Genomic DNA, 95,573 nt, shown 5'->3' with positions numbered 1-95,573 from the left:
GGACAGGGACGGAACCCTGATGTCCGGGTAGGCCGGGTTCTCGGCCTGCAGCACCACGCCGTTGCGGGTGATCCTCAGCCGCTTGATGGTCAGCTCGCCGTCCAGGACCGCGACGACGACGGATCCGTCCACGGGTGTCAGCGCCCGGTTGACGATCAGTTCGTCCCCGTCACTGATCCCGGCGCCCTCCATGGAGTCCCCGGAGACCCGGACCACGTAGGTGCTGGTGATGTCCTTGATCAGGTGCTCGTTCAGGTCGATGCGGCCGTCGAAGTAGTCCTGCGCGGGCGAGGGATAGCCGGCCGCCACCGGGACCGGCGAGATCAGCACCGAGAGGAGGGAAGTGCCCGCGTCTATCACGCGGGGTCCGATAATTGCGCCCACAACACACCTTAGTTCGAATATATGTTCGAATCTAAGTGTAAGCCCGGGGGCGGACATTGGCCCGGGGGAAACCCTTCGGTAGTAGGCTTCGGGGGTTGGCCGCGCCGGGCGGCCCACTGTTTGGGGGTAGTGGTGGCACGAGGACGTTGGCTGGCGGTTGTGGCTGTGGGAGCTGCCCTGTGCGGCGGGGCAGGGCAGGCCGTTGCGGCGCAGGATGCCGCGGCGCCGGCTGCCTTGGCGCCGGCGGAGGTGGTATCGACGGGCGGGACGCCGGTCGACGTCATCGTTGGCCCGGACGGAACCGCGTACATCGGCGGCTACAACGGCGGCTACAACGGCTTCGGCGGGGTCCTGGTGATTCCGCCGGGCGAGCCGGGCCCTACGCGCCGGATCACGACCGGCCCCAACGTGGCCGGACTGGCCCTGGCGCCGGACGGAACGCTCTACGTGGCCCAGCAGCAGGGTGGCTCCGTCGGCGGGGCCGAGATCGGCGTCGTGCCTCCCGGTGCCGCGGCCGTCGCCCGGACCATCCCGGTGTGGAGGGGCAACCACTTCATCGCCGTCGGACCCGACGGAAAAGTGTACGTGCCGAACCCGGATAACAAGACGGTGCTTGTCCTGGCCCCCGGCGGCACGGCGGTGGACCATGTCATCGGCGTCGGGGTGGGGCCCGTGGAAGTCGCTGTCGGCGCGGACGGCACCGCCTACGTGGTCAACCAGATCGAGGGCACGGTCTCGATCGTTCCCGCCGGCCAGGCCGCGGCATCCCACACGATTCCCACCGGGGCAGTGGCCGGTACGACGGAGAATCCCCACGGCATCGCCGTCGCCCCGGACGGCACGGTCTACGTCACGAACATCAGCACGAACAAGGTGGCGGTCATCGGGACGGGGGCGGACCGGGTGGGCTACACCATCTATGTCCCGGGCGGCCCCAGCGAGGCGGCCCTCGGACCCGACGGGACGCTTTACGTCTCGAGTGTGCTCGCAGAAGGAATATCCGTGATCAAGCCCGGTTCGCGGACCGTCGACTCGACCATCCCGACCGAGGGACGCCCCGGGCACCTCGCGGTGGCCCCGGACGGCAGCATCATCGCGGCGACGCCGGGCACCGGCGTGGGCAACGGGTCGGTCTCCCGCTACGCGCCGCCGGCGCCGGTACCGGCCTCCGCTCCTGCGGGCCCGGCCGGTGCCGGGGTAGGGAACGGCACAGGAGTCGGGAACGACGCCGGGCCCTCACCGTGGAGTTCGCCCGGCGCCGTAGCGGGTGCAGGCGGCGCGGCGGTGATCGTCGTCGCCGCCCTGGTGCTGTTGCTGGGCCGACGCCGTTCTCTCAGAGCCGACGGACGCGTCGGCGACGTCACCGCCGAACAGGCGTAGCGCTAGGCCGTCTCGATCCAGTAGCGGCGCTTGCCGTTCCGGGTGTCCTCGTAGGCGCCGCCGTTCCTTTCGATCGTGGCGCGGGAGCCAGCGTTCTCCTCGTCGCAGGTCAAGAGTGCCCGCTCGATTCCCAGGCCGCGGGCGATCGGCAGCGCCTCCGCCAGGGCGCCCGCGGCATGACCGCGCCGCCGCGCCGACGGACGAACGCTGTAGCCGATGTGCCCCACCTCGTTGAGGAGGAACTCGTTCAGGTGGTGGCGGACCGCGAGTGAACCGACGAAGTCGCCGCCCTCCACAATCCAGAGATACGTGCAGGGCACATAGCCGGGCTTCCGCGGAGTCTCCGGTCGCGCGTCCCGGCGCAGAGCCTCAACAAAAGCGGCGAACGCGGCGGAACCCGCCAGGTCCGCGTCCGGCCGATGCTCTATCCCGCCGCCATCCTGGTGCGCGCCGTCGAACTCCGCAAAGGCCTCCAGCCAGGAGGCGTGATAGATGGTGTCGGGTGCGGTAAGCCTGGCCATGCCCCGATCCTAGCCGGGCCGGGGTCGAACGCTGTGAACCCGTGCGGCTACTCGAACCGGGACGGGTCGCCCATGCCGCGTCGGACCACCTCGGCGGCACCGCCGGAGAAGTCGATCACGGTGGTCGGTTCCGCGCCGCACTCGCCGGAGTCGATGACGGCATCGACCACGTGGTCCAGCCGCTCCTTGATCTCCCAGCCCTGCGTCAGCGGCTCCTCCTCGTCCGGCAGCAGTAGGGTGCTGGAGAGCAGCGGTTCGCCCAGTTCCGCCAGGATCGCCTGGACCACGGTGTGGTCCGGGATGCGCACCCCCACGGTCTTCTTCTTCGGGTGCAGCAGCCGCTTGGGGACCTCCTTGGTGGCCGGCAGGATGAAGGTGTAGCTGCCGGGGGTCACCGCCTTGATGCTCCGGAAGACGTCGTTGTCGATCTGGACGAACTGTCCCAGCTGCGCGAAGTCCTTGCAGACCAGGGTGAAGTGGTGCTTGTCGTTCAGGTGCCGGATGGCCCGGATGCGGTCCAGCGCCTCCCGGTTGCCCAGCTGCGCGCCGAGGGCGTAGCAGGAGTCCGTCGGGTAGGCGATCAGGCCCCCGGACTTGAGCAGCTCCACCACCTGGGTGATGGAGCGCGGCTGCGGGTTGTCGGGGTGGACATCGAAGAATCTCGCCATGGCATGAGCTTACGCCCGGGCACGCGGGGCACATCCATTCCGGCGCGGGGGCTGTGTCGCGTTTCATTTGCGCCCTGATCGGTGCTACCCCTTGAGGGACACCGCACGACGGACGCACCGATGCAGCACCGACGAAGAGGAGTAATACATGACTTTGCCCCGGGATGAAGACAGCTCACTGCGGCACTGGAGCGCGCGCCTGATCCAGGCCCTCCAAATCCTCGACCTGGAGGTGGACCACGAGAAGCTGGTGCAACTCGCCGACGAATCGGTCAAGGCCGTGGGTCCGCACGCCGACGCCGTCAGCGCCTTCGTCGTCGGCTTCGCCGCCGGGACGGCGTCCACCCACGGGCGCAAGAGCGTCGACGAGGCTGTCACGGCGGCCGCGGATAAGGTGATCGAGCTGTGCGAGCACGGCGAAGAGGGCGGCCCGGACGAAAAGGGCTGGACCAAGCGGGCCCAGTAGCCCGCACCCAACGCACCCACACACAACAGCCGGCAGGCCGCATCCCCGAAGGGACGCGGCCTGCCGGCTTTTCCGGAGGGGTGCTAGGCGGACACCGTCGCACCGGGAGCGGCGTGCAGGCGGCCCGGGCCGTCAGCTTCCTGGTCCGCGCTGGCCTCGAGCCGCACGATCACAGCCTTCGAGATGGGCGTGTTGCTCCCCTCAGCGGTGTGGTTCAGCGGCACCAGGACATTGGCCTCCGGGTAGTACGCGGCGGCACAGCCGCGCGACGTCGGGTACGAGACCACGCGGAACTTGCGCAGCACCCGCTCCTCGCCGTCGTCGTGCACGCCGTGGATGTCCACGTACAGACCGTCCGCGAGCCCCAGTTCGGCGATGTCGTCCGGGTTGACGAACACCACGTGGCGGCCCTTCTTGATGCCGCGGTACCGGTCGTTGTGCCCGTAGATGGTGGTGTTGAACTGGTCGTGGGAGCGCATGGTCTGCAGGATCAGCGTGCCCTCGGGGCGTTCGACGTGTTCGAGGTAGTTCACCGTCAGCACAGCCTTGCCCGTGGGCGTGGCGAAGGTGCGCGAATCGCGGGGACCGTTCTCGAGGATGAAGCCGCCTTCCTGGCGGATCCGCTCGTTGTAGTCCTGGCAGCCGCCCACCACGCGGGAGATGTGGTCCCGGATCAGGTCGTAGTTCTTCTCGAAGCCGTCCCAGTCCGCCGCGATCCTATCGCCCACCAGCGCCTTGCCCAGGCGGCTGAGGATCGCGGGTTCGGAGAGCAGGTGGTGGGAGACCGGTTCCACGCTGCCCCACGAGGGGTGCACGGCACAGACGGTGTCTTCCACGGAGACGAACTGTTCGCCGGATTCCTGGATGTCGATCTCGGTCCGGCCCATCGTGGGCAGGATCAGCGCCTCGGCGCCGGTCACCACGTGGGAGCGGTTGAGTTTGGTGGAGACCTGCACGGTCATCTCCGTGCCGGCCATGGCGGCCTCCGCGGCGTTGGTGTCCGAGACGGCGGCGACGAAGTTGCCGCCCATCGCCATGAAGAACTTGATCTCGCCTTCGCGCATCTTGTTGATGGTTTCGACGGCGTCCACGCCGTGTTCGCGCGGCGGCTCGAAGTCGAACTCCTTGCCCAGGGCCTCCATGAAGGACTGCGGCATCTGCTCCCAGATGCCCATGGTCCGGTCACCCTGGACGTTGCTGTGGCCGCGGATCGGCGAGGCGCCGGCCCCGGGCTTGCCCATGTTGCCGCGCAGCAGCAGGAGGTTGATGATCTCCTTGATGGTGGCCACGCCCTTCTTCTGCTGCGTGACGCCCATGGCCCAGGTGATGATGACCTTGTCCGCCTTCAGGTACCGGGCGGCCAGCTCGTCGATCTCCTCGGAGCGCAGCCCGGTGGCCTCCAGGACCTCCCGCTCGTCCAGCTGCGCGAGGTGTTCCTTCAGTTCGTCCAGGCCCTCGCAGTGCTCGGCCAGGAACGCGTGGTCCAGAACCGTCCCAGGGTTGCGGTCCTCGGCGTCGAGGACGCGCTTGGAGACGGCCTGCAGCAGGGCCATGTCCCCGCCGATCCGGATGTGCATGAACTGGTCCGCGATGGAGGTTCCGTGGCCGATCACGCCGCGGACCTTCTGCGGGTTCTTGTAGCGGTGCAGCCCGGCCTCGGGGAGCGGGTTCACGGCCACGATCTCGCCGCCGTTGTGCTTGCAGTTCTCCAGCTCGGTCAGCATGCGCGGGTGGTTGGTGCCCGGGTTCTGGCCCATGATGATGATCAGGTCGGCGTCGGCGTAGTCGTCGAAGTTCACGGTCGCCTTGCCGATGCCGATGGTCTGGCCCATCGCCCAGCCGGAGGACTCGTGGCACATGTTGGAGCAGTCCGGGAGGTTGTTCGTGCCGTAGCCGCGCACCAGCAGCTGGTAGAGGAAGGCCGCCTCGTTGGAGGTGCGGCCGCTGGTGTAGAAGGACGCCTCGTCCGGGGACGCCAGGCCGTGGAGCTTGTCCGTGACGATCCGGATTGCCTCATCCCAGGACACGGGCGTGTAGTGGTCCTCGCCGGCGGCTTTGAACACCGGTTCGGTGAGGCGGCCCTGCATGCCGAGCCAGTAATCGGACCGGTCGCGCAGTTCGCTGACCGAGTGTTCGGCCCAGAACGACGACGGAATCACCAGCGGCGTCGCCTCCCAGGTGACGGCCTTGGCGCCGTTCTCGCAGAACTCGAACGCCTTGCGGTGGTGCGGGTCCGGCCAGGCGCAGCTGGGGCAGTCGAAGCCGTCCTTCTGGTTCATCTTCAGGACCGTTTTGCGGGTCCGGTTGGGACCCATCCGCTTGATCGCCGGCTCCATGGAGTGGTAGACGCCGGGAACTCCGGCCGCCCAGTGCTTGGGCCGGTCGCCGACCTCCAGGTCCTTTTCGTTCGGTTCCTGTACCTCAGGTGTCTTGCGAGCCACGACAACTTCCCTTCTGCAGACGCCGCCGTAAGCCCGGCGGCGGGCACAACTCCTCTACGCACCCTACCCGCCCACGTGAGACTCGACTCTCAGCCGGACCGGAGCGCCGCAGGTAATCGAAGGGGGCGGGCTATTCGGCCGCGCGTTCGGCGAGGGCTGCCTGGATCTCCCGGCGCAGGACCTTACCGATCAGCGAGCGCGGCAGTCGCTCCATGACCACCACCCGCCGCGGCACCTTGTACGCTGCCAGGTGTTCCCGCGCGAAGTCCCGCAGGGCGCCGGGGTCCACCGTGCCGCCGGCGTCGGGCACGACGGCGGCCACCACGTCCTCGCCGCCGCCGGGCCGGGGCACGCCCACCACGGAGACCTCCGCGACGCCGGGGAACCTGGCCAGGACGTCCTCGACCTCGGTGGGTGAGACGTTGAAGCCGCCGGTGATAATCAGTTCCTTGATCCGGTCCCGGATGGTCACGAAGTGGTCCTTGTCGACGGAGACGATGTCACCGGTCCGGAACCAGCCGCCCTCCAGCAGGGCCTCCTCGGTGTCCTGCGGGCGGTTCCAGTACCCGGCGAAGACCTGCGGCCCGCGGATCAGCAGTTCGCCCCGTTCGCCGGGCGCCCGGTTGACGGCGACGTTCCGGGGATCGACGACGCGGATGTCGGTGAGCGGAAAGGGGACGCCCACGGTGCCGGGCTTGCGGCTCGGGCCGAAGGGGTTGCCTATGGAGATCGGCGAGGTCTCGGTCAGGCCGTAGCCTTCGATCAGGTTCCCGCCGGTTGCCTTTTCCCAGGTCTCCACCGTGGCCACCGGGAGGTTCATGGCCCCGGAGATGGAGTACCTGATGCCCCGCAGGCTCACGCCCCGGCGGGCGGCCTCCGCGGCGAGCCGGTCGTAGATCGGCGGGACGGCGGGCAGGAACGTCGCCGGCGAGCGCCGGTGCGCCTTCAGGACCAGGCCGGCGTCGAACTTCGGGAAGAGGACCAGCCGCGCCCCGATGCTCAGCGAAAAGGTCATGCAGAGCGTGAGCCCGTAGGCATGGAACATCGGCAGGACGGCGTAGACGGTTTCCTTGCCGTCCTGGAGGCCGGGTACCCACGCGCGGCCTTGCGCGGCGTTGGCCTGCAGGTTCGCGTGCGTGAGCATGGCACCCTTCGGCGCGCCGGTGGTGCCGCTGGTGTATTGCAGGACCGCCAGGTCCCCGGGCGCGGGCCGCTGGTGGCGCCGCTTGAGCCGCCCGGCGTCCAGCAGCCGGTGCCATGGCAGTACCTGCCGTTGAACGACGGCGGCCCGGGTTCCGCGCGCCGGCTTCCCGGCGGCCAGGGCGGCGCGTGCCTTCCGTGCGGAGGGCAGCGGAAGCCGCAGCGCCAGCCGTTTGCCCAGCGGCATGGCCGGGATCAGCTCGACCGACACCACGGTGCGGAGGCCAATGTCCGCCGGCAGCCGCAGCACCCGGTCCACGGCCTTGTCCCAGACGATTGCGACGGTGGCGCCGTGGTCCTCGAACTGGTGGCGCAGCTCGCGGTCCGTGTACAGGGGGTTGTGTTCGACGACGACGGCCCCCAGGCGCAACACCGCGTAGAAGGCAATGACGTGCTGCGGGCAGTTGGGCAGGACCAGGGCCACCCGGTCCCCGGCGGCCACTCCCAGCTTCTGCAACCCGGCGGCCACGCGGTTGATCTGCGCGCCGAGCTCCCGGTAGCTGGTCCGCGCCCCGAAGAACTCCAGCGCCGTCCGGCTGCCGTAGCGCCGGACGGACGCCTCCACCATGTCCACCAGCGACCCGGTGGGCAGCACCAGGTCGGCCGGAACGCCGTCGCTGTAGTGGGCGGTCCAGGGCCGGTCCGCCCACGGGAGGCCCGGCACCTGTGGTTCCGGAAGAGATTTCTGCTTCATGCCTGGTCCTTGCCGTGGGGAGGGGGTCCGGCCGCTGACGGGTCCGGGGGCAGTGGTTTGCGGCGGCTGCGGGACAAGTCGGCCACCCCAAAAAAGCCTACTGCCCGGTATCGGGTCCCGGGGACGGCGGTGCCCGATTGGCGATGCCAGTCGGTGGTCCCATTGGGCTGTCTGCACGGGGGCCAGGGCTCCGCTGCGCCGTGACTTTCGGCCCTACGGAGCGTGGGCGATTGCGCGGAAGGTGGGGGTGACGGACTCGGGAACGGAACGCACCATGACACACGACCGGCCTTCCCTGCGGTTCTTCGGTGCGACAGACACCGTGACCGGTTCCCGGTACCTGCTCGAATCCGGCGGCCGCCGCGTCCTGGTGGACTGTGGATTGTTCCAGGGCTACAAGCGCAGTCGGGAACGCAACCGGGCCCCGTTTCCCGTACCGCCGCACTCCATCGACGCCGTCGTCCTCACCCACGCCCACTTGGACCACACGGGCTATGTCCCGGCCCTGGTCCGGGACGGCTTCAAGGGTCCCGTCTACGCCACCGACGGCACCGCGGAACTGTGCAAGCTGATCCTGCCGGACAGCGGGTACCTCCAGGAGGAGGAGGCCAAGAACGCCACCCACCGCGGCTCGGCCAGCCACTCGCCGGCCCTCCCGCTCTACACGGCGGCAGACGCGGTCCGCTCGCTGAACAGCTTCAAGGTCCGGGAGTTCGATGACCCGCTGGACCTCGGCGGCGGCATGGAACTGACGTTCGTGCCGGCCGGCCACATCCTCGGCGCCGCCCAGGTGCACGTCCGCTTCGGCTCGCAGTCGGTCCATTTCACCGGGGACCTTGGCCGGAGCGATGATCCGTTCATGTATCCGCCCCGGCCGCTGGGAGAGGTGGACGTCCTGGTCACCGAATCCACCTACGGGAACCGGAAGCACGCGGAGGCGGACCCGGAACTACAGCTGGGGGAGATCGTTCGGCGGGTGGCCAAACGCGGGGGCGTGGTCCTGTTCGCCGCGTTCGCCGTCGGTCGCGCCGAGACCCTGATGCTGTACCTCTCCAGGCTGCGGCGGAAGAACGCCATCCCGGACATCCCCATCTATCTCAACAGCCCCATGGCCATCGACGCCTCGGACATGTACCAGCGCCACCCGGAGGAACACCGGCTCCGGCCCGAGGAGTACCGGGGCATGTACACCGTGGCAACGTTCACCCGCAGCGTCGACGACTCGAAGCTGCTGAACCTGCGCGGCGGACCGATGATCATCATCTCCGCCAGCGGTATGCTCACCGGTGGTCGGGTGCTGCACCACCTCGCGGCGTACGGGACGGACCCGAAGAACGCCGTCGTCCTCAGCGGCTACCAGGCCGGCGGGACGCGGGGAGCGGCGCTCGCCGCCGGCGAGCGCAACGTGCGGGTCTACGGCGAGGACCTGACCATCCGGGCCGAGGTCATCCAGATGGAGAACCTCTCCGCCCACGCGGACACCGACGGGCTGATCGCCTGGATGAAGGCCGCACCGAGTGCCCCGCGCATCGCCTACGTCACGCACGGAGAGCCGGACGCCGCGGACGCCCTGCGGCTGCGGATCAAACGGGAGCTGGGCTGGCGCGCCCGGGTTCCGGAGTACCTGGAACGGGTCGACCTGGGGAACCCGCGGTGAGCGCGCAGGTCACCCGCTCCGCGGTCCTGAGCGAGATCCACGCCCTGGCCCGGCCGCTGCGCAGCGACCGGGACCTCGACGCCGTCGTCCGCCGCGCGGCCGGCTGCCGGTTCACCGCCATCGGGGAGGCCTCCCACGGCACCCACGACTTCTACACCTGGCGGGCCACCCTGAGCCGCCGGCTGATCGAGGAGCAGGGCTATACCTGGATCGGCGTGGAGGGGGACTGGCCGGACTGCTGGCGGATCAACCAGTGGGTGCGCGGCATCACCGGGGCGGAGCAGGGCGTGCATTCGCTGCTGGCGGGATTCCAGCGCTGGCCCACCTGGATGTGGGCGAACGAGGAGGTGGCGGCGTTCCTGGACTGGCTGCGGTCCTGGAACCTGCACCGGCCGTTGTCCCGGCGCGTGGGCTTCTACGGGCTGGACGTGTACTCGCTCTGGGACTCGCTGCGGGAGATCATCGCCTGGCTCGAGGCCCACCAGCCCGACGCCGTCCCCGCGGCGATGCGCGCCTGGCAGTGTTTCCTGCCGCACCACGAGGACCCGCACCAGTACGCCTGGAGCACGCGCCTCGTCCCGCAGTCCTGCGAGGCCGACGTCGTCGCACTCCTCCGGGAGATCCGCGCCCGGGCCTTCGACGCCGCGGAGCACGAGGACGACGACGCGTTCGACGCCGTCCAGAATGCGGAGGTCGCGGCCAACGCCGAGCACTACTACCGGATCATGGTCCGCGGCGACCGGCAGTCCTGGAATGTCCGGGACCACCACATGGCGGACAGCATCGACCGGCTCAGCCACCACCTGGGCCCGGAGTCCCGCGGGATCGTCTGGGCCCACAACACGCACGTGGGCGACGCGCGGGCCACGGACATGGCGGTGGATGGGCTGATCAATGTGGGGCAGCTGCTGCGCGAACGTCACTCGGCCGACGGGGTGGCGCTGGTGGGCTTCGCCGGCCACCGCGGTACCGTGCTGGCCGCCGGGGCGTGGGGGACCCCGGAACGGGATCCTGGAAGTCCCGGTCGCCCGGCCGGACAGCCACGAGGCGTTCCTGCACGAGGCCCTGGGCGTGCCCGCGGTGCTGGACTTCGGCGAGGACCGCACCGGCCCGTGGCTGGCCACCTGGCTGGGGCACCGGGCAATCGGGGTCGTCTACCACCCGGAGCGCGAGCGCGGCAACTACGTGCCCACCCGGATGGGGGACCGCTACGACGCCCTGATCTGGCTGGAGGAGACCTCCGCCGTCCGGCCGGTCCACCACGAGGGACCGCCGCGCGAACCCGAATTCGAGACCGAACCCAGCGGCTTCTAGGCCCGCCGCAGCGGCGTGCCTGCCCCGAAAAAGGTGCGGGGCTTAAGGCCCTAACCCGCCCCGCGGACCCGGGACACACTGAGGTGTCGGCGGCTCCCAGGGGCGGCCGGCGCGTCATGCCAGACAGCAGCGGCCACGGCAGCGGCCCCTGCGGCGTCCGGGCGCAGCGGTCACAGAAGGGTGCGCTGCCGGGACCGCCCGCGGCGGGGCGGCCAGCCTGGCCTACGACGGAAAAGAGCGATCAGCATGAGTAAACCCATCGTCGTCGGCGTCAACGGGTCCGCGGGCAGCGAAGCCGCGCTGGCCTGGGCGCTGGAACGGGCCGCCGCGGACAACGCCCCGGTCCTCTGCGTCCACGCCGTGGACGACCGCTGGATGTCCCCGGACTTCCAGTACCACGAGCTGATCCGCCAGTCCGGGTTGGAGCTGCTGGAGAAGGCCAAGGCCGCCGCCGCCAAGCAGGCCCCGGACGTCGCGGTCGACACCGAACTGCGGCACGGCAGCCCGGGCGCGGCGCTGCGCGAGGCGTCCCAGTCCGCCGCCCTCGTGGTGGTGGGCGGCCACGACAGGCACTGGCTCGACGGCGGCCCCATGACGGACCGCGCGCTGCAGGTGGCGTCCGCCTCGGAATGTCCGGTGGCGGTTATCCCCACCCAACGCGGCACCGGCACCCGGGGCGTGGTGGTCGGCGTCGACGGCTCCGAAGAATCCCTGCAGGCCGTGGCCTACGCCGCCGCCGAGGCGGACCGGGGCGGCGACGAACTGACTGCGGTCCTGGCCTTCCGGAACCCGGCCCGCTGGGTGGAACGGCAGCTGCCCGAGAGCGGCCTGGCCGAGACGATCGTCGAGGAGGACCGGGTGGTGCTGGCCGAATCCGTCGCCGGGCTGCACGACAAGTACCCGGACCTGGTGGTCCATCAGCGCCTGGAAACAGACACCGACCCCGCGAAGGCCCTCTCGGACCTGGCGGGGGAGGCGCGCCTGCTGGTGATCGGAAGCCGCGGACGCGGCGGCTTCTCCCGGCTGGTGCTCGGCTCGACCGCACACGCGGTGCTCCTGAATGTCCCGTGTCCCACCGTCGTGACACGGGTCCACAAGGTCAAGCACGGCGACTGAGCGGTCCTGCCGACGGGAAGCCCCCTCCACGGAGGGGGCTTTTCCCGCGTCCGGGCCGGTGCGAGGATGGGGCGGTGGATTCGATACTGACCTTCGTGGGCCATTACTGGTGGCTGGTGTTCCCGCTCAGCGCCCTCGGGGGCAGCTGGGCCGGCGCCTGGCGGAAGGCCGCCGAACGGCGGCACCGGCGCCGGGTGGAGCTGTACCGTCTGAAGAACCGGCAGGCCGAGGCGGAACAGAGCAGCCGTGCTGAAGTGCAGCAGGTCCTGGACGCCCACGACGCCGTCAACCGCCGTTGGCTGGACTATGAGCTCGACGTCGGCAAACTCATCGACTTCCCGGCCATGACGGACGTCCGGGAACCCCTCACGGTGGCTTTCCTGCGCGCCAAGCGGGATGCGGACGGCCTCCGACCGGCGGGAACGGAGCCGCCGGCCGCCGGTCGGCTCGCCGAGTACCGGAACGCCGTCAACGCCTTCGAGGTGGCCTTCGACGTCGCCGAACGCGAGGCCCGGCGGATCCGCGACAGCAAGTTCACCGGCCCCGAACGCGACCGGCTCGCCACCGCCCGGAAGCTGCTCCGGATCGCCTCCGACGCCGGGTCCACCCCGGCCGAACGGCAGACGGCGTACAAGCGGGCGCGGCGGGAATTGGACGGGCTGATCGTGCTCCCGGACGCGACGACGGCGGCCCTGGAGGCCAGGATCGCCGTCGGGCTCGACGCCGGGACGAGCGAGGACCTTCCGCGCCCCTAAGCCGGCGCCGCCGCTTCGGCGGCCCCCGGGCGCCGGAGCCGGCTCCCCTGCTGTTTTGCCGTGCCCCCGTTGGCACGTACGATCTATAGGGTTTCAGGACAGCTTTGGTGAACCGCGCAAGTGGCACCTGCCAAACGGCCGGTGAACAGTGAATGACAAGGCCGCCACGGGGAATGAAACTGCTGACCGTCGACTCTGCAGATTGGGCAACAGGTGGAAATCACCGTAATGGTGGCGCTAGTCATAGCACTGGCGCTGTTCTTCGACTTCACAAACGGGTTCCATGACACTGCCAACGCGATGGCCACGCCCATCGCCACCGGTGCCATCAAGCCCCGCACCGCCGTCGCACTCGCCGCGGTGCTGAACCTCGTGGGCGCATTCCTGTCCACCGAGGTGGCCAAGACCGTTTCCGGCGGCATCATCCGCGAGGGCTCGGACGGCATCCAGATCACCCCGGACATCATCTTCGCAGGCCTCATGGGCGCGATCCTCTGGAACATGATCACCTGGCTCAAGGGCCTGCCCTCGAGCTCCTCGCACGCGCTGTTCGGCGGCCTCATCGGCGCCGCGATTGCCGGCATCGGGCTGCACTCGGTGAACTTCACCTCCGTCCTGCAGAAGGTGCTCCTGCCCGCCGTATTCGCCCCGGTGATCGCCGCGCTCGTCGCTTACATCTGCACCCGGCTGGCCTACGCCCTGACCGCCCGGCACGATCCCGAGACCGGGAGCAAGCTGACCCAGAAGCGCGGCGGCTTCCGCACCGGACAGATCTTCACCTCCAGCCTGGTGGCCCTCGCCCACGGCACCAACGACGCGCAGAAGACCATGGGAATCATCACCCTGGTCCTGATCGCCGCCGGCAGCCAGGCACCGGGCACCGGACCCCAGCTCTGGGTCATCGCCGCCTGCGCCCTCGCCATCGCCATCGGCACCTACTCCGGCGGCTGGCGGATCATCCGCACCATGGGCTCGGGCCTGACCGAGGTCAAGCCCGCGCAGGGCTTCGCCGCCGAGACCAGCACCGCCGCCGCCATCCTGGCCTCCTCGCACCTGGGCTTCGCGCTCTCCACCACGCACGTGGCCTCCGGCTCCGTGATCGGCTCCGGCTTGGGCCGCCGCGGCACCACCGTGCGCTGGGGCACCGCCGGCAAGATCGTCATCGGCTGGCTCTTCACCCTCCCCGCCGCCGGCATCGTCGGCGCCCTCACCGCCCTGCTCGTGCACACCGGAACGGTTGGGTTCGTCATCGCCGCCGTCGCCGGCACCGCCGCGGTGGTCTACATGTTTGTCGCCTCCCGGAAGTCCCACGTCGGCAGCCACAACGCCGTCGAGGTCGAAGAGGCCGGCCAGGCCATCCGGTTCGCGAAGAAGAAGGCAGCAGCGGTCAGCCGCGGCAACAAGTCCAAAGGTGGCCGGAAATGAAATGGCTTGAACTCTTTCAGGTGGCCGGCGCCACCCTCGTCGCCGCGGTGATCATCACCGTCCTGTACTCCCTCGGGGTGCGGCTCACGGCCATCGCCGGCGACAGCAGGACCGAGCAGCCCGGCTGGGTCCGGCCCCTGTCCTACGCCTGCTTCGGCCTTTGCGGCATCGCCGTCCTGGCCGGGCTGTACCTGATCATTCCCTACTTCTCCAAGTAGCGGCTCCACGTAGCGGCGGGGAGGGACCTTCGGGGCTGGGAACGCCCCGTGCCCTTGGCTAGGCTGTGCCCATGGCTGACTTCCAGTACTTCGTCGCGGCATCCCTGGACGGCTACATCGCCACCCCGGCGGACGGCCTCGACTGGTTGCTGCAGTTCGACGGGTTCGACGGCGGCGCCGAGAGCTACGACGCGTTCCTCGCCGGCGTCGGGTGCGTCGTCATGGGCGGCGGCACCTACGCCTGGCTGCTGGACCACCTCTCCGAGGGCTGGCCGTACCCCGGCATCCCGTGCTGGGTCTTCACCCACCACGAACTCCGGCCGGTGCCCGGGGCGGACATCACCTTCGTGCGGGGTCCCGTCACCGAATTCGCCGACGACCTCAGCTCCGCAGCAAAGGGCCGGAACGTCTGGGTGGTCGGCGGGGGAGTGCTCGCCGCGCAATTCGCCGACGCCGGTCTCCTGGGTGAGCTGATCCTCTCCCTCATCCCGGTGGCACTGGGCCGCGGCAAGCCGCTGCTGCCCCTGGCCGGTCCGACGGCGCCGCTGGAGCTCCTGGGATCCCGGACGATGGGCCGGGGCGTGGTGGAACTTCGCTACCGGCTGCCCGCCCGCTCCTGACTCGACAGGCTAAGCCGGCCGGCTGAGCCGACGGGCCCGGCGGCTACTGGCCGGCGTCAGTGCCCGTTTCAGTGCCCGGCTACTGGGCTGCGTCGGGGGCGTTGTCGCGCAGCAGGTTGGTGATGCGTGCGGTGGAGAGGCGGCGGCCCTGCTCGTCCGTCATCACGATCTCGTGCGTGGTGAGGGTGCGGCCCAGGTGGATGGCCGTGCACGTTCCCGTCACGGTGCCGGAGGCGATTGACCGGTGGTGCGTCGCGCCGACGTCGACGCCGAGGGCGTGCCGGCCCGGGCCGGCGTGCATCGCCGCGGCGAAGGACCCCAGGGTCTCGGCGAGCACCACGTGGGCTCCGCCGTGCAGGATCCCGGCCACCTGGGTGTTGCCCTCAACGGGCATGGTGGCCACGGTGCGTTCCGGGCTGAGTTCCACGAACTTGATCCCCATCTTCACCACCAGGGACCCGACGCCCATCCGGCCCAGCCAGCCATGCAGTTCCGCGGGAATGCCGGCGGCTTCCAGTTCGGCGGCGTACGGCGCCGGCGTGAAATTGTCGATCATGCCAACTAGGCTGGCACCTGTGAGCGAAACTACCAAACCGGCCCCTTCCGCGTCCGCAGTGGACACCCTTCAGCCAGCCGCACCGGCGGCGGAGAGCCCCGCCGGGAAGGCGCCGGCCAAGGCGGCCGGCCACAGCCTCGCCGACCACCCCTCGGCCACCGAGGTCCCCGTCATCCCGATCACGGACCAGCCCCGGCTCCTGGTGCTCGACGGACACTCCATGGCGTTCCGCGCGTTCTTCGCCCTGCCCGCCGACAAGTTCTCCACGGCCACCGGCCAGCACACCAACGCCATCCACGGCTTCACCTCCATGCTGATCAACCTGATCAAGGAGCAGAAGCCCACGCACATCGCCGTCGCCTTCGACGTCTCCGACGACACCACCCACCGCAAGGCCGAATACGACGGCTACAAGGGCGGCCGCAACGAGACCCCGCGCGAAATGAGCGGGCAGATCGACCTGATCGACAAGGTCATGGGCGCCTGGGGCATCAAGACCATCAAGCTCCCGGGCTGGGAAGCCGACGACATCCTGGCCACCCTCGCCGCCCAGGGCGAAGCGGCCGGCTTCGAGGTCCTGCTGGTCTCCGGTGACCGCGACGCCTTCCAGCTCATCACCGACAACGTCTTCGTCCTCTACCCGCGCAAGGGCGTCAGCGACATTCCCCGGATGGACGCGGAAGCCATCCAGGAGAAGTACTTCGTCAGCCCCGCCCAGTACTCCGACCTGGCCGCCCTGGTGGGCGAAACCGCCGACAACCTTCCCGGCGTCCCCGGCGTCGGGCCCAAGACCGCGGCCAAGTGGATCAACCTCTACGGTGGCCTCGAGGGCGTGCTGGAGAACATCGACTCGATCGGCGGCAAGGTCGGCGACGCCCTCCGCGGCAACGTCGACGCCGTCAAGCGCAACCGCAAGCTCAACCGGCTGCGGACCGACCTGGAACTGCCCGTCACCCTTGAGGAGCTCGCGGATCCCAGGCCGGACCAGGCGGCGCTCGAGGAACTCTTCGACACTCTCGAATTCAAGACCATCCGCACCCGGCTGTTCGCCCTCTACGGCAGCGAGGTCACCGAGGCCGAACGCGAAACCCTGGCCACCCCGGACTACACCGTCCCCGCCACGGCCGAGGAACTCTCCGCATTCCTGGCCGGCACGGAGGACAAGCGTGCCGCCGTCGCCGTGGACCTGGTCCCCGGCCGGATCGGCGAGGACGCGGCCGCCGTCGCGATCGTCCACGGCGAATCCGCCGTCTACCTCGACCTCACCACCCAGGATGCCGAGACCGAGAACGTCCTCGCCGCCTGGCTCAGGGACCCCTCGGCCGCGAAGGTGATGCACGGGTTCAAGGGCGCCCTCAAGGCGCTCTCCGCCCGCGGCATGGAACTGGACGGCGTGGTCGATGACACCGCCATCTCCGGCTACCTCATCCAGCCGGACCGCCGTAGCTACGAGCTCGCCGAACTGGCCCAGCACCACTTGAACCTCACCGTCTCCAAGGAGGAGGCGAAGGCGGGGCAGCTGGAGCTGGCGTTCGACGGCGACGACGAGGCCTCCGCCGGTGCGCTGGTGCACGTCGCCGCCGTCGTCCAGGCCCTCAGCCGCTTCTTCGAGGACGAACTCAAGGACCGCGGCGCCCTGGACCTGCTGACCACCCTGGAACTGCCGGTCAGCCGCGTCCTCGCGGACATGGAACTCGCGGGCATCGGCATCGACATGCAGCGCATGGACGAACAGCTCTCCGACCTGGCCCGGGTGATCGACAACGCCCAGCAGCAGGCCTTCGCCGCGATCGGCCACGAGGTGAACCTCGGCTCGCCCAAACAGCTGCAGACGGTCCTGTTCGAGGAACTCGGCCTGCCCAAGACCAAGAAGATCAAGTCCGGCTACACCACGGACGCGGCCTCGCTGAAGAACCTGCTGGAGAAGACCGGGCACGAGTTCCTGGTCCAGCTGATGGCGCACCGCGAATCCTCCAAGCTCCGGCAGATGCTCGAGTCGCTGAAGAAGTCCGTGGCCGAGGACGGCCGGATCCACACCACCTACGCGCAGAACGTCGCCGCCACCGGCCGGATCTCCTCGAACAACCCGAACCTGCAGAACATCCCGATCCGCAGCGAGGAGGGCCGGCGCGTGCGCGGCATCTTCGTGGTCAGCGACGGGTACGAGTGCCTGCTCTCCGCCGACTACTCGCAGATCGAGATGCGCATCATGGCGCACCTCTCCGGCGACGCCGGCCTGATCCAGGCGTACAAGGACGGCGAGGACCTGCACCGCTTTGTCGGCTCCAACATCTTCCACGTCCCCACGGACCAGGTCACCAGCGCCATGCGCTCCAAGGTCAAGGCCATGTCCTACGGCCTGGCGTACGGGCTGACCTCCTTCGGCCTGTCCAAGCAGCTGGAGATCTCCGTGGACGAGGCCCGGACCCTGATGAAGGACTACTTCGACCGGTTCGGCGCCGTCCGCGACTACCTCCGCGGCGTGGTGGAGAAGGCACGGGTGGACGGCTACACCGCCACCATCGAGGGCCGGCGCCGGTACCTGCCGGACCTGACCAGCACCGATCGGCAGCTGCGCGAGAACGCCGAACGCATCGCGCTGAACTCGCCCATCCAGGGTTCCGCGGCGGACATCATCAAGCGCGCCATGCTGGGCGTCTCCGGGGCCCTGGCCGAGCAGGGGCTGAAATCCCGGATGCTGCTCCAGGTCCATGATGAACTGGTTCTGGAAGTGGCCGCCGGCGAACGCGACGCCGTCGAGAAGCTCGTCACCGAGCAGATGGGCGCCGCCGCGGAGCTGTCGGTGCCGCTGGAGGTCCAAATCGGCATCGGCACCAGCTGGTACGAGGCCGGACACTAGCCGGGGCGCCGGGCCCGCGCGGGCCCGGCCGCCGGGTCTAGGCTTCACACCGGGTTTACGTTTCACACCGGCTTTACGTTTTAGACAGTCATCAGGGGGAGTAGCACGTGTCAGAACAGTATGAGATCCGGCGTTTCACGCCCGCGGCCAAGGGCGAGACGGCCTACCCGGAAGCGGTCGCCTGGATGCGCGCCGTCGCCTTCGGCTTCCACGACGACCGCCGCACGGAGGAACGCGTGGACCGCGGCATCGCCATGCAGCGGACCGACGGACGGATGATGACCGGCGCCTACCAGACCGGCCGGGTCGCCGCGCACTCACTCGACGCCGACATCCCCGTGGCCACCTTCGGCACCATGACCAAGACGCTCAACATCGGCTTCGGCCGCCTGCTCGACGCGCGGCTGGTGACGGCCGTGACGGTCCGGACCTCGCACCGCCGGCGCGGGCTGCTGCGCCGCATGATGGTGCAGGAAATGGAGCTCGCCCGGAAGGAAGGCCTCGCCGTGGCGGCGCTGACCGCCTCGGAGGCCTCCATCTACGGCCGCTTCGGCTACGGGGTCGCCACGGCGGAACAGTCCATCAAGGTGGACACCAGCGCGCGCTTCGTCCTCAACCACGTGCCCGTGGGCAGCGTGGAAGTCGCCGATCCCAAGGTCCTCCTGGAGCTCGCCCCGCAGATCTTCGACCGGGTCCACCGCCAGACCCCCGGCTCCGTGGGCCGGCACGAGTTCTACCGGCAGTTCGTCTCCGGTGAGGTCAGCCGGGAGGCCAACGAGGACCCGAAGATCAAGACCGCGCTGCACTATGGCCCGGACGGGACCGTGGACGGGTACGTCTCCTACAAGTTCGGCGGCTGGTCCAGCATGCCGGCCACCATGGAGGTCGTGGACCTGGTGGCCGCCACCCGGGACGCCTACCTGGAACTGTGGCAGTACCTCGGCGCCATCGACCTCGTGGAGCGCGTCATTTGGCAGGAAGCTCCCGTGGACGACCCGCTGCCGTGGGCACTGAGGGACCCCCGCTGCGTGGAGGCCTCCGAACCCCGCGACATGCTCTGGCTGCGCATCCTGGACGTGCCCCGGGCCCTGGCCGCCCGGCACTATCCGGCCGACGGCCGCCTGGTGCTGACGGTTGCCGACGGCCTCGGGATCGCCGGCGGCACCTTCGCCCTCGACGTCGACGGCGGGACCGCCACGGTCACCGACGTCACCGGGGAAGGCGCCGACCGGCCCGCGGACCTGGAACTGGACATCGCCGACCTGTCCTCGGTATTCGTCGGCGGAGTCAACCCGGTCACCCTCGCGGCGGCCGGCAGGATCCGGGAGCTCACGCCGTCGGCCGCGTTCCGCGCCGCCCGGATGTTCGCCGTCGAACGCCCCCCGCACTGCCTCACGCACTTCTAGGCGGCCCGCCCGCGGAGGTGCCATTCCGGACCACGCGCAGCCCGGCACCCGCCCGATGCCGGGCTGCGGCGTGCCCGCACGCGCTTTGACCGGGCTTGGCGGATGGCACTAGACTAAACGGGCGTGTACTACGTGTGCGCAACCAAATCCACAGAATCAGGATGACCCGGCAGATCGCCTGCGATCTGCCGTGCTTTCTCCCCGTGTCGCCGATGCGGGCTGGACGGTCTGCCTGACCGACTCACTATCCACAACGGAGCCCCTACTACATGACCATCACCTCTACCGAGAAGTCCGGTACCCCTGTCGTCGCGATCAACGACATCGGGTCCGCTGAGGATTTCCTCGCAGCTGTCGACGCGACCATCAAGTACTTCAACGACGGAGACCTCGTTGAAGGCACCGTCGTCAAGGTCGACCGCGACGAAGTCCTGCTCGACATCGGTTACAAGACCGAAGGTGTCATTCCCTCCCGCGAGCTGTCCATCAAGCACGACGTTGACCCGGGAGACGTTGTCTCCGTTGGCGATCAGGTCGAAGCCCTGGTGCTCACCAAGGAAGACAAAGAAGGCCGTCTGATCCTCTCCAAGAAGCGTGCTCAGTACGAGCGTGCCTGGGGCGACATCGAGAAGGTCAAGGAAGAAGACGGCGTCGTCACCGGTACCGTCATCGAAGTTGTCAAGGGTGGTCTTATCCTCGACATCGGTCTGCGCGGCTTCCTGCCCGCATCCCTCGTCGAGATGCGCCGCGTGCGCGACCTCGCTCCGTACATCGGTCAGCAGATCGAAGCCAAGATCATCGAGCTGGACAAGAACCGCAACAACGTTGTGCTGTCCCGCCGTGCCTGGCTCGAGCAGACCCAGTCCGAGGTCCGCTCCACGTTCCTCAACAAGCTGGAAAAGGGCCAGGTCCGTCCCGGCGTCGTTTCCTCGATCGTCAACTTCGGTGCCTTCGTGGACCTGGGCGGCGTCGACGGCCTGGTTCACGTCTCCGAGCTGTCCTGGAAGCACATCGACCACCCGTCCGAGGTTGTCGAAGTTGGCCAGGAAGTCACCGTCGAGGTTCTCGAGGTCGACCTGGACCGCGAGCGCGTCTCCCTGTCGCTCAAGGCTACGCAGGAAGATCCGTGGCAGACCTTCGCCCGCACCCACGCCCTCGGCCAGGTTGTTCCGGGTAAGGTCACCAAGCTGGTTCCGTTCGGTGCGTTCGTTCGCGTCGAAGACGGCATCGAAGGCCTGGTTCACATCTCCGAGCTCGCCGTGCGCCACGTTGAACTGGCCGAGCAGGTCGTCTCCGTTGGTGACGAGCTCTTCGTCAAGGTCATCGACATCGACCTCGAGCGCCGCCGCATCTCGCTGTCCCTCAAGCAGGCCAACGAGGGCGTCGACGCCGACAGCACCGAATTCGATCCGGCTCTGTACGGCATGGCCGCAGAGTACGACGAAGAGGGCAACTACAAGTACCCGGAGGGCTTCGACCCGGAGTCCAACGAGTGGCTCGAGGGCTACGAGACCCAGCGCGCCGCCTGGGAGCAGCAGTACGCTGACGCCCAGACCCGTTGGGAAGCCCACAAGAAGCAGGTTGCCCAGCACGCTGCCGACGACGCCGCTGCCGCGACGTCCGGTGACAGCGACTCCGGCACCACCAGCTACTCCTCGGAGCCGGCTGCGTCCGAGTCCAACACCGGTGGCGGCACGCTCGCTTCCGACGAGGCTCTCGCCGCCCTGCGTGAGAAGCTGACCGGCAACTAATTGCCAGCGGCCCGGGTTTCCCGGGCCACACACCAAGGGCCCCTGCACCATGCAGGGGCCCTTGGTGGTTTAAGCGGCGTCTTCAGCCGGCGAGGATCCGGTCCGTGGCCTCGTCCGCCGTGCCGTCGAAATACCGGTCGAGCAGTTCCTGGAATTCCGGCTGCCCGGGATCAGCGCGGAGGAACAGCGTCGCCGAGGACTGCAGCTTGCGGGCGTCGATGCCGCCGAAGATCTGCTCGGCGCTGCGGCCATCCACTCCGAGCACGGCGCGGGCACACTCCAGCAGCCGGGGTCCGAGCACCGGATGCGCCAGATAGGCTCGGGCCTCGCCCAGCGACGCGATGGCATACCGCTGCGACGTCGCGCTCATGCCCAGGCCGGCGACCTGCGGGAAGACAAACCACATCCAGTGGCTGCGCTTGGCCCCGGCGTCCAGTTCGGCCAGCGCCTGCCGGTACGTCCCGCCGGCGTCCTGCGCCGTCACGAACCGCCCCAGGTCATAGTTCCCACTCATGCCGTTGCTCCCGTCTCTCGCGTTGGAATCGTTTCCTCCCATCGTGGCACACCCAACTGACTCGCTCCCGGGGCCGTTTTCAATGCTCATAACGGCCTCAGCTGCCAGTCAGTTGGGTTGAGATCCTAGGGGAGCGGGATCCGGGCCGTGACCCGGGTGTCGTCGTCGGCGAGGGTCGAGCCCAGGCCCGCCAGCAGGGACCGGGCCGCGGCGTTGCCGGTGGCGGTGTCCGCCGTCAGGACTGCGGCCCCGGTGGCCGCCGCCTGCACTGTTACCAACCGCAAGGCCTCCCGGCCGATACCCTGGCCGCGCAGGCTCCGGCGCAGCCAGATCCCGGTTTCCAGCACCAGGGAGCCCCCGGCAGTCCCCGGGGCCGACACAGCCTTCAGCCGGACGGCCCCGGCGGGCGTACCGCCGGCCGTCACCGCCCAGGTCTTCTCCCGGGCCGGCCCCTCGAGCCCGGCCGCCGCCCGGTGATAGGCGAGGAACCACCGGACGCGGTCCGCGTTCCACCCCGGAGACCCTCCCCGCGGCGGCGTCACCTCGTCGGCGTCAGCGTCTGCCAGCGCGACGGCCAGCAGCCACTCCAGCACGGCCTCCGTAACGTCGACAAGTACGACGTCGATCGGCGGCACGTCGATCGGCTCTGCGGCGTCAGGGGAGCGGGACATCGACCCACTCCGTCCCGCCCGGCTGCAGGGAGGATCCGCCGGCGGTGAGGGCGGCCACCCGCTCCGCGGCGCGGCCCAGCCCGGCGGGGTCGTCCGGCAGCGCCAGCCGCAAGACGGTGGCCCGTTGCTCGTAGGCCGCCTCCGTCATCACGAACCCGGCGGCGCGGAGGTCGTTCTCCAGCCGGCCGGCGGTGGCATGCGGCGCGGCGACGGAGCAGATCCTGAGCCGCTGCCGGCGCACCAGGGGCGCCAGCTCCAGGGCGGCGGACACCGATTCGGAGTAGGCGCGGACCAGGCCACCGGCGCCCAGGAGGATGCCGCCGAAGTAGCGGACCACGACGGCGGTGACGTCGCTGAGGTCCGCGGCGCCGGGTAGCGTTTCGCGTTTCAGGAGCGCCTCCAGCATGGGGATTCCGGCGGTGCCGGACGGCTCGCCGTCGTCGCTGGAGCGCTGGACGTCCCGGTCCGGACCCAGCACGAACGCCGAGCAATGGTGCCGCGCGTCGTGGAATTCCCGCCGCAGCCCGGCGACCACGGCACGGGCCTGGTCCTCGCCGGCGGTGCGGGCGATCACCGTGATGAAGCGCGAGCGCTTGATCTCCAGCTCGTGCCGAAACTCCGGACCGGCGGGGACGGTGTAGGCGGTGGCCCGGCTCTCCTGGAATTCGGCGTCGTCAGGCACCCGTTCAGTTTAGTCTTGAGGTGTGCTGAAGATCGGTTTGACCGGCGGGATCGCCTCGGGAAAGTCAGTGGTGGCCTCACGGCTGCGCGAGCTCGGCGCCGTCCTGGTCGACGCCGACGCGCTGGCCCGGGAAGTGGTGGAGCCGGGCACGCCGGGGCTCGCGAAGGTGGTGGAGGCGTTCAGCTCCGCGGTGCTGGGACCCGACGGGCGGCTGGACCGGCCCCGCCTTGGCGCCCTCGTGTTCGGCGATCCGGAACGGCTCGCCGTGCTCAACGGCATCATCCACCCCCTGGTTCGAGAGCGGGCGGCGGCCCTCACCGCCGCGGCCCCCGCCGGCGCAGTGCTGGTCCAGGACATCCCTCTGCTGGTGGAGACAGGGCAGGGCGCCCACTTCCACCTGGTGGTGGTGGTCGACGCTCCCGAACCGGTCCGGGTCCGGCGAATGGTGGAGCACCGGAAGATGACCGAGGAGCAGGCCCTCAGCCGGATCGCAGCCCAAGCCGGCCGGGAGGAACGCCTGGCCGCCGCCGACGTCGTGCTCGAAAACGCCGGCTCCAAGGACGAGCTCCGCGACGCCGTGGATCGGCTCTGGAAGTTCCGCCTCACCCCCTACGCGGAAAACCTCACCCGGCGCCGCGTGGCGGCCCGCACCGGGGGTCCCGCGCTGACCCCGGCCAACCCGGACTGGCCGGCGCAGGCCGCCCGGATCATCGCCCGGCTCCGGGTGGCGGCAGGGGAGGAGGCCCTGACGCTGGACCACGTGGGGTCCACCGCGGTGCCCGGCCTCGCTGCCAAGGACGTGCTGGACCTGCAGCTGGGCGTCGCGGACATGGCCGCCGCCGACCGGCTGGCAGCCGCCCTGACCGGTGCGGGCTTCCCGGTCTGGCCGGGCGTCCTCGCCGACCACCCCAAACCCGCGGACGCGGACCCCGCCCGGTGGGACAAGCGGCTGCACGGCAGCGCCGACCCCGGCCGGGCCGTGAACCTGCACCTCCGGGCCGCCGGCTCCCCGGGCTGGCGGTTCGCGCTGTGCTTCCGCGACTGGCTGCGCGACGACGACGGCGCCCGCGCGGCCTACCTCGCGGAGAAGCGCCGCGCCGCGCGGCTGCACGAGGTGGACCGGTCGACCGCCGGGTACGCCGCGGACAAGGAGAACTGGCTGACCGCGTACGCCGTTCCCCGGATGGAGGAGTGGGCGGCCCGCACCGGCTGGCAGCCGCCGTCGTACGGCCTCCCCGGGGGCGGCCGTACCGCCCAAAGCTGAATCCGCTGTTCCTGTCGGTGCCCGGCGGTAAATTAGATTCATGAGCCTTGCCCAGGAAATCAACCGTGTCGTGGCGCCCTTCGAAGTCATCAGCGAGTTCAAGCCCGCCGGTGACCAGCCCGCGGCGATCGCCGAACTCACCGAACGGATCAACAACGGCGAGAAGGACGTGGTGCTCCTGGGCGCCACCGGTACCGGTAAGAGCGCGACGACGGCCTGGCTGATCGAGCAGGTCCAGCGGCCCACCCTGGTGCTGGTCCAGAACAAGACCCTCGCCGCCCAGCTGGCCAACGAGTTCCGCGAACTGTTGCCCAACAACGCGGTGGAGTACTTCGTTTCGTACTACGACTACTACCAGCCCGAGGCCTACGTCGCCCAGACGGACACCTTCATCGAAAAAGACTCCTCCATCAACGAGGAGGTCGAACGGCTCCGGCACTCGGCCACCAACGCGCTGCTGACCCGTCGCGACGTCATCGTGGTCGCCACCGTCTCCTGCATCTACGGCCTCGGCACGCCGGAAGAGTACATCTCCGGGATGGTCACGCTCCGCCGGGGCGCCGAGATGAACCGCGACGACCTGCTGCGGAAGTTCGTCTCCATGCAGTACGCCCGCAACGACATGGACTTCCATCGCGGCACCTTCCGGGTCCGCGGCGATACCGTCGAGATCATCCCGATGTACGAGGAACTGGCCATCCGGATCGAGTTCTTCGGCGACGAGATCGAGAACATCCAGACCCTGCACCCGCTCACCGGCGAGGTGCTCCGCGACGAGGAGGAGATGTACGTCTTCCCCGCCTCGCACTACGTCGCCGGGCCGGAGCGGATGGGCCGCGCCATCAAGCGGATCGAGGACGAACTCGCCGACCGGCTCAAGGTCCTGGAGAGCCAGAACAAACTCGTCGAGGCACAGCGGCTGCGGATGCGCACCACCTACGACCTCGAAATGATGCAGCAAATGGGATTCTGCAACGGCATCGAGAACTACTCCGCCCACATCGACGGCCGTGAACCGGGCACCGCCCCGCACTGCCTCCTCGACTACTTCCCGGACGACTTCCTGCTGGTCATCGACGAATCCCACGTCACGGTGCCGCAGATCGGCGCCATGTACGAGGGAGACATGTCCCGCAAACGGAACCTGGTGGACTTCGGCTTCCGGCTGCCCTCCGCCATGGACAACCGGCCGCTGAAGTGGGACGAGTTCCTCGAACGCGTCGGCCAGACCGTGTACCTCTCCGCCACGCCGGGCAAGTACGAACTCGGCAAAGCGGACGGCTTCGTCCAGCAGATCATCCGCCCCACCGGCCTGATTGACCCCGAGGTGATCGTGAAGCCCACCAAGGGCCAGATCGACGACCTCCTCGGCGAGATCAAGACCCGCACCGCCAAGAACGAACGCGTCCTCGTCACGACGCTGACCAAGCGCATGGCCGAGGACCTCACCGACTACCTCGTGGGCCACGGCGTCAAGGTGGAGTACCTGCACTCCGACGTCGACACCCTGCGCCGCGTGGAGCTGCTGCGCGAGCTGCGGATGGGCGTGTTCGACGTCCTCGTCGGCATCAACCTGCTCCGTGAGGGCCTCGACCTGCCCGAGGTGTCCCTGGTCAGCATCCTGGACGCGGACAAGGAAGGCTTCCTCCGCTCAGCCACCTCGCTGATCCAGACTATCGGCCGCGCCGCGCGTAACGTCTCCGGCGAGGTGCACATGTACGCGGACAAGATCACCGACTCGATGGCGCAGGCCATCGACGAGACGAACCGCCGCCGCGCCATCCAGGTCGCCTACAACAAGGACCACGGCATCGACCCGCAGCCGCTGCGGAAAAAGATCGCCGACATCACGGACCAGCTGGCCAAGGAGGACGCGGACACCCGCGAACTGCTCGCCAGCGCCGGCAAGGGCAAGGGCAAGAACGGCGGCAAGGGCGGAGCGAAGGTCCGCGCCGACGGTCTCGCCGCGGCGCCCGCGGAGGACCTGGTGGGCCTGATCGAACAGCTCACCGAGCAGATGCACGCCGCCGCCGGCGAGCTGCAGTTCGAGCTCGCCGCCCGGCTCCGCGACGAGGTCGGCGACCTCAAGAAGGAGCTCCGGCAGATGCAGTCGGCAGGTCACGCCTGAGGTAAACTGGGAGGCACGTAGGGGAGTATCCCAAAGCGCTACGATCGTCAGCACGCATGGCACGGACGCCATGCCGGACGTAGCGGGCACCACACCAGATCCAGGAATCCGTTCCTGGCCGCTGTGGGGCCGGAGAGACTTACACCGCTGAGTCGTGCCCTCCGAAAGGTTTCTACGTGCCTGAACTTCCCCTCTGGTTTGAGATCGGCTCCTTCGTCGTTCTCGGCCTGATCCTTGCCATCGACCTGCTGCTGGTCCTCAAGCGACCGCACGAGCCGTCAATGAAGGAAGCCGGCCTCTGGGTCTCGTTTTACATTGGCCTGGCGCTACTGTTCGCCGGCGCCATGTTCCTCTTCACCGGCCCCGAGTACGGCGGCCAATTTATCGCCGGCTGGGTCACCGAGTACAGCCTGAGCATCGACAACCTGTTCGTCTTCATCATCATCATGGCGCGCTTCTCGGTGCCCCGGAAATACCAGCAGGAAGTCCTGATGGTGGGCATCATCATCGCCCTGATCCTGCGCGGCATCTTCATCATGCTCGGTGCGATCGTGATCGAGCAGTTCAGCTGGGTGTTCTACATCTTCGGCGCGTTCCTGCTCTGGACCGCCTGGAAGCAGGCACAGGACGAGGGTGAGGACGAAGAGGACCGGGAGAACCCGCTGATCGCGCGGATCCGCCGCGTCCTGCCGATGTCCGAGAAGTTCGACGGCGGCAAGATCCGCACCGTGGTGGACGGCAAGAAGGTTTTCACCCCCATGGTGATCGTCTTCGTCACCATCGGCCTGACCGACCTGCTGTTCGCGGTGGACTCCATCCCTGCGATCTTCGGCCTGACGCAGAGCGCGTTCATCGTCTTCACCGCCAACCTGTTCGCCCTGATGGGCCTGCGCCAGCTGTACTTCCTGCTGGGCGGCCTGATGACCCGGCTGGTCTACCTCAAGCACGCGCTCTCGGTGATCCTGGCCTTCATCGGCGTCAAGCTGGTCCTGCACGCCATGCACGTCAACGAGCTGCCCTTCATCAACGGCGGCCGGCACATTGAGTGGGCCCCGGAAATCCCCACCTTCGTCTCCCTCGGCGTCATCGTCGGCACGATCATCGTTGCCGTCGTCGCCAGCCTCTACAGCTCCAAGGCCACCACGGCCAAGCTGGACGCCCGGCTCGAGGAAGACTCCCGCAAGAGCCTCACCGACGCCGAATAGCGCCGGCTAGTACCGGCTAGCGCCGGTCGCGCAGGCAACAATGCCCGGGGAAGCGAACGCTTCCCCGGGCATTGTTGTCACAGGCTGGCTGTGCTGTGCGGTCTGGGGCGGTGTCAGGCCGTGCGGGTCCGCGCCATCCCCAGCAGGCGGCCGAAGATCGCCTCGCCGTCGTCGGCTATGCCGTCGTGGTGGAACTCGTCCGTCTCCCAGACCTGCAGCCCGCGCACCGCGCGGGCGGTTTCCAGCGACAGGTCCCGGTCCACATAGATGTCGTCGGTGTAGACGGCGGCCGCGACCGGCACCGTGGTGGCGGCCAGGCGGTCCAGGTCGTAGAGCGGCGCCCAGTCGTCCCTCTCCGCCAGCAGGGCGGCGACGGCGCGCAGCGGCTCCAGCGCCGGGTCCTGCTCGAAGTACCAGGGGTAGACCATCTCGCCGGTGAGCAACGGGGCCGGCACGTCCGGGCGGAACTCCGGGTGGTCCTGCAGCACCCGCAGCGCCGCCCAGTCCGTCGCCTCGCCCTGGCCGTAGATGGATTCGTGCATTAGCGCGTAGAGCGGGTTGGCGGCACGGGTGACCAGGCCGCGGACCTGCTCCAGGAAGGTGTCGGAGAGCCGGTCGCCGTCGGGAGTGGCGGTGAAGGCGTCCTCCAGCAGGTGGTGGAGGCCGTCCACGCGGGTGTTGCCGCCCAGGAAGGAACCCACCATCTGGAACCGCTCCACCGTCAAGGGGCTGCCGTCCGGCAACACCTCCGGCGTCTCCCGCAGGTGCCGGGCGATCCGGTTCACGGTCTCCCGGTCCTCCGGGTACCAGCCGAAGTATTCGGTGTTGCGGGCGGCGGCCCGGCGGAACGTGGCCTGGTAGACCCGGTCCGCGGGACCGGTGAGTGGAGCGAGGCCGCCGGTGATCAGCACCTCGCGGAGACCCTCGGGGGCGAAGGACAGGTAGGTCAGGGCGCAGAAGCCGCCGTAGCTCTGCCCGTAGATGGTCCACGGGGCCGCGCCCAGGGTCCGGCGGATGGCCTCGGCGTCGGCCACGATCGAGTCGGCGCGGAAGTGGGTGAGGTACTCGGCTTGGTCCCGCTCGCTGCCCCGCAGCGGCAGGGTGTGCCGGTCCGCGGGGGAGGACAGGCCGGTGCCGCGCTGGTCCAGCATGAGGATCCGGAAGTCCTTGGCCGCGGCCTTGCTCCAGCCGCCCAGGGACGGGAACCGGTTGCCGCGGCCGCCGGGGCCGCCCTGCAGGAAGAGCAGCCAGGGAAGATCCTGCGCCTGCTCTTCGGTGTGGTCGGCGGAGACGTACTCCCGGGCGAAGACCGTGATGGTCTCGCCCGCGGGATCCGCGTGGTCCAGGGGGACCTCGAAGTAGTGTTCGGTGGTGCGCATCCCCCGGTAGTTGTGCCGGCCCTTGACCACGTGCGGGACGGAGCCGGACTCGAGGACGGGCAGCGGGGCGTGAGCGGCGGGCGCCGGGGCCACGGTGTCAGCCACGGGCCGCCTCCGCGCGGGAACCGAACGCTGCCAGGGCGTCGCCGGTGAGCCGGAAGGTGGACCATTCGTCCATCGGCGCCGCGCCGAGGTTCTTGTAGAAGGCGATGGAGGGCTCGTTCCAGTCCAGGACACTCCACTCCACCCGGGCGTAGCCGCGTTCGACGGCGGTAGCGGCCAGGTGCTGCAGCAGGGCCTTGCCGTGCCCGGCGCCGCGGGCTTCCGGCTTGACGTACAGGTCCTCGAGGTAGATCCCGTGGACGCCCTCCCAGGTGGAGTAGTTCAGGAACCACAAGGCGAATCCCTGGACCTCGCCCGCCTCGTTCTCGGCCATGGTGGCGAAGACCCGCGGGTTCTCCCCGAACAGCACTCCGGCCAGCATGTCCGGGGTGTTCCGGACCGCGTCCGGCTCCTTTTCGTAGATGGCCAGGTCGTGGATCATCTGCAGGATGGCGGGGACGTCGGAGGCGGCCGCGGGCCGGATTACAGTCATGGACTGCAGTTTACTAGCGGCTACAGACGGTTAACGTCGGTCACCCGCACCACCGCGCTGCCGGCCTCGTCGGAGGCGGCGAGGTCCACCTCGGCGGAGATGCCCCAGTCGTGGTTGCCTTCCGGATCGTCGAAGATCTGCCGGACCTTCCAGCGGCCCGGCTCCTCGGTGATGATCAGCAGCCCGGGTCCGCGTGCGTCCGGCCCGGTGCCGATGTCATTGTGTTCGTCGAAGTAGTCGTCCAGGGCGTCTTCCCAGCGCTCGGCGTCCCAGCCGGCGGCGCCGTCGAGCGCCCCGAGGTCGGTGGCGGCCTCGTCCGCGAACAGCTCGACGCGGCGGAACATCTCGTTCCGCACCATCACCCGGAAGGCCCGGACGTTGGATGTCAGCGACGGCGGCGGGGGTGGGGGAGCGTCGTGCGGGGTGGGCGCGGCGCCGGAGGTGAGTTCCTCCCATTCGTCCAGCAGGCTGGAGTCGACCTGCCGGACCAGCTCGCCGAGCCACGCGATCAGGTCCTCGAGGTCTTCGCGCAGGGCGTCCTGCGGCACGGTCTGGCGGAGCGCCTTGAAGCCGTCCGCCAGGTAGCGGAGCACGATCCCCTCGGAGCGGGCCAGGCCGTAGAACTGGACGAATTCGCCGAAGTTCATGGCCCGTTCATACATGTCGCGGATGACGGACTTGGGCGCGAGTTCGAAGTCGCCGATCCAGGGCGCGGCCTTGCGGTAGACGTCGAACGCCTCGCCGAGGATCTCCGCCAGGGGCTGCGGGTAGGTGACCTCCTCCAGCATGGCCATCCGCTGGTCGTAGTCGATCCCGTCCGCCTTCATCGCGGCGACCGCCTCGCCGCGGGCCTTCTTCTGCTGGGCGGAGAGGATCTGCCGCGGCTTCTCCAGCGTCGACTCGATCACCGAGACGACGTCCAGGGCGTACGACGCCGACTCCGGGTCCAGCAGGTCCAGCGCCGCCAGGGCGAAGGGGGAGAGCGGCTGGTTGAGGGCGAAGTTGGCCTGCAGATGCACGGTCAGCCGGACCGACCGGCCGTCCGGGCCCTGCTCGGCGGCCGGGATCCGCTCGACGACGCCCGCCGCCAGGAGTTCGCGGTAGATGCCGAGGGCGCGCTTCATCAGCTTCAGCTGGGCCGGCCTCGTTTCGTGGTTCTCGGTCAGCAGCCGGCGGGCGGCCTGGAAGGGATCGCCGGGGCGTTCCATCAGGTTCATCAGCATCGCGTGCGTGACAGTGAAGCTGGAGACCAGGGGATCCGGCACGGACTCGACCAGCCGCTGGAAGGTCGGCTCACCCCAGGACACGAAGCCCTCGGGCGGTTTCTTCTTGACCACCTGGCGGAGCTTCTTCTGGTCGTCGCCGAACTTGGCCGTGGCCTTGGCCATTGCCTTGACGTTCTCGATGACGTGCTCGGGCGCCTGGACCACCACGGTGCCGGCGGTGTCGTAGCCTGCGCGGCCCGCGCGTCCGGCGATCTGATGGAATTCGCGGGAGTTCAGCAGGCGGGTGCGGACGCCGTCGTACTTGCTCAGGGCGGTGAGCAGCACGGTGCGGATGGGCACGTTGATGCCCACGCCGAGGGTGTCCGTACCGCAGATGACCTTCAGCAGCCCGGCCTGCGCCAGCTGCTCGACGAGGCGGCGGTACTTGGGCAGCATGCCCGCGTGGTGGACGCCGATGCCGTGCCGGACCAGCCGGTTCAGGGTCTTGCCGAACCCGGGCGCGAACCGGAAGCCGGCGATGAGTTCGGCGATCCGGTCCTTTTCCTCCCGGGTGCAGACGTTGATGCTCATCAGCGTCTGGGCCCGGTCGATCGCCTCCAGCTGGCTGAAGTGCACCACGTACACCGGAACCTGCTTCGTGGAGAGCAACTCCTCCAGGGTCTCGTGCACCGGGCTCTGCTGGTAATAGAAGTGCAGGGGGATGGGCCGCTCCGCGGAGCTGACCGTGGTGGTGGGGCGGCCGGTCAGGTCGGTGATGCCGGTTTCGAAGCGGCTGACGTCGCCGAGGGTCGCGGACATCAGCAGGAACTGGGCCTGCGGCAGTTCCAGCAGCGGCACCTGCCAGGCCCAGCCGCGCTGGGGGTCCGAATAGAAGTGGAACTCGTCCATGATCACGGAGCCGAGGTCGGCGGTGGAACCCTCCCGGAGGGCGATGTTGGCCAGGATTTCGGCCGTGCAGCAGATGATCGGGGCGTCCTGGTTGACGCCGGAGTCGCCGGTGATCATGCCGACGTTCTCGGCGCCGAAGATGTCGCAGAGCGCGAAGAACTTCTCGGATACCAGGGCCTTGATCGGGGCGGTGTAGTAGCTGCGCTGTCCGCGGGCCATCGCCTGGTAGTGGGCGGCAATCGCAACCAGCGATTTACCCGAACCGGTCGGGGTGGCGAGGATGACGTTGGCGCCGGACGCCAGCTCCATGACGGCCTCGTCCTGGGCCGGGTAGAGGGCGATACCGCGGCTCTCCGTCCACTCGACGAAGCGGGTGTACAGCTCGTCCGGGTCCACACCCGCGCCGCCTGAAACGCGGGCGGCCGGGGCGGGGAGTTGATCTACGAGTTTCATTGCCTTCCAGCTTAGTGCCGCGGCCGTCAGGCAGGATTCCGCGCGGTCCGCCGCAAACACTTGAACATTCAACTGAAGCGGAGTACGTTTAGTTGTAGCTTCAACTTATAGATTAGATCCCGGCAGAACAGAACCCCATGAAAAACCTCCTGGCACGCCTCTTTGGAAAGAAGAACCCCATGACTGACATCACCATCATCGGCAACGGCTCCATGGCCCGTGGCATTGCCACCCGCGCCCTCGCCGCCGGCCGCACCGTCGAAATCCTTGGCCAGGACGCGGACAAGGCCCGGACGCTGGCCGGTGAACTCGGCGCCGGCGTCGGCCACGGCAGCATCGGCAGCACCCCGGCCGGCGGCCTTGTCATCCTCGCGGTTCCGTTCGACGCCGCCAAGGCCGTCGTGGAGACCTATGGCGCCGCCCTGGCCGGCAAGGTCATCGTGGACATCACGAACCCCGTCAACTTCGAGACCTTCGACTCCCTCGTGGTCGCCCCGGGCAGCTCCGCGGCCGAGGAAATTGCCGCACTGGCCCCCGCCGGAGCGTCCGTCGTCAAGGCCTTCAACACCACCTTCGCCGGAACCCTCATGACCGGCCAGTCCGCCGGGCAGCCGCTGGACGTCTTCATCGCCGGCGACGATGGGGCGGCCACCGCCGCCGTCGCCGGCTTCGTGAGCGATGCGGGCATGCGGCCCCTCGCCGTCGGCCCGCTCAAGCGCGCCCGCGAACTCGAGGGCTTCCAGTTCGTCCTCATGACCATGCAGGCCAGCCCCGCATTCCCCGACTTCACCTGGGACACCGGCCTGAAGGTGACGAAGTAAATGACGGACACCTATCCGGCGCCGGCGGTGGCAACCGCCGGGTCAGCCGACCCGGAGGCTCCCCTGGTGGTCCTGCTGCACGGCCGGGGATCGAACGAACGCGACATCCTGGGCCTGGCCGGAGCGCTGCCCGAGGGCGCCGCCTATGCCGCCGTGCGGGCCCCCATCGCCGAGGGCGGCGGGTATGCCTGGTTCGCCAACCGCAGCATCGGACGTCCGGTGGCCGAATCCCTGGCCGGGACCATGGCCTGGTTCCGGACGTGGCTGGACGGGGCCGCCCCGGCCGGCCGCCCCGTGGTGCTGGTGGGCTTCAGCGGCGGCGCCGCCTTCGCCGGCGGGCTGCTGCTCTCCGACCCGGGCCGCTATGCCGGCGCGGCCATCCTCTACGGCACGCTGCCCTTCGACGCCGGAGTCCCCGTGACCCCGGGCCTGCTCGCCGGGACGCCCGTCTTCGTCGCCCAGGGCGAACAGGACCGGGTGATCCCCGCCGAACTGCTCGACCGCACCCGGCGGTACCTGCTGGGCGAATCATCCGCGGCCACCCGCTCCCGGCGGGACCCGGGCGGCCACGGCCTCTCGGCCCGGACCCTGACGGAGCTGGGCTCCTGGATCGAGGAACTCGTGGCGGGCGCCGCGCGGACAGCGGACCGTGATGCCCCGGAGGCCCCCGCCCGGGCTTAGGCTTCCCCTGAAAGAGCACCGCGGGTAATAGAGCACGGCGGTGAAAGAACACTGCGGTGAGAGAACACCGCGGTGAAAGAATTGCGAGGCGGGGAACTCATGAAGTGGGATGCGGCCAAATATGAACAGTTCGGCGACCACCGGGATCGGCCCTTCTTCGACCTGACCGGGCGGATCCGGGCCGAGGAGCCGCGGCAGGTGGTGGACCTCGGCTGCGGACCGGGCAATCTGACGGCCGCTCTTGCCGCCCGCTGGCCCGGAGCCGATGTGGTGGGGATCGACTCCTCACCGGAGATGCTGGAAGGTGCCACGGCGCTGGCCGGCGGCGGCCTCCGCTTCGAGCAGGCCGACATCGCCGGTTGGCAGCCCGGCCCCGAAACCGACGTCGTGGTCACCAACGCGGCCCTGCAATGGGTCCCGGGCCACCGCGGGCTGCTGAAGGAGTGGCTGGCCGCACTCCGGCCCGGGGCGTGGTTCGCCCTCCAGGTCCCGGGCAACTTCGACGCGCCCTCGCATGCGCTGATGCGTTCCCTGGCCGGGACGGGGGAGTGGGCCGAGCCGCTCGCCGGTGTCCTCCGGCACGACGACGTCGTCGGCCAGCCCGCCGATTACCTGAAGCTGATGCTCGATGCCGGTTGCGACGCGGACGTCTGGGAAACCACCTACCTCCAGGTGCTCCAGGGTCCGGACGCCGTCCTGGAATGGGTCCGCGGCACCGGACTGCGGCCGGTCCTCGACGCACTCGACGGCCCGGACGCCAAACGCTTTGGGGCGCAGTACGGCGCGATGCTCCGTGAGGCCTACCCGCGGGGGCCGCACGGGACGGTCTTCGAGTTCCGCAGGGTCTTCGCCGTCGCCCGCAAGCGCGGCGGCTCCCTCGTCGATTGACGGATGTGACACGCCGCGTGACAACTTCCGGTGAGTCGTAGGCATACAATGACAAAGCGGTCTGGGGGCGGCCGCTTGACTCTCCGCTTCCGGGTACCGTTCCGCCGCCAGGCCGGGGACGGTACCGGCCCGGCGGGCGACGGCTACGACGTCCGCCATCACGCTGCGTGACCCGACGTTGGAGGTTCTATGCTGTTTGCCCTGATCAGACGGGCGCTGGCTGCGCATCGGGGCGCGGTCGCGGCCATCATCGGGCTCCAGTTGCTCCAGACCACCGCCAACCTGCTCCTTCCCACCCTGAATGCGGCGATCATCGACCAGGGCATCGTCGCCGGCGATACCCCGGCCATCCCGCGCCTGGGAGCCATCATGGCCGCCGTCGCCGCGGTGCAGGTGGTCACGGCCCTCGCCGCCGGCTACCTCGGCGCCGTCGTCGCCATGCGGGTCGCCCGGGACCTGCGCAGCGACCTCTTCGCCACCGTGCAGACCCTCTCCTCGCAGGACATCGCCGGCTTCGGCGCGTCCAGCCTAGTCACCCGGGCCACCAACGACGTCGTCCAGATCCAGAACCTGACCCTGCTGGTCCTGACCATGCTGGTGGCGGCGCCCGCCAGCTTCGTCGGCGGCATCGTGCTGGCCGTCCACCAGGACGTGGCGCTCTCCGGCATCGTGGTTGCCGTCATCCCGCTCCTGGCCGCGATTATGTTCCTGATCGTCCGCCGGCTGATCCCGCTGTACCGGGCCGGCCAGCAGCTCATCGACCGGGCCGGCCGGACGCTGCGGGAGCAGATCATCGGCGCCAACGTGATCCGCAGCTTCGTGCGGCAGGAGTACGAGATGCGGCGCTTCGCCGCGGTCAACCGGGACCTCACCCGCAACAACCTGGATTCGGCGCTGTTGGTGGCCGGAATGAATCCGCTGATCATGATCGTGGTGAATCTGTCCTCGGTGGCGGTCGTCTGGTTCGGCGGGCATCGGATCGCCGCCGGGCAGATGAAGGTGGGCGCACTGGCCGCGTTCATCGCCTACATCCTGCAGATCATGATCGCGATTGTTATGGCTATGTACGTGTTCACGACGGCGCCCCGGGCTGCCGTCTGCGCCGAACGGATCCAGGCGGTGCTGGACACCGAACCGTCCATCGCCGACCCCGGCACCGCCGCCGTCACCGCAGCAGTCCGGACGGCCGAACCCCGTGCCGCCGCCGGGACGGTCGAGTTCCGCGACGTCGCCTTCGCCTATCCCGGGGCCGAGAAGCCCGTGCTCTCCGGGATCAGCTTCACGGCCCGCCCCGGCACCACCACCGCGGTCATCGGCGCCACCGGCAGCGGAAAGACCACGCTGGTGAACCTGCTGCCACGATTCCTGGACCCGACGCACGGCACCATCTCCCTGGGCGGGGTGGACATTGCCACGTTGCCGCTGGACCAGCTGCGAGGCAGGATTTCGCTGGTGCCCCAGCACTCCCACCTCTTCGGCGGAAGCGTGGCGCGGAACCTCCGGGTGGGCGGCCCCGACGCCACCGACGCCGAACTCTGGGAGGCGCTGGAGTCCGCGCAGGCCGACGTCTTCGTCCGCGAAGTCGACGGCGGCCTCGACGCCCAGCTGAGCCAGGGCGGAGCCAACCTCTCCGGCGGCCAGCGGCAGCGGCTCTGCATCGCCCGGGCCCTGCTTCGCCACGCCGACGTCTACCTCTTCGACGACAGCTTCTCGGCCCTGGACTACGGCACCGACCAACGGCTGCGCCGCGCCCTGCAACCCCTGCTGGCGGACGCCACCGTGCTGGTGGTGGCCGAACGGGTGGCCAGCATCGTGGACGCGGACACCATCCTGGTGCTGGAGGAGGGGCGGGTCACCGCGCAGGGCAGCCACGACGCGCTGCTGGCCGGCTCCGCGGCGTACCGGGACATCGCCGCCTCCCAGCTGATCCTGGCGGACAGCCTGTGACCGCCGCCGGCGCCGACACGTCCGAAACCGACACGGCCGTCACGCCGCCACCCCCGCCGCGGCGGCGGACCGCCGCCCGGCTGCTCGGACTGCTCCGGCCCATGCGGCTCAGGATGGCCGGTGTCGTCGCGGCGACCTGCGGCTTCGCCGCCCTGAACGTCGCCGCACCGAAGTACCTGGGCGACGCCACCGACATCGTGGTCCGCGGCGTCATGGGCCGGGGCTTCGACGAGGCGCACCTGGGCCGGCTGCTGCTGGCGGTGGCGCTGATGTACCTCGGCGCCTCCCTCTTCAGCTGGATTCAGGGCGCCCTCACCGCCACCGCCGTGCAGCGGCTCAGCTACGGCCTCCGGGCCGCCGTCGAACGCAAGATCCACGTCCTGCCCTCCGCCCACTTCGAGGGCCAGCACCGCGGCGACGTGCTGAGCCGGGCCACCAACGACGTCGACAACGTCTCCCAGTCCCTGAACCAGCTGCTCAACCAGCTGATCATGTCCGTCCTGATGCTCATCGGCGCGCTGACCATGATGATCTGGCTCTCGCCGCTGCTGGCGCTCATTGCCCTCGTCTCCGTGCCGGTGTCCACCCTGGTTACCGTCCTGGTGGCACGCCGGTCGCAGGCGCACTTCGGCGAACAGTGGAGCAGCACCGGCGCCGTCCAGGCCCACCTCGAGGAATTCTTCTCCGGGCACGAGGTGGTCAAGGCCTTCGGCCGCCAAGAGGCCGCCGCAACCGTCTTCCGCGCGGGGAACGAGCGGCTCTACCGGGCCGCCTCCAGCGCCCAGTACCTCTCCGGCATGGTGCAGCCGCTCATGCTGTTCGTGGCGAACCTCAACTACATCGCCGTCGCCGTCATCGGGGCCCTGCAGGTGGCCGCGGGGACCATGAGCATCGGCGGAGTCCAGGCCTTCATCCAGTTCAGCCGGCTCTTCAGCCAGCCGATGGGGCAGATCGGCGGCATGCTCACCCTGATCCAGTCCTGCCTGGCGTCCGCCGGGCGCGTCTTCGCCCTGCTCGACGCGGACGAAATCCCCGTCGATACCGCCGACGGCGCCAACACCGCCCTTCCCGCGGGACGGATCCGCTTCGAGGGGGTCAGCTTCGGCTACCGCCCCGACGCACCGGTGGTCCGCGACCTCAGCTTCATGGCCGAACCCGGCCAGACGGTGGCGATCGTCGGCCACACCGGGGCCGGGAAGACCACAGTGGTCAACCTCCTGATGCGCTTCTACGAGCCCGACGCCGGCCGTATCACCATCGACGGCGTAGACATCGCGGAACTGCCCCGGGACGTCCTCCGTGCGGGCATCGGCACCGTCCTGCAGGACGCTTGGCTCTTCACCGGCACCATCCGGGACAACATCGAGTACGGCCGGCCAGGCGCCTCCGACGCGGACGTCATCGCCGCCGCGCAAGCCAGCCACGTCGACCAGTTCGTCCGCGCCCTCCCGGACGGGTACGCCACCGTGCTCGGCAACGACGGCGGCTCGCTCAGCCGCGGCCAGCGCCAGTTGATTTCGATCGCCCGCACCCACCTGGCCGGCGGCAGCATCCTCGTCCTGGACGAGGCCACCAGCTCCGTAGACAGCCGGACCGAACTGCAGATCCGGGAGGCGATGGCACGGCTCCGGGAGGACCGGACAAGCTTCGTGATTGCCCACCGCTTGTCCACCGTCCGGGACGCTGATCTAATTCTCGTCATGGACCAAGGACGCATCGTTGAGCAGGGCACCCACCAGGAACTGACCGAGCGGGGAGGCCACTACGCCGCGCTGTGCCGTGCCCAGTTCGCCGGGCTGCAGGCCGCCGAGGACGCCCTGGAGTCCGGCCGGTGACCCCTCCGTCCGCCGGCACGGCCTCCTTCCCGGGCACCTGGAAGCCCAGCACCGCCAGTTCCGTCCCCCTGTTCGAGCAGCTGCGGCTGAACATCATCGAACGGGCCGACGACGGCACGCTTGCCCCCGGAACCCGGCTCCCCGCCGTCCGCAGCCTGGCCGCCGAGCTGGGCGTCGCGCCGCACACCGTGGCCCGCGCCTACAAGGAACTTGAGGCCGCCGGCATCGTCAGTACCCAGGGCCGCAACGGCACGGTGGTCTGCGCGCGGGACGAGGCCTGGGGGTCCCTCGCCGAGTCCGCCGCCGACTACGCCGCCGCCGCCCGGGCCAAGGGCGCCAGCTTCGCCGAGGCCGTCCAGCTGCTCGCCGCCGCCTACGACCGCCACTGACCGGCGCCGAGCGGCCCCTGATCGGCGTGCCCTAGCACACGCCCCGCCCGAATAGCGATTCGAAGAAGTTTTCGATTAGCATGGTAAGCGTGCCTAAAGCCGTAGCTGAAGAACCCGCCGTCGTTATCCAGCCTGACGCCACCGCGCCGGAGCCCGGAAAAACCGTGTCCCGGACCGAAGGAAAGACGGCCCGGACGGCCACCGCGGTGCCGGAACGGCCCGACCTGTCCCGCCTGGTGGTCAAGGGCGCCCGCGAGCACAACCTGCGCAATGTGGACCTGGACCTGCCGCGCGACGCGATGATCGTCTTTACCGGCCTCTCCGGATCCGGCAAGTCCTCCCTGGCGTTCGACACCATCTTCGCCGAGGGCCAGCGCCGCTACGTCGAGTCGCTCTCCGCCTATGCCCGGCAGTTCCTCGGCCAGGTGGACAAGCCCGACGTCGACTTCATCGAGGGCCTCTCGCCCGCGGTCTCGATCGACCAGAAGTCCACCAGCAAGAACCCCCGCTCCACCGTGGGCACCATCACCGAGATCTACGACTACATGCGCCTGCTCTGGGCCCGTGTGGGGCGCCCGCACTGCCCCGTTTGCGGCGAGCCCGTCACCAAGCAGACCCCGCAGCAGATCGTCGACCAGCTGCAGGAACTGCCCGAAGGAACCCGGTTCCAGGTCCTCGCGCCAGTGGTCCGCGGCCGCAAGGGCGAATTCGTCGAGCTCTTCAAGGAGCTCAGCGCCAAGGGCTACTCCCGTGCCCGGGTGGATGACAAGCTGGTGCAGCTCAGCGACCCGCCCAAGCTGGGCAAGCAGTTCAAGCACACCATCGAGGTGGTGGTGGACCGCCTGGTGGTCAAGGAAGGCATCCGCCAGCGCCTGACCGACTCGGTGGAGACCGCCCTGGGGCTCGCCGAGGGCCGAGTCCTGGCCGAGTTCGTGGACCTTGACGCCGACGATCCCGAGCGGATCCGCGCGTTCTCCGAGCACCTCGCCTGCCCCAATGAGCACCCCCTCGCCCTGGACGAGATCGAGCCCCGTTCCTTCTCCTTCAACAACCCGTTCGGCGCCTGCTCCGTCTGCAGCGGCATCGGCACCCGGCTCGAGGTGGACGAGGAACTCCTGGTTCCCAACCCGGAGCTGTCCCTCGCCGAGGGCGCGATCGCTCCCTGGTCTCTGGGCGCCGCCACCACCAAGTACTGGGTCCGGCTCCTCAGCGGCCTCGCCAAGGACGTCGGCTTCTCGATGACCACCCCGTGGGAGAAGCTCTCCAGGGACGCCCGCCAGACCGTGCTGCACGGCAAGGACCACAAGGTGGTCGTGCAGTACCGCAACCGCTTCGGCCGGGAACGCAAGTACAGCACCGGCTTCGAGGGCGTCGTGCAGTACGTGCACCGCAAGCACACCGAGACGGATTCCGACTCGGCCCGCGACCGCTACGAAGAATACATGCGGCAGGTCCCGTGCCCGGCCTGCAACGGCGCGCGCCTGAACCCGGCGTCGCTGTCCGTGCTGATCAACGGCAAGTCCATCGCCGAGGTCGCCGCCCTGCCGATGCGCGAGTGCGCCCACTTCCTGGACACCCTGGTGCTCACCGGCCGCGAGGCCCAGATCGCCAACCAGGTGCTCAAGGAGATCCAGGCCCGCCTGACCTTCCTGCTCGACGTCGGCCTCGAATACCTGAACCTGGAACGCTCCTCCGGCACCCTGTCCGGCGGCGAGGCCCAGCGCATCCGGCTGGCCACCCAGATCGGCTCCGGCCTGGTGGGCGTGCTCTACGTCCTCGACGAGCCCTCGATCGGCCTGCACCAGCGAGACAACCGCCGCCTCATCGAAACCCTCACACGGCTCCGGGACCTCGGCAACACCCTGATCGTGGTCGAACACGACGAGGACACCATCCACGAGGCCGACTGGGTGGTGGACATCGGACCGGGCGCCGGCGAGCACGGCGGCAAGGTGGTCCACTCCGGCTCCTACCAGGACCTGCTGAAGAACACCGAGTCCCTCACCGGCGACTACCTCTCCGGCCGGAAGTCCATCGCGGTGCCGAAGAAGCGCCGCAAGTACGACAAGAAGCGCGAGCTAAAGGTCGTCGGGGCCAAGGAAAACAACCTCCTCAACGTGGACGCGTCCTTCCCGCTGGGGCTCTTCACCGCCGTAACCGGCGTGAGCGGCTCCGGCAAGTCCACGCTGGTCAACGAGATCCTCTACAAGGTCCTCGCCACCAAGCTCAACGGCGCCAAGCAGGTGGCCGGCCGGCACAAGAGCGTCCAGGGCCTGGAGCACCTGGACAAGGTGGTCCACGTCGACCAGAGCCCCATCGGCCGCACGCCCCGGTCCAACCCGGCCACCTACACCGGCGTCTTCGACCACATCCGGAAGCTCTTCGCCGAGACCACGGAGGCCAAGGTCCGTGGCTACCTGCCCGGCCGGTTCTCCTTCAACGTCAAGGGCGGCCGCTGCGAGGCGTGCTCCGGCGACGGCACCCTGAAGATCGAGATGAACTTCCTGCCGGACGTCTACGTCCCCTGCGAGGTCTGCCACGGCGCCCGCTACAACCGGGAAACGCTCGAGGTCCATTACAAGGGCAAGACCATCGCGGACGTGCTGAACATGCCGATCGAGGAGGGCGCCGAGTTCTTTGCCGCGTTCTCGCCGATCGCCCGGCACCTGCGCACCCTGGTCGACGTCGGCCTCGGGTACGTGCGGCTGGGCCAGCCCGCCACCACCCTCTCCGGTGGCGAGGCGCAGCGCGTCAAGCTCGCCGCGGAACTGCAGAAGCGCTCCAACGGCCGCAGCGTCTACGTACTGGACGAGCCGACCACCGGGCTGCACTTCGAGGACATCCGAAAGCTCCTCATGGTGCTGCAGGGCCTCGTGGACAAGGGCAACACCGTGATCACCATCGAGCACAACCTCGACGTGATCAAGAGCGCGGACTGGATCGTGGACCTGGGCCCCGACGGCGGCTCCGGCGGCGGGCGGATCGTCGCCTCCGGCACCCCGGAACAGGTCGCCAAGTCCAAGGACAGCCACACCGCGGCGTTCCTCGCCGAAATCCTCGGCTAGCAGCGGCGGGCCCTGGCGGCTGGCGCTACGCACATGCCCTGTCGCACCCGGAATACCGGGCGCGACAGGGCATGTGCGCGTCGCAGGGCGATCACAGCGGCGACCGGCGATCAGTTTCCCGTTCGTTTGGACGAATTTCGGCCTTCCGGGCCCTCGTGAGAAACTAAGGCCCGTGATGCCTACCCCCGTGCCCGTGATCTTCGACCTGGACGGCACCCTGGTGGACCCGGCGGGCGGCATCACCGGAGGCATCGCCGCCGCGCTGCGGCAACTCGGAATGCCCGTTCCGGCGCCCGCCGACCTGGACGCGATGGTAGGGCCCAAGCTCAGCCACTCCCTGCTGGAGATCGCCGGCGTCCCCGCCGAGCGTCTCGACGACGTCATCCGGCTCTACCGGGCGCACTACCTCGCCGAGGGCATCGCCCGCAGCCGGGTCTACGACGGGATCCGCGAACTGCTGGAGACCTTCGCCGCCGACGGCCGGTCCGCAGCCGTCGCCACCCAGAAACCCGAGCACCTGGCCCGGATTGTCCTGGACCACCACGGCCTGACCGATCTGTTCCACACCATTAGGGGCTCCGCCGCGGACGAGTCCGCCGCCGCGCATGGGCCGGCCGGGAAGGCCGGGATCGTCGGCGCCGCCCTCGCCGACCTCGGCACCGGGCACGCCGTCATGGTGGGGGACCGGGCCCAGGACGTCGCCGGAGCGGCTGCCAACGGTCTGGAGTGCATCGGGGTAGGGTGGGGTTTTGCGCTCGACGGCGAACTCGCCGGGGCGGGCGCGGTGGCGGTCGTGCACAGCACCTCCGACCTAACCGACACGATTACCCGGCTGGACGCCGTCCGGACCGGTGCCCTGCAGGCCCTGAACGAGGTGCACACCGATGGCAATGTTTGACGCGATCCGCTGGACCACGCGGGGGCTGGTCAGCTCGACCTGCCGCCCCACGGTCATCGGACTCGAGAACGTCCCCACCACGGGGCCGTTCATCGTGGCGCCGAACCATCTCTCCTTCCTGGACAGCGTCATCGTCCAGGCCCTCATGCCGCGGCCGGTGGCGTTCTTCGCCAAGGCCGAATACTTCACCACCAGCGGCGTCAAGGGCCGCCTGATGAAGGGCTTCTTCGAGGCCGTCGGTTCCATCCCGGTGGAGCGCGGTGAGCAGGCCGCCAGCGTGCAGGCACTGAAAACGCTGCTGGACATCCTCGAGGCCGGCACGGGCATCGGCATCTACCCCGAGGGCACCCGCTCGCGCGACGGCATCCTCTACCGCGGCCGCACCGGCGTCGGCTGGCTCGCCCTGACCACTGGAGCCCCGGTCATCCCGGTGGGCCTGATCGGCACCGAGAACCTGCAGCCGGCGGACAGCAACAAGGTCCGCCCGCAGCACTTCACCATGAAGGTGGGGGAGCCGCTCTACTTCGAGAAGACCGGCCCGGACCACTCGCTCCCCGCCCGGCGCCAGGTCACGGACAAGATCATGGACGCCATCGCCGAGCTGAGCGGCCAGGAACGCGCCACCACCTACAACCAGAGCAAAACCGTCGAGTAGCGCAAACCCCAGCTGCGGGGGTGCGGCTTGCCCCGATGCGGGGGTGGGGCGTACCGCTCAGTAGAATGAACTAGTGGCACATCCAGCGAGTTACCGCCCCAAGACCGGGGAAATCCCCACCAATCCGGGCGTCTACCGTTTCCGGGACCCGCACGGCCGGGTCATCTACGTCGGCAAGGCCAAGAACCTCCGCTCCCGGCTGAACTCGTACTTCGCCAACCCCGCGGGCCTGCTGCCCAAGACCCACGCCATGGTGCACACCGCCAGTAGCGTGGAGTGGACGGTGGTCGGCAGCGAACTGGAATCCTTGCAGCTCGAATACACCTGGATCAAGGAATTCAAGCCGCGGTTCAACGTCATGTTCCGCGACGACAAGAGCTACCCCTACCTCGCGGTCACCATGTCGGAAAAGTACCCGCGCGTGCAGGTGATGCGCGGCGACCGGCGCAAGGGCACCCGCTACTTCGGCCCGTACACGGCCGGCGCCATCCGCGACACCATGGACACGCTGCTGCGCGTCTTCCCGGTCCGCAGCTGCAGCCCCGGGGTGTTCAAACGCGCCGAGGCCAGCGGCCGGCCCTGCCTGCTCGGCTACATCGACAAGTGTTCCGCGCCCTGCGTCGGCCGCATCTCCCCGGAGGACCACCGGGTCCTGGCCGAGGACTTCTGCGCCTTCATGGGCGGCGAGGCCAAGCGCTTCGTCTCCCGGCTGGAAAAGGACATGGCCGCCGCGGTGGCCGAACTGGACTACGAGCTGGCGGCCCGGGTGCGCGACGACATCGTCGCCCTGAAAAAGGTCTTCGAACGCAACGCCGTCGTCCTCGCCGAGGACACCGACGCCGACGTCTTCGCCCTCTACGAGGACGAACTGGAGGCGGCGGTTCAGGTCTTCCACGTCCGCGGCGGCCGGATCCGCGGCCAGCGCGGCTGGGTAGTGGAAAAAGTGGAGGACTCCACCACCCCGGACCTCGTCGAACACCTCCTGCAGCAGGTCTACGGCGCGGAGGGCGAAGTCCAAGGCCGGCTCCCGCGTGAGGTCCTGGTCCCCGCCGAACCCAGCAACGCCGAGGAGCTCGCGCAGTGGCTCAGCGGACTGCGCGGCGCCCGGGTGGACATCCGGGTTCCGCAGCGCGGGGACAAGGCCACGCTGCTCTCCACAGTCCGGGACAACGCCGAACACGCCCTCAAGCTGCACAAGTCCCGCCGCGCCGGCGACCTGACCATGCGGTCCCAGGCGCTGAACGAACTCCAGGAGGCGCTGGACCTGCCGGTGGCGCTGCTGCGGATCGAATGCTTTGACATCTCGCACGTCCAGGGCACCAACGTGGTCGGCTCCATGGTGGTGGTCGAGGACGGCCTGCCGAAGAAGTCGGACTACCGCAAGTTCTCCGTCACCGGCCCCGCCGCCAACGACGACACCGCGGCCATGCACGACGTCCTGACCCGCCGCTTCCGCAACTACCTGCAGGAGCAGGCCGCCACCCCCGGCTCGGACGTGGAGCCCGGCGCCGGTCCGCTGGCGGCCGCCCAGGCCGCCGCCGTCGCCCCCGCCGCCGGTGCCCCGTCCGCCGGAGCCCCTTCAACCACCACCGGCTCCGGCCCGGTCACCGACACCACGACGCCGGCGCCCAAGGCGAAGTTCGCCTACCCGCCCAACCTCGTCGTCGTCGACGGCGGCAAGCCCCAGGTGAACGCCGCCGCCAAGGCCCTCGCCGACCTCGGCATCCATGACGTCTATGTGGTGGGCCTGGCCAAGCGGCTCGAAGAGGTGTGGCTGCCGGACAGCGACTTCCCGGTCATCCTGCCCCGCGCCTCCGCCGGGCTCTACCTGCTGCAGCGGATCCGCGACGAGGCCCACCGCTTCGCCATCACCTTCCACCGGCAAAAGCGCGGCAAGGCCATGACCGTCTCCGTGCTCGACGGCGTGCCCGGCCTCGGCGAATCCAAGCGCAAGGCCCTGCTGAACCAGTTCGGCTCGGTCAAGAGCATCAAGGCCGCCAGCGTCGAGGAGCTCACCGCGGCCAAGGGCATCGGCCCCGCGCTGGCCGCCGCGATCGTGAAGCATTTCGACGCCGGCGACGGCGGGGACGAACCCGCCGCGCCCGCGATCAACATGACGACCGGCGAAATCCTGGAAACTTAGCCCGCACCGGCAAACTTGGCTAGGGTTAGAGGCTGATGCACGACGCGCGGCCGGCAGCACTTGCCCCGCGCGCCGTGCCGACGGCAGAGCAGACAGCAGAGATGGGGCACGACCGATGACAGAGTCACCTGCGGGAACCGGAGCAGAGGACGACCTGACCCCGGTGAAACCCGTCGAGGCGGAGCTGCTGGTGGTCACCGGCATGTCCGGCGCCGGGCGCAGCACCGCCTCCGACGCGCTTGAGGACCATGGCTGGTACGTGGTGGAGAACCTTCCGCCGCAGATGCTCGGAACCCTCGCGGAGCTGGTCTCGCACGCCCCGGGGTCCATCTCCAAGCTCGCCGTCGTGGTCGACGTCCGCAGCAAGGACCTGTTCGCGGACATCCGCGCCGCGCTGCGCAACCTCGAGGCCAGCGGCGTGACCTTCCGCGTGCTGTTCCTCGACGCCAGCGACGACGTCCTGGTCCGCCGCTTCGAACAGGGCCGCAGGCCGCACCCGCTGCAGGGCGGCGGCCGGATCCTCGACGGCATTGCCGCCGAACGGGAACTGCTCCGCGAACTGCGCGAGTCCTCCGACATCGTCCTGGACACCTCCCCGCTGAATGTCCATGGCCTCGCCACCGCCATCACCGAACTCTTCAGCGAGACCGGCCCCGTGGCGCTGCGCCTGAACGTCATGAGCTTCGGCTTCAAGTACGGGCTGCCGGTGGACGCGAACTTCGTCGCCGACGCCCGCTTCATCCCCAACCCGCACTGGGTCCCGCAGCTGCGCCCGCACACCGGGCTGGACAAGGACGTCAGCGACTACGTGCTGGAAGCCGAGGGCGTCAGCAACTTCGTGGAACGCTACGTGCTGGCCCTGGAACCGGTCCTGGACGGCTACCGGCGCGAGAACAAGCACTACGCCACGATCGCCGTCGGTTGCACCGGCGGCAAGCACCGCTCCGTCGCCGTTGCCGTCGAACTTTCCCGCCGGCTGGCCCAGTACCCCCGGGTCACGGTCACCACGACCCACCGGGATCTGGGCCGCGAATAATGGCGCTCCTCACCGGCCCCCTGCCCCTGGTCCCGGCCGCCAGCGCCGCCTCCGCCGGCCAGCAGGACAAGGGCCCCTCGGTCGTCGCGCTCGGCGGCGGCCACGGGCTGGCCGCCTCGCTCTCCGCGCTGCGCCTGCTGACCTCCGAACTCACCGCGATCGTCACGGTCGCGGACGACGGCGGCTCCTCCGGGCGGCTGCGCGAGGAGTACGGCGTGCTGCCCCCCGGAGACTTGCGGATGGCGCTCTCCGCCCTGTGCGATGACACCGACTGGGGCCGGACCTGGCGCGACGTCATGCAGCACCGCTTCAAGCCCGGCCGCGGCACGGGCGGCTCGCTCGACGAACACGCCATGGGCAACCTGCTGATCGTGACCCTCTGGGAACTCCTCGGCGACACGGTCGCCGGGCTGCAGTGGGCCGGGGCCCTGCTCGGCGCCCGCGGCCAGGTGCTGCCGATGTCCACCACCCCGCTGACCATCGAGGGCCAGGCCCGGGTCCCGGGACCGGACGGCACCCCCGTCCTGGAAACCATCCGCGGCCAGGCCCGCTGCGCCGTCGCCGGCACCCTCGAGGCCGTGAGGCTGCTGCCGGAGGCGGCCCCCGCCTGCGTCGAGGCGCTCACCGCGATCGAGCTCGCGGACTGGGTGGTCCTGGGCCCCGGGTCCTGGTACACCTCCGTGCTGCCGCACCTGCTGCTGCCGGAGATGCGCACCGCGCTCTGCAACACCGAGGCCCGGCGCTGCCTGACCATGAACCTGGCAACCAACACCAAGGAAACCGCCGGCATGTCCGCCGCGGACCACCTCCGGGTGCTGCGGGACTACGCGCCCGACTTCACCGTCGACGTCGTTCTCGCCGACCCTGCCTCCGTGCCGGACGTCGCCGACTTCGAACGGGCGGCCGCGATGCTCGGGGCCGAGGTGGTCTTGGGTAAGGTTAGGGCGTCGAGCCGCCGGCCCGTGCATGATCCGCTGCGCCTAGCGACGGCGTACCACGACATTTTTGGAAACAGGTAGGAAGGTGCCATGGCACTGACAGCATCGGTCAAGGAAGAACTTTCCCGGCTGGACATCAAGAAATCCTCGGTCCGCAAGGCCGAGGTCTCCGCCATGCTGCGCTTCGCGGGCGGCCTGCACATCATCTCCGGCCGGATCGTGATCGAGGCGGAGGTGGACCTGGCGTCCACCGCCCGCCGGCTCCGCGCCGCGATCGCCGAAGTCTACGGCCACCAGAGCGAGATCATCGTCGTCTCCGGCGGCGGCCTGCGCCGCGGAAGCCGCTACATAGTCCGCGTGGTGCGTGACGGTGAGGCGCTGGCCCGCCAGACCGGCCTGCTGGACGCCCGCGGCCGTCCCGTCCGCGGCCTGCCCTCCGTTGTCGTCAACGGCTCCGCCGCCGACGCCGAGGCCGTCTGGCGCGGCGCGTTCCTGGCCCACGGCTCGCTCACCGAACCGGGCCGCTCCTCGGCGCTCGAGGTCACCTGCCCCGGCCCCGAATCGGCGCTGGCCCTGGTCGGCGCCGCCCGCCGGCTCGGTATCCAGGCCAAGGCCCGCGAGGTCAGGGGAGTGGACCGCGTGGTGATCCGCGACGGCGACACCATCGCCGCGCTGCTGACCCGGATGGGCGCGCACGACGCGCTCATGGTCTGGGAGGAACGCCGGATGCGCAAGGAAGTCCGCGCCACCGCCAACCGCCTGGCCAACTTCGACGACGCCAACCTGCGCCGCTCCGCCCAGGCCGCCGTCGCCGCCGGCGCCCGCGTGGACCGTGCCCTGGAGATCCTTGGCGACGACGTCCCGGACCACCTGAAGTACGCCGGCGAACTCCGCGTGGCGCACAAGCAGGCCAGCCTGGACGAGCTGGGCCGCCTGGCTGACCCGGTGATGACCAAGGACGCAATCGCGGGCCGCATCCGCCGCCTCCTGGCCATGGCGGACAAGCGGGCCCAGGACCTCGGCGTCCCGGGCACCGAGGCCAACGTGACCCCCGAGATGCTGGACGAGTAGCGGCACCCGCGGATCAGCGACAGAATCGGATCCAGGGCACGGGAATACCTCGCCGCCAGCGGAGGCTATGCCCAACGGGTCCACCCACAATCTTCCGGATGTCCAAGCATCCGGAGGCACAATCCGAGAGTTAGCAAAACCGGACCGTCGGGTCCACGACATTGGAGGATTTTGTGACCGAGTACGTACTGCCAGAGCTCGACTATGACTACGCCGCGCTGGAGCCCCATATCTCCGCGAAGATCATGGAGCTGCACCACAGCAAGCACCACGCCACCTACGTCGCCGGCGCCAACAACGCGCTGGCCCAGCTGGCCGAGGCCCGCGAAAAGGGCGACTTCGCCAACATCAACCGCCTCTCCAAGGATCTTGCGTTCCACACCGGCGGCCACATCAACCACTCCGTGTTCTGGAAGAACCTCTCCCCGGACGGCGGCGACAAGCCCGAGGGCGAGCTGGCCGCTGCGATCGACGACGCGTTCGGTTCCTTCGACGCCTTCCGCGCCCAGTTCAGCGCCGCGGCGCTGGGCCTGCAGGGCTCCGGCTGGGGCTTCCTGGCCTACGAGCCGATCGGCGGCAACCTGGTCATCGAGCAGCTCTACGATCAGCAGGGCAACGTGGCTCTCGGCACCACCCCGCTGCTGATGCTGGACATGTGGGAGCACGCCTTCTACCTGGACTACGTCAACGTCAAGGCCGACTACGTCAAGGCGTTCTGGAACATCGTGAATTGGGCCGACGTCGCCAAGCGTTTCGACGCCGCCCGCAGCAACGCGACCGGCCTCATCACCCTCTAGTCGGACCTCCGACGGAAACCCGCGTGTAACAAACCTCACATTTTGTTGCGCAAAGGGCCGAATCACGGACGGCCCGCCCCTTTTGTTGCAGGGGCGGGCCACCTTAAACGTAAGATGGATCACGGAAGGCGGTTAGCCTTCAGCAACGTGGCTGGTCGCCCTCCGATCTGGTAATCATCTCTGCCCAATGGCGTGCGGGATCTGTTAGTTGGCTTGAACGCCTACTCAACTAATCGTGCTTGAGAGAGCACCAAGGAGACTGAAAACGTGACGACACGTATTGGTATCAACGGCTTCGGCCGCATTGGCCGCAACTACTTCCGCGCCGCCCTCGCACAGGGCGCCGACCTCGAGATCGTTGCCGTCAACGACCTCACCAGCCCGGAAGCCCTGGCCCACCTCTTCAAGTACGACTCCGTCGGCGGCCGACTAGCCCAGTCGATCGAGGTCAAGGACGGCAACATCGTCGTCGACGGCAAGACCATCAAGGTCCTGGCCGAGCGCGATCCCGCGAACCTGCCCTGGGGCGAGCTCGGCGTGGACATCGTGATCGAATCCACGGGTTTCTTCACCAAGGCCGCCGACGCCAAGAAGCACATCGACGCCGGCGCCAAGAAGGTCCTGATCTCCGCACCCGCCTCGGACGAGGACATCACCATCGTCATGGGCGTCAACGACGGCCTGTACGACAACGATGCGCACCACATCATCTCCAACGCCTCCTGCACCACCAACTGCCTCGGCCCGCTGGCCAAGGTCGTCAACGACGCCTTCGGCATCGAGCGTGGCCTGATGACCACCGTGCACGCCTATACCGCCGACCAGAACCTGCAGGACGGCCCGCACAAGGACCTGCGCCGCGCCCGCGCCGCAGCCATCAACATGGTCCCCACCTCCACCGGTGCCGCCAAGGCCATCGGCCTGGTCCTCCCGGAGCTCAAGGGCAAGCTGGACGGCTACGCCATCCGCGTTCCCGTCCCCACCGGCTCCGCCACCGACCTGACCGTCACCGTCTCCCGCGAGACCACCGTCGAGGAAGTCAACGCCGCCCTCAAGGCCGCCTCCGAGACCCCGGAACTCAAGGGCCTGCTGACCTACACCGACGAGCCGATCGTCTCCTCCGACATCGTCGGTGACCCGGCCTCGTCCATCTTCGACTCCGGCCTGACCAAGGTCATCGGCAACCAGGTCAAGGTTGTGTCCTGGTACGACAACGAATGGGGCTACTCCAACCGCCTCGTCGACCTCACGGAGCTCGTCGCATCCAAGCTGGGCTAGGGTAAGAGCCATGACATTCCACACCCTCGACGAACTGATCGCTGAAGGTGTCCGCGGGCGGTACGTTCTGGTCCGATGTGACCTGAACGTGCCGCTCGACGGCTCTACAGTGACTGATGACGGCCGGATCAAGGCCTCCCTGCCGGTCCTCACGAAGCTCACCGACGCCGGTGCGCGCTTGCTGGTCACGGCGCACCTGGGCCGCCCCAAGGGCGCCCCGGAGGAGAAGTACTCGCTCAAGCCCGCCGTCGCACGCCTGGCCGAGCTCGCCTCCTTCCCCGTGGCCCTCGCCGACGACACCGTGGGGGAGTCCGCCACGGCGGCCGCCGCCGGGCTGTCCGACGGCGCGGCGCTGGTGCTCGAGAACGTGCGCTTCGACGCGCGGGAGACCTCCAAGGACGACGCCGAACGCGGCGCCTTCGCGGACGAGCTGGTCGCCCTCACCGGCGGCAACGGCGCCTTCGTGGACGACGCCTTCGGCGCCGTGCACCGCAAACACGCCAGCGTCTACGACGTCGCCACCCGCCTGCCGTCCTACCAGGGCGACCTGGTCCGGACCGAGGTCGAGGTGCTGCGGAGGCTCACCACGGATACCCAGCGGCCCTACGTGGTGGTCCTCGGCGGTTCCAAGGTCTCGGACAAGCTCGCCGTGATTGAGAACCTCATCGGCAAGGCCGACACCATCCTGGTGGGCGGCGGCATGCTGTTCACCTTCCTCGCGGCCGCAGGCCACAAGGTCGCCGGCAGCCTGCTCGAAGAGGACCAGATCCCCGTCGTCCAGGACTACCTGGAGCGCGCGGCCGACGCCGGCACCACCTTCGTCATCCCCACCGACGTCGTCGTGGCCGGCAAGTTCGCCGCCGACGCCGAGCACGAGACCGTGCAGGCGGACGCGATCGAGGAGAGCCGCTTCGGCACCTCCGGCATCGGCCTGGACATCGGACCCGACTCCGCTGCAGCCTTTGCCGCGAAGATCGCCGAGGCGAAGACCGTCTTCTGGAACGGCCCTATGGGCGTCTTCGAATTCCCGGCCTTCGCCGACGGCACCCGTGCCGTCGCCGAAGCGCTGACGAAGACCGGTGCCTTCACCGTGGTGGGCGGCGGCGACTCCGCCGCCGCGGTCCGGACCCTCGGCTTCGCCGACGACCAGTTCGGGCACATATCCACCGGCGGCGGCGCCAGCCTCGAGTACCTCGAAGGCAAGGACCTCCCCGGCCTGAGCGTGCTGGACCGCTAGACCCTTCCGGCCGGCCGGGCGCCCACGGGTGCCCGGCCGGCCCCTTTTTCACCGCAACGACTTTTGGAGACCTCGTGACCACGTCAACCAACGGCAAGTTCGACCGGAAGCCCTTCATCGCGGGCAACTGGAAGATGAACATGGACCATGTCCAGGGCATCACCCTGCTGCAGAAGCTCGCCTGGACGCTCTCGGACGCCAAGCACGACTACAATCGCGTGGAGGTGGCCGTCTTCCCGCCGTTCACCGACCTCCGCGGCGTCCAGACCCTGGTCCAGGGCGACGACCTGCAGGTGGCCTACGGCGGCCAGGACCTGAGCCAGTTCGACTCCGGCGCCTACACCGGTGACATCTCCGGTGCGTTCCTCGCCAAGCTGGGCTGCAGCTACGTCCTCGTCGGCCACAGCGAACGCCGCACCATCCACCAGGAGACCGACGAGGTCCTCAACGCCAAGACCAAGGCCGCCTTCAGCCACGGCCTCACCCCGGTGCTGTGCGTCGGCGAAGGCCTCGAGGTCCGCCAGGCCGGTACCCACGTCGAGCACACCCTGGCCCAGCTCCGCGCCGGCGTCGAGGGCCTCACCGCAGAGCAGGCCGCCGAACTGGTCGTGGCCTACGAGCCCGTCTGGGCCATCGGCACCGGCGAGGTCGCCGGACCGGAGGACGCGCAGGAAATGTGCGCCGCGATCCGCGCCGAGCTCGAAAAGCTCTTCGACGGTTCCGTGGCCGCGAAGACGCGCCTGCTCTACGGCGGTTCCGTGAAGGCCAACAACGCTGCCGCTATCCTGAAGGAACGCGACGTGGACGGGCTGCTGGTAGGCGGTGCCAGCCTGGACGCGGCCGAGTTTGCTAATATTGTCAGGTTCGAGAGCCACCTCACGGCGGAGTAGTCCGCCGCAGGCACCGGTTCCCGCAATCCCCTCTTTCGAAAGGCCGTCGTGGACGTTCTTCATGTCATCCTGCAGGTGCTGCTGGGTATCACCAGCCTCCTGCTGACCCTGCTCATCCTGCTGCACAAGGGTCGCGGCGGCGGTCTGTCCGACATGTTCGGCGGCGGCATGAGCTCCGGGCTCAGCTCCTCCGGCGTGGCCGAGCGGAACTTGAACCGGTTCACGATCGTCCTCGGCGTCACCTGGGGCGTGGTCATCATCGCCCTCGGCCTGCTGATGCGCTTCAGCACCGGCGCCGACTCCTAGCGCCGCCCGCGGACCCCCTCAAGGGGGCCCGCGCTGATAATTTCATACGGGCCCTCCGGCCCTGACCGCATCGGGAACTTCCTGCTTACACTGTCGCTGGCAACCGCCAACGGACCATGACAGTAGCCAGGAGTTCCCGATGCTGCATTCTGCGACAGGTTTCAGGGGTATCCGCGTCGGCGCGGTCGCCGGCGCATCCACCCGCCACGAGCCGTTCGACGGCGGCGCCACCCCGCCCCGGGTCAGCGTGTGCTTCCGCTGCGCAAAGGGCCACGAGACATCCGTCGTCTTCGCCCGGCTCCCCGAGGACCAGATCCCGGGAGTCTGGGACTGCCGCCGCTGCGGCTGCCCGGCCACGCGGGACGAGGCGCGCTTCGCCCTCGAGGACGAGCCGGGGGACAGCTACAAGACCCACCTCGAATACGTTAAAGAGCGGCGCTCCAGCCAGGACGCCGAAGACGTCCTGGCCGGAGCGCTGGAAAAACTACGCGCCCGACGCGCTCTTCCGGACCAGCTGCTCCGGGACGCGTGAGGCCGCCTCCTCGTCGATCAGCCAGAGCGTCTCCAGCCGTCCGCGCGGTCCCGCCGCCGGGACCTGGACGGGGTTGGCGCCGGCCAGGGCCAGGCCCACGGCTCCCGCCTTGTCGTCACCGGCCACCACCATCCACACCTCATCGGCGGTATTAATGGTCGGCATCGTCAGCGAGACGCGCAGCGGCGGCGGCTTGGGGGAGTTGCGGACCCCCACCACCGTCAGCTGCTTCTCCCGGATGCCCGCCTGCTCGGGGAACAGCGAGGCCACGTGGGCGTCCGGGCCGACGCCGAGAAGAACGATGTCCAGCCGCGGGAGGCTGCCCGGCTCTTCGGGACGATCATCGGACATGTCCGCCGCGTGTTCCGCGGCGGCGGCCTCGGCCAGCCGGCGCGCGTAGTCCGCGGCCGCCTCCTCCGGGGTGTCGAATTCGTCCGAGGACCCCGGGACGTGCACCCGGGCGGGGTCCACGTCGATGTGCGCGAGCAGGGCGTCCTGCGCCTGGCGGGCGTTCCGGTCGGCGTCGTCGCGGCCGACGAAGCGCTCGTCGCCCCACCAGAAGTTGACCTTGGACCAGTCCACCGCGCGGACCGCGGGGGATTCGGCCACGGCCTTGAGCGATCCGATGCCCATGGTGCCGCCGGTCAGGACCACCGTGGCCTCGCCGTGCTTGTCCTGGATGTCCACCAGTTTGGTGATCAGCCGGGCGGCGATCGCCGCCATCAGGACCTTGGAGTCGGGGTGGATGCTAACTCTGGGCTCAACGCTCACTGGGACGGACACTCCTTAGGTTGGTACGCGGCAGTCCAATGGTAATCACTTCGCCGAAGACCTCGTCCGGGTCCAGGCGCCGGAGCTCCTCGGCCAGGCAGTCCTTGAGGCTGCGCCGCGGCAACGAGATCCGCTGCACAGGCTGGCCCGGCTGGCTCAGCTCGGCCACATCCAGGCCGGGCCGGAACAACTGCACGTCCCCGCCGGTCCGGCAGAGCCGCACCCGGCGGATACCGGTGCCTGCCGGGTCGGCGACGATCGTCACCGGGGCGTCCAGTGCCAGCGTCAGCCACGCCGCGAGCAGCAGCGTGCTGGGGGAGTCGGAGGCGCCCTCGACGGCGACCGCGGTCACCGGGGAGGCATCCACCTGGTCCAGCACGGCGGCCAGCTGGATCCGCCAGTTGGTCAGGCGGGTCCAGGCCAGGTCCGTGTCGCCGGCCTTGTAGGTGCTGCGGATGTTCTCCAGCGCCGCGTACGGGTCCGGCTCGTTGGCCGAGTCCGTGATGCGGCGGTGCGCGATCCGGCCGATGGAGGTCTCGCAGGCGTTACGCGGGGCACCGTGCGGCCACCAGGCCACGATCGGCGCATCCGGCAGCAGGAGCGCGGCCACCAGGGACTCACTCTCCTCGGCCAGTTCGCCGTAGCCGCGCAGCACGATCACCTCGGAGGCACCGGCGTCGCCGCCCACCCGGATCTGGGCGTCCAGGCGGGTCGGGGCGGAGGCCCCGGCGTCGGCGAGGACGATGATCCGGCAGGGGTGCTCCCGGCTGGCCTCGTTGGCCGCCTGGATGGCTTCCTCCTCCAGGCCGGACTTGGTGACCACCACCAGGGTCAGCACACGGCCAAGGGCGATCACCCCGCCGCGTTCGCGCAGCGACATGATCTCCTTGGAGATCTTGGACGTGGTGGTATCGGGAAGATTGACGATCATGGCCTTCTCCAGGTCCGCCCGTCGCGGGCAAGCAGTTCATCGGCGGAGGCGGGGCCCCAGCTGCCGGGCGCGTACGGCTCCGGTTGTTCCTTCTTGGCGGCCCAGTGTTCCTCGAACGGGTCGAGGATCTTCCAGGACAGCTCCACCTCCTGGTGCCGCGGGAAGAGCGGCGGCTCACCCAGGAGCACGTCCAGGATCAGCCGCTCGTAGGCCTCCGGGCTGGACTCGGTGAACGAGTGGCCGTACCCGAAGTCCATGGTCACGTCGCGGACTTCCATCTGCGTGCCGGGAACCTTGGACCCGAAGCGGATGGTCGCACCCTCGTCCGGCTGGACGCGGATGACGACGGCGTTCTGCCCGAAGGTGTCCTCGCCGTGGTCGCGGAACAGCAGGTTGGGGGCGCGCTTGAAGACGACGGCGATCTCGGTCACCCGGCGGCCCAGGCGCTTGCCGGCGCGCAGGTAGAACGGGACCCCGGACCAGCGGCGGGTGTTGATGTCCACCCGGATGGCGGCAAACGTCTCGGTGTTGGAGTCCTTGGGGATGCCTTCTTCCTCCAGGTAGCCGAGCACCTCTTCGCCACCCTGCCAGCCGCCGGCGAACTGGCCGCGCGCCGAGTGGCCGGACAGGTCCTCGGGCAGCCGGACGGCGGCCAGGACCTTTTCCTTCTCCGCGCGCAGGTCGTCGGCGTTGAAGGAAATGGGTTCCTCCATGGCCGTCAGTGCCAGCAGCTGCAGCAGGTGGTTCTGGATAACGTCGCGGGCCGCGCCCACGCCGTCGTAGTAGCCGGCGCGGCCGCCGGTGCCGATGTCCTCGGCCATGGTGATCTGCACGTGGTCGACGTAGTTGGCGTTCCAGAGCGGCTCGAACAGCTGGTTGGCGAAGCGCAGCGCCAGGATGTTCTGGACCGTTTCCTTGCCGAGGTAGTGGTCGATGCGGAACACGGCGTCCGGCGGGAAAACGGACTCGACGATGTCGTTGAGCTGCCGGGCGGACTCCAGGTCGTGGCCGAACGGCTTCTCGATCACCACGCGGCGCCACTTGTCGCCCTCGGCCTGGGCCAGGCCGTGCTTGGACAGCTGCCGGCAGACCAGCTCGAACGCCTTCGGCGGGATCGAGAGGTAGAAGGCGTGGTTGCCCTGGGTGCCGCGCCGTTCGTCGAGCTCGTTGATCGTGTCGCTCAGCCGTTCGAACGCCTCGTCGTCGTCGAATTCACCCTGGACGAAGCGGATGCCCTCGGACAGCTGCTCCCAGACGGTCTCGTCGAACGGGGTGCGGGCATAGCTCTTGACCGATTCCTTCACCTCGGCGGCGAAGTCCTCGTCCTCCCACTGCCGCCGCGCGAAGCCCACCAGGGCGAAGCTGGGCGGAAGCAGTCCGCGGTTGGCCAGGTCGTACACGGCCGGCATGAGTTTCTTGCGGGCCAGGTCACCGGTGACGCCGAAGAGCACCAGGGATGAGGGGCCGGCGATGCGGTTGAGTCGGCGGTCCCGCGGGTCGCGGAGCGGATTGCGCCCCCGGCCCGCGGCCTTCTGACCGCCGTTGTGCGTGGATGGCATGGTTGGTCTGGTGCCTTAGCTTTCGGTGGACGAGGGGGAGTGGCCGGTGCCTGCCGCGCCGGGCAGCGAGCGGACCAGCTGCTGCAGCTGGGCGACGCCGGCGGCCCGGTCGGTCAAGTGCAGGCGGAGGACGGGACGGCCGTGCTCGGAGAGTACCTGGGCGTCGCCGGCGGCCTGGGCGGAGATGAGTTCGCCGAAGCTGAACGGCCGGTCCGGGATGGCCAGGTCCGTCGCGGAGGCCGCGGTGACCTGCAGGAACACGCCGATCGCGGGCCCGCCCTTGTGGAACTGACCGGTGGAGTGCAGGAAGCGCGGGCCCCAGCCGAAGGTCACCGGCCGGCCGGTGGCCGCGGCGAGCTCGTCGCGGACGCCCTCCAGCGGCGCGTAGCTGAGCCGGTCGAAGTAGGCCTGGACGCTGAGGTAACCGTCGGCGCCGAGCTGGCCGAGCAGCGCGGTGACGGCCTCGGCGGCCGTCCCGGCCCCGCCCAGCCACTCCCCGCCGCGGACCTCGATGGCGCCGTCGGTGAAGTTGGCGGGCGTCGGTTCGGGCTGGGCGTCCAGCAGGCCGCGCGCGGCCACCTTGGCGGCCTCCACGTCGGGCTGGTCGAACGGGTTGATGCCCAGCAGCCGGCCGGCGACGGCGGTGGCGAATTCCCAGGTCATCATCTGGGCGGCGAGGCCGCCGGCGATGGCGGCCTGGTCGCCGGAGAGTTCGACGTCGGCCTCGGCCGCCACGAGGCGGACGACGAGCACGTCGGCGGCGCCGGAGGTGACCTCCGGGGCGTGAGGGCCGGCGACGACGGGGAGCACGCCCGTGCCCAGCTTGCCGGTGGATTCGGCGATCAGCTGCTCGGCCCAGTCGGCGAATCCCTTGATCCCGGAGCCGTCCTCGGCGATGACGATCTTGTTCCGCAGCGGGCTGGTGCCGCCCAGGGCGGCGCCGAGGGCCAGGCCGATGTTGTCCTCGCTGTCCTCGTTGAGGATCTCCGCGGTCTCCTCGGCCTCGTCCAGGAACGCCTGGATGTCGACGCCGGCCAGGCCGGAGGGGACCAGGCCGAACGCGGTCAGTGCCGAGTAGCGGCCGCCGACGTTGGGGTCGGCGTTGAACACCGCACGGTAGCCGGCCTCGCGGGCTGACTTGTCCAGCGGCGAGCCGGGATCCGTGACGATGATGATGCGGCTCTTGGCGTCCAGGCCGGCCTCGGTGAAGGCGTGCTCGAAGATCCGGCGCTGCGAGTCGGTCTCCAGCGTGGAGCCGGACTTGGAGGAGACCACGATCGCGGTCTCGGCCAGGCGGTCCGCGAGGGCGGCGGAGACCTGTTCGGGGTCGGTGCTGTCCAAGACCGTCAGCTCGACGCCTGCGGTGCCCGCGATGACCTCGGGGGCCAGCGAGGAGCCGCCCATGCCGCAGAGGACGATGCGCGTCACCCCCTCGGCGTGGAGCTCGTCACGAAGGGCCAGGATGTCCTGGACCAGCGGCTGGGATACCGTGGCGGCCTCCACCCAGCCGAGCCGGACCGACGCCTCGGATTCGGCGTCGGCGCCCCAGAGCGTGGGGTCCTTGGCGAAGATCCGGGTGGCGACCCGGTCCTCCAGCAGGGCGGGCAGGTGGTGTTCGTGGGCCGAGCGGGCTGCTCCCGCGGCGTCGTAGCTGAGAGTGGTCATGGGGACTAGGCGTCCTTCCGTGCAGCGGCGAGGGCGCCCTCGACGTCGGCCAGCAGTTCCTTCCAGCTTGCCACAAACTTCTCCAGGCCCTCGGACTCGAGCTGGGCGACGACCTCGTTGTAGGAGATCCCCAGCTCATCGAGGGCGTTGAGGGTGGCGTTGGCGTCGTCGTAGCCGCGGGTGACGGTGTCGCCGGTGACGGCGGCGTGGTCGAAGGTCGCGTCCAGGGTCTTCTCCGGCATGGTGTTCACCACGCCGGGGGCGACGAGCTCGGTGACGTAGAGGGTGTCCGGGTACGCGGGGTCCTTCACGCCGGTGGAGGCCCAGAGCGGACGCTGCGGGCGGGCCCCGGCGTCGGCGAGGAGTTCCCAGCGTTCGGTGGAGAACAGTTCCTGGTAGACCTGGTAGGCCAGGCGGGCGTTGGCTAGGCCGGCCTTGCCCTTGAGTGTCTTGGCCTCGTCCGTTCCGATCGCGTCGAGGCGCTTGTCGATCTCGGAGTCGACGCGGGAGACGAAGAAGGACGCCACGGAGTGGATCGTGGAGAGGTCGTGGCCGTTCTCCTTGGCCTGCTCGAGGCCGCTCTGGAAGGCGTTGATCACGGCGCGGTAGCGCTCGAGGGAGAAGATCAGCGTGACGTTGACGCTGATGCCGCTGGCGAGCGTTGCGGTGATGGCCTCGAGGCCCTCAAGCGTGGCGGGGATCTTGATCAGGACGTTGTCCTTGTTGACCCGCTCGTAGAGTTCCTTGGCCTCGGTGATGGTGCCCTGGGTGTCCCAGGCCAGGCGCGGGTCGACCTCGATCGAGACGCGGCCGTCGACGCCGTGGGTGGCCGCGGCGACGGGGGCGAAGAGATCGCAGGCGTCGGCGACGTCGGAGGTGGTGATCGAGAAGATCGTGTCCTCGACGTTCGCGCCGGCGGCGGCCTTTTCCTTGATGATCTCGTCGTAGTCGTGGCCGGAGGTGATGGCGGCCTGGAAGATGCTCGGGTTGGTGGTGACGCCAACGACGTTCTTCTCTTCGATGAGCTTGCGCAGGGTGCCGGTGGTGAGGCGGCCGCGGGAGAGGTCGTCAAGCCAGATGGAGACGCCGGCGTCAGACAGCATTTGCGTGGGGGTAGAGGTGGGGGTGGTGTTCATGGGTTACTCCTGAAAAATCTGGGGCCGCCGCCGGTGGGCGGCGGCCCAGGGGATGAAGAGTGTTAGGCCGTGAGGCCGGCCAGGGATTCCTTGGCGGCGGCGGTGACGGCTTCGGCGGTGATCCCGAACTCCTGGAAGAGGCGCTTGTAGTCGGCCGAGGCACCGAAGTGCTCCAGGCTGACGGACCGGCCGGCGTCGCCGACGTAGCTCCGCCAGGTCAGGGCCAGGCCGGCCTCGACGGAGACGCGGGCCTTGACCGCGGCGGGCAGCACGGATTCGCGGTAGGCGGCGTCCTGGCGTTCGAACCATTCGACGCAGGGCATGGAGACCACACGGGTGGGGATGCCCTCGGCCTGCAGCGCCTCGCGGGCCGCAACGGCCAGCTGGACCTCGGAGCCGGTGCCGATCAGGATGACCTTCGCCTCGGCGGTGGCGCCGTCCTTGGACGCTTCGGCCAGGACGTAGCCGCCCTTGGCGACCCCGGCGGTGGAGGCGAAGGTGTCACCCTCTGCCTCACCGGTGCCACGGTCCCAGGTGGGGATGTTCTGCCGGGTCAGCACGATGCCGGCCGGGTTGGCGTGGTTGGTCAGCATCGCCTGCCAGGCCGCGGAGACCTCGTTGGCGTCGCCGGGGCGGACGACGTCCAGGCCCGGGATGGCGCGCAGGGAGGCCAGCTGCTCCACCGGCTGGTGGGTGGGGCCGTCCTCGCCGAGGCCGATCGAGTCGTGCGTCCAGACATACAGGGACGGCACGCCCATCAGGGCGCCGAGCCGGATCGCGGGGCGCTGGTAGTCGGAGAAGATCAGGAACGTGCCCGAGAACGCCCGGGTGGGCCCGGCGAGGGTGATGCCGTTCACGATCGACGCGGCGGCGTGTTCGCGGATGCCGAAGTGCAGGACGCGGCCGTAGGGGTTGCCCTTCCACGCCTCGGTCTGGCGGGACGCGGGAATGAAGGAAGGGGAGCCCTCGATCGTGGTGTTGTTCGACTCGGCGAGGTCGGCGGAGCCGCCCCAGAGTTCGGGCATGACCGGGCCGATCGCGTTCAGCACCTTGCCGGACGCGGCACGGGTGGAGACGTCCTTGCCGGCCTCGAACACCGGCAGGGCGGCGTCGAAGTCCTCGGGCAGGGTTTGGGACTCGACGCGCTGCAGCAGGGCGGCGGACTCCGGGTAGGCGGCCTGCCAGGCGTCGAAGCCTTCCTGCCAGGTCTTGCGCTCCACGGCGCCGCGGTCGGCCACGGCGCGGGTGTGGGCCAGGACCTCCTCGTCCACCTGGAAGGACTTCTCCGGGTCAAAGCCCAGGACCTGCTTCAGGGCGGCGACCTCGTCGGCGCCGAGGGCGGAGCCGTGGATCTTGCCGGTGTTCTGCTTCTTCGGTGCGGGCCAGCCGATGATGGTGCGCAGCGAGATGATGGAAGGCTTGTTCGTCTCGGCCTTGGCCGCGAGGAGGGCGGCGTGGAGTTCGGCCACGTCCTCCTTGTACTCTCCGGTGCGGGTCCAGTCGACGCGCTGGGTGTGCCAGCCGTAGGCCTCGTAGCGGGCCAGGACATTCTCGGTGAACGCCACGTCCGTGTCGTCCTCGATGGAGATGTGGTTCTCGTCGTAGATCACCACGAGGTTGCCCAGTTCCTGGTGTCCGGCCAGCGACGATGCCTCGGAGGTCACGCCTTCCTGGAGGTCGCCGTCGGAGGCGATGACCCAGACGGTGTGGTCGAACGGGCTCTCGCCGGCGGGAGCCTCGGCGTCGAACAGGCCGCGCATGCGTCGCTGGGAGTAAGCGAACCCGACGGCGGAGGCCAGGCCCTGGCCCAGCGGGCCGGTGGTGATCTCCACGCCCTTGGTGTGCTTGTACTCCGGGTGGCCCGGGGTCAGCGAACCCCAGGTCCGCAGCGCCTCAAGGTCCTTCAGCTCCAGGCCATAGCCGGAGAGGAAGAGCTGGATGTACAGCGTGAGGGAGGTGTGCCCGGGGGAGAGGATGAACCGGTCCCGGCCCAGCCACTGCGGATCCGACGGATCGTGCCGCATCAGCTTCTGGAAGAGCAGGTACGCGGCCGGGGCCAGGCTCATGGCCGTGCCCGGGTGGCCGTTGCCGACCTTCTCCACCGCGTCCGCGGCCAGGACCCGGATGGTATCCACGGCCTTCTGGTCCAGGCTGGTCCATGACAGTTCTTGCTCTTCCAAATGTGGCACGTAAACCGGGCCCCTCTCTGTGCTGACGGCCGGAGGTACGGGGCATGGCCTCGAGAGGCGTCCGCCGGGGCACACGAGGTGCCCGCGTGGGTGTACCAGCCGTTCACCATCGAAACGTTGATCTATCACTCAGTCGCAAGCGCTGGGGCGTGGAACGCCGCCGGGGCGGTATGCCCGCGCGAGCCGATCTGTCAGCCAGCTTAGTCCCATTCCGGCGGCCCTGAGGCGTATATGTCGGGATTTGGACGGGTTTCCCGCGTAGCTGAATTCGAGCCGCTTCCCGCCCGGCCGGGGCGGAGGTGGCGGCGGGCGGGTCGGGGACCGGCGCGCCGCCACGGTATGATGGTCGGAGGCTCCGGAAGGGGCGCTATTTGGCCTGCGCGCCGCGCGGTTCCCGGCGGGAATCGAGCCCCGCCCGGGCACCGTCGGCCGCCGTCCGGTCCGTGGCTTTTCCTTAGGTCCGGGACCCTGCGGGCCTGGCCGACTGATCCAGCAGACAGAACAGCAGACAGAACAGAGTGACTGCCACCGTGAGCACAACAGAAACGCCGCTGAGCGTCCCCCAGGCCCGGATCGGCTTCCGCCGCAAGGCCAAGGCCTACCTGGCGCTCACGAAACCGCGGGTCATCGAGCTCCTGCTGGTCAGCACCCTCCCCACCATGATCTACGCCGAGCGCGGCTTCCCGTCGCTGGGCCTGATCCTGGCCACCCTGGTGGGCGGCGCCTTCGCCGCCGGCAGCGCCGGGTCCTTCAACTGCTACATCGACCGGGACATCGACAAGCTGATGCACCGGACCGAGAACCGCCCCCTGGTCACCGGCGAGGTGACCCCCCGCGAGGCGCTGGTCTTCTCGTGGCTGCTGGGCGCCGCGGCGATCGTGATCCTCTGGTTCGGCGCGAACCCGCTCTCGGCCTGGCTGGGCCTGGGCGCCATCGTCTTCTACGTGGTGATTTACACCATGATCCTCAAGCGCCGGACCGCGCAGAACATCGTCTGGGGCGGCGCCGCCGGCTGCTTCCCCGTGCTGATCGCCTGGGCCGCGGTGACGAACACCGTTCAGTGGCCCGCCGTCGTGCTGTTCATGGTGATCTTCCTCTGGACCCCGCCGCACTACTGGCCGCTGTCCATGCGCTACGGCGAGGACTACCGCAACGCCAACGTTCCCATGCTCGGCGCGATCGCCGGCGCCCGGGTGGTCTCCGTCCAAGTGGTGCTCTACGCCTGGGCCATGGTGGCGTGCTCGCTGCTGCTGATCCCGGTGGGCGGCGCCGGCTGGGTCTACACCATCACCGCGATCGCCGCGGGCGCCTGGTTCCTCTACGAGTCGCACGCCCTCTACGCCCGCGCACAGGGCGGCGATGTGTCCAACAAGGGCGCCATGAAGGTCTTCCACGGCTCCATCAGCTACCTGACGCTGCTCTTCATCGCCCTCGCCGTGGACCCCTTCGTGGGCTCCGCGCTCGTCGGTTAGGACTCCCGGCCAGGACACCCCGGCTGGGATCGGTCCGCTAGGCCTCCTCGGAGGCCGCCGGTTCCGGTTCGCGCCGTGCCCTGCGGGAGCGCCGCAGGTGCCAGATAATGAGGCCGGCGATTCCCAGCACCACGATGACCGCGGTGATGTCCTGCCCGGCTGCCTTGGCGACGGCGTCGTAGGAGTTGCCCGCGAAGAAGCCCAGCAGCACGAATCCCGCGCCCCAGACCAGGCCGCCGGCGGCGTTGAAGGCCAGGAACCGCGGGTAATGCATCCGTGAGGCTCCGGCCAGCGCCGGCATCACGGCGCGGAAGAACGCCACGAACCGGCCCAGGAACACCGCCGAGCCGCCGCGCCGGCGCAGGAACGCCTGGGCCTTGGCCAGGCCGCGGCGGCGCCGCTTCATGATCCGTATGTCCAACAGCCGCGGGCCCACATGCTTGCCGATCTCGTAGCCCACGGTGTCCCCGGCGATCGCGGCGGCGACGACGACGGCGGCCATGCCCCAGAGCGGGACCTCGCCGCGGCTGGAGATGACGCCGCCGAGGACGGCCGCGGTCTCACCCGGGATCACGAAGCCCACGAAGATGGCGTCCTCGGCGAAGACGAGGCAGGCCACGATGGTGAAGGCCAGCGCCGGGCTGATGTTCAGGATTCCCTCGACGACCGCGCCCACATTCCCTGCCCTCCTCCGCCGTGATTCCGGCGGTTACAGGGTCAGGGTACCGGGTCAGGCCCGGGGGCTGCTGTGAGCCAGGTCCGCTGCGTTGGTGGAGGCCGCCATCAGCAGGGCGGCGCCGAGCATGTGCGCGGCCACCAGGAGCGCGGGGATGCCGTTGTAGTACTGCGTGAAGCCGATGACCGCCTGCAGGACCGTGACACCCAGGAGCAGGAACGCGGCGGTCCGGAACGGCCCGGTGATCCTGCCGCGGAGCACCAGGTAGACGCCGAACAGGGCGCCGGCGGTGACCAGGTAGGCCGGGACGGCGTGGATGTGGGAGACGAGGTCCCAGTCGAGGTTGTTGCGCGGGGCGTCGGCGTCACCGGCGTGCGGCCCGGCACCGGTCACCACGACGCCGAGGCAGACGGCGACGGCGGAGAACAGGGCGGCGGCGGTCAGCACCGGCCGCGCGGCACCCGGCAGGGCCGGGAGGGTTCGGTTGCGGGCCCGGCCGGTCCGGCCGTAGGCGCGGTTGACGAGGAGGGTCGCGAGCACCACGAGGGCCATCGAGACCAGGAAGTGCAGGCCCACCACCCAGGGGTTCAGGCGGGTCAGGACGGTGATGCCGCCGATGATGGCCTGCGCGGGGATGCTGGCCAGCAGGCCCAGGGCCAGCAGGAACAGGTCGCGGCGGTCCTTGCGGAGGTTCCACAGGTAGACCAGCATGGCGACGGCCACTGCGGCGAGGGCGAAGGTCAGGAGCCTGTTGCCGAACTCGATGAAGCCGTGGATGCCCATCTCCGGGGTGTTGACCAGGGAGTCGCTGGTGCAGCGCGGCCAGGTGGGGCAGCCGAGGCCGGAGGCGGTGAGGCGGACGGCGCCGCCGGTGACCACCAGGACGGTCTGGCCGATCAGCGACAGCAGCGCCAGCCGGCGGATCGCCGGGTTGACGGTGGTGGGCAGCCGGGAGGACATCCGGGACAGGATCCGGGCGGGGCGGGATACCGTGCTCACATCATTCTCAATTCCACTTGAACCAACGGGCCGCCGCGGCGCCGGCGAGGGCCGTCCACAGCAGCAGGATAAGGACGGCAAAACCATTGACGGTGCCGGTCAGGAGCGCGTCGCGGAGCGCCTGGCCCAGCGCGCCGGAGGGCAGGAAGTGCACCACCGCCTGGGCCAGGGCGGGGAGCCGTTCGGCGGGCAGGACGATGCCGCCGAGCGCGCCGAGGAGGATCCAGAGCAGGTTGGTGATGGCCAGCGTGGCCTCCGGCCGCACGGTGCCCGCCACCAGCAGGCCGAGCGAGGTGAAGGCGGCGGCACCCAGGACCAGCAGCAGCAGGGCGGGCAGCAGCCCGGCGGCTTCGGGACGCCAGCCCATCGGCAGGGCGACGGCGGTGACCACCAGCACCTGGACCACCAGCACGGCCAGCACGGCCAGGATCTTGCCGACGATCAGCCCGGTGCGTCCCAGGGGCGTGCTGGAGAGGAAGCGCAGCACCCCGTACCGGCGGTCGAAGCCGGTGGCGATGCCCTGCCCGGTGAACGCCGTCGACATGGCGCACAGGGCCAGGATGCCGGGCACGGCGATGTTGACCCGGCTGTGGCCGAGGCCGTCCAGCAGGGGAGTGACGGCCAGGCCGATCAGGGCCATCAGCGGCAGGATGACGGCCAGGATCAGCTGTTCGCCGTTGCGCAGCATGGTGACCGTCTCATAGCGGCCCTGCAGCAGGATGCGGCGGACCAGCGGCGCGGGTTCGCTGCCCAGCGGGGCGGGCGCCGTGGCGGCCTGCGGGGCGGGGGCGGAGCTCATCGGGTCTCCCTTCCGGAGATGTCGAGGAACACGTCCTCCAGGCTGCGGGCGGCCAGGCTCATCGAGGCCGGCATGATGCCGCGGGCTGCCCACCAGGCGGTGACGGCGGCCAGGTCGGCCGGGGTCAGGGCGCCGGAGACGCTGTAGCTGCCGGCCCGGGTCTCGCGGACGTCGACGGCGGCGGGCATCACGCCGGTCAGGTCCAGGCCCGGCTCGGCTTCGAAGAGCAGGGTGCGAACGTTGCCGCCGGGGGCGTCGGGGGTCAGTTCGTGGCGCAGGAGCTGGGCGACGGTGCCCTCGGCGACGTTGCGGCCGTTGTCGATGATGTAGACGTAGTCGGCCAGCCGCTGCGCGTCATCCATCAGGTGGGTGGTGAGGATGATGGCCATGCCGCTGTCGCGGAGCTCGCCGATCAGGTCGAAGACCAGCTGGCGGGACTGGGGGTCCAGGCCCGCGCTGGGCTCGTCGAGGAACAGGACCTCAGGCCGGCCGGCCAGGGCGGCGGCGAGGGCCAGCCGCTGCTTCTGCCCGCCGGAGAGGCGCCGCACGCCGGTGCGGCTGAAGCTGTCGATGCCCAGCCGGGCCACGAGGTCCTCGACCGGCCAGGGGTCGCGGTACATCCCGGCGATGTGGTGGAGCAGAGGAATGGGACGGGCCGACGGCGGGAGGCCGCCGTCCTGCAGCATTACCCCCACCCGGGAGCGCAGCTCGGCGCCCGCGGTGTCCGGGTCCTGTCCCAGCAGGCTGATGCTGCCCCCGGTGCGCTTCTGCATTCCCTGGGCGCACTCGATGGTGGTGGTCTTGCCCGCGCCGTTGGCGCCCAGCAGGGCCGTCACCTGGCCGCGCTCGGCCACCAGGGACACGTCGCTGACCACCCGCAGCATCTTGCCGTCCAGGCTGGGGACGGGGCCAACATCCTTGATGAGACCCTGAATGGTCAGGGCGGGGGATTCGGGAGATCGCACCGGAACATTCTACGGGATGTAGTAGGTCGCGAAGCTGGGAGCAGGCCGTGACCCGGGTCGTGAGGGTCGCCGCCGCCGGGGAAGCCATGCCTTACTGGAACGCCGGACTAAATTACGACATGATTATGTTGTGTATTCCATGAGTTCTGTGACTGCTTCCGCCGCGCCTCCCGCGCGTGGGGATCAGGCGCGCCCGGGCCCCGGGTCGCGGGAAACTCCAGTGCCGCCGGTCACCGCCGCGGACGCCGAGGAGCGCACCCGGGACCGCGTGCTGAGCGCGGTACTGGAGCATGGCCCGATCAGTGCGGCCGAGCTCGGCGAACTGCTGGGCTTCACCCCGGCCGCCGTCCGCCGGCACCTGGACCACCTGTCCCGCCGCGGTGTCATCGAGGTCAAGCGCGTCGCGCGCGCGGGCGCCGGGGCCGGCCGTCCCGCCCGCCGCTACGTGCTGAGCTCCCAGGGCCAGTCCAGCCTCGGCAACGACTACCTGGACATCGCCGCCTCCGCCCTTCGCCGCCTCGGCGCGGCCGCCGGGGACGACGCCGTCCGGGAGTTCGCCGTCGAACGCTTCGAGGCGATGGAGCACCGCTACGCCCCCGCGATCGAGGCCGCGGGCAGCGACATCACCGCCCGCGCCCAGGCACTCTCCGACGCCCTGAGCCGGGACGGCTTCGTCGCGTCCGCCCAGACGATCGAGGCCAATGCACCCCTGCCAGCGGCGCTTTCCAGCGTCCAGCTGTGCCAGGGCCACTGCCCGATCCAGCAGCTCGCCGCCCAGTTCCCCGTGTTCTGCGACGTCGAGACCGAGGTGTTCTCCCGGCTGGTCGGCGTCGACGTCCGCCGGCTCTCCACCCTGGCGCGCGGCGGCCACGTCTGCACCACCCACATACCTACGGGCCGTCCGGCCGCCGTCGGGACCACCGGTCCCGATGCTCCGGGCAACCCGGACGAAGTATCCAACCATCTGCAAGAAAGGCCGTGATGACGGACCAACTATCAGAGAAGAAGGTTGCTGAATCCACTGTGATTTCGGAGATTCTGGAAAAGAACCCCGAGCTGCACGGAATTGGCACCTACGAGTACGGCTGGGCCGACAAGAACGACGTCGGCGCCAACGCCCGCCGTGGCATCGACGAGGAGGTCGTCCGTGACATCTCGGCCAAGAAGAACGAGCCCGAATGGATGCTCGACCTTCGCCTCAAGGGCCTGAAGTACTTCGACCGCAAGCCCATGCCCACCTGGGGCGCGGACCTCTCCGGCATCGACTTCGACAACATCAAGTACTTCGTGCGGTCCACCGAGAAGCAGGCCGCCAGCTGGGAAGACCTGCCCGAGGACATCCGGAACACCTACGAGAAGCTGGGCATCCCGGAAGCCGAGCGCAGCCGCCTCGTCTCCGGCGTCGCCGCCCAGTACGAGTCCGAGGTTGTCTACCACCAGATCCGCGAGGACCTCGAGGCCCAGGGCGTCATCTTCCTGGACACCGACACCGCCCTGCGCGAGCACCCGGAGATCTTCCAGGAGTACTTCGGCACCATCATCCCGGTGGGCGACAACAAGTTCGCCTCGCTGAACACGGCCGTCTGGTCCGGCGGTTCCTTCGTGTACGTGCCCAAGGGCGTCCACGTGGACATCCCGCTGCAGGCCTACTTCCGGATCAACACCGAGAACATGGGCCAGTTCGAGCGGACCCTGATCATCGCCGACGAGGACTCCTACGTCCACTACATCGAAGGCTGCACCGCGCCGATCTACACCTCGGACTCGCTGCACTCCGCCGTCGTCGAGATCGTCGTCAAGAAGGGCGCCCGCGTCCGCTACACGACCATCCAGAACTGGTCCAACAACGTGTACAACCTGGTCACCAAGCGCGCCATCTGCGAAGAGGGCGCCACCATGGAGTGGGTCGATGGCAACATCGGCTCCAAGGTCACCATGAAGTACCCGGCCGTTTACCTGGTCGGCGAGGGCGCCAAGGGCGAGACCCTCTCGATCGCGTTCGCCGGCGAGGGCCAGCACCAGGACACCGGCTCCAAGATGGTCCACATCGCGCCGAACACCAAGAGCTCGATCATCTCCAAGTCTGTGGCCCGCGGCGGCGGCCGCGCCGCCTACCGCGGCCTGGTCCAGGTCCGCGAAGGCGCCAAGCACTCGGCCAACACCGTGCGCTGTGACGCCCTGCTGGTGGACACCATCAGCCGCTCGGACACCTATCCCTACATCGACATCCGCGAGGACGACGTCGTCATGGGGCACGAGGCGACCGTCTCCCGCGTCAGCGAAGAGCAGCTCTTCTACCTGATGTCCCGCGGCATGCGCGAGGACGAGGCCATGGCCATGATCGTGCGCGGCTTCATCGAGCCGATCGCCCGTGAGCTTCCCATGGAGTACGCGCTGGAGCTGAACCGCCTGATTGAACTGCAGATGGAAGGATCGGTCGGTTAATGACTGACATCACTACTGAAAAGGCCCGCATCGGCGCGCCCTCGACCCAGCCGCTGATCGACGGCTTCACCGAGGAGGGCGAAAACCTCTCCCCGCTGAACACCGCCGATTCCAAGGCGCCGCTGGGCGGGGACGCCGTCAAGGCCCACTCGCACGGCGGCGGCGTCGGCGTCCCGGACAGCTCGCGCGCCGGCCGTCTGACCTCCTACACGCTGGCGGACTTCAAGCCGCTGACCGGCATGGAGGAGGACTGGCGGTTCACCCCGCTCAAGCGGCTCCGCGGCCTGCACACCGAGGTCCTGAACGGCGCGGCCCCGGCCGTTGCCGTCACCGCACCGGACAGCGTCCGGGTCGAGACCCTGGACCGCGGCGACGCCCGCATCGGCTCCGCAGCGATCCCGGAGGACCGGGTCTCCGCCAACGCCTGGGAGAACTTCGCCGGCGCCACCGCCGTCACCATCCCGGCCGAGGTCCAGGCCGAGGGTGAGGTCACCCTCGTGCTCACCGGCCAGGGCGACGCCCCGGCCGCGCAGCACATCGTCATCACCGCGGAGAAGTTCTCCAAGGCCGTCGTCGTCCTGGACCACCAGGGCAGCGCCGTCGTCTCCGAGAACGTCGAAATCCTGGTCGAGGACGGCGCCGAACTGACCGTGATCTCGCTGCAGGAATGGTCGGACGACTCCGTCCACGCCTCCTCCCAGCAGGCCAAGCTCGGCCGCGACGCCAAGTTCAAGCACATCGTCGTCAGCCTCGGCGGCGACCTGGTCCGCGTCACGCCGTCGGCCCGCTTCACCGCCCCCGGCGCCGAAGCCGAAATGTACGGGCTGTACTTCGCCGATGCCGGCCAGCACCTGGAGCAGCGCCTCTTCGTCGACCACGCCGTCGCCAACTGCAAGTCCAACGTGCTCTACAAGGGCGCGCTGCAGGGCAAGAACGCGCACACCGTGTGGGTGGGTGACGTCCTGATCCGCAAGGAAGCCGAAGGCACCGACACGTACGAGGCCAACCGCAACCTGGTCCTCACCGACGGCGCCCGCGCCGACTCCGTGCCGAACCTGGAAATCGAGACCGGCCTGATCGCCGGCGCCGGCCACGCCAGCGCCACCGGCCGTTTCGACGACGAGCACCTGTTCTACCTGATGGCCCGCGGCATTCCGGAGAAGGTGGCCCGCCGCCTGGTGGTCCGCGGCTTCCTGAACGAGATCATCCAGCAGATCAAGGTCCCCGCCATCGAGGAACGCCTCACGGCCGCCGTCGAGCGCGAGCTCGCCGCGACGGACAACTAGGGCGCGGCAGCGGCGGACACGGAACAGGACGGACACATGACGGAACAGCCCAAGGGCGAGCTGGTATGCACTGCCAGCGAAATCCAGGTCAAGCAGGCCCTGCGGATCCTGATCGACGACTACCCGGTAGCCGTGGTCAAGGACTCGATGGGGGAGATCCACGCGATAGGGGACACCTGCTCGCACGCGGATATCTCCCTCTCCGAGGGCGAGGTGGAAGGGTGCGCGATCGAGTGCTGGGGCCACGGCTCCCAGTTCGACCTGCGCTCCGGCCAGCCGCTGCAGCTGCCGGCCTACGACCCGGTGCCCGTCTTCGCCGTCACGATCGCGGACGGCAACGTCTACGTCGACGTCAGCACCGTGCTGAACGGCGCCGAGGCGCCCAACGCCGGCTGACCGCCGCCGCACCGCAGTCCACCGCAACAGGCAGTACCCACACTTTTTCGACGAGAACCATCCGGCCGCAGAGGCAGCCGGACAGAGGAGAACACGACACATGTCCACTCTTGAGATCAAGGACCTGCACGTCAGCATTGACACCGAGCAGGGCACCAAGGAAATCCTGAAGGGCGTCAGCCTGACCATCCGGACCGGCGAGATCCACGCCATCATGGGCCCCAACGGCTCCGGCAAGTCCACCCTGGCGTCCACCATCGCCGGCCACCCGCGCTACAACGTCACCAGCGGCTCCATCACCCTCGACGGCGAAGACGTCCTGGAGATGAGCGTCGATGAGCGCGCCCGCGCCGGCCTCTTCCTGGCCATGCAGTACCCGGTGGAGGTCCCCGGCGTGAGCATGACCAACTTCCTGCGCACCGCCAAGACCGCCATCGACGGGGAGGCTCCCAAGCTCCGCACCTGGACCAAGGACGTCAAGGCCGCCATGGAGCAGCTGCGCATCGACGCCGACTTCACCCAGCGCAACGTCAACGAGGGCTTCTCCGGCGGTGAGAAGAAGCGGGTGGAGATCCTCCAGCTCGAGCTCTTCAAGCCGAAGTTCGCCATCCTCGACGAGACCGACTCCGGCCTCGACGTAGACGCTCTGAAGGTCGTCTCCGAGGGTGTCAACCGCGCCCAGTCCGGCGGCAACATGGGCACGCTGCTGATCACGCACTACACCCGGATCCTGCGCTACATCAAGCCGGAATTCGTGCATGTGTTCGTCGACGGCAAGGTTGTCGAGGAGGGCGGCCCCGAGCTGGCCGACCGGCTCGAAGAAGAAGGCTACGACCGCTACGTCCAGGGTGCCGGAGCTGCAACCATCGCTGCCGACGCGGCAGCACAGGTCTAGTAAGGACTAAACGCCATGACCGAAACGAATACGGCCCGCACGGGCCTCGAGGACGTCGAGGAGGCGCTCAAGGACGTGATTGACCCCGAACTCGGGGTTAACATCGTGGACCTTGGCCTGCTCTACGGTCTGAAGTACTCCGACGACGACGGCGCCCTGCTGATCGACATGACGCTGACGACGGCCGCGTGCCCGCTCACCGACGTGATCGAGGAGCAGGTTGGCCAGGCCCTCGACGGGATCGTCGACGACTGGCGGCTGAACTGGGTCTGGATGCCGCCGTGGGGTCCGGAACGGATCACCGAGGACGGCCGGGACCAGATGCGCGCCCTCGGGTTCAACATCTAAGCCCCACTGCCGCCGGGCAACGGCTTAACCACGACGGCGGCCGCCCACCTTCACAGCGAAGGTGGGCGGCCGCCGTCGTTATTGGCCGGGAGGCCGGCGTCAGGGAGCGGCGACCTTGAAGGTGTCGCACTGGTTGATGTCGCCGGTGGTGTAGCCCTGGTAGAACCACTTCTGCCGCTGGGCGCTGGAGCCGTGCGTCCAGCTCTCCGGGGACACGCGGCCGGTGGCGGCCTTCTGGATCCGGTCATCGCCCACGGCAGAGGCCGCGGACAGCGCGTCCTGCAGGTCCTTGTCCGTGACGGCCGCGAGGAACGGCTGGCCGGAGGCGGGATCCTTGGTAGTGGTGGCGTGCTTCACCCAGAGGCCGGCGTAGCAGTCGGCCTGCAGCTCCACGCGGACGCCGCCGGACTGGGGGCCCTGCGGGTCCTGCTGCGCCCGGTCGATGGTGCCCAGCAGGTTCTGGATGTGGTGGCCGAACTCGTGCGCGACGACGTACTCCTGGGCAAGGGGTCCGCCGGAGGAACCGAACCGGTCCACGAGCTCTTGGAAGAAGCCGGGATCGAAGTACGCGGTGCGGTCCACCGGGCAGTAGAACGGGCCGACGTCGGAGGTGGCGTTGCCGCAGCCGGTGCTGGTGGCGTTCTCGAAGATCACGGTCTTGGGCCGGGGGTACTGCTTGCCGTACTGGGCCAGGTAGTCCGGCCAGAACGCGTTGAGGCTGTTGACCGTGCCGTTGATCCGGCAGTCGAGCCGTTTGTTGGCGTCCGCGCCGGTGGTGCAGGCGGGAGCGGTGCCCTGGCTCTGCGTCTGGTCCTGGGTGCCGGAGGTCAGGCCGCCGAGGACGTTCGGGTTAATGCCGAAAAGCAGGGCCAGCAGCAGGACGACGCCGACGCCGATCCCGCCGCCGATCTTGAGGCCGGAGCCGCCGCCACGGCGGTCCTGCACCTGGGACGGGTCAAGCTGGACGTTGTCATTGAAGCTCATGCAGTCACAGTAGCCGGTCCTGCCCGCGCGGGGGTGCCGTCCCGGTAAAGTTGCCCCGATGCCTTTTCTCGACCGACTCCAGCGCTGGGCCGACCTCCGCCCCGACGACACCGCCGTCGTCGTCGGCGGCGCGCGGCTGACCTGGGCGCAGCTGCGGGACGAGGCCGCCGGCCTGGTTGCGTCGGCGCCGCCGGTATCCGTGCTGGCCGAACCCAACTCCACCGGTTTCGTCGCGGCGTTCGCCGCCGCCGTCGCGGGATCCCGTCGCTGCGCCGTCCTGGACGCCACGTGGCCGGAGGCGTTGCGCGCCGCCATCACGGAGCGGATCGGGGAGTACGCCGGCGGCCAGCCCAACGATTCCGACCCTGCTGCCGGTGGCGCCTCCGCCGGCGACCTGGTCGACGGGCCGCCCGACACCCCGTTCCTGATCGGGCTGACCTCCGGCACCACGTCCCTGCCCAAGGCCTTCACCCGGTCCCGCCGGTCCTGGCAGGTCTCCTTTGAGTCCTCGATTGAGTTCTTCGGCCTTCGGCCCGCCGACCGGACACTCGCGCCCGGGACCATGGCCGCCAGCCTGAACCTCTACGCGCTGGCCGAGTGCCTCTACGCCGGCACCGAGTTCCACACCCTGACCGGCTTCGACGTCGGCGACGCCCACGCCGCCATCAGCCACGACGGGATCACCCGGCTGGTCCTGGTCCCCACCATGCTGCGGCTGCTCAGCGAACGCGGCCTGGCCGGCGGCGTGGATGCTTCCGGGCTGCGCAGCATCATCTGCGCCGGCTCGAAGCTGGACGCCCGCACCCTTGAGGCCGCCCGGCGCTGGGCCCCCAACGCCACCATCTTCGAGTACTACGGCGCGGCGGAACTAAGCTTCGTGGCCGGCGGCGGCCTCTGCCCGGGCGGCTCCGCGGCGGCCCCGCCCGCCGGGACCCTGATCGGCACGCCGTTTCCCGGCGTCGAACTCAGCGTCCTGGACGAGGTTGGGAACCCGGTCCCGGACGGAACCCCCGGCGACGTCTGCGTGCGCAGCGGCATGGTCAGCGACGGCTACCTCTGGGGCGACGACGGCGCGGCCCTCCGGACCGTGAACGGCTGGTACACCGTCGGCGACCAGGGCTACCTCCAGGACGGTGCCCTGCACCTGCTGGGACGCCGGTCCGAGATGATCAACACCGCCGGCACCAACGTCTACCCGCACGAGGTGGAGCTGGCCCTCGCCTCCATTCCCGGTGTCGCGTCCGCCGTCGCGGCTGGACAAGCCGACGAGGTCCGCGGGCAGCGGCTGGTGGCGGGCGTCGTTCCGGCCCACGGCGGTCTATCCGCCACGCAGCTGCGCACCGGGCTGGAGTCAATGCTGCCGCGCAGCAAACGTCCCCTGGACTACTACCTCCTGGCGGAACTGCCGCTGACGGACCGCGGCAAGCCCAGCCGGGCGCTGCTGTTGTCCTGGATTGCCGACGGCGACCCGCGGGCCCGGCGCCTTGGCTGAGCCGTGCCCGGCGCTGCCCCCGGAGCGGCAGCCGGTGATCATCGGGGCGCTCCGCACTCCTGTACGCCGTGCCCACGGCGCGTTCGGCCGGCTCGAGGCGCACCGGCTCCTCGCCCCCGTCCTGGGCCGGCTGCTGGCCGACGCCGGCGTCCCCGCCGCGCAGGTCAGCGATGTCGTGATCGGCAACGCGGTGGGCGGCGGCGGGAACGTCGCGCGGCTCGCCGCCCTCGAGGCTGGCCTTCCCGTTACCGTGCCCGGCCTCACCGTCGACCGCCAGTGCGGCTCCGGTCTGGACGCGATCGTGCTGGCCTCCCGCCTGGTCGCTGCCGGGGACGGCACGGAGCTATACCTGGCCGGCGGCGTGGAAAGCATTAGCGCCGCGCCGCTGCGCGCCCGCCGCGGCCCGGACGGCAAACCCGTCTTTTACCGCCGCGCCCGGTTCGCGCCGGAGCGGTTCGGCGACCCTGACATGGGCGCCGCCGCCGAGAACGTGGCGGAGGCCTGCGGCGTCGGCCGGGAGCGGCAGGACGAGTTCGCGCTCCGCAGCCACCGCCGGGTCCTGGCGGCCGCCGCGGCGGGAGCCTTCGACGCCGAAACCGTCCCGGTGGACCTGCAGCCGCACGGCGGGACCGGCACGGTGACCGACGACGACGGGCCGCGCGCCTCCCTGACACCGGCCGTCCTCGCCCGTTTCCCGGCCGCGTTCGTTTTCGGCGGGACGGTCACGGCCGGGAACTCCTGCTTCGACGCGGACGCCGCGTCCGCCGTCGTGGTCACCTCCCTGGCCCGCGCCCGTGAGCTGGGCGCCCACGACGGGCTGCTGGTGCTCGGCACGAACACAGCGGGGGTGGACCCACGGCTCCTGGGCCTGGGCGCCGCCGACGCGGCGGCCCGGCTGCTGGACCGGACCGGAACAGTGGCGGACGCGGTGGACCTGGTGGAATTCAACGAGGCCTTCGCGTCCCAGACCCTGGCTTGCCTGGACCGGCTGGGCATCGACGCGAACCGCGCCAACCGGGACGGGGGAGCCCTGGCACTGGGCCACGCCTACGGAGCGTCCGGGGCCGTGCTCGTGACCCGGCTGCTCGCCCAGGCACGGCGCGCCGGCACAGACGGTCAACTGGCGCTGGCGATGATCAGCATCGCCGGCGGCATGGGCACGGCGGCACTGTTCCGCTACCGGAGGCTCGCCTAGCCGGCGTCGGCGTCGCCCAGGCCGCGGGCGGCCAGCGCCTCACCGGTCTGCCGGGCGAAGGCCACCGTGGTGATGAAGACCGGCAGGACCAAAGCCCGGGGATTGCGCTCCAGGCCGCGGGCCCGGGCGGAGTCCCGGACGTCGGCGAACGCCCCGGCGATGAAGGGGATGCTGCGCACCATGATGGCGATCGTCAGCGCGAAGCGCTCCGGATCCGCGCCGAACCGTTCCAACGGCCGGGCGAGGGAGGCGGCGCCGTCCAGCAGCTCCCGCACCGGGGTCGTGGCCGTCACGATCGAGGCCGCCACCACGCAGACCAGCACATTCAGCACGATCCGCGCCGCGGTGGGGCCGCCCAGCTGCCACCACTGGAACGCGCTCACCAGCGCCAGTACCGGCAGCACCGGACGGACCGCCGTCGCCAGCCGCCGGACCCCGGCACCGCTGGCCAGGAAGACGGCGGACAGCAGGGCCAGGGCTGCCGCGGACACGGCCCAGTCGGAGACCAGCCAGGACCCCGCGCCGCAGAGCAGCACCAGCAGGAACTTCGTCCACAACGGGGCACGGTGCACCATCGAGCGGCCGGGAACGTAGCCGGCCAGGAGGAAGCCGTGGCCCCTCACGGCCGCGCCGGCATCCCGCACAGGGCGCGGTAGCGGTCCACCGCCGCCGGCGCCGCACCGTCGAAGACGACCGTCCCGGCGTCGATCACCAGCACGCGGTCCATGTCCGCCGCGATCTCCAGGTCGTGGGTGGAAAGGACCACCTGCTGCCCGAGTCCGGCCAGGGTGGTACGCAGCAGCTCACGGTTCCGCAGATCCAGCAGCGTGGACGGCTCGTCCAGCACCAGGATCTCCGGCTCCACGGCCAGCACGGCGGCCAAAGCCGCGAGTTGCCGCTCCCCGCCGGAGAGTTCGTAGACGCTCTGGTCCGCCAGGCCCAGCAGGCCGAAACGGTCCAGCACAGCTTCGGCCCTGGCATGCCGTTCCGCGCCGTTGCGCACCAGGCGGCGCAGCGAGAGCTCCACGTCCTCCCGCGGCGTGGGCATCACCAGCTGGGAGAGCGGGTCGGTGAAGACGAATCCCACCCGGCGGCGCACCGCCCGCACCTCCCGGGCCGTATCCAGGCCGCCCACGGTGACCCGGCCCGCGGTGGGAAGCACCAGGCCGTTCAGCAGCCGCAGCAGCGTCGACTTCCCCGACCCGTTGGCGCCGATGATCCCGATCCGGTGCTCGGCCAGGGTCAGCGCGGGCAGCTCCAGCAGGGTCTTCGGTTCGGCCCGGCCATCGACGTCAATCCGGACCGCGGGACGGTCCAGGACGATGCTCACGGCCGGGCGGCGCCGCGCCGCACCCGGCGCAGCAGCAGGTCCGGAAACGCCCGGTGCAGGGCCACGGCGATGATCACGGCGAGGACGTTCTTGATGATGTCCCCGGGGTAGAACGGCAGGTCTGCCAGGAACGCAGCCGTCAGGCTCAGCTTGGCGTTGACCATCATGCCCAGGATGCCCAGGCCGTGGATGAAGACGATGCTGGCGGCCATGGCGGCGCAGAACAGCAGCACCGGGCGCAGTGTGCCGCGTCGGCCCGCAGCCGCTACCGCGGAGGTCCGGCGGAGGACGACGGCGGTCAGGGCGCCGACGGCGGTGGCGCCGAACAGGAAGCCGATGATGTAGCCGCCGGAGGGGCCGGCCAGCACGCCGAGGCCGGCGCGGCCGCCGCTGAAGATGGGCAGGCCCGCGAAGCCCAGCAGCAGGTAGAGGCCGACGGCGGCGAACGCCCGGGCCGGCCCCAGGGCCAGTCCGGTGAGGATGACGGCCAGCGTCTGCAGGGTGATGGGTACGCCGAGCCCGCTTACCGGGATGGCCGCGACCAGGGCGGATCCCGCCACCAGGGCGGCAAAGACGGCCACCAGGGCCAGGTCGGTGGCGTCCCAGCGGCGGCGTGCGGCGGGTGCCACAGCGGTTCCGGCAGTGCCGTCACCAGTGGATGACTGAACGGCTGGTGAGGGCGCCGCCGCGGGGGTGCCGGTCGGGGCGGAGGTGTTCTCGGTGCTGGCCATGCTGTGTCCTGTTCGTCACGGAATTCGGGTCCTGACTCCGACGGTACGTCCTGCGCGGGGACCCGTTTTTGTAGCCCCTCCACTAGTGGTGGGCCCCGGCGCTGGGGGACTCCGCCAAAGGTGGCCAGCCTGGCCGCCCACCGCTCCGATGCGGGCCGTCGGGGGTGCTGCCGGTAGACTGGGAAAGGCCGTGTTCTCGGCCCCACCGCCCCGGCGCCTTGCAGGCATGACCGCCGCGCCGCGGCGTTCCCTGTTGTGAAAGGCCTTAGCTGCATTGATTACCGTCCAGGATCTCGAACTGCGCGCCGGCGCCCGCCTCCTTATGGACCAGGTGAGCTTCCGGATCGACAAGGGAGACAAGATCGGCCTCGTAGGCCGAAACGGTGCAGGTAAGACCACGCTGACCCGTGTGCTCGCCGGCGAGGGGCTGCCGGCGGCCGGCAAGGTGACCCGCAGCGGCGAAATCGGCTACCTGCCGCAGGATCCCCGCACCCCGGACATGGAGCAGCTGGCCCGCGACCGGATCCTCTCCGCCCGCGGCCTGGACATCGCCGTCGGCAAGCTCCGCACCGCGCACGAGGAAATGGCCAGCGACGACCCTGCCATCCAGCGCAAGGCCATGAACCGCTACGACCGGTTGGAGTCCGAGTTCCTCGCCGCCGGCGGGTACGCCGCCGAGGCCGAGGCCGCCGCGATCTGCTCCAACCTCGCCCTGCCGGACCGGCTGCTGAACCAGCCACTGAAGACCCTGTCCGGTGGCCAGCGCCGCCGCGTGGAGCTGGCCCGCATCCTGTACTCGGACGCCGAGACCATGCTCCTGGACGAACCGACCAACCACCTCGACGCCGACTCGATCGCCTGGCTCCGGGACTTCCTCAAGAACCACCAGGGCGGCCTGATCGTCATCAGCCACGACACCGAGCTGCTCGAAGCCACGGTGAACAAGGTGTTCCTGCTCGACGCCAACCGCGCGCAGATCGACATCTACAACATGGACTGGAAGCGCTACCTGACCCAGCGCGAGACCGACGAGCGGGCCCGCAAGCGCGAACGCGCCAACGCCGAAAAGAAGGCCCAGGTCCTGATGGACCAGGCCAACAAGATGCGTGCCAAGGCCACCAAGGCGGTTGCCGCGCAGAACATGGCCAAGCGCGCCGAGCGCCTCCTCGGCGGCCTCGAGGCGGTCCGCGAGAACGACCGGGTGGCCGCCCTGCGCTTCCCGGACCCGTCGCCCTGCGGCAAGACCCCGCTCACCGCTGACGGGCTCAGCAAGTCCTACGGCTCCCTGGAGATCTTCACCGACGTCGACCTCGCGATCGACCGCGGCTCCAAGGTGGTCATCCTGGGCCTCAACGGCGCCGGCAAGACCACCCTGCTGCGGATGCTCGCCGGGGTGGACAAGCCGGACACCGGCAAGGTGGTCGCCGGCCACGGCCTCAAGGTGGGCTACTACGCCCAGGAACACGAGACCCTGGACGTCGACCGCACCGTCCTGCAGAACATGCGCTCCGCGGCGCCGGACATGAACGACTCCGAGGTCCGCGGCATCCTGGGCTCGTTCCTGTTCTCCGGGGACGACGTCGACAAGCCCGCCGGCGTGCTCTCCGGCGGTGAGAAGACCCGACTGGCGCTGGCCACCATCGTGGCCTCCAGCGCCAACGTGCTCCTCCTCGACGAGCCCACCAACAACCTGGACCCCGCCAGCCGCGGCGAAATCCTCGGCGCCTTGCGCAACTACACGGGCGCCGTCGTCCTGGTCAGCCACGACGAGGGGGCCGTCGAGGCGCTGAACCCGGAGCGGGTAGTCATGCTGCCCGACGGCGTCGAGGACCTCTGGAACGAGGACTACCTGGACCTGATCACGCTGGCTTAGGCTGCCGTCCCCGGTCGCTTTCGCGGCCCGGCTCGCCCGATTTGCCGCGTGCTCGCTCGTTCCTCGCTTAGACGCACGCTACGCAAATCAGCCGTGCCGATCCGCTAGCGTGCACCGCACCTTGCGCTTGGGCCCCAATCACGGGATCGGAAGCCATGCTGTCCTCGCTCAGAAGCCCTGGGCGTCCAGGATGGCGTCTTCCTCTTCCTCGGCCGTGGCGTTCTTCCGCTTCCGGGGAGCCGGACGACGGCGGGGCGCATTCGCGGCCGAGTGGTACGCCGCCTCGCCCCGGGCCTCTGCCTCCTCGGCGTCTTCGGCGTCGATCGCGGCGTTGCGCGCCTGCTGCCGGGCCGCGTAACCGAAAGCGAAGAACATCAGCACGCCGAACGCGAACCACTGCAGCGAGTAGGACAGGTGGGTGCCCTCGTCCGTGGACGGCTTCGGGAAGCCCAGCGGCATGGTCGCGGCCGCAGGGCTCTCGCTGGCCACCTGTCCGTACGCGCCGGTCAGCACCGGGTAGCCCAGCTGTCCGGCGTACGTGGGCAGGTCGATGGAGGCCAGCTGCCCCTCCGGGGCCCCGCGCTGCAGGGTCGGCTCCGAAGGCTTGAGCCGGGCGACGACCGTGACGTTGCCTTCGGGCGGCGCCGGCACCGAGTCCGGACTGCCGGGGGTCTTGTTGCCGATCGGCAGCCAGCCGCGGTCGATCACCACGGTGTCGCCGTTGTCGAGCTTCAGCGGGACGACCACCTCGTAGCCGGGCTGGCCGTTCAGGGGCCGGTTTCGCACCACCCGCTGGCCCGCGGTGTCGTAAACGCCGTGCAACTCCACCTGCGTCCATTCGCGCTCCGGATCCAGCCGGACAAACTCATTACGTACCTCGGTGAACGGCAACGGGGTGGCCGAGTAGTTCGAGACGACGCGGTTGATCTCGGCCAGCGTCTCGGCCCGGCGGTCCATCTGCCAGCGGCCCAGAAACACGCAGGCCGTGGCGAAGATGGCGGCCAGCAGCAAATAGCCCAGCCATTTGCTGGAAAAGAGAAAGCGGTACATTCAGGCGGCCCCGCCCGGGGTCGCGGGGGACTCGTCAGTCACGAGGGGGAGGGTTTCCTTCCAGAGGCCGCGGGTCCGGAGGTAATCCTCCAGCCACTCGCGGTGGTCCCCGCATGCCAGCCAGGTCTTGCGCCGGTCGGGGGTGTGGATCTTCGGGTTGTTCCAGAGCAGCCGCCATTGTGCCTCGGCACGGCACGCCTTGCGCGAGCAGATGGCGGTCTCCGGCGCGGCGGTCCCGCCGGCCAGGTCGAGGAGGTTCATGAAGCGGCCCGTCTGTGGTTCTCGTCGTCATCGTCGTCGTCGATGATCTCGCCCTGGAGCAGGGTGACCGGCCCGTCGTCGGGCATGTCGCCGAAGGACTCCGCCGGCGGCGGCCCCTCCAACTGGCCCAGCGGCACGTAGTCGATCAGCGACTCGCTGTGCACCTCCGCCTGGTCGTTGCCGTTGGCGACCACCACCGCGAACCAGGGCAGGAACACGGCCCCGATCACCGGAAGGATCTTGAACCAGCCGTCCACCACGAAGATCAGAACCAGGCAGACCATGCGGATGCCCATAGCCAGGGCATACTTGACCATCCGCGAACGCATCTCTTCCGAGTGGGCGGTGGCGGCGTCGGTGATGCTGTGGACCTCGGTGTCCTCGAAGTCCTCGCCGGGCGTGGTGCCGCCGGGCCGGTTCTTGTTTGTCACAGCTGTCAGATCACGCTCCATAGGCTCACCGTCAATTCTCGCACCATCGGCGGAAGCGCCCAAACGGCGCCGGGCCCTGAACACTGGCTAAGATCGAAGGCAGGAAACCCAGCCCCGAGCGGCGCCACTGAGCCGCAGAATCCCGGAGACCACCATGACCGAAGCAAGCTCCACGGGACGCAGCGTCCTCATCACCGGCGGCAACCGCGGCATCGGACTGGCCATCGCCGAGTCCTTCCTCGCCAACGGTGACAAGGTGGCCGTGACCTACCGCAGCGAATCCGCCCTGCCCGAGGGCATCCTGGGCGTCAAAGCTGACGTGACGGACGAGGCCTCCGTCGACGCGGCCTTCGCCGAGGTCGAGGCGGCCCACGGCCCGGTGGAGGTGCTGGTGGCCAACGCCGGCATCACCAAGGACACCCTGCTGATGCGGATGAGCGAGGACGACTTCACCTCCGTCATCGACACCAACCTCACCGGAGCCTTCCGCGTCATCAAGCGCGCCTCCAAGGGCATGATCCGGGCGCGCAAGGGCCGTGTGGTGCTGATCTCCTCCGTCTCGGGCCTCTACGGCGCCCCCGGCCAGATCAACTACTCCGCCTCCAAGGCCGGCCTCGTGGGCATCGCCCGCTCGCTGACCCGCGAACTCGGCGGCCGCGGCATCACCGCCAACGTGGTGGCCCCCGGCTTCATCAACACGGACATGACCGCCGAACTGCCGGAGGCCACCCAGAAGGACTACCTGACCAAGGTTCCCGCCGGCCGCTTCGCTGAGGCATCGGAGGTGGCCAACGTCGTCCGCTGGATCGCCAGCGACGAGGCCGCCTACATCTCCGGCGCCGTGATCCCGGTCGACGGCGGCCTCGGGATGGGCCACTAGCCTTACCCCCCGGGTACGTCCCGGAAGTGAACGACGGCGGCGCCGGACCCTGCGGGGGCCGGCGCCGCCGTCGGCCTTTTGGCCCTAGCCGCCCCGCCTGCGCCGTCATGTACTGGACGCACAGCCCCCACCACACCGAGGCGGGGCGTGCACCCAGGAGGAAAGATCGTGACCGAACTCAGCAAATGGGCTCCCTCGGACATGCTGGAACCCGTCCGCCGGTTCCTCGACGGTGATCTGTCCATGACGCCGTCCATGAAGGTCGAGCAGTTCCAGGACGGCAGCACCCTGGTGGTCCGCGCGGAGGTCCCGGGCATCGACCAGGACGAGGACGTGGACGTCTCGGTCAGCGACGGCATGCTGCACATCCGGGCCGAACGCGAGGAGAAGTCCGAGCACAAGAGCAAGAACGGCTACCGCTCGGAGTTCCGCTACGGCTCCTTCTCGCGGAGCGTCGCCCTGCCGGCCGGCGCGAAGGAAGAGGACATTACCGCCACCTACAAGGACGGGGTCCTCGAGGTCCGCGCCCCCGCACCGGTAACGGCCCCCGCGGAAGCCAGCAAAAAGATCCGGGTGGACCGGGGCTAGGTTTCCGGCGGTGTGATCCTACCGGGGGCCCGTCCCTCCGCGCGGGCGGCCGGGCCCGGCCAGCTTGTTCCGGGGACTCCGCGGACGGCCCCCGGAACTAGGCTGCTCCGGCTTCTTTGTGGGTCCCGTACAACCGCTTTGCCCGGCGTCGCTGGCATGATGGACAGCAGACCCCACGCAATTTGGATGGATGGAACAAAGGAGCTCGAATGGGACTGCTGGAGAACAAGACCGCGATCGTCACCGGTTCGTCGCGCGGCATCGGCGCTGACGTGGCGAAATTCCTGGCCGCCGAGGGTGCCGCCGTGATCGTGAACTACCGCCAGAAGGCACCGCGGGCCAACAAGGTCGTCGCGGAGATCGAGGCCGCCGGCGGGCGGGCCGCCGCTGTGGGGGCGGACCTGACCACCCAGGAAGGCGTCCAGGCCCTTGCCAGCGTCGCCATGGAAAACTTCGGCTCCCTGAACCTGCTGGTCCTCAACGCCTCCGGCGGCATGGAAAGCGGCATGGAGGAGGGCTACGCGCTCAAGCTCAACCGGGACGCCCAGGTCAACATGCTCAACGCCGCCGTGCCGCTGATGCCGGAGGGTTCCCGCGTCGTGTTCGTCACCAGCCACCAGGCCCACTTCATCGACACGGTGCCCACCATGCCCGAGTACGAGCCGGTGGCCCGCAGCAAGCGCGCCGGCGAGGATGCGCTGCGCGAGCTGGTCCCGAGCCTGGCCGACAAGGGCATCTCCCTGGTGGTCGTCTCCGGCGACATGATTGAGGGCACCGTCACCGCCACCCTGCTGGACCGCTCCAACCCCGGCGCCATCGAGGCCCGCCGCGCGGAGGCCGGCAAGCTGTACTCCGTCAACGAATTCGCCGCCGAGGTCGCCAAGATGGCCACCGCCGACGTCGAGAGCGGCCACACCGAGTACGTCGGCGGCTCCGACTACTTCGAGAAGAGCGGCAGCAACTAGCCACTTCTCCAGCGCGGAATCTTCCGCGGACACGGCAAAGGCCGGGGGGCGGGTTCTAGCGGTCGTTGCAACACCCAGAATTTTTGGGAGTTGCAACGACCGTGTCGTCTTTAACGGCAAAGCCACGAACCAGCAAGAGATACACCCAGGAACAGAAGGATCAGTTCTTTACCGTGTTTGACCGGCTGAGGAGCACGCGGGCAGCGGCCAGGGAGCTTGGATTCAGCCCGGATACGTGCGCTGCCTGGGTGCGTAAAGCTGGCTTGAAAGGTCAGGGGAAGCCGGGGGCGCGCCCGCACCAGGGACGGGACGAGTACTTCCGGTTGCGCGGTACCGGCTGGAGCCGGCGGGAGGCGGCCACGATGGTCGGCGTGCATCCCAGGACGGCGGCGGAGTGGGACCTTGGGATCCGTAAGTCCAACGGCCGACGTATTTACGCTGATGGTCGCATGGTCGATTACAAACGTGGTGTGACCACAATGACCACGCCCGCTGCCGGGCTCGGAATGGCGCCCGTTCCTGCGATGCCGGTGTCGGCGCTGGAGAAGACCATCGATTCGCGGTTTCTGAGTGTGCAGGAGCGGGAACTGATCCGGGATCTGCAGGCCGCAGGCTCCTCAATCAGGGCAATCGCCCAGGCGCTTGGTCGTGCGCCGTCATCGATCAGCCGGGAGCTGCGCCGGAACGCCGATGCGCGGATGGGGTATCTGCCGCACGGGGCTCACCGGAAAGCCGCCGCCCGCCGGAGACGCCCCAAGATGGCCAAGCTCGCGGGCGGGTCGGACCTGCGTGACTATGTGAAGGGGAAATTGCTCATACGCTGGTCACCGGAACAGATCAGCCACACACTGGTCGAGGAGTTCCCCGACAACCCGGAGATGCGCGTGAGTCCCGAGACGATTTACCAGTCCCTCTACGTCCAGGCGCGGGGCGGGCTTAAACGCGAAGTCCAGGCGGCGCTGCGCACCGGCCGGACCCGCCGTAAATCCCACCGGACAGGGGAACAACGCACCCCCAGGTTCGTGGATCCGATGGTCATGATTTCCGAGCGGCCACCAGAGGTCGAGGACCGCGCGGTGCCCGGGCATTGGGAAGGAGACCTCATCACCGGTGCGCTGAACCAGTCAGCGATCGGCACCCTGGTCGAACGCACCACCCGCTACGTCATGCTCGTCCACCTGCCCGGGAACCACACGGCCGAAACCGTCCGCGATGGACTCATCAACACCATGGCCGCCCTGCCGGCGCACCTGCGCGGCTCACTGACCTGGGACCAGGGAGCGGAAATGGCAGGGCACAAAACCTTCACCCTCGCCACCGACATGCAGGTCTACTTCTGCGACCCGGCCAGCCCATGGCAACGCGGCTCGAACGAAAACACCAACGGGCTGCTGCGCCAGTACTTCCCCAAAGGCACGGACCTTTCCGCCTACGGCCCCGAAGACCTCGAACACGTAGCCCAGGAACTCAACGGCCGCCCACGCAAAACGCTCGGCTGGAAAACTCCAGCCGAGCGTCTGCGTGATTTACTAATACCCACCTAACCAGCAGGTGTTGCAACGACCCCTAGAAACCGCCGGGCAGGCGCCCCGGCCTTTGCCGTGTCCGGTGTGTCCGGGATCAGACCCCAGTCAGACCCCGGTTAAACCCCCGCGATGTGCCGGACCGTGTCGAGGTAGGGCATGTCGACGGCGGCATTCGCCGCGGCGCGGACGGCGGGCTTGGCGTTGAACGCCACTCCGATGCCGGCGGCGCCGAGCATGTCCAGGTCGTTGGCGCCGTCGCCGACGGCGATCGTGTGCTCCAGCGGGATGCCCTCGGCCGCCGCCCACTCGCGGAGGTACTTTTCCTTGGCCGCCCGGTCGATGACGTCCCCGAGGACGCGGCCGGTGAGGGCGCCGTCGACGATTTCGAGTTCGTTGGCGATCCAATGGTCCAGCCCCAGGCCGGCCGCCAGCGGGCCGAGGATCTGGTTGAAGCCGCCGGAGACCACCGCCACGGCATGGCCGGCCGCCTTGAAGGCCGCCACCAGCTCTGCGGCCCCCTCGCTGAGGCTGACCTCGGCGCGGACATCGTCCACGACGGCAGCCGGCAGGCCGGCGAGCACGGCCACCCGGGCGTGGAGGCTCTGGGTGAAGTCCAGCTCGCCGCGCATCGCGGCCTCCGTCACGGCGGTCACCTCCTCGCGCTTGCCCGCGTACGCCGCCAGCAGTTCAATCACTTCCTGCTTGATCAGGGTCGAATCGACGTCCATGAGCAGGAGCTTCCGTGGTGCCGTCCGCAGCGCGTCCGGCACCAGGGCGGTGCCGAACCCGGCGCCGACGGCGGGGGAGACGGCCTCCCGCCGGCCGGCCAGTGCGGCGTCGGTCAGCGGTTCCGAGGTCGTGCACTCCGCGGTGTGGACCGTGTAGCGGCCGTCGCCTGCGGTGCTCTCGGCGGTGATGGCCAGTCCGGCGGCGGCCAGCGCGCCGCGGATCTGGCGGAGGTCGTCGTCGGACAGGGCGGGGCCGTAACTGACCGCGGTCACGTGGGAAATCATGGCCCCAATCCTATCGAGAGGGCGGGTGCCGGCCCGCATCCATGACGCCGCGAAGGAGCCGCGGTGACGCCGGTCACGGCACGGGCGGAGCGCTGCCGGGGCACCGGTCAGGCCACGGGGCCGGACCCGGACGTTGGCGCAGGGGGCGGTGCGCCGCTCCGGTTATCAATCGTCAGCTTTTTTGTCCTAGTGTCTACTCCTATGAGTGAAGTTCTTGAATTGGCCGCCGTCAGCGTTGTCCGCGGGGCGAAGACGCTCCTGGACAAGGTGGACTGGCAGGTCAAGGAGGGCGAACGCTGGGTGGTCCTCGGCCCCAACGGCGCCGGCAAGACCACGCTCCTGCAGGTCGCCGCGGCCCGCTTGCACCCCACCTCCGGCAAGGCCGGCATCCTCGACGAGGTCATGGGCGCCGTCGACGTCTTCGAACTCCGGCCCCGCATCGGCCTGTCGTCCGCGGCGCTGGCCAACCAGATCCCCGAGCACGAAAAGGTCCTCAACGTGGTCGTGACGGCCGCGTACGGGGTCACCGGCCGCTGGCGCGAGGGCTACGAGAAGGACGACGAGCGCCGCGCCTTCGCCCTGCTCAACGAGTGGGGGATGGGCCCGCTGCTCAACCGCCCCTTCGCTTCCCTCTCCGAGGGCGAACGCAAGCGCGTCCAGATCGCCCGCGCCCTGATGACGGACCCCGAACTGCTGCTCCTCGACGAGCCGGCCGCCGGCCTGGACCTCGGCGGGCGCGAGGACCTGGTGCAGCGGCTGAGCGAGCTCGCCGCGGACGAGGATGCCCCGGCCATCGTGCTGGTGACCCACCACCTCGAAGAGGTGCCGCCGGGCTTCACGCACGCTTTGCTGATCCGCGACGGCGGCATCGTCGCGGCCGGCCCGCTGCGCGAGACGCTCACCGCGGAGAATCTCGGCGAGACCTTCGGCGTCGAGCTGGATGTCACCGAAACCGGGGGCCGCTACACCGCCACCACCCGCCGCTAAGCGGGGTCCCTGAACGCGCGTGGACCTTCTTGGCAGCATCTTTGTCTTCTTCGCCGGCCTTTGGGCCGGGACCATCAACTCCGTCGTGGGCTCCGGCACGCTGGTGACCTTCCCGGTGCTGATCGCCCTCGGCTTCGCGCCGGTCACGGCCTCGATCAGCAACGCCACCGGACTGGTAGCCGGCAATGCCGCAGGCGCCTGGGGCTACCGCAAGGAACTCGCCGGCCGCCGCAGCCAGCTCATCCGCCTGCTCCCGGCCTCCCTGCTGGGCGGTATCACTGGCGCCTACCTGCTGCTGCACCTTCCCGAGGTGGTCTTCCAGTACGCCGCCCCGGCGCTGATCGTCCTGGCCCTGCTCATGGTGGCCTTCCAGCCCCGGCTGCAGCGCTGGGTGCAGAGCCGGGAATCGGACCCCGAAACCGCCGCCAGGGACAAGCGGCACAGCGTCCTGCTGGTGGTGCTGGTCTACCTGGCCGGGGTCTACGGCGGCTACTTCGTGGCCGCGCAGGGCATCCTCCTGGTCGGGATCCTCGGCGTCTTCATGGCGGGAACCATCCAGAACGCCAACGCCATGAAGAACATCCTGGTCCTCGGCGTGAACATCGTCGCGGCGGCGTCCTACCTGCTCTTCGCGTTCGACCGGATCAGCTGGCCGGCCGTGGCTCTGATCGCCGTCAGCTCCCTGATCGGCGGGTTCATTGGCTCCAAGGTGGGCCGCCGGCTCCCACCCAACGTGCTGCGCGGCGTCATCTTCACCCTTGGCCTGGTGGCCCTCGGGTTCATGATTGCGAAGCTGGTGAATTGAGATGCCCCTGCACCACCTCGAGTCCGCGGATGATCCCCGCGTCTCGGACTACACCCAACTGACCGACGTCCATCTCCGCAAGATCCGCGAACCCGCCGAGGGCCTCTACATCGCCGAGTCCTCCCGCGTGCTCCGCCGGGCCCTCGCCGCCGGCCACTGGCCCCGGTCCTTCTTCCTCGCGGAAAAGTGGCTGGCGGACCTGGCCGACGTCTTCGAGCAGTACCCGGACGTCCCGGTCTACGTTGGCCCGGCCGCCCTGCTGGAGGAGATCACCGGATTCCACCTGCACCGCGGGGCCATGGCCGCCATGCACCGGCCCGCCCCCGTGCCGCTGCCCGAACTGCTCGCCGGCGCCCGCCGCATCGCAGTGCTCGAAGACATCGTGGACCACACCAACGTCGGCGCCATCTTCCGCTCCGCCGCGGCCCTGGGCCTGGATGCGGTGCTGGTGACGCCGCGCTGCGGGGACCCGCTGTACCGCCGCAGCGTCCGGGTCAGCATGGGCACGGTCTTCCAGGTGCCCTGGGCGCGGCTGGAGAACTGGCCCGCGGACCTTGCCGTCCTCCGGGACCATGGCTTCACCGTGGCCGCCATGGAGCTCACGGACGACGCCGTCGACGTCGACGAACTCGCCGCCCGCAATCCGGAGAAGCTGGCGCTGGTTCTCGGCACCGAGGGTGCCGGCATGAGCCCGGAGACCCTCGCCGCCGTCGACCTCGCGGTGAAGATCCCGATGCGTCCCGGCGTGGATTCGCTCAACGTCGCCGCCGCCTCCGCCGTCGCGTTCTGGGAACTCCGCGCCCGTTGAGGCTGCACCCTGGCCTGCACCGGTGCCTGGCGCCGGCCCCGCGGCCCGGCGTTCGCGGGAGGTCCGGGACTGCGGTATCATTGACAGCTGGCCGTGCCGTGTGATCGGCATGCCAAATCCAACTCATACCTGGCAGCTGGCAAAATCCAGTTGCGCGAACAAAGGTCCAATTATGCAGGCAGATATCCACCCGAAGTACGAAGCTGTTGTTTTCAACGACCTGGCTTCCGGCGTCAAGTTCCTGACCAAGTCCACCGTGTCTTCCTCGAAGACCATCGAGTGGGAAGACGGCAACACCTACCCGGTCATCGACGTCGAAATCTCCTCCGAGTCCCACCCGTTCTACACGGGAAAGCAGCGCATCATGGACTCCGCAGGCCGCGTCGAGCGCTTCAACGCTCGCTTCAAGGGCTTCGGCGGCAAGAAGTAATTCTGCTCCAAGGTCTTGGGAGGCCCGCACCTGCAACGGTGCGGGCCTTTCGCGTTAACCGCCGTCCCGCCCCGCCGCCGCGCGCGTGGCAGGATTGAGGCTATGACTTCCTCCTCTTCCACCCCCGCAGCGGCAGACGGAAACGGCGACGGCGGCCGCCGCCACGGCGAATACAAGGTCCCCGGCGGCAAGCTGGTGGTCGCCGACCTCGAGGTGGACAACGGCGTGCTCAGCCACGTGTCCATCAGCGGCGACTTCTTCCTCGAACCCGACGAGGCGCTGCCGGAGATCAACCGGGCCCTCACCGGGCTCCCCGCGGACAGCCCGGCGGCCGACCTCGCCGCCGCCGTCACCGCGGCACTGCCCGAGGGCACCGTGCTGTTCGGCTTGTCCGCCGAGGCCATCGCGATCGCCGTGCGCAGGGCCTTGGCCAAGGCCACCGGCTGGGGTGACCACCACTGGAACGTCATCGCCCCCACGGTGCTGCCCACGCACGTAAACGTCGCCCTCGACGAGGTCCTCACAGAAGAGGTCGGCGCCGGACACCGCAACCCCACCCTGCGGTTCTGGGACTGGGAGGAGCCCTCCGTGGTGATCGGCAGCTTCCAGTCGGTCCGCAACGAGGTCCAGCCCGAGGGCGTGAGCCGGCACGGCATCAGCGTGGTCCGGCGGATCAGCGGCGGCGGCGCCATGTTCATGGAGGCCGGCAACTGCATCACCTATTCGCTCTACCTTCCGCAGACGCTGGTGGACGGGCTGAGCTTCGCCGATTCCTACGGCTTCCTGGACGCCTGGGTCCTCGCCGCCCTGGAGAAGGTGGGCATCAACGCCTTCTACGTCCCGCTCAACGACATCGCCACGGACCAGGGCAAGATCGGCGGCGCCGCGCAGAAACGGCTCGCCAACGGCGGCATGCTGCACCACGTGACCATGAGCTACGTCATTGACGCCGACAAGATGGTCGAGGTGCTGCGGATCGGCAAGGAGAAGCTGTCCGACAAAGGCACCACCAGCGCCAAGAAGCGCGTGGACCCGCTGCGCCGCCAGACCGGCCTGAGCCGGGCCGACATCGTGGCGGCGATGATCGAGGTGTTCACCGACCGGTACGGCGCGACGCCGGCAGAGCTCACCGACGTCGAACTCGACGCCGCGCGGGCACGGGTGGAGGCCAAGTTCGCCACCGAGGAGTGGCTGCACCGGGTCCCGTAGCCCGCACCCGCCGCCTTGGCAGCCTGCAGGTGGCCGGCTGCCGTTGCTCGCCGGGGTGCATTCGCCGGCGGGGGCGCTAGCCGGCTGGGCGCTAGCCGGCGGCTTGCGCGGTGAGCGCCCGCAGCAGGTGGCTGCGCTGCTCGATGACGATCCGGCGCAGGGCCCGCGGCGCGTCCGCGTGCTCGGTGAGCCAGCGGTCCGTCCGGACCACCACCGGGTGCTCCGCCGGGGCGTGGCCGTTGAGGTCCTGGCCCGCCGGGTACAGCCCGCGGACAATCCTGCTGGCGATCTCGATGCTGCGGCTGCCCCAGACTCGCTCCAGCGCCTCAAAGTAGGGCTCCACGAAGCCGGCCAGCAGTTCCGCGGGCGCTGTGGTGAAGCCGGCGATCGTAGCGCTGAGCTGCTGGTTGGATAGGTCCGTGCCGTTGACCGCGGCCTCCCACGCCTTGGCCTTGACCTGCGGATCGGGCCGTGCGGCCAGGGCCGTGGCGTGGCCCGAGCGGCCGGAGGCGGTGTTGTCGTGGGAGAGTTCGGCGTCGAGCTCGTGCGGGTCTGCCTGGCCGTTGGCGGCGAGGGCGTGCCAGAGGTTCCAGCGGAGTTCGGCGTCGACCGCCAGCCCCTCGATCACGGTACTGCCGTCCAGCAGGCCCCGCAGCAGGGGCAGCCGGCTGTCGTCATAGCGGCTGGCCGCGGCAACGGTGCGTGCCCAGGCCAGCTGCTGGTCCGAGCTGGGGGCGGCCTGCTCAAGTTGGGCGACGGCGGTATCCAGGAAGGCGCGGCGCACGGCGTCCCGCTCGGCGGCGGGGACGTACCGTTCGACGGCGGTGGCGGCGTTGCCCAGGATTGCGAGCAGCACGCCGATGCCGGTCTCCGCCGGACCAAACCGCTGCACGGCGGCCACGTAGTCCGCGGCGGGCGTGACGGCGTCCCGGGCCGAGTCCCAGAGTGCGGTCCAGCAGAGGGCGCGGGCCATTGGGTCGGTGATGCGGTCCAGGGATTCCCGGACCGTGGCCTCCGACACCGGATCCAGCCGGACCTTGGCGTAGCTGAGGTCCTCGTCGTTGACCAGCAGCAGCTCCGGCCGGTGCTTTCCGGTGAGGTGCGGGATGGCGGTGTGCCCGCCGTCGACGTCGGTCTCCAGGCTGTCGGTGCGGACCAGCGAGCCGCCCGCGTCCCGGTTGTAGAGGCCGATCCGCAGCCGGTGCGGGCGGGGTTCGGGGGAGCCGGTCACCGGGTCGGTGGCGTCCTGCCGTACGCTCACGGCGGTCAGCATCCCGTCCTCGTCGGTGATCTCCGGGGTGAGCGTGGAGATCCCCGAGGTCTGCAGCCACTGCCGGGCCCAGGGGCCCAGGTCGCGGCCGGAGGCGGCACTGAGGGCCGCCAGCAGGTCGGCCAGGGTGGTGTTGTCGAACTCGTGGTCGCGGAAGTAGCGGCGTGAGCCGGCGATGAAGTCCTCGAACCCCACGTAGGCCACCAGCTGCTTGAGGACCGAGGCGCCCTTGGCGTAGGTGATGCCGTCGAAGTTCTGCTTCGCGGCCTCCAGGTCCGGAATGTCCGCCACGATCGGGTGGGTGGTGGGCAGCTGGTCCTGGACGTAGGCCCACGCCTTGCGGTTGTTGGCGAAGTTCACCCAGGCGGTGTCCCAGTCCGTGGTCCGGTCCACGCCCAGGGTGCCCATGTAGTCGGCGAAGGATTCCTTGAGCCAGAGGTCGTTCCACCACTGCATCGTCACCAGGTCGCCGAACCACATGTGCGCCATCTCATGCAGCAGGGTGTTCGCCCGGCCCTGGTACTGCGAATCCGTGGCCCGGGAGGTGAAGACGTAGCTCTCGGTGAAGGTCACCAGGCCCGGGTTTTCCATCGCACCGAGGTTGTATTCGGGGACGAACGCCTGGTCGTACTTGCCCCACGGGTAGGGGTAGTCGAAGAGGCGGTTGAAGAAGTCCAGGCCGTTGCCCGTGAGCCGGAACAGCTCGTCGGTGTCGAAGGAGGAGGCCATCGACGCCCGGCAGTACAGGGCCAGGGGCACCTCCAGCGCCGTCCCGTCGGAGAGGGTGCCCTCCCAGCTGCTGTCCGCGCGGAAGTAGGGGCCGGCGAGGACGCTGGTGATGTAGGTGGAGACCGGCTTGGTGGGGGCGAAGTCCCAGCGGCTGGTGGCCGGATCGCTGGTGAGCTGGGTGCGGGCGGCCTCGACGCCGTTGGAGGCGACCTGCCAGCCCGACGGCGCCATCACGTGGAAGGTGAACTCGGCCTTGAGGTCCGGCTGTTCGAAGTTGGCGAAGACCCGGCGGGCGTCGGCCGGCTCGTACTGCGTGTACAGGTAGCACTGGCCGTCGGCGGGGTCGAAGAAGCGGTGCATGCCTTCCCCGGAGGTGCTGTACAGCGCCGTGCCGGTGACGGTCACCTGGTTCTCGGCCTGCAGGTTGTCCAGCCGGATCCGAGACCCTTCGACCACGTCGGCCACAGGCAGGCCCTTGCCGTTGAGGAACACGCTGTGCACCTCGGAGCTGATGAAGTCCAGGAACGTGCTGGACCCGGGTTCGGCGGCGGCGAAGGTGATGACGCTGCGGCTGGGGTAGCCGGCCACCGTGGGGTCCGCGGCCTGCCGGACATCGAGGGACACGTCGTAGCTGTGCGTGGTGATCAGGGCCGAGCGGGCGGCCGCTTCTTCACGGGTCAAATTCTGGTTGGACACGCTGCTATCTAATCACGCAGGCGCCCCGCGCAGCTCAGTGCCCGGGCAACATCAGGACCGCTGCGCCAAGGCCCAAGGCGGCGATCAGCAGCCACGCCGCGAGGGCCGCCAGCAGCGCCCGGGTGCCGGTCCGCAGCAGTTCGCGGACCCGGACGGCGGAGCCCAGCCCGAATAGGGCCATGCCCAGGAGAATGTCCTGCAACAGGGCGGCCGCCTCCAGCACGCCCGCGGGCAGCACTCCGGTGGAGCGGAGCGCGGCCATCGCGATGAAGCCGAGCACGAACAGGGGCACCACCGGAGGCATGGTCCCGCCGGAATCGTCGCGGAGCCGGTGGTGCAGGCCGGCGACGGCCACCATCGGGGCCAGCAGCAGCACCCGGGTCAGCTTTACGATGACCGCCACCGCCAGGGCCGCGGCGCCGGCGGTCTGCGCGGTGGCCACCACCTGGCCGACGTCGTGCACGGATGCCCCCACCCAGGCGCCGAAGAGCTGCGGGCCCAGCCCCAGCGGGCCGGTGAGCAGCGGCAGGACGCCGATCGCGAGGGTGCCGCAGAGCGTTACCAGGGCCACCGGCAACACTGTGTCCTGCTGGCGGATGCGGCGAACCGCGGCCATGGCCCCGATCGCGGAGGCGCCGCAGATCGCGAAGCCGGTTGCGATGAGCAGCGACACGGTCGGGGGCAGCCGGAAGAGCCGGCCGATGCCGTAGGTGCCGGCGAAGGAGACCAGGACGACGCCGGTGATCAGCAGCAGCGCGGGCCAGCCGAGGCCGAGGACGTCCACCACGCTGACCTTGAGGCCCAGGACCACGATGCCGCTTCGCATCAGGTGCTTCCCGGCGAACCCCAGCCCCGCTCGGCCCGGCCCGGACGTCCAGGCGGAAATGCCCGGGAGATTCGCGGCGAGGAGGCCAAGGATGACGGCGACCGTCATGGCGGGCAGCGCTGGCACCAGCGCGTGGACCGCCAGGGCAGCCGCGACGGCGGTGGCGCAGGCCAGCAGCCCGGGAAGCAGCGGCGGTAGGCCGCGCAGGGAGGCGGTGAGGGGGTGAAGGTCTCGGGGCACGGGTCTACTGTGCCGCATCCGGCCCGGAATCCCCATTTCGGCGGGACAACCCTGCCTGCCCTGCCACCGGAACGGCCGCCATCACTCGGCCCGGACCGGGCGTGAGCTGTACCACGGCACCGCGTGGGCTGCAACACGCCACAAGGGGTGCGCCGATATGAAATCGGGACCAAAAAATGGTTGGCTAGTGGGCATGTCTGACCTTTTTCAGGATTACTCCGAGGCCGCGGGCCGCAGCGGGGCGTACGACGAGATGTTCGCGCCCGGCCAGCAGGCCCGCCCTTCCTACGGCCAGGTGGCCGGGGCGCTCCGCGAACTCTCCCTCGCCGACGTCACCGCCCGCGCCGATTCGATGGCCCGCACCTTCCTGGACCGCGGCGTCACCTTCGACTTCGCGGGGGAGGAGCGGCCTTTCCCGTTGGACATCGTGCCGCGCGTCATCCCGGCGGACGAGTGGACCGTCCTGGAACGCGGCGTGGCCCAGCGGGTCAAGGCGCTCGAGGCGTTCCTGAACGACGTCTACGACAAGATGGCCGTCGTCTCCGACGGCGTCATCCCGCGGCAACTGGTCACCACCAGCGCCCACTTCCACCGGCAGGTGCACGGCTTCGAACCCGCCGGCGGCGTCCGCGTCCACATCTCCGGCATCGACGTCATCCGTGACGAGGCCGGGACCTTCCGCGTCCTGGAGGACAACGTCCGCGTGCCCTCCGGCGTCAGCTATGTCCTGGAGAACCGCCGCGCCATGGCCAAGGGCCTGCCCGAGGCCTTCGGCCAGCAGCGCGTCCGCCCGGTCGAGGAATACCCCCGCCGGCTCCTCTCGGCCCTGCGCAAGACCGCGCCTTCCGGCGTCGACGACCCCACCGTCGTCGTCCTGA

The 95,573-nt window shown here is 69.5% G+C and carries 86 protein-coding genes (1 of these 86 only partly in view); 54 read left to right on the top strand and 32 right to left on the bottom strand.

What is annotated here, in order from left to right; translation table 11 throughout:
• Positions 1-384 (bottom strand): LexA family protein (locus ABC337_RS17635; RefSeq protein WP_412893299.1); only part of this gene is annotated, 384 nt, incomplete at its 3' end.
• Positions 385-543: 159 nt separating this feature from the next.
• Here ABC337_RS17635 and ABC337_RS17630 point away from each other — a divergent pair.
• Positions 544-1,764, top strand: a complete 1,221-nt coding sequence (locus tag ABC337_RS17630; protein WP_412882868.1) for a Vgb family protein — start codon at positions 544-546, stop codon at positions 1,762-1,764.
• Between the two features lie 2 nt (positions 1,765-1,766).
• Here the strand turns inward: ABC337_RS17630 and ABC337_RS17625 are convergent, their stop codons facing one another.
• Entirely contained in the window at positions 1,767-2,285 is a 519-nt protein-coding gene (locus tag ABC337_RS17625) for a GNAT family N-acetyltransferase (protein ID WP_412882869.1), read from the bottom strand.
• 47 nt (positions 2,286-2,332) lie between these two features.
• Positions 2,333-2,953 carry an L-threonylcarbamoyladenylate synthase gene (locus tag ABC337_RS17620; RefSeq protein WP_364137490.1) on the bottom strand — a complete coding sequence of 207 codons (621 nt, stop codon included), beginning with the start codon at positions 2,951-2,953 and terminating at the stop codon, positions 2,333-2,335.
• A 148-nt stretch (positions 2,954-3,101) separates the two neighbouring features.
• On the opposite strand from ABC337_RS17620, the gene ABC337_RS17615 reads away from it, so the two are divergent.
• The gene (locus ABC337_RS17615) at positions 3,102-3,419 is read left to right on the top strand and encodes a DUF6457 domain-containing protein (RefSeq protein ID WP_412882870.1); all 318 of its coding nucleotides are present in this window, start codon (positions 3,102-3,104) and stop codon (positions 3,417-3,419) included.
• An 83-nt stretch (positions 3,420-3,502) separates the two neighbouring features.
• On the opposite strand, the gene ABC337_RS17610 is transcribed toward ABC337_RS17615, so the two are convergent.
• Positions 3,503-5,860, bottom strand: coding sequence for an FdhF/YdeP family oxidoreductase (locus ABC337_RS17610; protein WP_412882871.1), 2,358 nt, complete (start codon positions 5,858-5,860; stop codon positions 3,503-3,505).
• A gap of 130 nt (positions 5,861-5,990) precedes the next feature.
• Positions 5,991-7,754, bottom strand: a complete 1,764-nt coding sequence (locus ABC337_RS17605; protein ID WP_412882872.1) for a long-chain-fatty-acid--CoA ligase — start codon at positions 7,752-7,754, stop codon at positions 5,991-5,993.
• A 274-nt stretch (positions 7,755-8,028) separates the two neighbouring features.
• Between ABC337_RS17605 and ABC337_RS17600 the strand changes: the two genes are divergently transcribed.
• The 7 genes from ABC337_RS17600 (at position 8,029) to ABC337_RS17565 (ending at position 14,859) form a co-directional block, all read left to right on the top strand.
• The gene (locus tag ABC337_RS17600; RefSeq protein WP_412882873.1) at positions 8,029-9,411 is read left to right on the top strand and encodes an MBL fold metallo-hydrolase; all 1,383 of its coding nucleotides are present in this window, start codon (positions 8,029-8,031) and stop codon (positions 9,409-9,411) included.
• The gene (locus ABC337_RS18545) at positions 9,408-10,979 is read left to right on the top strand and encodes an erythromycin esterase family protein (RefSeq protein ID WP_459562706.1); all 1,572 of its coding nucleotides are present in this window, start codon (positions 9,408-9,410) and stop codon (positions 10,977-10,979) included. The genes ABC337_RS17600 and ABC337_RS18545 overlap by 4 nt, the downstream gene beginning before the upstream one ends.
• Positions 10,972-11,841: a universal stress protein gene (locus tag ABC337_RS17585; RefSeq protein WP_412882874.1), complete on the top strand. Its 870-nt coding sequence runs from the start codon at positions 10,972-10,974 to the stop codon at positions 11,839-11,841. Before ABC337_RS18545 ends, ABC337_RS17585 begins: the two co-directional genes overlap by 8 nt.
• Positions 11,842-11,915: 74 nt before the next feature.
• Positions 11,916-12,596 (top strand): hypothetical protein, encoded by a 681-nt coding sequence (locus ABC337_RS17580; RefSeq protein WP_412882875.1) that lies wholly within the window; start codon positions 11,916-11,918, stop codon positions 12,594-12,596.
• A 213-nt stretch (positions 12,597-12,809) separates the two neighbouring features.
• Positions 12,810-14,021: an inorganic phosphate transporter gene (locus tag ABC337_RS17575; RefSeq protein WP_412882876.1), complete on the top strand. Its 1,212-nt coding sequence runs from the start codon at positions 12,810-12,812 to the stop codon at positions 14,019-14,021.
• The gene (locus tag ABC337_RS17570) at positions 14,018-14,239 is read left to right on the top strand and encodes a hypothetical protein (RefSeq protein WP_412882877.1); all 222 of its coding nucleotides are present in this window, start codon (positions 14,018-14,020) and stop codon (positions 14,237-14,239) included. The genes ABC337_RS17575 and ABC337_RS17570 overlap by 4 nt, the downstream gene beginning before the upstream one ends.
• Positions 14,240-14,310: 71 nt before the next feature.
• On the top strand, positions 14,311-14,859 hold the full coding sequence (locus ABC337_RS17565) for a dihydrofolate reductase family protein (RefSeq protein WP_412882878.1): 549 nt from the start codon (positions 14,311-14,313) through the stop codon (positions 14,857-14,859).
• A gap of 79 nt (positions 14,860-14,938) precedes the next feature.
• Here the strand turns inward: ABC337_RS17565 and ABC337_RS17560 are convergent, their stop codons facing one another.
• On the bottom strand, positions 14,939-15,415 hold the full coding sequence (locus ABC337_RS17560) for a hotdog fold thioesterase (RefSeq protein WP_412882879.1): 477 nt from the start codon (positions 15,413-15,415) through the stop codon (positions 14,939-14,941).
• A 220-nt stretch (positions 15,416-15,635) separates the two neighbouring features.
• Between ABC337_RS17560 and polA the strand changes: the two genes are divergently transcribed.
• The 3 genes from polA to rpsA all read left to right on the top strand — a co-directional run bounded on the left by polA (position 15,636) and on the right by rpsA (position 21,432).
• Entirely contained in the window at positions 15,636-18,275 is a 2,640-nt protein-coding gene (gene polA / locus ABC337_RS17555) for a DNA polymerase I (protein WP_412883258.1), read from the top strand.
• A 107-nt stretch (positions 18,276-18,382) separates the two neighbouring features.
• Entirely contained in the window at positions 18,383-19,681 is a 1,299-nt protein-coding gene (locus tag ABC337_RS17550) for a GNAT family N-acetyltransferase (RefSeq protein WP_412882880.1), read from the top strand.
• Between the two features lie 269 nt (positions 19,682-19,950).
• The gene (gene rpsA / locus ABC337_RS17545; protein ID WP_290257943.1) at positions 19,951-21,432 is read left to right on the top strand and encodes a 30S ribosomal protein S1; all 1,482 of its coding nucleotides are present in this window, start codon (positions 19,951-19,953) and stop codon (positions 21,430-21,432) included.
• An 82-nt stretch (positions 21,433-21,514) separates the two neighbouring features.
• Here the strand turns inward: rpsA and ABC337_RS17540 are convergent, their stop codons facing one another.
• From ABC337_RS17540 to ABC337_RS17530, 3 genes are all read right to left on the bottom strand, one after another.
• The gene (locus tag ABC337_RS17540; RefSeq protein ID WP_412882882.1) at positions 21,515-21,946 is read right to left on the bottom strand and encodes a DUF1810 domain-containing protein; all 432 of its coding nucleotides are present in this window, start codon (positions 21,944-21,946) and stop codon (positions 21,515-21,517) included.
• A gap of 125 nt (positions 21,947-22,071) precedes the next feature.
• Positions 22,072-22,617 (bottom strand): GNAT family N-acetyltransferase, encoded by a 546-nt coding sequence (locus ABC337_RS17535; protein ID WP_412882883.1) that lies wholly within the window; start codon positions 22,615-22,617, stop codon positions 22,072-22,074.
• A complete protein-coding gene (locus ABC337_RS17530) occupies positions 22,601-23,299 on the bottom strand; it encodes an IMPACT family protein (protein ID WP_412882884.1) in 699 nt (232 codons plus the stop codon). Before ABC337_RS17530 ends, ABC337_RS17535 begins: the two co-directional genes overlap by 17 nt.
• 22 nt (positions 23,300-23,321) lie before the next feature.
• Between ABC337_RS17530 and coaE the strand changes: the two genes are divergently transcribed.
• The 3 genes from coaE (at position 23,322) to ABC337_RS17515 (ending at position 27,896) form a co-directional block, all read left to right on the top strand.
• The gene (gene coaE / locus ABC337_RS17525) at positions 23,322-24,563 is read left to right on the top strand and encodes a dephospho-CoA kinase (protein ID WP_412882885.1); all 1,242 of its coding nucleotides are present in this window, start codon (positions 23,322-23,324) and stop codon (positions 24,561-24,563) included.
• Positions 24,564-24,603: 40 nt separating this feature from the next.
• Positions 24,604-26,691 carry an excinuclease ABC subunit UvrB gene (uvrB, locus tag ABC337_RS17520; protein ID WP_412882886.1) on the top strand — a complete coding sequence of 696 codons (2,088 nt, stop codon included), beginning with the start codon at positions 24,604-24,606 and terminating at the stop codon, positions 26,689-26,691.
• Positions 26,692-26,867: 176 nt separating this feature from the next.
• Complete coding sequence (locus ABC337_RS17515; RefSeq protein ID WP_412882887.1) at positions 26,868-27,896, top strand: TerC family protein; 1,029 nt, start codon at positions 26,868-26,870, stop codon at positions 27,894-27,896.
• Between the two features lie 113 nt (positions 27,897-28,009).
• On the opposite strand, the gene ABC337_RS17510 is transcribed toward ABC337_RS17515, so the two are convergent.
• The 3 genes from ABC337_RS17510 to ABC337_RS17500 all read right to left on the bottom strand — a co-directional run bounded on the left by ABC337_RS17510 (position 28,010) and on the right by ABC337_RS17500 (position 32,437).
• On the bottom strand, positions 28,010-29,275 hold the full coding sequence (locus ABC337_RS17510) for an alpha/beta fold hydrolase (RefSeq protein WP_412883259.1): 1,266 nt from the start codon (positions 29,273-29,275) through the stop codon (positions 28,010-28,012).
• 97 nt (positions 29,276-29,372) lie between these two features.
• Positions 29,373-29,870, bottom strand: coding sequence for a GNAT family N-acetyltransferase (locus tag ABC337_RS17505; protein ID WP_412882888.1), 498 nt, complete (start codon positions 29,868-29,870; stop codon positions 29,373-29,375).
• A gap of 20 nt (positions 29,871-29,890) precedes the next feature.
• Positions 29,891-32,437 carry a DEAD/DEAH box helicase gene (locus ABC337_RS17500; protein ID WP_412882889.1) on the bottom strand — a complete coding sequence of 849 codons (2,547 nt, stop codon included), beginning with the start codon at positions 32,435-32,437 and terminating at the stop codon, positions 29,891-29,893.
• 179 nt (positions 32,438-32,616) lie between these two features.
• Here ABC337_RS17500 and ABC337_RS17495 point away from each other — a divergent pair, with 179 nt between their 5' ends.
• The 19 genes from ABC337_RS17495 to ABC337_RS17405 all read left to right on the top strand — a co-directional run bounded on the left by ABC337_RS17495 (position 32,617) and on the right by ABC337_RS17405 (position 53,844).
• The gene (locus tag ABC337_RS17495; RefSeq protein WP_412882890.1) at positions 32,617-33,258 is read left to right on the top strand and encodes an NADPH-dependent F420 reductase; all 642 of its coding nucleotides are present in this window, start codon (positions 32,617-32,619) and stop codon (positions 33,256-33,258) included.
• On the top strand, positions 33,259-33,939 hold the full coding sequence (locus tag ABC337_RS17490) for an alpha/beta hydrolase (protein WP_412882891.1): 681 nt from the start codon (positions 33,259-33,261) through the stop codon (positions 33,937-33,939).
• A 99-nt stretch (positions 33,940-34,038) separates the two neighbouring features.
• Positions 34,039-34,827, top strand: a complete 789-nt coding sequence (locus tag ABC337_RS17485) for a trans-aconitate 2-methyltransferase (protein ID WP_412882892.1) — start codon at positions 34,039-34,041, stop codon at positions 34,825-34,827.
• A gap of 189 nt (positions 34,828-35,016) precedes the next feature.
• Positions 35,017-36,774: an ABC transporter ATP-binding protein gene (locus ABC337_RS17480; protein WP_412882893.1), complete on the top strand. Its 1,758-nt coding sequence runs from the start codon at positions 35,017-35,019 to the stop codon at positions 36,772-36,774.
• A 113-nt stretch (positions 36,775-36,887) separates the two neighbouring features.
• Positions 36,888-38,609, top strand: coding sequence for an ABC transporter ATP-binding protein (locus tag ABC337_RS17475; protein WP_412883260.1), 1,722 nt, complete (start codon positions 36,888-36,890; stop codon positions 38,607-38,609).
• Positions 38,606-38,998 carry a GntR family transcriptional regulator gene (locus ABC337_RS17470; RefSeq protein WP_412882894.1) on the top strand — a complete coding sequence of 131 codons (393 nt, stop codon included), beginning with the start codon at positions 38,606-38,608 and terminating at the stop codon, positions 38,996-38,998. The genes ABC337_RS17475 and ABC337_RS17470 overlap by 4 nt, the downstream gene beginning before the upstream one ends.
• Positions 38,999-39,087: 89 nt before the next feature.
• Positions 39,088-42,063 carry an excinuclease ABC subunit UvrA gene (uvrA, locus tag ABC337_RS17465; protein ID WP_412893298.1) on the top strand — a complete coding sequence of 992 codons (2,976 nt, stop codon included), beginning with the start codon at positions 39,088-39,090 and terminating at the stop codon, positions 42,061-42,063.
• 175 nt (positions 42,064-42,238) lie between these two features.
• Entirely contained in the window at positions 42,239-42,961 is a 723-nt protein-coding gene (locus ABC337_RS17460) for an HAD hydrolase-like protein (protein WP_412882896.1), read from the top strand.
• Complete coding sequence (locus ABC337_RS17455; RefSeq protein WP_412882897.1) at positions 42,948-43,616, top strand: lysophospholipid acyltransferase family protein; 669 nt, start codon at positions 42,948-42,950, stop codon at positions 43,614-43,616. The genes ABC337_RS17460 and ABC337_RS17455 overlap by 14 nt, the downstream gene beginning before the upstream one ends.
• Before the next feature lie 73 nt (positions 43,617-43,689).
• Complete coding sequence (uvrC, locus tag ABC337_RS17450) at positions 43,690-45,759, top strand: excinuclease ABC subunit UvrC (RefSeq protein WP_412882898.1); 2,070 nt, start codon at positions 43,690-43,692, stop codon at positions 45,757-45,759.
• 115 nt (positions 45,760-45,874) lie between these two features.
• On the top strand, positions 45,875-46,795 hold the full coding sequence (gene rapZ, locus ABC337_RS17445) for an RNase adapter RapZ (protein WP_412882899.1): 921 nt from the start codon (positions 45,875-45,877) through the stop codon (positions 46,793-46,795).
• Positions 46,795-47,814 carry a gluconeogenesis factor YvcK family protein gene (locus tag ABC337_RS17440; RefSeq protein ID WP_412882900.1) on the top strand — a complete coding sequence of 340 codons (1,020 nt, stop codon included), beginning with the start codon at positions 46,795-46,797 and terminating at the stop codon, positions 47,812-47,814. The genes rapZ and ABC337_RS17440 overlap by 1 nt, the downstream gene beginning before the upstream one ends.
• A 9-nt stretch (positions 47,815-47,823) precedes the next feature.
• Positions 47,824-48,804 (top strand): DNA-binding protein WhiA, encoded by a 981-nt coding sequence (gene whiA / locus ABC337_RS17435; RefSeq protein ID WP_412882901.1) that lies wholly within the window; start codon positions 47,824-47,826, stop codon positions 48,802-48,804.
• Between the two features lie 173 nt (positions 48,805-48,977).
• A complete protein-coding gene (locus tag ABC337_RS17430) occupies positions 48,978-49,601 on the top strand; it encodes a superoxide dismutase (protein WP_364137436.1) in 624 nt (207 codons plus the stop codon).
• 267 nt (positions 49,602-49,868) lie between these two features.
• The gene (gene gap, locus ABC337_RS17425) at positions 49,869-50,879 is read left to right on the top strand and encodes a type I glyceraldehyde-3-phosphate dehydrogenase (protein ID WP_412882902.1); all 1,011 of its coding nucleotides are present in this window, start codon (positions 49,869-49,871) and stop codon (positions 50,877-50,879) included.
• A 10-nt stretch (positions 50,880-50,889) separates the two neighbouring features.
• Positions 50,890-52,116: a phosphoglycerate kinase gene (locus ABC337_RS17420; RefSeq protein ID WP_412882903.1), complete on the top strand. Its 1,227-nt coding sequence runs from the start codon at positions 50,890-50,892 to the stop codon at positions 52,114-52,116.
• Positions 52,117-52,190: 74 nt separating this feature from the next.
• Positions 52,191-53,006: a triose-phosphate isomerase gene (gene tpiA / locus ABC337_RS17415; protein ID WP_290257920.1), complete on the top strand. Its 816-nt coding sequence runs from the start codon at positions 52,191-52,193 to the stop codon at positions 53,004-53,006.
• A 48-nt stretch (positions 53,007-53,054) separates the two neighbouring features.
• Positions 53,055-53,312: a preprotein translocase subunit SecG gene (gene secG / locus ABC337_RS17410; RefSeq protein WP_290257919.1), complete on the top strand. Its 258-nt coding sequence runs from the start codon at positions 53,055-53,057 to the stop codon at positions 53,310-53,312.
• A 139-nt stretch (positions 53,313-53,451) separates the two neighbouring features.
• Positions 53,452-53,844 (top strand): RNA polymerase-binding protein RbpA, encoded by a 393-nt coding sequence (locus tag ABC337_RS17405; protein WP_412882904.1) that lies wholly within the window; start codon positions 53,452-53,454, stop codon positions 53,842-53,844.
• Here ABC337_RS17405 and pgl read toward each other — a convergent pair.
• From pgl to tkt, 6 genes are all read right to left on the bottom strand, one after another.
• Entirely contained in the window at positions 53,797-54,615 is an 819-nt protein-coding gene (gene pgl / locus ABC337_RS17400) for a 6-phosphogluconolactonase (protein WP_412882905.1), read from the bottom strand. The two genes, ABC337_RS17405 and pgl, sit on opposite strands and share 48 nt — an antisense overlap.
• Entirely contained in the window at positions 54,605-55,546 is a 942-nt protein-coding gene (locus ABC337_RS17395; protein WP_290257916.1) for a glucose-6-phosphate dehydrogenase assembly protein OpcA, read from the bottom strand. The genes pgl and ABC337_RS17395 overlap by 11 nt, the downstream gene beginning before the upstream one ends.
• Positions 55,543-57,105 carry a glucose-6-phosphate dehydrogenase gene (zwf, locus tag ABC337_RS17390; protein ID WP_412882906.1) on the bottom strand — a complete coding sequence of 521 codons (1,563 nt, stop codon included), beginning with the start codon at positions 57,103-57,105 and terminating at the stop codon, positions 55,543-55,545. Before zwf ends, ABC337_RS17395 begins: the two co-directional genes overlap by 4 nt.
• A gap of 15 nt (positions 57,106-57,120) precedes the next feature.
• Entirely contained in the window at positions 57,121-58,770 is a 1,650-nt protein-coding gene (locus ABC337_RS17385) for a glucose-6-phosphate isomerase (RefSeq protein WP_412882907.1), read from the bottom strand.
• 5 nt (positions 58,771-58,775) lie between these two features.
• The gene (gene tal, locus ABC337_RS17380; protein ID WP_412882908.1) at positions 58,776-59,906 is read right to left on the bottom strand and encodes a transaldolase; all 1,131 of its coding nucleotides are present in this window, start codon (positions 59,904-59,906) and stop codon (positions 58,776-58,778) included.
• Positions 59,907-59,968: 62 nt separating this feature from the next.
• A complete protein-coding gene (tkt, locus tag ABC337_RS17375; RefSeq protein ID WP_412882909.1) occupies positions 59,969-62,086 on the bottom strand; it encodes a transketolase in 2,118 nt (705 codons plus the stop codon).
• A 527-nt stretch (positions 62,087-62,613) separates the two neighbouring features.
• Between tkt and ABC337_RS17370 the strand changes: the two genes are divergently transcribed.
• The gene (locus ABC337_RS17370) at positions 62,614-63,567 is read left to right on the top strand and encodes a heme o synthase (protein WP_412882910.1); all 954 of its coding nucleotides are present in this window, start codon (positions 62,614-62,616) and stop codon (positions 63,565-63,567) included.
• A 37-nt stretch (positions 63,568-63,604) separates the two neighbouring features.
• Here the strand turns inward: ABC337_RS17370 and ABC337_RS17365 are convergent, their stop codons facing one another.
• The 4 genes from ABC337_RS17365 to ABC337_RS17350 are packed head-to-tail and all read right to left on the bottom strand — an operon-like array spanning position 63,605 to position 67,006.
• The gene (locus tag ABC337_RS17365; RefSeq protein ID WP_412882911.1) at positions 63,605-64,243 is read right to left on the bottom strand and encodes a DedA family protein; all 639 of its coding nucleotides are present in this window, start codon (positions 64,241-64,243) and stop codon (positions 63,605-63,607) included.
• A 54-nt stretch (positions 64,244-64,297) separates the two neighbouring features.
• A complete protein-coding gene (locus ABC337_RS17360) occupies positions 64,298-65,242 on the bottom strand; it encodes a COX15/CtaA family protein (protein WP_412882912.1) in 945 nt (314 codons plus the stop codon).
• Between the two features lie 7 nt (positions 65,243-65,249).
• Positions 65,250-66,041 carry an ABC transporter permease gene (locus ABC337_RS17355; protein WP_412882913.1) on the bottom strand — a complete coding sequence of 264 codons (792 nt, stop codon included), beginning with the start codon at positions 66,039-66,041 and terminating at the stop codon, positions 65,250-65,252.
• Positions 66,038-67,006: an ABC transporter ATP-binding protein gene (locus ABC337_RS17350; RefSeq protein WP_412882914.1), complete on the bottom strand. Its 969-nt coding sequence runs from the start codon at positions 67,004-67,006 to the stop codon at positions 66,038-66,040. Before ABC337_RS17350 ends, ABC337_RS17355 begins: the two co-directional genes overlap by 4 nt.
• Positions 67,007-67,145: 139 nt before the next feature.
• On the opposite strand from ABC337_RS17350, the gene ABC337_RS17345 reads away from it, so the two are divergent.
• The 6 genes from ABC337_RS17345 (at position 67,146) to ABC337_RS17320 (ending at position 72,376) form a co-directional block, all read left to right on the top strand.
• Positions 67,146-67,988, top strand: a complete 843-nt coding sequence (locus ABC337_RS17345) for a helix-turn-helix transcriptional regulator (RefSeq protein ID WP_412882915.1) — start codon at positions 67,146-67,148, stop codon at positions 67,986-67,988.
• Positions 67,988-69,451, top strand: coding sequence for a Fe-S cluster assembly protein SufB (gene sufB, locus ABC337_RS17340; RefSeq protein WP_290257905.1), 1,464 nt, complete (start codon positions 67,988-67,990; stop codon positions 69,449-69,451). The genes ABC337_RS17345 and sufB overlap by 1 nt, the downstream gene beginning before the upstream one ends.
• On the top strand, positions 69,451-70,737 hold the full coding sequence (gene sufD / locus ABC337_RS17335) for a Fe-S cluster assembly protein SufD (protein ID WP_412893297.1): 1,287 nt from the start codon (positions 69,451-69,453) through the stop codon (positions 70,735-70,737). The genes sufB and sufD overlap by 1 nt, the downstream gene beginning before the upstream one ends.
• Before the next feature lie 36 nt (positions 70,738-70,773).
• The gene (locus tag ABC337_RS17330; RefSeq protein WP_412882916.1) at positions 70,774-71,133 is read left to right on the top strand and encodes a non-heme iron oxygenase ferredoxin subunit; all 360 of its coding nucleotides are present in this window, start codon (positions 70,774-70,776) and stop codon (positions 71,131-71,133) included.
• 100 nt (positions 71,134-71,233) lie between these two features.
• The gene (gene sufC / locus ABC337_RS17325) at positions 71,234-72,028 is read left to right on the top strand and encodes a Fe-S cluster assembly ATPase SufC (protein WP_412882917.1); all 795 of its coding nucleotides are present in this window, start codon (positions 71,234-71,236) and stop codon (positions 72,026-72,028) included.
• 15 nt (positions 72,029-72,043) lie between these two features.
• Positions 72,044-72,376 carry a metal-sulfur cluster assembly factor gene (locus tag ABC337_RS17320; protein WP_290257901.1) on the top strand — a complete coding sequence of 111 codons (333 nt, stop codon included), beginning with the start codon at positions 72,044-72,046 and terminating at the stop codon, positions 72,374-72,376.
• A 99-nt stretch (positions 72,377-72,475) separates the two neighbouring features.
• On the opposite strand, the gene ypfJ is transcribed toward ABC337_RS17320, so the two are convergent.
• A complete protein-coding gene (gene ypfJ / locus ABC337_RS17315; RefSeq protein WP_412882918.1) occupies positions 72,476-73,360 on the bottom strand; it encodes a KPN_02809 family neutral zinc metallopeptidase in 885 nt (294 codons plus the stop codon).
• A gap of 58 nt (positions 73,361-73,418) precedes the next feature.
• On the opposite strand from ypfJ, the gene ABC337_RS17310 reads away from it, so the two are divergent.
• Positions 73,419-74,852, top strand: coding sequence for a class I adenylate-forming enzyme family protein (locus ABC337_RS17310; RefSeq protein WP_412882919.1), 1,434 nt, complete (start codon positions 73,419-73,421; stop codon positions 74,850-74,852).
• Positions 74,845-76,047, top strand: coding sequence for a thiolase family protein (locus ABC337_RS17305; protein WP_412882920.1), 1,203 nt, complete (start codon positions 74,845-74,847; stop codon positions 76,045-76,047). Before ABC337_RS17310 ends, ABC337_RS17305 begins: the two co-directional genes overlap by 8 nt.
• Here ABC337_RS17305 and ABC337_RS17300 read toward each other — a convergent pair.
• The 3 genes from ABC337_RS17300 to ABC337_RS17290 are packed head-to-tail and all read right to left on the bottom strand — an operon-like array spanning position 76,044 to position 78,108.
• Positions 76,044-76,670: an energy-coupling factor transporter transmembrane component T family protein gene (locus tag ABC337_RS17300; protein WP_412882921.1), complete on the bottom strand. Its 627-nt coding sequence runs from the start codon at positions 76,668-76,670 to the stop codon at positions 76,044-76,046. The two genes, ABC337_RS17305 and ABC337_RS17300, sit on opposite strands and share 4 nt — an antisense overlap.
• Positions 76,667-77,377 carry an energy-coupling factor ABC transporter ATP-binding protein gene (locus tag ABC337_RS17295; protein ID WP_412882922.1) on the bottom strand — a complete coding sequence of 237 codons (711 nt, stop codon included), beginning with the start codon at positions 77,375-77,377 and terminating at the stop codon, positions 76,667-76,669. The genes ABC337_RS17300 and ABC337_RS17295 overlap by 4 nt, the downstream gene beginning before the upstream one ends.
• Positions 77,374-78,108, bottom strand: a complete 735-nt coding sequence (locus ABC337_RS17290; protein WP_412882923.1) for a biotin transporter BioY — start codon at positions 78,106-78,108, stop codon at positions 77,374-77,376. Before ABC337_RS17290 ends, ABC337_RS17295 begins: the two co-directional genes overlap by 4 nt.
• Before the next feature lie 274 nt (positions 78,109-78,382).
• Here ABC337_RS17290 and ABC337_RS17285 point away from each other — a divergent pair, with 274 nt between their 5' ends.
• A complete protein-coding gene (locus ABC337_RS17285) occupies positions 78,383-79,981 on the top strand; it encodes an ABC-F family ATP-binding cassette domain-containing protein (RefSeq protein ID WP_412882924.1) in 1,599 nt (532 codons plus the stop codon).
• Positions 79,982-80,149: 168 nt separating this feature from the next.
• On the opposite strand, the gene ABC337_RS17280 is transcribed toward ABC337_RS17285, so the two are convergent.
• The 3 genes from ABC337_RS17280 to ABC337_RS17270 are packed head-to-tail and all read right to left on the bottom strand — an operon-like array spanning position 80,150 to position 81,744.
• Complete coding sequence (locus ABC337_RS17280; RefSeq protein WP_290258901.1) at positions 80,150-81,031, bottom strand: SURF1 family cytochrome oxidase biogenesis protein; 882 nt, start codon at positions 81,029-81,031, stop codon at positions 80,150-80,152.
• Positions 81,032-81,292: a hypothetical protein gene (locus ABC337_RS17275; RefSeq protein ID WP_412882925.1), complete on the bottom strand. Its 261-nt coding sequence runs from the start codon at positions 81,290-81,292 to the stop codon at positions 81,032-81,034.
• Positions 81,289-81,744: a DUF3099 domain-containing protein gene (locus ABC337_RS17270; RefSeq protein WP_412882926.1), complete on the bottom strand. Its 456-nt coding sequence runs from the start codon at positions 81,742-81,744 to the stop codon at positions 81,289-81,291. The genes ABC337_RS17275 and ABC337_RS17270 overlap by 4 nt, the downstream gene beginning before the upstream one ends.
• Before the next feature lie 133 nt (positions 81,745-81,877).
• Here ABC337_RS17270 and ABC337_RS17265 point away from each other — a divergent pair, with 133 nt between their 5' ends.
• The 4 genes from ABC337_RS17265 (at position 81,878) to ABC337_RS17250 (ending at position 85,700) form a co-directional block, all read left to right on the top strand.
• The gene (locus ABC337_RS17265; protein WP_412882927.1) at positions 81,878-82,603 is read left to right on the top strand and encodes a beta-ketoacyl-ACP reductase; all 726 of its coding nucleotides are present in this window, start codon (positions 81,878-81,880) and stop codon (positions 82,601-82,603) included.
• A 168-nt stretch (positions 82,604-82,771) separates the two neighbouring features.
• The gene (locus ABC337_RS17260) at positions 82,772-83,191 is read left to right on the top strand and encodes an Hsp20/alpha crystallin family protein (RefSeq protein ID WP_412882928.1); all 420 of its coding nucleotides are present in this window, start codon (positions 82,772-82,774) and stop codon (positions 83,189-83,191) included.
• 209 nt (positions 83,192-83,400) lie between these two features.
• Positions 83,401-84,156 (top strand): SDR family oxidoreductase, encoded by a 756-nt coding sequence (locus tag ABC337_RS17255; RefSeq protein WP_412882929.1) that lies wholly within the window; start codon positions 83,401-83,403, stop codon positions 84,154-84,156.
• A gap of 101 nt (positions 84,157-84,257) precedes the next feature.
• Complete coding sequence (locus ABC337_RS17250; protein ID WP_487247082.1) at positions 84,258-85,700, top strand: IS30 family transposase; 1,443 nt, start codon at positions 84,258-84,260, stop codon at positions 85,698-85,700.
• A gap of 98 nt (positions 85,701-85,798) precedes the next feature.
• Here the strand turns inward: ABC337_RS17250 and serB are convergent, their stop codons facing one another.
• On the bottom strand, positions 85,799-86,695 hold the full coding sequence (serB, locus tag ABC337_RS17245) for a phosphoserine phosphatase SerB (RefSeq protein ID WP_412882930.1): 897 nt from the start codon (positions 86,693-86,695) through the stop codon (positions 85,799-85,801).
• Positions 86,696-86,896: 201 nt separating this feature from the next.
• Here serB and ABC337_RS17240 point away from each other — a divergent pair, with 201 nt between their 5' ends.
• The 5 genes from ABC337_RS17240 to lplAB all read left to right on the top strand — a co-directional run bounded on the left by ABC337_RS17240 (position 86,897) and on the right by lplAB (position 90,934).
• Entirely contained in the window at positions 86,897-87,682 is a 786-nt protein-coding gene (locus tag ABC337_RS17240; protein WP_412882931.1) for an ABC transporter ATP-binding protein, read from the top strand.
• A 19-nt stretch (positions 87,683-87,701) separates the two neighbouring features.
• Entirely contained in the window at positions 87,702-88,487 is a 786-nt protein-coding gene (locus ABC337_RS17235; protein WP_412882932.1) for a sulfite exporter TauE/SafE family protein, read from the top strand.
• A 1-nt stretch (position 88,488) separates the two neighbouring features.
• Complete coding sequence (locus ABC337_RS17230) at positions 88,489-89,295, top strand: TrmH family RNA methyltransferase (protein WP_412882933.1); 807 nt, start codon at positions 88,489-88,491, stop codon at positions 89,293-89,295.
• A 172-nt stretch (positions 89,296-89,467) separates the two neighbouring features.
• Entirely contained in the window at positions 89,468-89,725 is a 258-nt protein-coding gene (locus tag ABC337_RS17225) for a type B 50S ribosomal protein L31 (protein WP_290258891.1), read from the top strand.
• A gap of 102 nt (positions 89,726-89,827) precedes the next feature.
• Positions 89,828-90,934, top strand: a complete 1,107-nt coding sequence (lplAB, locus tag ABC337_RS17220; RefSeq protein WP_412882934.1) for a lipoate-protein ligase LplAB — start codon at positions 89,828-89,830, stop codon at positions 90,932-90,934.
• Positions 90,935-91,025: 91 nt separating this feature from the next.
• On the opposite strand, the gene pepN is transcribed toward lplAB, so the two are convergent.
• Together pepN and ABC337_RS17210 are read right to left on the bottom strand one after the other, a co-directional pair.
• On the bottom strand, positions 91,026-93,629 hold the full coding sequence (pepN, locus tag ABC337_RS17215) for an aminopeptidase N (RefSeq protein WP_412882935.1): 2,604 nt from the start codon (positions 93,627-93,629) through the stop codon (positions 91,026-91,028).
• Positions 93,630-93,663: 34 nt separating this feature from the next.
• A complete protein-coding gene (locus tag ABC337_RS17210) occupies positions 93,664-94,713 on the bottom strand; it encodes a YeiH family protein (RefSeq protein ID WP_412882936.1) in 1,050 nt (349 codons plus the stop codon).
• Positions 94,714-94,888: 175 nt separating this feature from the next.
• Between ABC337_RS17210 and ABC337_RS17205 the strand changes: the two genes are divergently transcribed.
• A protein-coding gene (locus tag ABC337_RS17205) for a circularly permuted type 2 ATP-grasp protein (RefSeq protein ID WP_412882937.1) crosses the window boundary here: on the top strand, positions 94,889-95,573 show its start. Its footprint extends 911 nt past the window's final position; the window shows 685 of its 1,596 coding nt (coding positions 1-685); its start codon is at positions 94,889-94,891; the stop codon falls past the right edge of the window.

The sequence above is a fragment of the Arthrobacter phoenicis genome, from assembly GCF_047238215.1.
Taxonomy (GTDB): Bacteria; Actinomycetota; Actinomycetes; order Actinomycetales; family Micrococcaceae; genus Arthrobacter.
This window is presented reverse-complemented; position numbering and strand designations above follow the sequence as displayed.

Excerpts from the sequence above, each read along its gene's own strand:
- rpsA (WP_290257943.1), top strand. The coding sequence starts at position 19,951 with ATGACCATCACCTCTACCGAGAAGTCCGGTACCCCTGTCGTCGCGATC.
- ABC337_RS17210 (WP_412882936.1), bottom strand. The coding sequence starts at position 94,713 with ATGCGGCACAGTAGACCCGTGCCCCGAGACCTTCACCCCCTCACCGCC.
- ABC337_RS17280 (WP_290258901.1), bottom strand. The coding sequence starts at position 81,031 with ATGTACCGCTTTCTCTTTTCCAGCAAATGGCTGGGCTATTTGCTGCTG.
- tal (WP_412882908.1), bottom strand. The coding sequence starts at position 59,906 with ATGAACACCACCCCCACCTCTACCCCCACGCAAATGCTGTCTGACGCC.
- ABC337_RS17290 (WP_412882923.1), bottom strand. The coding sequence starts at position 78,108 with ATGGCCAGCACCGAGAACACCTCCGCCCCGACCGGCACCCCCGCGGCG.
- ABC337_RS17565 (WP_412882878.1), top strand. The coding sequence starts at position 14,311 with ATGGCTGACTTCCAGTACTTCGTCGCGGCATCCCTGGACGGCTACATC.
- ABC337_RS17385 (WP_412882907.1), bottom strand. The coding sequence starts at position 58,770 with ATGACCACTCTCAGCTACGACGCCGCGGGAGCAGCCCGCTCGGCCCAC.
- ABC337_RS17560 (WP_412882879.1), bottom strand. The coding sequence starts at position 15,415 with ATGATCGACAATTTCACGCCGGCGCCGTACGCCGCCGAACTGGAAGCC.
- ABC337_RS17230 (WP_412882933.1), top strand. The coding sequence starts at position 88,489 with ATGCCCCTGCACCACCTCGAGTCCGCGGATGATCCCCGCGTCTCGGAC.
- ABC337_RS17585 (WP_412882874.1), top strand. The coding sequence starts at position 10,972 with ATGAGTAAACCCATCGTCGTCGGCGTCAACGGGTCCGCGGGCAGCGAA.
- ABC337_RS17310 (WP_412882919.1), top strand. The coding sequence starts at position 73,419 with ATGCCTTTTCTCGACCGACTCCAGCGCTGGGCCGACCTCCGCCCCGAC.
- ABC337_RS17395 (WP_290257916.1), bottom strand. The coding sequence starts at position 55,546 with ATGATCGTCAATCTTCCCGATACCACCACGTCCAAGATCTCCAAGGAG.
- ABC337_RS17600 (WP_412882873.1), top strand. The coding sequence starts at position 8,029 with ATGACACACGACCGGCCTTCCCTGCGGTTCTTCGGTGCGACAGACACC.
- ABC337_RS17605 (WP_412882872.1), bottom strand. The coding sequence starts at position 7,754 with ATGAAGCAGAAATCTCTTCCGGAACCACAGGTGCCGGGCCTCCCGTGG.
- sufD (WP_412893297.1), top strand. The coding sequence starts at position 69,451 with ATGACTGACATCACTACTGAAAAGGCCCGCATCGGCGCGCCCTCGACC.
- ABC337_RS17485 (WP_412882892.1), top strand. The coding sequence starts at position 34,039 with ATGAAGTGGGATGCGGCCAAATATGAACAGTTCGGCGACCACCGGGAT.
- ABC337_RS17460 (WP_412882896.1), top strand. The coding sequence starts at position 42,239 with ATGCCTACCCCCGTGCCCGTGATCTTCGACCTGGACGGCACCCTGGTG.
- ABC337_RS17475 (WP_412883260.1), top strand. The coding sequence starts at position 36,888 with ATGGCCGGTGTCGTCGCGGCGACCTGCGGCTTCGCCGCCCTGAACGTC.
- ABC337_RS17490 (WP_412882891.1), top strand. The coding sequence starts at position 33,259 with ATGACGGACACCTATCCGGCGCCGGCGGTGGCAACCGCCGGGTCAGCC.
- ABC337_RS17320 (WP_290257901.1), top strand. The coding sequence starts at position 72,044 with ATGACCGAAACGAATACGGCCCGCACGGGCCTCGAGGACGTCGAGGAG.
- ABC337_RS17455 (WP_412882897.1), top strand. The coding sequence starts at position 42,948 with ATGGCAATGTTTGACGCGATCCGCTGGACCACGCGGGGGCTGGTCAGC.
- ABC337_RS17625 (WP_412882869.1), bottom strand. The coding sequence starts at position 2,285 with ATGGCCAGGCTTACCGCACCCGACACCATCTATCACGCCTCCTGGCTG.
- sufC (WP_412882917.1), top strand. The coding sequence starts at position 71,234 with ATGTCCACTCTTGAGATCAAGGACCTGCACGTCAGCATTGACACCGAG.
- ABC337_RS17225 (WP_290258891.1), top strand. The coding sequence starts at position 89,468 with ATGCAGGCAGATATCCACCCGAAGTACGAAGCTGTTGTTTTCAACGAC.
- ABC337_RS17330 (WP_412882916.1), top strand. The coding sequence starts at position 70,774 with ATGACGGAACAGCCCAAGGGCGAGCTGGTATGCACTGCCAGCGAAATC.
- ABC337_RS17420 (WP_412882903.1), top strand. The coding sequence starts at position 50,890 with ATGACATTCCACACCCTCGACGAACTGATCGCTGAAGGTGTCCGCGGG.
- ABC337_RS17500 (WP_412882889.1), bottom strand. The coding sequence starts at position 32,437 with ATGAAACTCGTAGATCAACTCCCCGCCCCGGCCGCCCGCGTTTCAGGC.
- ABC337_RS17570 (WP_412882877.1), top strand. The coding sequence starts at position 14,018 with ATGAAATGGCTTGAACTCTTTCAGGTGGCCGGCGCCACCCTCGTCGCC.
- lplAB (WP_412882934.1), top strand. The coding sequence starts at position 89,828 with ATGACTTCCTCCTCTTCCACCCCCGCAGCGGCAGACGGAAACGGCGAC.
- whiA (WP_412882901.1), top strand. The coding sequence starts at position 47,824 with ATGGCACTGACAGCATCGGTCAAGGAAGAACTTTCCCGGCTGGACATC.
- ABC337_RS17510 (WP_412883259.1), bottom strand. The coding sequence starts at position 29,275 with ATGCGCACCACCGAACACTACTTCGAGGTCCCCCTGGACCACGCGGAT.
- ABC337_RS17615 (WP_412882870.1), top strand. The coding sequence starts at position 3,102 with ATGACTTTGCCCCGGGATGAAGACAGCTCACTGCGGCACTGGAGCGCG.
- polA (WP_412883258.1), top strand. The coding sequence starts at position 15,636 with ATGGCGTTCCGCGCGTTCTTCGCCCTGCCCGCCGACAAGTTCTCCACG.
- zwf (WP_412882906.1), bottom strand. The coding sequence starts at position 57,105 with ATGCCATCCACGCACAACGGCGGTCAGAAGGCCGCGGGCCGGGGGCGC.
- ABC337_RS17440 (WP_412882900.1), top strand. The coding sequence starts at position 46,795 with ATGGCGCTCCTCACCGGCCCCCTGCCCCTGGTCCCGGCCGCCAGCGCC.
- ABC337_RS17265 (WP_412882927.1), top strand. The coding sequence starts at position 81,878 with ATGACCGAAGCAAGCTCCACGGGACGCAGCGTCCTCATCACCGGCGGC.
- ABC337_RS17275 (WP_412882925.1), bottom strand. The coding sequence starts at position 81,292 with ATGAACCTCCTCGACCTGGCCGGCGGGACCGCCGCGCCGGAGACCGCC.
- ABC337_RS17535 (WP_412882883.1), bottom strand. The coding sequence starts at position 22,617 with ATGTCCCGCTCCCCTGACGCCGCAGAGCCGATCGACGTGCCGCCGATC.
- ABC337_RS17620 (WP_364137490.1), bottom strand. The coding sequence starts at position 2,953 with ATGGCGAGATTCTTCGATGTCCACCCCGACAACCCGCAGCCGCGCTCC.
- ABC337_RS17495 (WP_412882890.1), top strand. The coding sequence starts at position 32,617 with ATGACTGACATCACCATCATCGGCAACGGCTCCATGGCCCGTGGCATT.
- ABC337_RS17480 (WP_412882893.1), top strand. The coding sequence starts at position 35,017 with ATGCTGTTTGCCCTGATCAGACGGGCGCTGGCTGCGCATCGGGGCGCG.
- ABC337_RS17405 (WP_412882904.1), top strand. The coding sequence starts at position 53,452 with ATGCTGCATTCTGCGACAGGTTTCAGGGGTATCCGCGTCGGCGCGGTC.
- ABC337_RS17255 (WP_412882929.1), top strand. The coding sequence starts at position 83,401 with ATGGGACTGCTGGAGAACAAGACCGCGATCGTCACCGGTTCGTCGCGC.
- serB (WP_412882930.1), bottom strand. The coding sequence starts at position 86,695 with ATGATTTCCCACGTGACCGCGGTCAGTTACGGCCCCGCCCTGTCCGAC.
- ABC337_RS17240 (WP_412882931.1), top strand. The coding sequence starts at position 86,897 with ATGAGTGAAGTTCTTGAATTGGCCGCCGTCAGCGTTGTCCGCGGGGCG.
- ABC337_RS17505 (WP_412882888.1), bottom strand. The coding sequence starts at position 29,870 with ATGACTGTAATCCGGCCCGCGGCCGCCTCCGACGTCCCCGCCATCCTG.
- rapZ (WP_412882899.1), top strand. The coding sequence starts at position 45,875 with ATGACAGAGTCACCTGCGGGAACCGGAGCAGAGGACGACCTGACCCCG.
- ABC337_RS17345 (WP_412882915.1), top strand. The coding sequence starts at position 67,146 with ATGAGTTCTGTGACTGCTTCCGCCGCGCCTCCCGCGCGTGGGGATCAG.
- ABC337_RS17355 (WP_412882913.1), bottom strand. The coding sequence starts at position 66,041 with ATGAGCTCCGCCCCCGCCCCGCAGGCCGCCACGGCGCCCGCCCCGCTG.
- ypfJ (WP_412882918.1), bottom strand. The coding sequence starts at position 73,360 with ATGAGCTTCAATGACAACGTCCAGCTTGACCCGTCCCAGGTGCAGGAC.
- ABC337_RS17540 (WP_412882882.1), bottom strand. The coding sequence starts at position 21,946 with ATGAGTGGGAACTATGACCTGGGGCGGTTCGTGACGGCGCAGGACGCC.
- uvrB (WP_412882886.1), top strand. The coding sequence starts at position 24,604 with ATGAGCCTTGCCCAGGAAATCAACCGTGTCGTGGCGCCCTTCGAAGTC.
- ABC337_RS17270 (WP_412882926.1), bottom strand. The coding sequence starts at position 81,744 with ATGGAGCGTGATCTGACAGCTGTGACAAACAAGAACCGGCCCGGCGGC.
- sufB (WP_290257905.1), top strand. The coding sequence starts at position 67,988 with ATGACGGACCAACTATCAGAGAAGAAGGTTGCTGAATCCACTGTGATT.